The sequence below is a fragment of the Roseburia hominis A2-183 genome, assembly GCF_000225345.1.
GTDB classification, from domain to species: Bacteria; Bacillota; Clostridia; order Lachnospirales; family Lachnospiraceae; genus Roseburia; species Roseburia hominis.
Window position 1 is genome coordinate 1960243 of the sequence record NC_015977.1, and the last position, 115343, is coordinate 2075585.

General features: G+C 49.4%; 110 protein-coding genes, 1 tRNA gene, 4 pseudogenes and 1 riboswitch (2 of these 116 only partly in view). Of the genes and pseudogenes, 12 read left to right on the top strand and 103 right to left on the bottom strand.

Annotation, left to right across the window (positions count from 1 at the left end):
• The 26 genes from RHOM_RS08790 to argS form a co-directional block, all read right to left on the bottom strand.
• Positions 1–404, bottom strand: partial view of a FecCD family ABC transporter permease gene (locus RHOM_RS08790; RefSeq protein ID WP_014079946.1) — the 5' end (the start) only. It extends 607 nt beyond the left edge of the window; only the first 404 of its 1011 coding nucleotides appear in the window; it begins with the start codon at positions 402–404; its stop codon lies off the left edge, out of view.
• A 2-nt stretch (positions 405–406) separates the two neighbouring features.
• Positions 407–1849: an ABC transporter substrate-binding protein gene (locus RHOM_RS08795; RefSeq protein ID WP_014079947.1), complete on the bottom strand. Its 1443-nt coding sequence runs from the start codon at positions 1847–1849 to the stop codon at positions 407–409.
• A gap of 3 nt (positions 1850–1852) precedes the next feature.
• Positions 1853–3484: a sirohydrochlorin cobaltochelatase gene (locus tag RHOM_RS08800; protein WP_014079948.1), complete on the bottom strand. Its 1632-nt coding sequence runs from the start codon at positions 3482–3484 to the stop codon at positions 1853–1855.
• Positions 3485–3615: 131 nt separating this feature from the next.
• Positions 3616–3844: riboswitch (cobalamin riboswitch) on the bottom strand.
• Positions 3845–3869: 25 nt separating this feature from the next.
• Positions 3870–5231, bottom strand: coding sequence for a cobyrinate a,c-diamide synthase (locus tag RHOM_RS08805; protein ID WP_014079949.1), 1362 nt, complete (start codon positions 5229–5231; stop codon positions 3870–3872).
• Between the two features lies 1 nt (position 5232).
• Positions 5233–7317 (bottom strand): bifunctional cobalt-precorrin-7 (C(5))-methyltransferase/cobalt-precorrin-6B (C(15))-methyltransferase, encoded by a 2085-nt coding sequence (locus RHOM_RS08810; RefSeq protein ID WP_014079950.1) that lies wholly within the window; start codon positions 7315–7317, stop codon positions 5233–5235.
• A 22-nt stretch (positions 7318–7339) separates the two neighbouring features.
• On the bottom strand, positions 7340–8110 hold the full coding sequence (gene cobJ, locus RHOM_RS08815) for a precorrin-3B C(17)-methyltransferase (RefSeq protein ID WP_014079951.1): 771 nt from the start codon (positions 8108–8110) through the stop codon (positions 7340–7342).
• Positions 8110–9165, bottom strand: a complete 1056-nt coding sequence (locus RHOM_RS08820; RefSeq protein ID WP_014079952.1) for a cobalt-precorrin 5A hydrolase — start codon at positions 9163–9165, stop codon at positions 8110–8112. The genes cobJ and RHOM_RS08820 overlap by 1 nt, the downstream gene beginning before the upstream one ends.
• Positions 9162–9938, bottom strand: coding sequence for a precorrin-4 C(11)-methyltransferase (cobM, locus tag RHOM_RS08825; RefSeq protein WP_014079953.1), 777 nt, complete (start codon positions 9936–9938; stop codon positions 9162–9164). The genes RHOM_RS08820 and cobM overlap by 4 nt, the downstream gene beginning before the upstream one ends.
• A gap of 22 nt (positions 9939–9960) precedes the next feature.
• Positions 9961–11097, bottom strand: a complete 1137-nt coding sequence (cbiD, locus tag RHOM_RS08830; protein ID WP_014079954.1) for a cobalt-precorrin-5B (C(1))-methyltransferase CbiD — start codon at positions 11095–11097, stop codon at positions 9961–9963.
• A gap of 4 nt (positions 11098–11101) precedes the next feature.
• Positions 11102–12823 carry a precorrin-8X methylmutase gene (locus tag RHOM_RS18195; RefSeq protein WP_014079955.1) on the bottom strand — a complete coding sequence of 574 codons (1722 nt, stop codon included), beginning with the start codon at positions 12821–12823 and terminating at the stop codon, positions 11102–11104.
• 30 nt (positions 12824–12853) lie between these two features.
• Positions 12854–13846: an adenosylcobinamide-phosphate synthase CbiB gene (cbiB, locus tag RHOM_RS08840; RefSeq protein ID WP_014079956.1), complete on the bottom strand. Its 993-nt coding sequence runs from the start codon at positions 13844–13846 to the stop codon at positions 12854–12856.
• Position 13847: 1 nt separating this feature from the next.
• Positions 13848–14480, bottom strand: a complete 633-nt coding sequence (locus tag RHOM_RS08845; protein WP_014079957.1) for a histidine phosphatase family protein — start codon at positions 14478–14480, stop codon at positions 13848–13850.
• Positions 14477–14863: a bifunctional adenosylcobinamide kinase/adenosylcobinamide-phosphate guanylyltransferase gene (locus RHOM_RS08850; protein ID WP_014079958.1), complete on the bottom strand. Its 387-nt coding sequence runs from the start codon at positions 14861–14863 to the stop codon at positions 14477–14479. The genes RHOM_RS08845 and RHOM_RS08850 overlap by 4 nt, the downstream gene beginning before the upstream one ends.
• 41 nt (positions 14864–14904) lie before the next feature.
• Complete coding sequence (locus tag RHOM_RS08855) at positions 14905–15669, bottom strand: adenosylcobinamide-GDP ribazoletransferase (RefSeq protein ID WP_014079959.1); 765 nt, start codon at positions 15667–15669, stop codon at positions 14905–14907.
• Positions 15660–16256, bottom strand: coding sequence for a bifunctional adenosylcobinamide kinase/adenosylcobinamide-phosphate guanylyltransferase (locus RHOM_RS08860; protein WP_014079960.1), 597 nt, complete (start codon positions 16254–16256; stop codon positions 15660–15662). The genes RHOM_RS08855 and RHOM_RS08860 overlap by 10 nt, the downstream gene beginning before the upstream one ends.
• 19 nt (positions 16257–16275) lie before the next feature.
• Positions 16276–17340: a nicotinate-nucleotide--dimethylbenzimidazole phosphoribosyltransferase gene (gene cobT, locus RHOM_RS08865; protein ID WP_014079961.1), complete on the bottom strand. Its 1065-nt coding sequence runs from the start codon at positions 17338–17340 to the stop codon at positions 16276–16278.
• A gap of 21 nt (positions 17341–17361) precedes the next feature.
• Positions 17362–18846, bottom strand: a complete 1485-nt coding sequence (locus RHOM_RS08870; protein ID WP_014079962.1) for a cobyric acid synthase — start codon at positions 18844–18846, stop codon at positions 17362–17364.
• 87 nt (positions 18847–18933) lie between these two features.
• Complete coding sequence (locus RHOM_RS08875; protein ID WP_014079963.1) at positions 18934–19656, bottom strand: SpoIIIAH-like family protein; 723 nt, start codon at positions 19654–19656, stop codon at positions 18934–18936.
• Entirely contained in the window at positions 19653–20321 is a 669-nt protein-coding gene (locus tag RHOM_RS08880; protein ID WP_014079964.1) for a hypothetical protein, read from the bottom strand. The genes RHOM_RS08875 and RHOM_RS08880 overlap by 4 nt, the downstream gene beginning before the upstream one ends.
• The gene (locus RHOM_RS08885) at positions 20322–20891 is read right to left on the bottom strand and encodes a stage III sporulation protein AF (protein ID WP_014079965.1); all 570 of its coding nucleotides are present in this window, start codon (positions 20889–20891) and stop codon (positions 20322–20324) included.
• Between the two features lie 11 nt (positions 20892–20902).
• On the bottom strand, positions 20903–22099 hold the full coding sequence (locus tag RHOM_RS08890) for a stage III sporulation protein AE (RefSeq protein ID WP_014079966.1): 1197 nt from the start codon (positions 22097–22099) through the stop codon (positions 20903–20905).
• Positions 22096–22479, bottom strand: a complete 384-nt coding sequence (locus RHOM_RS08895) for a SpoIIIAC/SpoIIIAD family protein (protein WP_014079967.1) — start codon at positions 22477–22479, stop codon at positions 22096–22098. Before RHOM_RS08895 ends, RHOM_RS08890 begins: the two co-directional genes overlap by 4 nt.
• A gap of 14 nt (positions 22480–22493) precedes the next feature.
• Entirely contained in the window at positions 22494–22688 is a 195-nt protein-coding gene (spoIIIAC, locus tag RHOM_RS08900; protein ID WP_014079968.1) for a stage III sporulation protein AC, read from the bottom strand.
• A 36-nt stretch (positions 22689–22724) separates the two neighbouring features.
• Positions 22725–23243 carry a stage III sporulation protein AB gene (locus RHOM_RS08905; protein ID WP_014079969.1) on the bottom strand — a complete coding sequence of 173 codons (519 nt, stop codon included), beginning with the start codon at positions 23241–23243 and terminating at the stop codon, positions 22725–22727.
• Positions 23237–24187, bottom strand: coding sequence for a stage III sporulation protein AA (gene spoIIIAA, locus RHOM_RS08910; protein ID WP_014079970.1), 951 nt, complete (start codon positions 24185–24187; stop codon positions 23237–23239). The genes RHOM_RS08905 and spoIIIAA overlap by 7 nt, the downstream gene beginning before the upstream one ends.
• A 144-nt stretch (positions 24188–24331) precedes the next feature.
• Positions 24332–26119, bottom strand: a complete 1788-nt coding sequence (gene argS, locus RHOM_RS08915; RefSeq protein WP_014079971.1) for an arginine--tRNA ligase — start codon at positions 26117–26119, stop codon at positions 24332–24334.
• Positions 26120–26308: 189 nt separating this feature from the next.
• On the opposite strand from argS, the gene RHOM_RS08920 reads away from it, so the two are divergent.
• A complete protein-coding gene (locus RHOM_RS08920) occupies positions 26309–27679 on the top strand; it encodes a sodium-dependent transporter (protein ID WP_014079972.1) in 1371 nt (456 codons plus the stop codon).
• A 619-nt stretch (positions 27680–28298) separates the two neighbouring features.
• Positions 28299–29519 carry an IS110 family RNA-guided transposase gene (locus tag RHOM_RS08925; protein ID WP_014078619.1) on the top strand — a complete coding sequence of 407 codons (1221 nt, stop codon included), beginning with the start codon at positions 28299–28301 and terminating at the stop codon, positions 29517–29519.
• Positions 29520–29833: 314 nt separating this feature from the next.
• On the opposite strand, the gene RHOM_RS08930 is transcribed toward RHOM_RS08925, so the two are convergent.
• The 5 genes from RHOM_RS08930 to RHOM_RS08950 form a co-directional block, all read right to left on the bottom strand.
• Entirely contained in the window at positions 29834–30622 is a 789-nt protein-coding gene (locus RHOM_RS08930) for a histidine phosphatase family protein (protein WP_014079973.1), read from the bottom strand.
• Entirely contained in the window at positions 30619–31920 is a 1302-nt protein-coding gene (locus tag RHOM_RS08935; protein WP_014079974.1) for an O-acetylhomoserine aminocarboxypropyltransferase/cysteine synthase family protein, read from the bottom strand. The genes RHOM_RS08930 and RHOM_RS08935 overlap by 4 nt, the downstream gene beginning before the upstream one ends.
• 137 nt (positions 31921–32057) lie before the next feature.
• Positions 32058–32573, bottom strand: a complete 516-nt coding sequence (locus RHOM_RS08940; protein ID WP_014079975.1) for a QueT transporter family protein — start codon at positions 32571–32573, stop codon at positions 32058–32060.
• 177 nt (positions 32574–32750) lie between these two features.
• A complete protein-coding gene (dapF, locus tag RHOM_RS08945) occupies positions 32751–33596 on the bottom strand; it encodes a diaminopimelate epimerase (RefSeq protein WP_014079976.1) in 846 nt (281 codons plus the stop codon).
• Positions 33597–33617: 21 nt separating this feature from the next.
• Positions 33618–33977: a hypothetical protein gene (locus tag RHOM_RS08950; protein ID WP_014079977.1), complete on the bottom strand. Its 360-nt coding sequence runs from the start codon at positions 33975–33977 to the stop codon at positions 33618–33620.
• A gap of 159 nt (positions 33978–34136) precedes the next feature.
• Between RHOM_RS08950 and sigG the strand changes: the two genes are divergently transcribed.
• Positions 34137–34916, top strand: a complete 780-nt coding sequence (sigG, locus tag RHOM_RS08955) for an RNA polymerase sporulation sigma factor SigG (protein WP_014079979.1) — start codon at positions 34137–34139, stop codon at positions 34914–34916.
• A 3-nt stretch (positions 34917–34919) separates the two neighbouring features.
• On the opposite strand, the gene RHOM_RS08960 is transcribed toward sigG, so the two are convergent.
• The 21 genes and pseudogenes from RHOM_RS08960 to RHOM_RS09055 all read right to left on the bottom strand — a co-directional run bounded on the left by RHOM_RS08960 (position 34920) and on the right by RHOM_RS09055 (position 56857).
• Positions 34920–36527 (bottom strand): MBL fold metallo-hydrolase RNA specificity domain-containing protein, encoded by a 1608-nt coding sequence (locus RHOM_RS08960; RefSeq protein WP_014079980.1) that lies wholly within the window; start codon positions 36525–36527, stop codon positions 34920–34922.
• A 102-nt stretch (positions 36528–36629) separates the two neighbouring features.
• Positions 36630–37370, bottom strand: coding sequence for an RNA polymerase sporulation sigma factor SigE (gene sigE / locus RHOM_RS08965; RefSeq protein WP_014079981.1), 741 nt, complete (start codon positions 37368–37370; stop codon positions 36630–36632).
• Between the two features lie 20 nt (positions 37371–37390).
• Positions 37391–38167: a sigma-E processing peptidase SpoIIGA gene (locus RHOM_RS08970; RefSeq protein ID WP_278244840.1), complete on the bottom strand. Its 777-nt coding sequence runs from the start codon at positions 38165–38167 to the stop codon at positions 37391–37393.
• Between the two features lie 197 nt (positions 38168–38364).
• Complete coding sequence (gene ftsZ, locus RHOM_RS08975) at positions 38365–39543, bottom strand: cell division protein FtsZ (protein ID WP_014079983.1); 1179 nt, start codon at positions 39541–39543, stop codon at positions 38365–38367.
• Between the two features lie 250 nt (positions 39544–39793).
• Positions 39794–40540 (bottom strand): cell division protein FtsQ/DivIB, encoded by a 747-nt coding sequence (locus RHOM_RS08980; RefSeq protein ID WP_014079984.1) that lies wholly within the window; start codon positions 40538–40540, stop codon positions 39794–39796.
• 3 nt (positions 40541–40543) lie between these two features.
• Positions 40544–41662 carry a putative lipid II flippase FtsW gene (ftsW, locus tag RHOM_RS08985; protein ID WP_014079985.1) on the bottom strand — a complete coding sequence of 373 codons (1119 nt, stop codon included), beginning with the start codon at positions 41660–41662 and terminating at the stop codon, positions 40544–40546.
• Between the two features lie 9 nt (positions 41663–41671).
• A complete protein-coding gene (gene murD / locus RHOM_RS08990) occupies positions 41672–43036 on the bottom strand; it encodes a UDP-N-acetylmuramoyl-L-alanine--D-glutamate ligase (RefSeq protein ID WP_014079986.1) in 1365 nt (454 codons plus the stop codon).
• Between the two features lie 10 nt (positions 43037–43046).
• Positions 43047–44000, bottom strand: coding sequence for a phospho-N-acetylmuramoyl-pentapeptide-transferase (mraY, locus tag RHOM_RS08995; protein ID WP_014079987.1), 954 nt, complete (start codon positions 43998–44000; stop codon positions 43047–43049).
• Positions 44001–44074: 74 nt separating this feature from the next.
• Complete coding sequence (locus RHOM_RS09000) at positions 44075–45817, bottom strand: peptidoglycan D,D-transpeptidase FtsI family protein (RefSeq protein ID WP_014079988.1); 1743 nt, start codon at positions 45815–45817, stop codon at positions 44075–44077.
• 64 nt (positions 45818–45881) lie between these two features.
• Entirely contained in the window at positions 45882–48026 is a 2145-nt protein-coding gene (locus RHOM_RS09005) for a peptidoglycan D,D-transpeptidase FtsI family protein (protein ID WP_014079989.1), read from the bottom strand.
• A 17-nt stretch (positions 48027–48043) separates the two neighbouring features.
• Complete coding sequence (locus RHOM_RS09010; RefSeq protein ID WP_014079990.1) at positions 48044–48586, bottom strand: hypothetical protein; 543 nt, start codon at positions 48584–48586, stop codon at positions 48044–48046.
• Positions 48587–48610: 24 nt separating this feature from the next.
• The gene (rsmH, locus tag RHOM_RS09015) at positions 48611–49549 is read right to left on the bottom strand and encodes a 16S rRNA (cytosine(1402)-N(4))-methyltransferase RsmH (RefSeq protein WP_014079991.1); all 939 of its coding nucleotides are present in this window, start codon (positions 49547–49549) and stop codon (positions 48611–48613) included.
• A 14-nt stretch (positions 49550–49563) separates the two neighbouring features.
• Positions 49564–49998, bottom strand: a complete 435-nt coding sequence (mraZ, locus tag RHOM_RS09020) for a division/cell wall cluster transcriptional repressor MraZ (RefSeq protein ID WP_014079992.1) — start codon at positions 49996–49998, stop codon at positions 49564–49566.
• A 223-nt stretch (positions 49999–50221) separates the two neighbouring features.
• On the bottom strand, positions 50222–50386 hold the full coding sequence (locus tag RHOM_RS16960; RefSeq protein ID WP_014079993.1) for a Spo0E family sporulation regulatory protein-aspartic acid phosphatase: 165 nt from the start codon (positions 50384–50386) through the stop codon (positions 50222–50224).
• 162 nt (positions 50387–50548) lie between these two features.
• On the bottom strand, positions 50549–51184 hold the full coding sequence (locus tag RHOM_RS09025) for a zinc dependent phospholipase C family protein (protein ID WP_014079994.1): 636 nt from the start codon (positions 51182–51184) through the stop codon (positions 50549–50551).
• A 251-nt stretch (positions 51185–51435) separates the two neighbouring features.
• Positions 51436–51891 carry an IS200/IS605 family transposase gene (gene tnpA, locus RHOM_RS09030; RefSeq protein ID WP_014079995.1) on the bottom strand — a complete coding sequence of 152 codons (456 nt, stop codon included), beginning with the start codon at positions 51889–51891 and terminating at the stop codon, positions 51436–51438.
• 232 nt (positions 51892–52123) lie between these two features.
• On the bottom strand, positions 52124–52441 hold the full coding sequence (locus tag RHOM_RS09035; RefSeq protein WP_014079996.1) for a DUF1540 domain-containing protein: 318 nt from the start codon (positions 52439–52441) through the stop codon (positions 52124–52126).
• A 177-nt stretch (positions 52442–52618) separates the two neighbouring features.
• On the bottom strand, positions 52619–53119 hold the full coding sequence (locus RHOM_RS09040; protein WP_014079997.1) for an SEC-C metal-binding domain-containing protein: 501 nt from the start codon (positions 53117–53119) through the stop codon (positions 52619–52621).
• A 323-nt stretch (positions 53120–53442) separates the two neighbouring features.
• Entirely contained in the window at positions 53443–54870 is a 1428-nt protein-coding gene (locus tag RHOM_RS09045; protein WP_014079998.1) for an ABC transporter substrate-binding protein, read from the bottom strand.
• 45 nt (positions 54871–54915) lie between these two features.
• A pseudogene (locus tag RHOM_RS09050) lies at positions 54916–55665 on the bottom strand (carbohydrate ABC transporter permease); the annotation flags it as partial.
• 91 nt (positions 55666–55756) lie between these two features.
• A complete protein-coding gene (locus RHOM_RS09055) occupies positions 55757–56857 on the bottom strand; it encodes an ABC transporter ATP-binding protein (RefSeq protein WP_014080000.1) in 1101 nt (366 codons plus the stop codon).
• A 237-nt stretch (positions 56858–57094) separates the two neighbouring features.
• Between RHOM_RS09055 and RHOM_RS09060 the strand changes: the two genes are divergently transcribed.
• A complete protein-coding gene (locus RHOM_RS09060) occupies positions 57095–57340 on the top strand; it encodes a hypothetical protein (protein ID WP_014080001.1) in 246 nt (81 codons plus the stop codon).
• Positions 57341–57894: 554 nt separating this feature from the next.
• Here the strand turns inward: RHOM_RS09060 and RHOM_RS09065 are convergent.
• The 6 genes from RHOM_RS09065 to RHOM_RS09090 form a co-directional block, all read right to left on the bottom strand.
• A complete protein-coding gene (locus RHOM_RS09065) occupies positions 57895–58539 on the bottom strand; it encodes a DUF4340 domain-containing protein (RefSeq protein WP_014080002.1) in 645 nt (214 codons plus the stop codon).
• On the bottom strand, positions 58539–60656 hold the full coding sequence (locus RHOM_RS09070; RefSeq protein ID WP_014080003.1) for a Gldg family protein: 2118 nt from the start codon (positions 60654–60656) through the stop codon (positions 58539–58541). Before RHOM_RS09070 ends, RHOM_RS09065 begins: the two co-directional genes overlap by 1 nt.
• The gene (locus RHOM_RS09075; protein ID WP_014080004.1) at positions 60653–61606 is read right to left on the bottom strand and encodes an ABC transporter ATP-binding protein; all 954 of its coding nucleotides are present in this window, start codon (positions 61604–61606) and stop codon (positions 60653–60655) included. Before RHOM_RS09075 ends, RHOM_RS09070 begins: the two co-directional genes overlap by 4 nt.
• 695 nt (positions 61607–62301) lie before the next feature.
• Positions 62302–62910 carry an HAD family hydrolase gene (locus RHOM_RS09080; RefSeq protein ID WP_014080005.1) on the bottom strand — a complete coding sequence of 203 codons (609 nt, stop codon included), beginning with the start codon at positions 62908–62910 and terminating at the stop codon, positions 62302–62304.
• Between the two features lie 10 nt (positions 62911–62920).
• Entirely contained in the window at positions 62921–64201 is a 1281-nt protein-coding gene (locus RHOM_RS09085; RefSeq protein ID WP_044024949.1) for an adenylosuccinate synthase, read from the bottom strand.
• A gap of 270 nt (positions 64202–64471) precedes the next feature.
• Positions 64472–65368, bottom strand: coding sequence for a LysR family transcriptional regulator (locus RHOM_RS09090; protein ID WP_014080007.1), 897 nt, complete (start codon positions 65366–65368; stop codon positions 64472–64474).
• A gap of 135 nt (positions 65369–65503) precedes the next feature.
• On the opposite strand from RHOM_RS09090, the gene RHOM_RS09095 reads away from it, so the two are divergent.
• The gene (locus tag RHOM_RS09095) at positions 65504–66847 is read left to right on the top strand and encodes an MATE family efflux transporter (RefSeq protein ID WP_014080008.1); all 1344 of its coding nucleotides are present in this window, start codon (positions 65504–65506) and stop codon (positions 66845–66847) included.
• Positions 66848–66946: 99 nt separating this feature from the next.
• Here RHOM_RS09095 and RHOM_RS09100 read toward each other — a convergent pair whose 3' ends face one another.
• From RHOM_RS09100 to RHOM_RS09245, 32 genes and pseudogenes are all read right to left on the bottom strand, one after another.
• The gene (locus RHOM_RS09100) at positions 66947–67822 is read right to left on the bottom strand and encodes a DegV family protein (RefSeq protein WP_014080009.1); all 876 of its coding nucleotides are present in this window, start codon (positions 67820–67822) and stop codon (positions 66947–66949) included.
• Between the two features lie 15 nt (positions 67823–67837).
• Positions 67838–68308 carry a methylglyoxal synthase gene (locus RHOM_RS09105; RefSeq protein ID WP_014080010.1) on the bottom strand — a complete coding sequence of 157 codons (471 nt, stop codon included), beginning with the start codon at positions 68306–68308 and terminating at the stop codon, positions 67838–67840.
• 164 nt (positions 68309–68472) lie between these two features.
• Positions 68473–69954, bottom strand: coding sequence for a methyl-accepting chemotaxis protein (locus tag RHOM_RS09110; RefSeq protein WP_014080011.1), 1482 nt, complete (start codon positions 69952–69954; stop codon positions 68473–68475).
• Positions 69955–69978: 24 nt separating this feature from the next.
• Positions 69979–70161, bottom strand: coding sequence for a hypothetical protein (locus RHOM_RS17940; RefSeq protein WP_014080012.1), 183 nt, complete (start codon positions 70159–70161; stop codon positions 69979–69981).
• Positions 70124–70489: an NUDIX domain-containing protein gene (locus RHOM_RS09115; protein ID WP_014080013.1), complete on the bottom strand. Its 366-nt coding sequence runs from the start codon at positions 70487–70489 to the stop codon at positions 70124–70126. The genes RHOM_RS17940 and RHOM_RS09115 overlap by 38 nt, the downstream gene beginning before the upstream one ends.
• A 181-nt stretch (positions 70490–70670) precedes the next feature.
• On the bottom strand, positions 70671–72296 hold the full coding sequence (gene groL, locus RHOM_RS09120) for a chaperonin GroEL (protein WP_014080014.1): 1626 nt from the start codon (positions 72294–72296) through the stop codon (positions 70671–70673).
• 60 nt (positions 72297–72356) lie between these two features.
• The gene (gene groES, locus RHOM_RS09125) at positions 72357–72641 is read right to left on the bottom strand and encodes a co-chaperone GroES (RefSeq protein WP_014080015.1); all 285 of its coding nucleotides are present in this window, start codon (positions 72639–72641) and stop codon (positions 72357–72359) included.
• A gap of 233 nt (positions 72642–72874) precedes the next feature.
• Positions 72875–74002: a DUF2974 domain-containing protein gene (locus RHOM_RS09130; protein ID WP_014080016.1), complete on the bottom strand. Its 1128-nt coding sequence runs from the start codon at positions 74000–74002 to the stop codon at positions 72875–72877.
• A 40-nt stretch (positions 74003–74042) separates the two neighbouring features.
• Positions 74043–74825 carry a Cof-type HAD-IIB family hydrolase gene (locus tag RHOM_RS09135; RefSeq protein ID WP_014080017.1) on the bottom strand — a complete coding sequence of 261 codons (783 nt, stop codon included), beginning with the start codon at positions 74823–74825 and terminating at the stop codon, positions 74043–74045.
• 184 nt (positions 74826–75009) lie between these two features.
• Positions 75010–76458 (bottom strand): 4Fe-4S dicluster domain-containing protein, encoded by a 1449-nt coding sequence (locus RHOM_RS09140; protein ID WP_014080018.1) that lies wholly within the window; start codon positions 76456–76458, stop codon positions 75010–75012.
• Positions 76459–76640: 182 nt separating this feature from the next.
• Entirely contained in the window at positions 76641–77963 is a 1323-nt protein-coding gene (locus RHOM_RS09145; protein ID WP_014080019.1) for an iron-containing alcohol dehydrogenase, read from the bottom strand.
• Positions 77964–77979: 16 nt separating this feature from the next.
• A complete protein-coding gene (locus RHOM_RS16530) occupies positions 77980–78981 on the bottom strand; it encodes a class II aldolase/adducin family protein (protein WP_014080020.1) in 1002 nt (333 codons plus the stop codon).
• A 49-nt stretch (positions 78982–79030) separates the two neighbouring features.
• Complete coding sequence (locus RHOM_RS09155; protein WP_014080021.1) at positions 79031–80539, bottom strand: DUF4153 domain-containing protein; 1509 nt, start codon at positions 80537–80539, stop codon at positions 79031–79033.
• On the bottom strand, positions 80517–80762 hold the full coding sequence (locus RHOM_RS09160; protein ID WP_014080022.1) for a helix-turn-helix domain-containing protein: 246 nt from the start codon (positions 80760–80762) through the stop codon (positions 80517–80519). The genes RHOM_RS09155 and RHOM_RS09160 overlap by 23 nt, the downstream gene beginning before the upstream one ends.
• Positions 80763–80796: 34 nt before the next feature.
• Positions 80797–81276 (bottom strand): DUF2975 domain-containing protein, encoded by a 480-nt coding sequence (locus RHOM_RS09165; protein ID WP_014080023.1) that lies wholly within the window; start codon positions 81274–81276, stop codon positions 80797–80799.
• 194 nt (positions 81277–81470) lie between these two features.
• Positions 81471–81544, bottom strand: a tRNA-Val gene (locus RHOM_RS09170).
• Positions 81545–81583: 39 nt separating this feature from the next.
• Positions 81584–82918, bottom strand: coding sequence for a vWA domain-containing protein (locus tag RHOM_RS09175; protein ID WP_014080024.1), 1335 nt, complete (start codon positions 82916–82918; stop codon positions 81584–81586).
• A 73-nt stretch (positions 82919–82991) separates the two neighbouring features.
• The gene (locus RHOM_RS09180; protein WP_014080025.1) at positions 82992–84095 is read right to left on the bottom strand and encodes a leucine-rich repeat protein; all 1104 of its coding nucleotides are present in this window, start codon (positions 84093–84095) and stop codon (positions 82992–82994) included.
• Between the two features lie 55 nt (positions 84096–84150).
• Positions 84151–85320 (bottom strand): M14 family zinc carboxypeptidase, encoded by a 1170-nt coding sequence (locus tag RHOM_RS09185; RefSeq protein WP_014080026.1) that lies wholly within the window; start codon positions 85318–85320, stop codon positions 84151–84153.
• 184 nt (positions 85321–85504) lie between these two features.
• Positions 85505–85849, bottom strand: a complete 345-nt coding sequence (locus tag RHOM_RS09190; protein ID WP_014080027.1) for a hydrogenase maturation nickel metallochaperone HypA — start codon at positions 85847–85849, stop codon at positions 85505–85507.
• Between the two features lie 10 nt (positions 85850–85859).
• Positions 85860–88571 carry an FAD-dependent oxidoreductase gene (locus tag RHOM_RS09195; protein ID WP_014080028.1) on the bottom strand — a complete coding sequence of 904 codons (2712 nt, stop codon included), beginning with the start codon at positions 88569–88571 and terminating at the stop codon, positions 85860–85862.
• Positions 88572–88732: 161 nt separating this feature from the next.
• On the bottom strand, positions 88733–89401 hold the full coding sequence (gene hypB / locus RHOM_RS09200; RefSeq protein WP_014080029.1) for a hydrogenase nickel incorporation protein HypB: 669 nt from the start codon (positions 89399–89401) through the stop codon (positions 88733–88735).
• A gap of 270 nt (positions 89402–89671) precedes the next feature.
• Positions 89672–89884, bottom strand: a complete 213-nt coding sequence (locus RHOM_RS09205; protein ID WP_014080030.1) for a FeoA family protein — start codon at positions 89882–89884, stop codon at positions 89672–89674.
• Between the two features lie 152 nt (positions 89885–90036).
• Entirely contained in the window at positions 90037–90177 is a 141-nt protein-coding gene (locus tag RHOM_RS18370) for a hypothetical protein (RefSeq protein WP_143761696.1), read from the bottom strand.
• A 128-nt stretch (positions 90178–90305) separates the two neighbouring features.
• A pseudogene (locus RHOM_RS09215) lies at positions 90306–90704 on the bottom strand (ATP-binding protein); the annotation flags it as partial.
• A pseudogene (locus RHOM_RS18415) lies at positions 90679–91016 on the bottom strand (IS4 family transposase); the annotation flags it as partial. The pseudogenes RHOM_RS18415 and RHOM_RS09215, both read right to left, overlap by 26 nt.
• A 199-nt stretch (positions 91017–91215) precedes the next feature.
• On the bottom strand, positions 91216–91713 hold the full coding sequence (locus tag RHOM_RS16535) for a MarR family winged helix-turn-helix transcriptional regulator (RefSeq protein WP_014080034.1): 498 nt from the start codon (positions 91711–91713) through the stop codon (positions 91216–91218).
• A 124-nt stretch (positions 91714–91837) separates the two neighbouring features.
• Positions 91838–92920: an amidohydrolase gene (locus RHOM_RS09230; protein ID WP_081467980.1), complete on the bottom strand. Its 1083-nt coding sequence runs from the start codon at positions 92918–92920 to the stop codon at positions 91838–91840.
• On the bottom strand, positions 92874–93035 hold the full coding sequence (locus tag RHOM_RS17580; protein WP_014080036.1) for a hypothetical protein: 162 nt from the start codon (positions 93033–93035) through the stop codon (positions 92874–92876). Before RHOM_RS17580 ends, RHOM_RS09230 begins: the two co-directional genes overlap by 47 nt.
• Before the next feature lie 53 nt (positions 93036–93088).
• Positions 93089–94264: a MalY/PatB family protein gene (locus tag RHOM_RS09235; protein WP_014080037.1), complete on the bottom strand. Its 1176-nt coding sequence runs from the start codon at positions 94262–94264 to the stop codon at positions 93089–93091.
• A gap of 13 nt (positions 94265–94277) precedes the next feature.
• Positions 94278–94661, bottom strand: coding sequence for a RidA family protein (locus RHOM_RS09240; RefSeq protein WP_014080038.1), 384 nt, complete (start codon positions 94659–94661; stop codon positions 94278–94280).
• A gap of 145 nt (positions 94662–94806) precedes the next feature.
• The gene (locus tag RHOM_RS09245; RefSeq protein ID WP_330364746.1) at positions 94807–95256 is read right to left on the bottom strand and encodes a cytidylate kinase-like family protein; all 450 of its coding nucleotides are present in this window, start codon (positions 95254–95256) and stop codon (positions 94807–94809) included.
• 130 nt (positions 95257–95386) lie between these two features.
• Here RHOM_RS09245 and RHOM_RS09250 point away from each other — a divergent pair.
• The 3 genes and pseudogenes from RHOM_RS09250 to RHOM_RS09260 all read left to right on the top strand — a co-directional run.
• Positions 95387–95737 (top strand): annotated as a pseudogene (locus RHOM_RS09250) (AzlC family ABC transporter permease); the annotation flags it as partial.
• A gap of 160 nt (positions 95738–95897) precedes the next feature.
• Positions 95898–96206, top strand: coding sequence for an AzlD domain-containing protein (locus tag RHOM_RS09255; RefSeq protein ID WP_014080041.1), 309 nt, complete (start codon positions 95898–95900; stop codon positions 96204–96206).
• Between the two features lie 127 nt (positions 96207–96333).
• Complete coding sequence (locus tag RHOM_RS09260; protein ID WP_014080042.1) at positions 96334–96828, top strand: MarR family winged helix-turn-helix transcriptional regulator; 495 nt, start codon at positions 96334–96336, stop codon at positions 96826–96828.
• A gap of 263 nt (positions 96829–97091) precedes the next feature.
• On the opposite strand, the gene RHOM_RS09265 is transcribed toward RHOM_RS09260, so the two are convergent.
• From RHOM_RS09265 to RHOM_RS09310, 11 genes are all read right to left on the bottom strand, one after another.
• Complete coding sequence (locus tag RHOM_RS09265; protein WP_014080043.1) at positions 97092–98360, bottom strand: MFS transporter; 1269 nt, start codon at positions 98358–98360, stop codon at positions 97092–97094.
• A gap of 34 nt (positions 98361–98394) precedes the next feature.
• Positions 98395–100008 carry a sodium:solute symporter family protein gene (locus tag RHOM_RS09270; RefSeq protein WP_014080044.1) on the bottom strand — a complete coding sequence of 538 codons (1614 nt, stop codon included), beginning with the start codon at positions 100006–100008 and terminating at the stop codon, positions 98395–98397.
• Positions 100005–100127 (bottom strand): hypothetical protein, encoded by a 123-nt coding sequence (locus RHOM_RS18120; protein ID WP_270853800.1) that lies wholly within the window; start codon positions 100125–100127, stop codon positions 100005–100007. Before RHOM_RS18120 ends, RHOM_RS09270 begins: the two co-directional genes overlap by 4 nt.
• Before the next feature lie 30 nt (positions 100128–100157).
• On the bottom strand, positions 100158–101297 hold the full coding sequence (locus RHOM_RS09275) for an acyl-CoA dehydrogenase (protein ID WP_014080046.1): 1140 nt from the start codon (positions 101295–101297) through the stop codon (positions 100158–100160).
• Between the two features lie 54 nt (positions 101298–101351).
• A complete protein-coding gene (locus RHOM_RS09280) occupies positions 101352–102365 on the bottom strand; it encodes an electron transfer flavoprotein subunit alpha/FixB family protein (RefSeq protein ID WP_014080047.1) in 1014 nt (337 codons plus the stop codon).
• 14 nt (positions 102366–102379) lie between these two features.
• Entirely contained in the window at positions 102380–103189 is an 810-nt protein-coding gene (locus RHOM_RS09285) for an electron transfer flavoprotein subunit beta/FixA family protein (protein ID WP_014080048.1), read from the bottom strand.
• Between the two features lie 26 nt (positions 103190–103215).
• On the bottom strand, positions 103216–104370 hold the full coding sequence (locus RHOM_RS09290) for an acyl-CoA dehydrogenase family protein (RefSeq protein ID WP_014080049.1): 1155 nt from the start codon (positions 104368–104370) through the stop codon (positions 103216–103218).
• A 74-nt stretch (positions 104371–104444) separates the two neighbouring features.
• On the bottom strand, positions 104445–105221 hold the full coding sequence (locus RHOM_RS09295; protein WP_014080050.1) for an enoyl-CoA hydratase/isomerase family protein: 777 nt from the start codon (positions 105219–105221) through the stop codon (positions 104445–104447).
• A gap of 32 nt (positions 105222–105253) precedes the next feature.
• On the bottom strand, positions 105254–105880 hold the full coding sequence (locus tag RHOM_RS09300; protein WP_014080051.1) for an MBL fold metallo-hydrolase: 627 nt from the start codon (positions 105878–105880) through the stop codon (positions 105254–105256).
• A 43-nt stretch (positions 105881–105923) separates the two neighbouring features.
• Positions 105924–107138 (bottom strand): CaiB/BaiF CoA transferase family protein, encoded by a 1215-nt coding sequence (locus RHOM_RS09305; RefSeq protein ID WP_014080052.1) that lies wholly within the window; start codon positions 107136–107138, stop codon positions 105924–105926.
• A 15-nt stretch (positions 107139–107153) separates the two neighbouring features.
• Positions 107154–108281, bottom strand: a complete 1128-nt coding sequence (locus tag RHOM_RS09310; RefSeq protein WP_014080053.1) for a CaiB/BaiF CoA transferase family protein — start codon at positions 108279–108281, stop codon at positions 107154–107156.
• Between the two features lie 377 nt (positions 108282–108658).
• Between RHOM_RS09310 and fixA the strand changes: the two genes are divergently transcribed.
• From fixA to RHOM_RS09330, 4 genes are read left to right on the top strand one after another with little or no spacing between them, the layout of a single operon-like run.
• Entirely contained in the window at positions 108659–109423 is a 765-nt protein-coding gene (gene fixA / locus RHOM_RS09315) for a putative electron transfer flavoprotein FixA (protein WP_014080054.1), read from the top strand.
• A gap of 21 nt (positions 109424–109444) precedes the next feature.
• Complete coding sequence (locus RHOM_RS09320) at positions 109445–110353, top strand: electron transfer flavoprotein subunit alpha/FixB family protein (RefSeq protein ID WP_014080055.1); 909 nt, start codon at positions 109445–109447, stop codon at positions 110351–110353.
• 15 nt (positions 110354–110368) lie between these two features.
• Positions 110369–111916 (top strand): crotonobetaine/carnitine-CoA ligase, encoded by a 1548-nt coding sequence (locus tag RHOM_RS09325; RefSeq protein WP_014080056.1) that lies wholly within the window; start codon positions 110369–110371, stop codon positions 111914–111916.
• A gap of 38 nt (positions 111917–111954) precedes the next feature.
• The gene (locus tag RHOM_RS09330; RefSeq protein ID WP_014080057.1) at positions 111955–113163 is read left to right on the top strand and encodes a MalY/PatB family protein; all 1209 of its coding nucleotides are present in this window, start codon (positions 111955–111957) and stop codon (positions 113161–113163) included.
• A gap of 286 nt (positions 113164–113449) precedes the next feature.
• Here RHOM_RS09330 and RHOM_RS09335 read toward each other — a convergent pair whose 3' ends face one another.
• Together RHOM_RS09335 and RHOM_RS09345 are read right to left on the bottom strand one after the other, a co-directional pair.
• Positions 113450–114457, bottom strand: coding sequence for an alpha/beta hydrolase fold domain-containing protein (locus RHOM_RS09335; RefSeq protein WP_014080058.1), 1008 nt, complete (start codon positions 114455–114457; stop codon positions 113450–113452).
• A gap of 568 nt (positions 114458–115025) precedes the next feature.
• Positions 115026–115343, bottom strand: partial view of an alpha/beta hydrolase fold domain-containing protein gene (locus tag RHOM_RS09345; protein WP_014080060.1) — the 3' portion only. The gene runs 183 nt beyond the window's last position; 318 of the gene's 501 nt are visible here — the last part of the coding sequence; its start codon lies beyond the right edge, outside the window; the stop codon is at positions 115026–115028.

A 115343-nucleotide genomic window follows, 5' to 3' on the forward strand; every position in this document is an offset into this window, starting at 1 on the left:
ATCGCAAGCATCGATCCGGCAAACGCCGCCACAATCATGCCGAGCGAACTGATCGCCCTGCCCATTTCCAAAAGGGCAATCATCGTCAGCGCAACCACAAGCTTCGCCCCGGATGAGATGCCAAGCACATAAGGTCCCGCAATCGGATTCTGAAAAAATGACTGCAGCAGAAATCCCGCAACAGAGAGCGCTCCCCCCAGAATAACTGCCGCACAGATCCGGGGCAGGCGGATCTCCCAGACAATCTGCCGCGCCGTCTCATCCGCCGTGCCTCCAAAGCGGTGCAGCAGAATGTCCGCAATCTCACTTCCCGTCATCTTGACACTTCCGGAACCGATATTAAAGAAAAACAACCCGCCAAGCAGCAGGATCATCGCGCCAAAGGCTATCACATATCGTTTCATTCTTACCTCACGTGTTTTAAAAACCGATAATTATCATCTGTCTCATCCACAAGCACCTTGTGCAGATCCTCAATGAAATCACAGGTTCCCGTGGATTCCTGAAAGAAATTGCTTCCGGTACAATATACATTTCCCTCTTTTACCGCCTTAAAATCAGAAAACAGCGTGCTTTTTGCCAGAAGTTCATCGACACTGTAAAGCTCCCCCTCGATCGTACTGTTGTAGATGAGGATGTCGGCGTCCTTCGCTGCCGCATAAAAATCCTCCATCTGCATGTTCATCGTGGACAGGGCATTCTCCTCCGCCGAAAGACGGTCGTTTAGGACGTAGGTGCCGCCGGCGAGTCCGATCATCTGCGCAATATAGTCATTCGGCTTGCGGACATTGACCGCTCCGTTCGCCGTGATATAAAAAAAGGCCACCGTGCGGCCTGTATCTTCCTTTTCCATGATTGGTTCTATTTTTTTTAGCTGTTCTTCATAAAATGCATCGGCTTCCTGTTCTTTTCCATACAAAAGACCATATAACCGGATCCACTCCAGTCTTCCGAGCGGATGTTCTTCATAGCTGGAACGTTCCACCATGACCGGTATGCCAAGGCTCTCCAGCTTTTCTTTTACCTCCGGATTATGTCCGATCATTGTGTTCTCCAGTGCAAAGTTGCACCCTTCCTTTAAAATCAGTTCATAGTCCGGTTCATTGTATTTTCCAGCATACAGCATACGGCCGTCTTCCATCGCAGCCGCAGCTTTCTCTATATACCAGTCCGACTCCTTTACTCCTGTAAGCCGGATGTCAGAAAGCGCTCCGATCTCACGGATCATATCCATCACCGATGAGGATACCAGATACGTGTGATCCAGCGGCTGTTTTAACACAACCACATCCTCCGGCACATGTTCCGGTACCGGAACATTCTCCGGCACCAGCAAAAAACGGCTGTCATCAGCCATTGTAATCAGATCATACTCCCCGTATTGTTCCACACGATACTGCGTGGCATAAGAGAGATCCCACTGCCCCGTCTTCGTCAGTTCCGAAAAGTCCGTCTCTTTTAACGCAAATGACAGTGTGTACTCAATCTCATGCGGCACGCTCATCGCCGTCGTATCCGCAATCACCGAGATCTCACATGGCAGCTTTTCAATCGGAATCGTAAACGTCGAGTTCTCTCCTGCCTCTGCCTCGTTGTAGCAGGTCTCATCCTCTACCATCATGTAATCATAATACGGGCTGCTCCACACGATGGTGGCATATATTTTGCCGTCCTTCACCGTAATCGCCGCCGGTGAGTCCACCGTCGCCCTGCCGCTGCCGCCGGTGAGCGTAACGTCCGCCTGATAGGTTCCGTCCGCCAGTTTTTCGCTCTGCGGCGTGTGGCACGCTGTGAGGAAACAGATCACAGACAGCAGGCATACGATCAGTTCTGTTACTTTCTTCTTCATCTCTTACTCCGCAACCGGGTCGGATACACTCACCTTGTGATCGTACCACACACCCTTGGTTCCAATAATTGCCAGATCAAATTCCTGATCCAGTGCTTCCACCGGAATATCGAATCCGTACACTTCCTCGGATGTTCCGTCACTGTAGGTTACGGTATCCTTCGTCGGCTCAAGCAGCTTGGCTCCGCTCTTCTGCGCGTCCTCGGCGGTTCCCGGATACAGATTTACGATACTCTGTGACACAAGACTTACGTGAATGGTCATCTTGCCATCCTTGACGGTAAGTGTGCCGCGTCCGGCACATGCCTCATTGACATGGAACATACTGCTGTCAGTGTCGAAGACGGCACTGTACGTGCCGTCCTCCAGATCTCCTGCTGTGGTTGCTGCTGCTACAGTATCTACGCTGCCGAGCGAATCGATCGCATCCTGTGTATGGGATACATACAGCTGCTCGATCGTATCGATTCTTCCCAGACCTGCAATCTGGCATGTGACGCTCTCAAACGCTCCGTCTGCCTCAAACATGCTCTTCCAGGAATCATCATCATCCCCGGCCATATCATTGTTGGCATGATCTCCTGCCACTACCATGAGCGGTCTTAATACCACTTTCGTGTAGCCGGCTTCTTTGACTGCCTCGATCACTGCCTCGCATGCAGTCTCTTCCGGTTCTCCTTCCACAGTGCCGATGAAGACATTCGCGTAGTTTAAGTCCTTCATCACACTTGCCATCTGGCTGTAGCTTACCTTCGCAGTATGAGCGGTTCCATGTCCCATGAATACGAATGCGGTACCATCCTCTGCTGCCGCATCCAGGGAGTCATAACCTGCCTCTGCAACTGCCTCTGCCGTGATCGCCTTTGCAACGGCTTCCTTATCGTCATTGATCACGGTTGCATCTGTGCCAACCTCACCGAGGAGCGGTTCTGCAACTGCAACGGATGTAAACTGATCGCGGTACTTCTCCACCGCTTCCATCAGCTCGTCATACTCTGCGCCATGCATCAGATGTGTCGGCTGAATCACAAGATTCTTCACCCCATTTGCCACCGCGCGGTCTAACGCCTGGTCTACATTGTCGATCTTCTCATCGTCTCTCGCCTGTACATGATTGATGATAATCTGTGCGGTAAACGCTCTTCTTACCGACCAGTCCGGATAAGCCTCCGCGATTGCTTTTTCCACGCCTCCGATATCCTCAGTACGGCTGTCATTGAAAGATGTTCCGAAACTTACGACAAGGATCTCATTCTCACCGATCTCATCCTCATTTAACGGATCGTCCTTGGAAGCGTCTCCGGTATCTCTTCCGAAATAATCCGGATCTGCGTTCTCACCTTCGACAAGTTCCTTCTGTGCGTCAGTCAATGCATCCCATGCCGCCCTTGCCTCTGCACACTGCGCATCGGTCTCATCCGTGCGCTCCTGCACGTAGATTGCATCGATCAGCGCAGCAACATGATCTGCCGCATCCTGATCGGATACTGTCTCTGTCCCGGTCTCCGCAACAGCCTCTGTCTGTGCTGTCTGCACGTTCTCCTCTGTGGTTGTCTCTGTCTTACTGCCGCATCCACCGATCATGCCAGCTGCAAGTGTCAGGCTTAGTAAGAGTGCCAGTGTCTTTTTTTTCATAATTCCTCCTGCTGATGATTGTATATTTTCCATAAAACAACAGAAAGAAACTCCGCTCTATGAAACATAGAAACGGAGCAGCTGATCAACACACAAAAGTACGACCAATTACTCGTGATCCGGAATCTCTTCCTGTACTATCATAACTGGCAGGTTTCCTGGCTGATAGATCCTCATGCAGCTACTTACCTTCCCGGCGCATGCGCGCCAGTGGCGTAAAGCTTTCGTATCTGCACTCCCTAATCACAGTGACGAGATCGTACAGGATTCCCACCTGTTTCCCTTTTAACCGGTACAAAGGCTCATCTGTACATCTTCTGCACATACCTTTGCACCGGCACCAGTTACTTTTTTATGAAATTAAAAACATATTACCATTGCATGTTTATTTTTTCAAGTAGATTCTGTCCGCCGCCTTTTTCAGGAAACGGTACGCGTATTCCGGATTGGAGTAATAATATAGATGCGGGAATCCCATCCATTGCGACGGACTCTCATGAACGCACTCCCACGATCTTCCGTTTACCGGCTTTTTGGCCACCGCACCCACGCCGTTGTCCGTGCTGTCATAATAGTGAAACTCATGCCCCGCAATCTGTGCGCCCGCCGGGAGGAAGTTCTCCTCCTTTTCCGTAAGCATCACATAGCCGAAGCGCACCAGTTTCCCGGTATTTATAGCCGACGCCGGAATCACTCCCGCCATCGGATAGCACACTCCCTCATCGTCACAGAGCGTCTCATGCAGATAGAGGAATCCGCCACACTCCGCGATCGTCGGCAGACCGTCCGCCACCGCGTCGTGCACCGCTTTTCGCATTGGGATGTTTTTCGACAGCGCTTTTGCATGCAGTTCCGGGTAGCCGCCGCCTAAGATCAGTCCTGCAATCCCCTCCGGCAGGCTCTCATCCTGTAACGGAGAGAACGGCACCAGCTCGGCTCCCGCCTCCCGCAGTAGCTGCAGATTGTCCTCATAGTAAAAACCAAACGCCGCGTCTCTTGCAATTCCGATTCTTACATCCGCAATCTTTTTTTTCGGCACCGGATCTGTCTCCAGCGCTTCTGCGGATGCGGCAATCGCAAGAAGCTTCCCGCAGTCAAGCGTTTTTCCGAGCGTATCCGCCACCGTCTGAATCTGCTTTTTCACATCCGCAATCTCTTCGGGCATCACAAGTCCTAAATGTCTGCTGTCCCAGTGCAGTTCCTTTAACTTCGGCAGACACCCCAGCACTGGCAGCGACAGCTCGCGCTCTATTTCGGGACGGATTGTCTCACAGAATGTCACCGATGTCTGATTTAAGATCACGCCCCGGATCAGATGATGCCGGTCATAGTCCAGAAAGCCCCTTATGACCGGCAGAATGGAACGCCCCATTCCATGTGCGTTCACCACCAGAATCACAGGTGTCTTCGTCACCTCTGCCAGATGGTAGGACGATCCCTCCTTGCGGATTCCACCGAGGCCGTCGTAAAGTCCCATCACGCCCTCCATCACCGCAAGGTCTGCGCCCTCTGCCGCGCGCGCAAAAAGGCTTTTCGTCAGTCTCTCCCCAGTGAAAAAAGTGTCCAGATTCCGGGAAGGGACGCCGAGCACCGTCCGATGGAACATCGGATCGATATAGTCCGGCCCGCACTTGATGGCACTGACGCTTTTTCCTTCCTGTGAAAAAAGCATCATCAGCGCACAGGAAAGAAGCGTCTTGCCGCTCCCGCTTCCCGCCGCCGCAATCATGATTCTGGGAATGTTCATCTTACCTCTCCTCCCGTCTGTCCGGTTTTTGTTCTTCCCCCTCGCCGTTCTCCGACAGGGAAAACGAGATCACATAGATCGGATTCTCCGCCTGCATCAGATGATGGGAACCTGCTTTTTTTGCGCGGCTGACCGCAATCTGTGTGATCTCTTCCTCACAGATCAAAAGCTCCTTCCACAGTGCCACAACCTCGGCGACCGTCTCAAGCGAGACGGCATTTAAGACAACGCGCACGTTCGGATTTTTCTCCCGGAGTGCCAGAAGAATCTCCCGCAGCCTGCCGCCGCTTCCGCCGATGAACGCGTGCGTCGGCACCGGGAGTTCCCCAAGACATTCCGGTGCCTCCCCCTTTACGACAACAAGGTTCTTCACGCCTGCACGCGATGCATTTTCCGCAATCAGTCCACAGGCTTCCTCTCCATGTTCCACGGCATACACCCGCAGCTGTTTTGACCGCAGCGCCGCCTCCACCGCAATCGAGCCGGTTCCGCTTCCAATATCATAAAATACGCTCTGACTCTTTAACCCGAGCCTGCACAGAGACAGCCAGCGGATCTCCTCCTTCGTCATGGGGACTCGTCCACGCACGAACCAGCGGTCAGGGACTCCCGGAGCGAGCGTCTCCCCCTGTGCCCCCGGATTTTCAATCAGGCAGGCATAGAGTCCATCGTCCTTTAACGTCCGGCACACTTCCGGCGTTCCGTGCCAGATCCGCTCTTCCCTGTAGGAGAGCTGGTATCCGATGGTAAGCTCCACCCCGGACAGTCCCGCCGCCTCAAGTTCTTCCCCGATGCGGATTAGATCGCTTCTGCCTGAAACAATCAGAAATACATTTTCCTCACTGCGCACATACGCTGTAACATCCGCCTCTCTCCCGTGTGTGCTGACTATCTTCGCGTCCTGCCAGCTTTTACCTGCGCGCGCCGCCAGATAGGAGAGCGAGGAGATTCCAGGACAGATGGTGATCCCGGCCTGTAATTTTCCAAGGCGCACTTCTTCCTGCAATGCCTTATACACCGCCTCTGCGCCGCTGTAAAATCCGGTATCACCGGAAAATAAGATGGCAATCCGCCCGATTTTTCTTTCCCTGCAGGAATAAATATACGGAAGAAGATCTGCGGGAAGGTACGCCTCCCGTTTCTCTGCATCCGGCGCGATCAGGGTATCCGCCGCGGCAAGCAGCCGCTTCGCTCCGCAGACCGCCTTCGCCTGCCCAATCGCCTCCCTTGCCTCTCCGGTGAACAACTTTGTGTTCCCCATCCCGATTCCCACAAGAGAAATCTGCAGCGGCTGACGCTTCGTCCCGCTCTTTTTCCCGCAGAGCGTTTCAATTTCGGACAGGACTTTTTCCATGCTCATCCCGCCCGCCTGCTCCGGATTCTGAATCATGACCACCGGGATTTTCGTGTGCTCTGCCGCGCGGATCTTCTCCGGAAATCCGCCCGCCTGTCCGCTCTCCTTGGTCACCAGCACGCCGATGTCATACTGCCGGATCAGCGCCTCGTTGAGCTCCGTTCCAAAAGGTCCCTGCATGGCAATGATCTGCTTCCCCGGAATCTGTTCCCTGTGGCAGATTTCGATGCTCTCCACCCCCGGAAGCACACGCACAAAAAGTCTCTCACGGATCTCCTCCCGGGCGGCATATGCGTGCAGTTCCTTGCTGCCCGTCGTAAGAAGAATGTTCCCCGGCAGCTTAGACAGCAGTTCTACACATTCCTGCGTGTCCGCCACCGTATGTATCATCCACTCGTGCTCTGCGATCTCACGCTCCGCTGCCGTGCTCCGGCTGAGCCTTAAATAGGGAAGATTGGTCTTTTTTGCGCTCTCTTTGATGTGCTCCGTCACCTCCACCGCGTAGGGATGCGTGGCGTCCACCACTGCAAGAAATGTACCGGTTCGCATGAGTTCTTCCATCTCCGGTTCGCCCATCCGCCCTTCCCGGATCACAAGATGCTCCTGCTGACGCATCACTTCCCTGCCGTACTCGGTCGCCACACTCGCCATACAGTCAATCTGTCTGGCACAGAGTGCCTCCGCCAATTCTCTTCCCTCCGTTGTCCCGGAAAAAATCAATATTTCTGCCATATTCTCTCCATTTCCAGACCTCTTATCCGCGCTCCTTCGCACGCGCCCTGGCGCCTGCCCCGATCTGATAGCCGCGCTTTGTGACAAGCTTATCTCCCATAATGACCGACTGTGAGTTGCCGATAAATACCGTGGTAAACATATTCACCTGAATCTCACGAAGTTCCTGCAGGGTGCAGGTGTGTGCCGTCTCCCCGTCTCTTCCGATGTTTTCCACATAGCCGCAGGCACGCGTTCCCTTCGCCCCGGCATCCAGCAGAATATCACAGGCGCGCTGCAGATAATCTGCGCGCTTCCTGCTCGACGGATTGTAGAGCGCTATCGCGAAATCCCCCAGAACAGCTGCCCGAAGCCGCGCTTTAATCTGCTCCCACGGAGTCAGAAGATCGCTTAAGCTGATCACGCAGAAGTCATGGTTTAACGGCGCGCCGAGCACTGCCGCACCACTGCTTGCCGCGGTAATCCCCGGTACCACCGTAAGTTCACAGGACGGATATTCTGCGCTCATCTCATACATGAGTGACGCCATCCCGTAGATTCCTGCGTCCCCGCTACAGATCAGCGCTACGCGCTTTCCCTTCTTGGCCTCCTCATAGCACATCCTGCATCGCTCCACTTCCTGGCGCATCGGAGTCGACAAAAACGTTTTCCCCAAAAATCGTTCCCCGAGAAGATTCAGATACACCGTATATCCCACAATTACGTCACAGGAATCCAGCACGGTGAGCGCTTCCTGTGTCATATCTTCCTCTCTGCCCGGTCCCATTCCGACAATATAGATTTCATGTTTCATCAAAACTTCACACTCCATTTTTTCTCTGCTATGGCAAGCGTCTTGCCCTCACATGCCGTCTTTTGCACCAGAAGTCTGCCGCCCTCCCCCGCCGCGCAGACCGCCGCGCGCTCACACACATTATCCACGCCGACCTGTTGCGCCACAAAGCCGGATGACGTGAATGTACCGTCCACACACTGCAGGCGCCCGGCCGGATAAGTGAGAAAAGGAACCGCTAACTGCTCTGCCAGTGCCAGAATTCCTACCTCATCCGCTTTTACATCGACCGACGCGATTCCCGCCACCGCCATGCTGGAAAGCTTCTCTTTTTCCAGGGTCTCCCGCACAAACGCTTCCAGTTCCTCTTCGCTTTTGCCCCTTCTGCACCCGACGCCAAGCAGCAGGCAGGACGGAATCAGCCATAAGCTGCATCGTTCCCCGGCTTCGCACTGCGGCGCGACCAGCACATCCACCGGCTCCTTTGGCGGATACGGTACCAGTCTTACCTCCGGCGGAATCTCTCCTTCACATTCTCCGGCGACGGACATGGTAAGATACCCGGCGCGCAGAAGCCCGGCGGACACCCGGGCGATTCCGTCATGACCGGCAACGGCAAGACGGTTTGACGCTGCAAACACATCCACCGCAAAAAGCCCGTTCACATCCGTCGCCGTGGTGAGCACGGCAGTCGCACCGAGGGCTCTTGAAAGTTCCCCGGCAAGCCGGTTGGCTCCCCCATAATGACCTGCAAGAAGCGGGATCACAAACTGCCCCGCCTCATCCGCCACGAGCACCGGAACATCGGAAAGCTTATCTTTTACATGCGGTGCGATACTCCTGACCGCAATCCCGCATGCCCCGATAAACAGGAGCGCATTTCCCGCCGCAAACTGTTTTCCTGTCCATTCGGCAAGTGGCTGATCCACGGAAATCCCTATCCCCTCTGCCCGGGCGTCGCTGCATTTTGTATATAATTTACAGGACCATACGGCATCCATCGCTTCCTGAATGTGTTCTGCCAGTTCTGCCCCCCTGTAAGTAAAGCTGATGACAGCTATGTCCGTCTTCTTCACTTTGTCTCTCCCTGTTCCTTTTTTGCCTTCCGGTATCCCGTGGTAAACCCGGGATCATACAGCTTCGAGCGCTCATACCCCGGCGCTGCCAGCACATCTCCCACCAGAATCAGCGCCGTCTTCGTAATCTGATGCTCCACCGCCACAGCAGCAAGCGTCTCCACCGTGCACACGTACGCCTCCTCGTCCGGCCAGGTCGCCTTATAGACGATCGCTGCCGGCGTATCCGGCGCATACCCTCCGTCCATCAGTCTTTTCGACAGTTCTTTTACCATTCCCGCACTTAAGTAGACTGCCATGGACGCCTGATGTGCGGCAAAACTCTCGATGCTCTCCCGCTCCGGCACTGCCGTGCGTCCTGCCATCCGCGTGATAATCAGGCTCTGCGAGATCCCCGGCAGCGTATACTCCAGATTCAGATCCGCCGCCGCGCCAAAGCATGCGCTGACGCCGGGACAGCTCTCATAGGAAATCCCCTCCGCTGCAAGTACATCCATCTGTTCACGCACCGCCCCGTAGAGACTCGGCTCCCCGGTGTGAAGCCGCACGGTGGTAAGCCCTTTTTCCTCCGCCTCCCGGATGACCGCAAGCACTTCCTCCAACGTCATTTTTGCGCTGTCATAGATCTTTGCCCCGCTTCCGGCATAAGAAAGAAGCTCCGGATTCACGAGCGATCCCGCATAGATAATGACATCCGCCTGCTCCAGCAGTCTCATTCCGCGGACCGTGATTAAATCCTTTGCTCCCGGACCCGCCCCGACAAAATATACCATATCGTTTCCTCCTTAAACTGCGTTACTGCAAATGTTCTTCTTCCCCGCGGATTCGTTCCAGAAGTTCTACCGCACCGTCGCTTCTCGCCAGCTCGCCGTACCCGTTCGCATAGAGAATGCATTCCACACGCAGTTCCTCTTTCACCCGCTTCTTTAAATAAAAAAGAATCTTTTTCATTAAAAGTTCCATCGTCGCGGAAAGACATCCGTCCTTGACAATGTAGGCGAGCGCCTCCTCCGTCACAAGACAGTCTAAGATCTTCCCCAGCGTATCGGGCGCACACCCGGCGCGGTATGCCGCAGCCATCAGAAGCTCCATGCGCGCGTCCGCCTCCCTGGAATGTGTGTCCATAATTCCGCCGGAGAGCTTTACCAGCTTTCCGATGTGTCCGGTCAGAAGCACCGCCTCAAATCCGAGCTCCACCGCCATATCCATCGTCTTCCCGATAAAATTGCTGCACTTGACGCTTCGGTCCAGATCGAACCCGTAAGCGCGCTTCATATATTCCAGACCGTAATTTCCCGGTGAGATTGCCGCAAACCGGTTTCCCTCTTCGCGCTTCTGCTTAAGCTCCACATAGATCGTGTCAAGGAGCGCCTGACTGCTCATGGGCTCCACAATCCCGGTCGTTCCAAGGATTGAGATACCGCCCACAATACCGAGTCTCGGGTTGAACGTCTTTTGGGCAAGTTCCTCTCCCCCCTGCACCGAAATCTCCACCAAAAGGCTCCCCGCATAATCGGTAAGCGCACACACTTCTTCCACCTCGCGGGTAATCATCTCCCGCGGCACATGATTGATCGCCGCGCTCCCGACGGGCTGGTCTAACCCCGGTCTTGTGACCGTTCCGACACCCGCGCCTCCCGTAATAAGAATCTGCGGTTTTCCGCAGTCTTTTTCCTGTTTCTGCTCCTGCCAGGATACTTCCGCAAAAATCAGTGTTCCCGTCGTGATGTCCGGATCATCTCCGCCATCTTTTCTGACAGCACAGCGCACGGAATGCTCCGTGCGGCTGATCTCTTCCATCCTGGCATGGTAGAGGATGCCTTTTGGCGTGGTGATGGTAATCTCGTGCTTTTCTCTGCCGGTAAGAAGCATATAAGCCGCCGCCTTTGCCGCCGCTGCGGCGCAGCTTCCCGTCGTAAATCCATAGCGCATGGGCTCACCTCCCAAGCTCGTAGAGAATCGCATTGCAAATGGCAGCCGCGACATTGCTGCCGCCCTTTCTTCCACGGTTTACAATATGCGGTATCTTCGTCTGTAAAATCAGTTCCTTCGCCGCCTCCACATTGACAAACCCGACCGGAACGCCGATGATGAACGCTGGGCGGTAGCCCTCCTCTATCATCCCGTATAGCTGGATTAAAGCTGTCGGCGCATTTCCGATCGCAAAGATGACCGGTTTTTCGATCTTTGCCGCCCGTTCCATGCTCACGGTGGCGCGGGTAACGCCCCGCTCCTTCGCCTCTCTTGCCACATCCTCGTCCGCCATAAAGCAGTGTACCGATCCGCCGTAGCGTGCGAGCACGCGCTTGTTGATGCCGGAGAGCGCCATGTTGGTGTCCGTCACAATGTCCGCGCCCTCTGTGATGAGCCACTTTGCCGTCTCCACCGCTCCCGCGGAGTAGGTCATCGTCTGCGCATAGGAAAAATCGGCGCTCGTGTGGATCACACGCTTCGTGACCATTGCTTCCTCCACAGGCAGCGTAATCCCCCGAAGCTGCAATTCTTCCTCGATGATGGAAAAGCTGCGCTTCTCTATCTCCTGTGGCATCACATACTCGATTCCGTCGGGCACTGCTGCCGGCTTTTTATCATCTTTGCCGTTTTCCACCACGCTGCTTCCCGTCACCTGCGCCAGCGCCGCAAGCAGGCGTTCATTCTCCTCGCGCCGTCTGACCGCAATCCGGTAATATCCCCCGGAAAGTCCCCGGTAGTTGCTGCAGTCGCGGATCAGAATCCCCTTCTTTAAGAGCTCTTTTGCCAGCGGACGCCCGTCTTTTATCATCAGGAAATTGGCGTTTGACGCAAACACAGTAATGCCAATTTCCGACAGCTGCTCCGTAAGCCAGGCACGCTCCCTGCAGACAAATGCCACCGAGTGCTCCACATACGCGCGCTGCCCGCAGGCCACACATCCCGCCTGCTGCGCAAACACCGACAGATTCCACTCCGGCAGATCGGCTCTTATCGCTTCCGTAAGAGCAGCATCGCTGCAGACGAGATAGCCGAGCCGCACTCCCGGCATGGCATAGAGCTTCGTAAATGCCCGCACGATCACAACTCTCGGATAATTCCGATACTTTTTTAAGAAGGAATAGCGTTCTTCCGCTCCGGTAAACATCACAAAACATTCGTCCAGAATCAGGGTCACACCGTACTTCTGACAGCGCTCTGCAATCTTCTCCAACAGTTCCGGCTCCACCACCGTACCCACCGGATTATTCGGGACTGCCAGAAAAACGGCGTTCACACCCTCCCCGATGGCAGTAAGAAAGCGCTCCGTCACCGCGTAGCCGTCCGTCTCAAGCAGTTCGTGGCAGCAGATCTCTGCTCCCACAGACTTTGCCGCATACTCGTATCCGTAAAATGACGGTACAGGAAGCAGCACCTTTTTCGCATGAACCGCTCTTAAAATGGCAGGAAACAGTTCTGACGCACCGTTTCCGCACACAATATCCGCAGGCGCAATCCCTTTTGCCCCGGCGATGGCATCCCGCAATGCCTCCGACCGGATATCCGGATACCGCTCACACCATGCCACTGCCGCCTCAAGCGCCTCACGCACCCGCTGCGGCATCCCGAACGGATTGATGTTGACCGAAAAATCAAGCGATACCTGATTGCGGTATATGTCTCCTCCATGTATGTTCTGCTGCACCATCCCGGTTCTTCCTCCTGTTCTGTCTCTATGCTACCACACAATGGCTGTCACGCACAACCAGACAGCCATACAAATTCCCCATCCGAAAAATGCCATCCCATACAGCAGGCGGTTGGCACGTCTGATATCCTCTGTCTCCACTGCTCTGAGCGGATCACCGATGTACGGCTTTTTGACGATTCTTCCAAAATAGCTGGCATCTCCTGCCAGTCTTATGCCGAGCGCTCCCGCACATGCCGCCTCGGTCTGTGCGGAGTTCGGGCTGGCATGCTGATACCGGTCCCGCTTAAAAATCTTCATCGCATTCTTCTGGTCAAATTCGTTTCCAAGGAAACAGCAGGATAAGATCATGAGCATGGCGCTGATGCGCGCCGGAATGAAATTGACAACATCGTCCAGCATTGCCGCCGCCGTGCCAAATGCGTGATACCTGTCATTTTTATATCCCACCATCGAATCCATGGTGTTGACCGCCTTATAAAAAAAACCTCCCACCGGTCCAAACAGCGCCAGATAGAGCATCGGCGCGATCACTCCGTCGGAGGCATTCTCAGCCACGGTCTCGATCGCCGCCTTCGCCACGCCCTCCTCATCCAGACATTCCGTATCTCTTCCGACGATCATGGAGACTGCCTTTCTCGCCCCGCACAGATCATGCTCCGAAAGCTGCTTGTACACTTTCATGCTCTCCGTCTTCAAGCATTTTGTGGCAAGCATCTGGTAGGTCATGACACTCTCTGTAACAACCCCCGCCGCCGGATGGATCCGGTACGCCGCAAACAGGACTGCTGCCGCAAAAAAGAGTACCGGAAGAAGCACGAACGCCACAAGCCACCTTCCCTTTTTCTTCTCGGCGGCTTCATTTCGCACCGCGCCGTCTGTCTCTCCAAGCAGCTTTCGATCCAGCCATCCGATCAGGCGCCCGATCCACCGGATCGGATGCGGCAGCCAGTACGGATCGCCGAACAGCAGATCCATCACAAATCCGATTGTAAACGCCGTCATATGATATACCGAGAGCATGTCATTCCTCCAACTTTCTCACATCCGCAATTTTTATCGTGTCTCTTAAAGTATTTCCCGCTGCATCAAATTCCACAGACAGTCGTCCTTTATATCCTTTCGCATTTGCGCACTGGTAATCGTAATAACTGCCCTCCGCAAAAGCGTCCAGAAGCGCCATGATCGTTCCGCCGTGCACGATGAGTGCAAGCGACGCCGGAAGCTTCTCCCGCGTCCACACTTCCTTAAGCAGCTCACAAAATCCCTCCACGCACCGTCTCTGGAACTGTTCTCTGCTCTCCCCTTGCGGAAACGGCAGCGTTCCGTTGCTGTCGATCCACGCCTGATAGCGGACATCCGCTTTCAGTTCCTCATAGTTATGCCCTTCAAACGCGCCAAAATCCATCTCCCGGAACTGATCGAAAACGCATGGCGCCTGTCCGGGGTACAACAGCTCTGCCGTCTGTCTGCAGCGCTCCAGCGGACTTGCCGCAACGCATGCTGCCGCCGGATAAACGCCTTTTTTCTGCAATGTGAGAAGCTGCTCTCTGCCTTTTTGTGAAAGCGGCTCATCCGTTCTTCCGATATAGCGGTGCTCTTCATTCCCGGGCGTCATACCGTGACGGATCAGTGCCATGTCTGCCTCATACCTCATTTGATCCGCTCTCCGATCCCGCACACAATGCGCTCCACGCGGTCTGCCTTTTCTGCCAGCCCGCACAGCAGCCTGCCGGTCGTCTCCCGGTACTCGCGCTCCTCATGGTCCAGCGGCACAATTCCGTTGCCGATCTCATCACTGATAATGATGCAGTCCGGGTGTTCCAGAAGCAGCCTGCCGGTCAGCTCTCTTACATCCGCTCCATCCTTAAGCAGCCTCTTCACCCACAGATGGTAGTGGTTACAGACCGGCGCCTCCTTGGATGTTCTCCCGGTAAACGTCTCTGTGGCTCCGTCCCACACCGGATGTTTTTCCCCCGGATGCCTCCCTTTGACATAAGCAAGTTTTCCCTGTGCATATCCGCCAATGTATAGTTCCATGTGTTATCCTTTCTGATGCGTCATCCCGCAATGCTTCATTCCTAGCCGATCAGCCCTGCCGCCGCCACAAGCACCGCCATCACACCCTCGCACAGCGTCACAAAATACCCCGCGAGGTCTCCGGTAATACCGCCAAATTCCTGGTAACTCTTCTGTCTGTAGTACGCGTAGGTAAGCCCTGCTGCCGCACACGCAAGAGCACCGGTTTTCACCGATACGGCAAGCATCAGCCCGACGCAGAGTACAAGCTGCAGATACAGCGCCGTTAGCACCACCCGCCGGTGCGCCTCGCTCGCGAACTGATAGAGCATCCCGTTCGTCTTGGCACAGCGCAGGGATACGACACCGATCCCGCTTAAGGTGCGCGACAAAAAAAAGCCTGCGGCAAGTACTAAAATCTGTTCTTTTTCCGTGATCATGGACACTGCTCCCAGATAGATCAGCTCATACATCACAAAACAGATCACGGCAAACGCGCCGATGTGGGAATCTTTTAAAATCTCCAGTTTGCGCTCCCTGTCGCGGTAAGAATGCAGCGCGTCCATGGTGTCCATAAACCCGTCCGCATGAAATCCGCCGGATATTGCAAGCGGCAGAACCGCTCCTACCGCCGCCCGGGCAGTGGACGGGATCCCATACACGCCCGCGAACCGGTTCCACAACAGGAAACACAATCCGATCACCGCTCCGACCCACGGGAAGAAGCACAGCGTATAGCGCATGTCCTCCTCCTTCCACGCGAACTGCGGCACCGGAATTTTAGAATAAATCGAAAATGCTATAAAAAAAGACTTTATCACGGACATGCCGGTGCTCCTTTCTGTCTGTGTCCCTGTTTCTCTGCCACCGCTACCGGAAGCTTTCCCTTTCTTGCAACGGGAATTCCCGCAATCACTTCCACCACAACGTCCGAACGCTCTGCCAGTCTCACATTGATGCTGCCGAGCGCCCGAAGATATTCCATGGTGGAAGTATCATAGACGATGCCATCCTCAAACACATTGTTGGTGACAATGACAAGTTCTTCCGTCTCCTGCGCCAGCACGCCAATCTGCGTGACAATCTTTTCCGCGACCTGCTCACTGCCCGCCGGTTCTTCCGTGTCAAACATTTCATTGGCAGCCAGATTCGACATGCACTCCAGGAGCACCACGCCGCCACCGGCCTCCCGAAGTGCGGGAAGGCACTGCATGATGTCCGTCGGCTGCTCGATCGTCACAAAGCCTTTGCCTGCGCGCATCCTTTTATGGCGCTGCACCTTTTTTTGCCCTTCCTCGCCGAACACATGCATGGTTGCCAGGTAGAAGTGCCTTTTCTCTTTTTGACACTCCAATGCCACTTTTTCCGCATAAGCTGACTTTCCGCTGCCGCTTCCGCCGATCACCAGAATCATGTCCTACTCCTCTCTGAGGCTACCCGAATCTGTGATACGGTGCCACATCAATATCCGCAAACGTGGTGCGCTCGCCGTAGATCGTCCGCGCAATGTCCAGCAGTCCGCACATCATCACAGCTCCGGTTCCCTCTCCCAGCGCCAGTCCCGCATCTAACACCGGGCGGATTCCCAGTTTTTCCAATATGCGCTCCGCCGCCGGTTCCCTGCTCTTGTGTGACGGTATCACGTAATCGCGCACGCCGGGAATCATCCGCTCCGCCGCAAGCGCAGCCACCGCACTGATGACTCCGTCAACGACCACCGGTACATGTGCCAGGGCACCGCCGATAAACACGCCGGAAAGTCCGGCGATATCCAGTCCGCCCACTGCGCACAGCACATCGAATGCGTCCGCCTGATAGAGTTCATGCATCTGGATTCCCTCTTCGACCACCGCAATCTTGCGTAAAAGCGCCGTGTCACTGAGTCCGGCTCCCTTTCCGGTGATCTCCTTCGGATCGCAGGATAACAGTGCCGCCGCCACCGCACTGCTGGTCGTTGTGTTGCCGATTCCCATCTCACCGGTCGCAAGCAGCTTATAGCCCTCGTGTGCAAGCCGCTTCGCAAGCTCCATGCCAATCTCAATCGCCGCCAGTGTCTCCTGCTCCGTCATCGCCCGTTCCTTGATAAAATTTCTGGTTCCGCGACGCACTTTGCACGGCAGCACGCCCTCCGGCGATCCCTCTTCGTTGATTCCGATGTCCACCGGTATTACCTCGACGCCGGCTGCTTTTGCCATCCGGCAGACAGAGCTCGTCCCTCTCCCCATGGCTGCCGCCACCTTCGCCGTCACATCCTGTCCGGACTGGCTGATCTTCTCCTCCACAATTCCGTTGTCCGCACACATCACAACCACTGCTTTTCTGGAAATATCAAGGGCGGGATCACGCCGGATTGCTCCGATGCGGGCAAACAATTCCTCAAATTCTCCCATCCCGTCCAGCGGCTTTGCAAGCGCATCCCAGTTGCCGAGGACTTCCTTATAGACCGCCTGATCCGGCGGCTCTATCTTCAACTGTCTCATCTGCTGTCTGTCTAACATCCCACACACCTCTCTCTTTTGTCACTCATATTCCCGCATCATCTTATAGATCGCATCGAGATCCAGATACTTGCGCAGCGTTGCCGCCAGCTTGTCGTACTGCTGCTCCTTGAACAATCCGTAGTCCACGCCGTCCTCCCCGAGCACGAGTCCCTTCCTCTCTGCGAGGTGCCGCACGATCTTCCCGGCGATTGAGCCATGGTCAAAAATGCCGTGCACGTAGGTGCCGCACACATTTCCCGCAAAGACGCCGTCCGTGCGTTCCTTCCCGGTAATCTCGTCGCGGATCCTGCAGAAAGGTTCGCAGTCCCCCTCCGGTCTGCTGATTCCCATGTGAATCTCATAGCCGCTCAGTTCACATCCGTCCAGCATCCCGCCAAGAATCTCTCCGCCAACCCGGGTTCGCACTTTCTGTTCCCCCAGCTCTGTCGTGACCGGAAGTAATCCCATTCCCCGGATCACACCGCCCGTCTCCACGCCGTGCGGGTCCGCAATCTGTTTTCCGAGCATCTGGTAGCCGCCGCAGATTCCAAAAATGAACGTCTCCGCGCTTCTGTGAAGAATCGCTGCCTCCAGACCGTTCTGGCGCATCCATTTTAAATCCTCCATCGTATTCTTGCTTCCCGGCAGAAGAATCATATCGGGATGATGCAGCTTTTCCACCGAATCGACATAGCGCAGCGACACATCCTCAAACTGCTCAAATACCGAGAAATCCGTAAAATTGGAGATGCGCGGAAAACGTATCACTGCAATGTCGACCGCCGCCTCCTGCCTCGCATCAAACCGGGTCGTCAGACTGTCCTCATCCTCGAGGGAAATCTGCATGTACGGCACCACCCCGACGACCGGAACGCCGCCGCGCTCTTCCAGCATCCGGATTCCCGGCGCAAGAATGGACACATCGCCCCGGAATTTATTGATGATAAATCCTTTTACCCGCCTGCGCTCCGACTCCTCCAGAAGAAGCTGTGTCCCGAGCAGCTGCGCGAACACTCCGCCCCGGTCAATATCTCCGGCGATCAGCACCGGCGCATTCAAAAGTTCCGCCAGCCCCATGTTCACGATATCATTCTCTTTTAAGTTGATCTCCGCCGGGCTTCCCGCGCCTTCGATCACAATGATGTCCGCCTGCTCCTCAAGCCTGTGGTACGCCGCAAGAATGTCCGGCACCAGTTTTTTCTTATAAGCAAAATAATCCCTGGCACTCATATTCCCGATCACTTCGCCGTTCACAATCACCTGGGAACCGATGTCGTTGGTTGGCTTTAACAGGATCGGATTCATCGCTACCGTCGGTTCCATCCCCGCCGCTTCCGCCTGCATCACCTGCGCCCGCCCCATCTCAAGCCCTTCTTTTGTGATAAAGGAATTTAACGCCATATTCTGTGATTTAAAGGGTGCCACCCGGTAGCCGTCCTGCCGGAAAATGCGGCAGAGTCCCGCCGCAATCAGGCTCTTTCCCGCATTCGACATGGTCCCCTGTATCATGATGCGCATTGCCATAGCTTACTCCAATCTAAAAAAATCTCCATGCCTCAAATAGCATGGAGATTATACTACATATCCGCCTCTTTTACCAGTATTTTAAGCTTATTCCCCGCTCTCATCCACCACAATCGGGGTAATGACAATCTTATCCGCCGCAATGTTGGTCTTGCGTTTTACAATATCTTCCACCTGTGCCCGCTTTGCATCCGTCACCTCTCCCATATTTAAGACAACGTCGCAGTTATCTTCCGTGATGCTCACCACCACATCGGAAAATCCCTTTGCCTCCAGCAGCATTTCCGCAGCTGCCTCCCGCTCGGCAATATCCGTCATGGCGATCATCTTGTTGACAGCATCCTGCTTTAAGCTCTCATCGATCGTCGTATTGTTTACAATCTCAAGCAGGGATTCCTTATTCTTGGAGCGGATCTGCTCGCGGTTTAATTTCATCTCCGCCGCATAATCGAGGTTCGCAATCGTCGTGCTTGTAAGCACCGCCTCCCCAGGATTCTCGACGTCCGCGGCACCGTCCGTCATCTGTGCCACATCCCCGGACTGCGCGGCATCCACTGCTGCCGTCTCCGTTCCTTCCACAAGCGCCAGTTCCTCCCCGGTTCCCTCATCGGTAAAGATCTCCTGCTCCGCAAGCATATCCTCCTCCGATATGTCGTATGTATCCTGCACCGTTCCCGCATCCGCGCTCGCTTCCGCCGTCACCTGGCCATCTTCCATATTGTTGTTCATGTAGCTGAAATATCCTGCCACCGCAATCATAAGTGCCAATGCTGTTATCACCAGCTGGTTTTTCCGAAATATTTTCTTCACTCCGATTCCTCCCTGGAACACATCTTAACTACTCTAATCCTATGCGGTTCCACCTTTAATAATGCCTGCACGGACTCTGAAATCTCAGAAACCGCCGCCGGGTTCCCGCCTCCCTCTGCGACCACCACAACGCCTGCCACCGTCGGCAGCGTCTCTTTCTGTACATACGGATATTTTTCATCTGCAGTCTCCACGTATACCGTCGAATCTTCCCCCGCCTGTTCTGTCACACTGCGCTCCCCGCCTCCGGAATCACGCTCGCCCGTCGAAGAGGAAGTTGTCTTTTTGTCCTTCTCCACAATCTGTTCGCCCCCGTCTGAAACGGTAATCATGACGTCCACTCTGCCCACCCCGTCCATCTGCATCAGAATATTCTCGAGCTTCTTCTCCAGATATTGGACATATTCCTGCTCTCCCTCCTCCGATGTCTGGCTGCCTGACGCCGTCCCTCCACTATCTCCTGACGCCGTTCTTCCGCTGCCGCCTGACGTCTCCTTTTCCCCCTGTGCCGTGTTATATGCCTTTTCTGCTGTGCCATCCCCACTCTCCACCGGCAGTGCAATCACAAGCAATAATATCCCCGCCAGCGCGAGCAGCAGCCAGTCGCTTTTCTTCCAGCTGCGCCAGTTTTTGTTCTGTAAGATCCGTTTCAGTTTTTCAGGCATTTACGTTCCTCCCACATAATTCACCCGTATTCCGGAATCCTCCATCCCGTAGTACGCCGCCAGTTCTTCCTTTACTTTCCCGCAGACCTCCTGGTTCTCCCCTGACTCTGCCGCATCTGACACGCTGATTCTTCCGACCGAAATCTCATCCGCGTTCTCATCTGTGATGTAAATACAAATCTCCTGCATCGTATGATCCTCCCCCAGTTCCACCGTAACGCTCTGGGTGCCAAGCCCGTACTCCTGCAGCATATCATCCACCTTCTCCCTGATATTTTCCGCGATGACATTCTCATACTCTGTGCGGTATCTGTCCTGATTCAGATAAGCGATTTTCTGCGTATCGCGGGAAAATTCCGACAGTTTTTCCATGCACTGGGCATATGCCATTTTTTCATAAAACGTATCTTTTCCGCCAAACAGTACAAACAGCGGTCTCAATGCTGCAAGCACCATCAGAAGCTGCGCGTAAAAACGGATATATTTCCGGTATTGTTTCCCCGGCGGCAGATAACTTAGCAGCACCAGAAGCACAAACAGAATGACAAATCCTCTCATATATGCGTTCATGGCACGTCCCCCTATGCATGTGATGTGACTGCCGCCGTCTGCAGCGCAATCGTAGCAAAAAACAGTACAATGCCATAGCAGACCAGCTTCAGATAAAGCACGCCTCCCTGCGCCATGCTCTTAATGCATCCGACAATCCTCTTATCCGCCACCGGCTCCGCCACCGCCGCCGCAAGTTTATAGAGAACTGACATACAGGCAAGCTTTAGAACCGGGATGCAGCCCACCGCAAGCAGCACGATCAGTGCCGTCACCCCCACACAGTTTTTGATCAGTATTCCGGCGCCGAACATAAGCTCCCCGATTCCTCCAAGCACATTCCCCACCCCCGGAATCATCATCGCCGCACGGCTGACCGCTCCGTTTAAAAGGCGGTCCTTTGCCGGTGCAAGCAGTCCCTGCATGACGTTTAATCCGAGCACCGCCATCATCGCGCTCTTCATCCCCCAGGAGATCACTCCAGCCAATAATTCCGTAAAATTCTGGAATTTTTCATCCTCGAAAAAGTGATTGAACAGCTCCGTCACCACATACACACGGATGAAGGGAAGCAGCACCGAAAGAAAGAGCCACTCCACCAGATAAATGACCAGAAACGCCAGCTGATAAAAGGCGGCGGAGCTCTCCGCCCCCGAGGAAAATACCATGCTGATGCCAAACGCCGGAATGAGTGCCTTCATAAAATCGATGCTGCCGTTTAGCGCTTCTTCCGCTACCGTTCCATAGATTTCAAAAGACTTTAGCAGCAGCACACAGAGCACGCCGTAGACCAGCAGGAAACAGATGTCGGAAACATAATTTTTCTCAAAGGTTCCCGAGAAATTCTTAAGCATGGAAAAACCCGCTGCAAGCAGCACCACCTCCACCAGAATTGTTTTGCCGGTCTTTATCTCATACAGCAGGGCATCACACAGCCACTGTCCGATTTTTTCCATGGAGGTCACTCCGATTCCATCCGCAAGCAGTTCCTGCACCATCACGGAGAAGCTGAATTTTTCCCTCTGCTCCGGAAACAGCTCCTCTTTGGTCCACGTATCCAGTTCCGCAAAGTCCAGATCTTCCAGAAACGTTTTTAAATATGTCTCCTGCGTCTTCTCCGCGCTCCCCGTCCCGCCGTCATAATCTGCCGCCTGCACAGTCACAGGCATTCCGGTCAAAACCAAAAACATGCACACCAGACAGAAGCTTCTCTTTCCACACTCTCTCATAAAAAACTCCCCACCGCGTCCAAAAATGCTCCAAACACAGGCACACTCACCACCAGAATGGACAGCTTTGCAAACATTTCAATCTGTCCTGCGATCGCAGAATAACCGGAATCCCTGCACAGGTTCGCCGCAAATTCCGCCACATACGTGATTCCCACCATCTTTACCACCAGCCCGATGTATCTGCCATCGACCGGAAGCTGCGACTTGATGGAATCCACAAAGAGCAGTACAGTCTCCACCTTTGTGAGCAGATAGATAAAAATGCAGATTCCCACAACCATTGCAACAAACGTACTGTACTCTCCCTTTTCTCTCTTGAGCGGAATTGCAAGAAATACTCCCGCGATGCCAAGAACCGCTATTTTTACAATATCCATCGTTTTCTCCCGGCTTACAGCGCAAACAGCGACTGCATCGTCTCAAATAATTCATAGATATACGGAACGATCCAGAACAGCACAATGATAAGCCCGGCAAGGCTGGTCAAAAACGCATGCTCCTCCCTGCCGCTGTGCTTTAAGACCTGTCCGATCACTGTCACAAGAATCCCGACTGCCGCTATCTTAAAAATCAAATTCACGCTCATCGTATTTCTTTCCTTTCTGTTTTGCTTTCCTGCCGTCTAAATCAGAAGAATGACGAGCATTCCCCCCATCACCATACTGACAGTCGCATAAATCTTCTGCTTTTCTCCAAGCTCTCCCCGCACGGTTTTGATCCTGTCATCCAGCTGTTCTAAAATGAGCGTGAGTCTTCTGTGATTTTCTTCTTCGCTTCTCCCGAAAAGCGCGCCGCCCGCCTCCCCGATGAGCGCGCTCTCCTCTCCGGTTAAACACAGTTTTTTCCGATATTCCTCAAAAACCCTCTTCCACACCTGTTCCCCGTTTTTCTCGTTTTTCTCTATCAGGCAGTCTGCAATCTTCCGACAGATCTCATTTAATCGTTCATCCGGCGTTCTCACAAAGCATCCCAGCAGAACTTCCACCGGCTGTCTGGTTCCATTTCCGTAACAGGAAAGATCCACCAGAAGTTTCCGCAGCGCGTACAAAAGTGCCAGATGGTCTGCCAGTTCTCTTTTGTATGTGCCTGCCATCCCCGCCGCCGCGGCAAAGACCAGGATACTTCCCATGATTTTTAACATATCCGCTCCATCCGTTCATCATAGATTGTGGTGCTGCGCTCCCCGCGGGAATTCCGTTCAATCAATATGTAGCGCCCGAACAGCTTCTGTGTGACGCATGCCTGCAGATACGGTTTGTCCAGAAGCTCCTGCACACAGCCCGCATGCACGGTCCCGAGTACCCTGCACCCGCAGCACAGTGCCTGTTTTACCGCCGCAAAATCCTCCTTTCCACCAAGCTCATCCACCGCCAGAATCTGCGGCGACATGGAGCGCAGGAGCATCCGGATTCCCTCCGTTTTCTTACAGCCGTCCAGCACATCCGTGCGGGGGCCCAGATCGTTCTGCGGAATTCCCAGGTGGCATGCGGCAATCTCGGAACGCTCGTCCACAACCCCCACTTTCATTCCGGGTGCACCCGCATCCCCCGCGGACAACTGCCGGATCAGATCCCGCAAAAACGTCGTCTTCCCGATTCCGGGCGGCGAGAGCATCAGTGTATTATAGATACCGTCCGATCTCCTGATATGCGGAAGAATGTCATCCGCGCAGCCCCGTTTCTCGTGTGCAATCCGGACATTTAAAAAGGTGATATGGCTAAGACCCGTCACTTTTCCATCCTTTTTTACCACCTGTCCCGCCATTCCGATTCTGTGTCCTCCCTCGATGGTAAGATAGCCCTCCTTTACCTCCTCACTGTAGGCGTAGAGTGAATAATCGCTGATATAGTTGAGCATCTCACGAAGGTCCTCCGGCGTCATCCGATAGCCGTTCTCATATCCGCAGGCAGAAGGCAGTGCATACGCGCCCTCCCGCCCCGGCAGGTAGCGGCTCTCCCCGCCGTAAATAAATTCAAGCGGACTGCCCACCCGGACACGGATCTCCTCCAGTCCCGCCTTCCATGTATCGTTCGCCAGCGCCTCTCTTATATGCACCGGGAATATTTTGACGATCTCCAAAGCCATGCCCCCTTTCCGGCTATGTCTAATTCTATGACCTGTCCGAAAAAATATGACTGGTTTTTGCGTCGGTCATAAAAAAGCGCAAAAAAGAAGGGGCAGCCCGTTTCATGCGGCAGCCCCTTCTTTTTTATCAGCTCACTAAATAGGTTACATGCGCTCCGGTGCCTGAAAGCCCAGCAGATCAATACAGGTCTCAAGTACCGACTTTGTCAGCTCTAACAGGCGGATATAAGACTTCTGGATCTGCTCGTTCTCCTCGGACATGATCTTTGTCTCATGGTAAAAGCTGTTGAATGCATTCGCCAGCTCATAGATGTAAGAACAGATCTTATGCGGCGCTGTCTCCTCATACGCGTTCTCCATCATGGCGCCGAATCCGGAAAGTGCCAGCATAAGGTTCTTCTCACTCGCGGAATGAGCTGCCTCAATCACTGCACCGCTCTCATCCTTCCCCATGCTGTGATACTTGTTCAGAATCGACTTGATACGAACGATGGTGTAAAGGATGTATGGTCCCGTATTTCCCTCAAACGAGGTGAACCGGTCAATATCGAAGATGTAATCCTTGCTTGCCTGGTTGGAGAGGTCGCCGTACTTGATGGCTGCAAGCGCGATCATCTTCGCGGTCTCCTTTGCCTCTTCCTCACTGATCTCAAGGTTCTCCTTTGCCTTCTGGTTCTCCGTGATCTTCTTGAGCATTTCCTCGTTCACACTCTCAAGCAGATACTGCAGGCGCATAACGCCGCCCTCACGGGTCTTAAACGGCTTGCCGTCCTTGCCGTTCATCGTACCGAAGCCGAGGAACTTTAAGCCGGTCCGAGGCTTTACCAGTCCGGTCTTGCGCGCACAGCGGAACACCTGCGTAAAATAGAGTTCCTGGCGCTTATCCACCACATAGATCAGCTCATCCGGATGGTAGTCCTTCATACGCCATACAATCGTTGCAAGATCCGTCGTATTATAAAGGGATGCACCGTCTGATTTTAAGATCATGCACGGCGGGATCTCCTTGGTATCGGTATCCTCCTTGACATCTACGACAAGCGCACCGTCGCTGATGTAGGCAAATCCGTCATCCTTCATCTTCTGCACCATATCCGGAATGTACGGCTGGGCATCGGATTCCCCCTTCCACAGATCAAACGATACGTTCAGATTCTTATAGTTGCGCTTTAAGTCCGTAACGGAAACGTTTAAGATGTGGGAAAGCAGTGCCTGATACCCTCTTCTGCCATGCTGCAGTTCGTAGGTTGCCTGCATCGCCGCCTCCTTGTAGGCGGCGTCCTCCTTGGACTTGCCGCTGGCTGTCGGGTAGATCTCCTCCAGCTCTGAGATGGTAAACGGCGCTTCCTCTGGATATTCTCCGGTATAGTTCTCATCAAAATATACCAGATCCGGCTTTCTCTCCCGAAGTTCCGTGATGATAAGTCCCATCTGTAAGCCCCAGTCGCCCAGATGCACATCGCCGATCACCGTATGTCCCATAAAACGTCCGATGCGCTTGATGCTCTCGCCGATGATCGCCGAGCGCAGATGTCCGACGTGAAGCGGCTTCGCCACGTTCGGTCCGCCGTAATCGATCATGATCGTCTTCGGCTCTTTGGTCTTCTCACAGCCGTATCTTCCCTCGTCCGCCTGCATCTTTGCCACATAATCCGCCAGATATGCCTCATCCAGCTTGAGATTCAAAAATCCCGGCTTTACAGATTCCACCATGGAAAACATGGCATTCCCGGAAAGCTTCTCCGCCACTTCGTCCGCGATCATAAACGGCGCCTTCTTGTACTCCTTTGCCGCCGCCATCGCTCCGTTGCACTGATATTCACAGAGATCCGGTCTATTGGATAATGTCACCTTGCCATACTTTGCATCGTAACCGCAGTCCACAAATGCCTGTGTGACTTCCCCGGTGATAAGGTCTAAGATCTTTTTCATATTCTTCTCTCCTGCATTTCGTTCAAACTGTTTCTTTACAACCTGTATCACATTATACCATAAACAGACCATTTCTCAAGTGAAACAACACGAAAAAGATACCGGGCTATCGTGACATTCTCTGCCATCTATGCTAAAATAGGCTTTGTGTGCTCTCATTACACACAATACATCAAAGAGGATAAAATTATGAATTCTAAAGACAACAGAAGTTCCTTCTCAGGAAAAATAGGCTTTGTACTCTCCGCCGCAGGCGCCTCCGTAGGTCTCGGAAATATCTGGAGATTCCCGTATCTGGCTGCTAAATACGGCGGCGGAATCTTTCTTCTCATCTACATTCTGTTAGCGCTCACATTCGGCTACACCATGATCGTCGCAGAAAGTGCCCTGGGGCGGATGACGCGCAAAAGTCCAGTCAGTGCTTTCCAGTCCTTCGGGACAAAAAAATGGCTTTCCTTCGGCGGATGGATCAACGCTATTATTCCGATCCTGATTGTCCCCTACTACTCTGTAATCGGAGGATGGGTCATCAAATACCTGCTTGAATACATCCGCGGAGACGGGGCTAAGCTTGCAGAAGACGGTTATTTTTCCGCCTTTATCTCAGACGGCGCATCGACGGAGCTCTGTTTCGTTCTCTTCTGTATGTTTACGCTGGTTATTATTTTTGCAGGAGTCCGTAACGGAGTGGAACGTGTTTCCAAGCTTATGATGCCGGTTCTTGTCGTACTGTCCGTGATCATTGCCGTTTATTCTGTGACAAGACCTGGAGCGCTTGCCGGCGTGAAATATTTTCTTGTACCGAATCCGGCGAATTTTTCGTGGATGACTGTTGTTACAGCCATGGGGCAGATGTTTTATTCACTCTCCATCGCCATGGGAATCTTAATTACCTTCGGTTCTTATATGAAAAAGGAAACTTCCATCGAGGGATCGACCAAGAACGTCGAAATTTTTGATACTGCCATCGCGATTATGGCAGGACTTATGATTATCCCCGCGGTATTTGCATTTTCAGGCGGCGATCCGGACACGCTGCAGGCGGGTCCGGCGCTGATGTTCATCACGATTCCAAAAGTATTTGCCAATATGGGACTCGGCACTTTCGTTGGTATCCTGTTCTTTCTGCTGGTGCTTTTTGCCGCTGTGACAAGTTCGATTGCACTGACAGAAAGCGCGGTCTCTACCTTTGAGGACGAACTTGGATGGAACCGCAGGAAATCCACCGTCCTGGTCGGCGTGATCATGATTGCGCTCGGAAGCCTCTCCTCCTTAGGTTATGGTCCGTTAGCAAACATCCGGATCATCGGCATGCAGTTTCTGGATTTCTTTGATTTTCTGACCAACTCCGTGATGATGCCGGTCGCTGCCTTGATGACAAGCCTTCTTGTATCCAGGGTAATCGGAATCGATCGCATGGAGGAAGAAATCCTGCACGGGGAAGGCACCTTCCGCCGGAAAAAGATTTTTGTTTTGATGATCAAATACTTATGCCCGGTTTTCACCATGATCATTCTTGCAAGCTCAGTTGCCAATGCATTCGGGTGGATTTCCATGTAACTGCAGGTTACATATTTCCTATCACACAAAGGAACTGTCACAATAAGCATATCATGCTTTAATAAGCAATAATATTATAAGAAACGCACTTGTGGATTTCATGTGGAAATACAGATGGAAATTCGGTTCAAAAAATGTGGCATTTCTAGCCAGCCTGATGTCTGCATCTTCGATGATCCGTGTTTTTCCAAGTTTGGAGCACTCCGCGGGTCATGTCCGCATCCCGGGAGACAATTTGTAGGACTTTTGTGCCGCACTTGCCTGTACTCCCGCAATAAAACATAACCGCGCGAAGCCGATGTCTGAATTGCCATCTGCCATATTTTTAATAGCAGATGACAACGAGTTTCGGTTCGCGCGGTTTTATATTGTCTATGAGGGAGTACAACTAGTGCGGCTTGTACTATAAGCATGTAGATACATTATGTATGTATCCGCATGCTTATTTTTATTATAATAAAAGGCGGATAAGGCTAGTGCGGTGGGACATAGCTCCCGTTTTTTAGAGTTTATTCCGCCTCTTATTATAAGCATTCGTTTAAACAGGTTGGATTAAATACATCCGTGTAACGAACAAGTCTGAATGGTAATAAGTCTGGCGGAGAAAAGGAGGATTTGCATGAAACAAATAGTAAGTGTAGGAATCGATGTATCAAAAGGGAAAAGCACTGTCTGTGCCATGATACATCCTAATACGATTATTAAGGAATCGTTTGAAGTTTTGCATACCGTAGAAGAAATGTCAATGTTAGCTGATTACATCGGATCACTTGATGGAGAAATTCGTATTGTAATGGAATCAACAGGGCATTATCATCTTCCGGTTGCACAATTTCTGTATCAAAAAGGCTTTTTTGTATGTGTTGAAAATGCATATATTATACGACAATTTTCACGCATTATGCTGCATGGCGCAAAAACAGATCCGCTTGATGCAAAAAAATTAGCAAAGTACGGTTTGGCATACTGGAGTGAACTGAAACCATATAAATTTCATCCAAGCTGCTACACAGAATTAAGTCTATTATCCAAGCAGTATCAGACATACATAAAGCTTTTGATTGTTGCTAAACAGAATGTAATACATTTGATGGATGAGATGCTTCCTGGTTTCAAAGAAGCGCTGGATACAGCAAGCAGTGTTCAATTCTCAAAAGTGAAATATGTGGATTTTGCCAAAGAATTCTATCATGTTGATATGATAAAAAGCATGGGAAAAGAAATTTTTCGAGAGAATTATAAGCAATGGTGTAAAGAAAAAGGATACCGTTTCCAATCAGAAAAGGCAGACGAGCTTTTTCACTTGGCGGAAGACGGTATCCCTACACTACCAACAGAGTTCCCTTCAACCAGACTCTGTATGGAAGTAGCAACAGAGCAAGTAAGCCAATTAGGTTATGCTCTAGAACAAATATTATCACAAATGCAAAATCTTGCAAAGACTTTACCAGAATATCAAACGATACGCCAAATGGGAGGCATGGGTGAAAAGTTATGTGTAAGGTTTATAGCTGACATTGGAGACGTTCGACGTTTCCATAATGGCAAAGCATTAGTTGCTTATGCGGGAATTGATGCTCCGCCTTATCAATCAGGACAATATACCGGCACCAAACGTAGAATAAGCAAACGCGGAAACAGTGCATTAAGGAAAACCGGTTATGAGGTTATGAAAAGTCTGAAATCCCATCCGCCCAAAACAGATACTCGTGTCTATGATTTTATAATTAAAAAAGAGAATGAAGGAAAAAGTAAGAAACAAGCCAAAATAGCCGGTTTAAATAAGTTTTTGCAAATCTATTATGCAAGAGTAATGGAAATATATAAGAATATAGTATAGTTGCATAAGAAAAAAGCCTGAATAATCAGGCCTATTTCTTATGCAAAAAAATCAAAAATTGTGTTGACATCTCTTAACAGGTCTAAAAAGTCCGCCCATTGTCTCCGGTGTGTCGGACATGCACCCGTCGGATTGTCCAAACGTAGAAGAGACACGAAATCCGATGCAGACATTCAGCCGGAAGAAATGCTCACATTTTTCTCCAACGAATTTCCCTCTGCATTTTCATCTGAAATCCCACGGTGTGATCTTCTAATAATATTACTAATTACCCAAAAGAATTCTATGCTTATTATGACAATTCCTTCTGTTTTCTAATCGTGCCGTTCCTCATCACACGCATAGGTCTCACAAAATCTTCCCGAAAATGCAGGAGACTCGCCACCCGCATACAAATGTGAGGTATCTCCGAACCCGCAGACACGGAAAGATGCCACGCCGGGACGGCGCTCCTCGGTATACACCGTAGTGACGGACGTCGGCGCCGCGCAGGTGTGATGCCACAGAATCATCGGTGACACATTCATCAGGTGCGACAGCAGCACACACTCCAGTCCGAAGTGGCAGAAGAACACAAGCGTATCGCGGTTCGCCTGTGCGACACGGTAGATGTCGCCCTCGCGCACATAGCCGTGCTCCGCCAGCAGGGCATCAAAGTTTGATACCACCCAGGCATACTCTGCACCTACGCCACCGTCCGGTTTCTTTTGCACACGGACGCCGTTTCCCTCATGCGCGCCGGGAGCCAGTCCCCCACGCATAGCCTGCTGTGTCGCCCACAGGTCACGCCGGAAGAACTCCTCTTCTCTCGTCCAGTCCTCCGGCAGCCAGTCCCAGGCAATCGACTTTCGATCCGGGCAATCCGGTCGGTCGATCTTCGTGTCGAACTCCCTGAGCCACAGACATTCGTTTGCCTCGCGGTTCATCTTCTGTAACGTCAGGGACGCCGTATCCTTCGCCCGCCCGAGCGGCGACACATAAAACTCCTTGACATTAAGCTTTGACAGGCGTTCTGCCAAAAGCTCTGCCTCGCGCCACCCCTTTTCCGTCAGGGTGTCATGCTCATAATCCGGATCCCCGTGCCGTACAATCAATAATCTCATACTGCCGCAAATGCCTCCGCAAGATCTTCAATAATATCGTCCACATTCTCCGTTCCGATCGACAGACGGATCGTGTTCGGCTTGATGCCCTGCTCTAACAGTTCCTCCGTCGTAAGCTGGGAATGTGTCGTGGATGCCGGATGAATCACGAGCGACTTCACATCCGCCACATTGGCAAGCAGAGAGAACAGCTCCAGATGATCGATGAAATCCTTTGCAGTCTGCTCATCTCCCTTGATCTCGAACGTAAAGATCGAACCGCCGCCGTTCGGAAAATATTTTTTGTAGAGTGCCTGCTGCACCGGATCCTCCGATACCGACGGATGATGCACCTTCTCCACCTTCGGGTTGTTGTTCAGATATTCTACGACCTTTAATGCATTCTCCACATGGCGCTCCACACGCAGCGACAATGTCTCAAGTCCCTGTAAAAACAGGAAAGAGTGGAATGGAGAGATGGTTGCACCGGTGTCGCGCAGTAAAATGGCGCGGATCTTTGTGACGAACGCTGCCGGTCCTGCCGCCTTTGTAAAACTGATGCCGTGGTAGCTCGGATTCGGCTCCGTCAAGGACGGGAACTTGCCGCTTGCCTCCCAGTCAAACTTTCCGCCGTCCACGATCACGCCGCCGATGGCTGTTCCGTGTCCGCCGATAAACTTGGTTGCCGAGTGAACGACAATATCTGCTCCGTACTCAAGCGGGCGGACCAGATACGGCGTTGCAAAAGTGTTGTCCACAACCAGCGGAATCTGATGCGCATGCGCGATCGCTGCGATCTTCTCAATATCCACAACGTCCGAGTTCGGGTTGCCGAGCGTCTCAATGTGGATCGCTCTGGTGTTCTCCTGGATTGCCTGCTCCACCTCGTCGTAATTGAATGGATCGACGAAAGTTGTCGTGATACCATACTCCGGGAATGTATGTGCCAATAGATTGTAGGTGCCGCCGTAGATGTTGTTTGCAGCCACGATGTGCTCGCCAGCATGCGCCAGATTCTGGAGTGTATAGGCGATCGCCGCCGCACCGGAAGCCACGGCAAGCGCTGCCACACCGCCCTCCAAAGCTGCGATTCTCTGCTCGAAGACATCCTCGGTCGGGTTTGTTAATCTGCCATAGATATTTCCCGCATCGGTCAGTCCGAAACGCGCCGCCGCATGCTCACTGTTGTTAAATACATAAGAAGATGTCTGGTAGATCGGCACTGCTCTCGCTCCGGTCACCGGATCTGCCTCCTCCTGTCCTACGTGAAGCTGTAATGTCTCAAATTTTAACTTTCTGTCCTTTAATGCTTTTCCCATGTTATGTTTCTCCTTTTATTTTCATTTTGGAAGTTCTGTCTGTTGATAATCTGATGATAACATGAGAAAACCAACCTGTCTAATATGAAAAAAAAAGCACCAGTTATAGGTTATTCCTATAGCTGGTGTTTTCTAATCTAATCCTCTTTTTTAAAGATTGCATTGCGCACTTTTGCGAGTGCATTCAAAAGAATCGTTCCAAGCACACAGCAGCAGATGATCTCTCCCGCTCCGACGGTCAGCATGTAAAACGGAATCGACCAGTCTCTTCCGCCATATTCCATGGTAAGTCCATATCCGTAGCGGAGTACCAGCGGAATGATGATGATATTTGATACCACCGGCGCGAGCGTGCATAAAAACTTGTGCTTGCGGAGCAGATATGTTCCGACTGCGCCGAGCAGCGTCGCCAGACTGCCGAAGATCACATCATAGATGGCTGCTCCCGTCAGAAGGTTGGCAAGCAGACATCCCACAAACAGTCCCGGAATTGCTGCCGGTGTAAAGTACGGCAGAATGGTCAGCGCCTCGGAAATCCGGACCTGAATGGCTCCCGATGCCAGGTTGAACGCACTGATAAAATAGGTCAGCACGACATAGATTGCTGCAATCATCGCAGCGTGCACAATGAATTGTACCTTAGAGTTTCTCATATTCTGTTCTCCTTTAGTTTTGTTTTACGAGTGGAAGGTCTCGAACACTCGATTCATTTAACGCCGGAAATCGGCGGCAAGCCCGCTTAGACCTTGTTTTTATGGGCTACGCAACGTCTGACATTTTATCACAGTCTGCCAAAAAAGGCAACGGCAAAATTTCTCCCGTAAAATTTTTCACGCAAAAAACTGCTCCGCGAGCGTAATGCTCCCAATATAAACCACCGGTCCTGTCATGTCAATTCTGCCGTCCCGGGCAAATTCCACCAGAAGCTCCCCGCCGTGCATATGCACCGTCACACGGTCGCCGACAAATCCCATCTTGTGCGATGCGGCAGCCGCTGCACAGGCTCCTGTTCCCGACGCGTATGTATAACCCGCGCCGCGCTCATAGATCTCGATCTGAATATTTTCCCGGTCGAGCACCTGACAGAGCTGCATGTTGATACGGTTCGGAAAATATCTGGAATTTTCCACATACGGGCCAAGCTGCATCGCTTTTTTCTGGCTGACCTCCTCGAGCATCAGCACACAATTTGGATTTCCCAGGGAGACGCAGGTCGCGTTATAGAAATTATCGCCAAAAAAGATCGCCTCGTTGACAATCTCCCCCTCAAACCCGACCACCGGGATTTCCTTTGCCACAAACTCCGGGTATCCCATGTCCACGCGCATGAGATCGCCCTGCTCGTTTAAAAACGTCACCCTGGTCTCACCCGCTTTTGTGTGCAGCACATAGCTCTCCTCTGTCACATACCCCATATCTTTTAAATATTTGGAAAAAATGCGGATACCGTTTCCGCTCTTCTCCGCCTCACTCCCGTCCGGGTTGAAAATGCGCACCCGCATTTTGTCCCCATCAAAAAAAGGGCCATAGAGAATGCCGTCTGCTCCGACTCCCAAATTGCGCCGGCAAAGTGCTTCCACCTGCCTTTCCTGCAATTCACATGCATTGCGATTCGGATCGTAGATCAAATAATCATTTCCCAGCCCATGGTATTTACGCAGTGTTATCTCTGCCATAAATGTCTCCGGTATCTGTTCTTATTCTATTATATGCTGTATTGGCGCGGATGCCATCTCTTCAGGGATATCCTGCTCCTCTTCCGTCTGCTTGTTCTGCTCGATCAGGCTGCGGATCGCCTCCGTCTTCTCATGAAGAATCTTGTCGATCTGCCCTTTTGTCACCTCATCGGTCACTTCCTCATTGCCGTAATTCGCCGAGCTGACTGTCAGCTCCGGCTCCACAGGAAGCTGCTGCCCGGTAACCGCATCCTCTTTCTCCCCGGTCTGTTCTTCCTTTGGCTCCGCATACGGTGTCGGTATATAATTCACATTCCAGTATTTTACAATACTGCGGTGCATCCGTTCCTGCTTGTCTCTCTCATCGATTCTATCCAACATATACTGTCGACCTGCCCCACTTATTTTCTAATTTATTTATACTACAAATTCTGCCGTACTTCCATAACATTTTGCATTTCCTGCTGAAAATTTTCTGTATAAAAACGCCCCGAATGAAGCATGCTTTTTAACAGAAAATCAAACCGGAGGAAACGCATCATGTCTTCATACAAAGTTGAAATCTGCGGTGTCAACACCGCGAAGCTGCCTGTTTTAAAAGAAGAGGAAAAGGACGCTCTCTTCACACGCATCAAACAGGGAGATGCCACTGCCCGCGAAACCTACATCAAGGGAAACCTCCGCCTCGTCTTAAGTGTGATCAAGCGTTTTTCCGGAAACCACGAGAATGTGGATGATCTCTTTCAGATCGGATGCATCGGTCTGATCAAATCCATCGACAACTTCAATCCTGCACTGGGCGTAAAGTTCTCCACCTATGCGGTTCCGATGATCATCGGTGAGATCCGCCGGTATCTGCGTGACAACAACTCGATCCGCGTCAGCCGTTCCCTGCGCGACACCGCCTACAAAGCCATCCACACCCGCGAGATTCTTGCCAAAACCTCCTGCAAGGAACCGACATTAGAAGAGATTGCAAAAGTCTCCGGTCTCACCCAGGAGGAGATCGTCTTCGCCCTGGATGCCATCCAGAGCCCTGTCAGCCTCTACGATCCGGTCTATACCGACGGAGGAGACACCCTCTACGTCATGGACCAGATCAGTGACAAAAAAAACCGCGAGGACAACTGGATCGAAGAACTCTCTCTAAACGACGCCATGAATCATCTGAACGAGCGCGAGAACTTCATCCTGCGCCTCCGCTTTTACGAGGGAAAGACACAGATGGAAGTCGCCGAGGAGATTCACATCTCCCAGGCACAGGTCAGCCGTCTTGAAAAATCCGCCTTAAAATCCATCCGCACCTATCTCTCCCTGTAATGCCTACCGCTCCCACTTGTTGCAGAGTTCATTGATCTGGTCCGCAAATTTGCCAAGTTCGCGGTTCGGCATACCCTCGCACTTGCGGATCACCGTCATCAGGCGCTCGCCGGCTGCCACAAGTCTTGCAAAGATATTGTTGACTGCGCGGGTACTCTTCTTCTCCACCGCCTCTCTGGAGCCCTGTGCCACACAGGCGCCTGTCAGCAGATCAAACGCATCACCGCTGAAGGGCGCGTAAGCCTCCAGCCCCAGCTCCTCGTGAATATGCGCCGCAAACTGCTCCGTCACCTTGTCTTCGCCATGTACGATAAAAACGCGCTTCGGCTTCGGGTCAAACATGCTCACCCATTTAGTCAGCTGGTTCACGTCCGCGTGGCCGCTGATTCCCGGAAGGTTCTCGATCTTCGCCTGCACCTCGATCGTCTCGCCAAAGAGCTTCACTTCCTTTGCCCCGTTTAACAGCATATTCCCGAGCGTGCCCGGAACCTGATATCCGACAAACAGGATCGTGGAATCCTTTCTCCATAGATTGTGCTTCAGATGATGCCGGATCCGCCCCGCCTCGCACATGCCGGACGCAGAGAGAATGACTTTCGGCTTGTCGTTAAAATTGATCATCTTCGACTCGTCGCTGGTGATCGCCATCCGAAGCCCCGGAAAACCGATCGGGTTGATGCCCTGCTGCACAAGCGCGAGCGCGGTGTCATCAAAGCAGTCCTGCACATTCTTGCCAAAAATCGTGGTGGCTTCCACCGCGAGCGGACTGTCCACATACACCTCAAAATTCTGGAATTCCGGAAGCAGATTCTCCGTCTTGATCCGCCGGATAAAATACAGCATCTCCTGCGTACGTCCCACCGAGAACGCCGGTATGACCAGATTGCCGCCTCTCGTAAACGTATCGCGGATCACGCGGGCAAGCTCCACGGCATAATCCGGCGGCGTCTCATGCGTGCGGTCGCCGTAGGTCGACTCCATGACCACGTAATCCGCCGACGTAAGATACTCCGGATCCTTGATGAGCGGGCGGTTCCCCGGTCCGATGTCTCCGGAAAATACGATCTTGCGCTCCTCCACGCCCTCACCGGTGTTCTCGGAGATCCACATCTCAATACTGGAAGATCCAAGCAGATGTCCCGCATCCACAAACCGGACTTTTAAGCCCTCACAGACGTTGATCACGCTGTGGTAATCGCAGGATACAAAATGTCCCAGAACCCCCACCGCATCATTCATATCGTAGAGCGGTACGACCTCCGGCTTCCCGGCGCGCTTCGCCTTGCGATTCTTCCACTCCGCCTCAAACATCTGGATATGTGCGCTGTCCTTGAGCATAATCTCACACAGCTGATGTGTCGCTGTCGTTGTAAAAATCTGCCCGCGGAAGCCATGATTATATAACATCGGAAGCAGACCGGAATGATCGATGTGCGCATGCGTCACAAACACATAGTCGATCGTCGACGCGTTCACCGGTATCTCCTGATTGACATACAGATCCGGTCCCTGTTCCATACCGCAGTCCACCAGTACATGCTTATCCGCAAACTCCAGATAATGACAGCTTCCTGTCACCTCGTGTGCAGCCCCCAAAAATTCAAGCTTCATATGCATTCCCCCCAGCATTTTCTTGATAAGACCATTATACACGCAATGCCCTGCGGTTACAATTCTTTTCCTATGTCTCTTTTTTCACAATCCCGGGCGGCACTACTCAAAGCGCACAATTTCTTTCTTCAGGCGTCCCATGATTTTTTTCTCAAGACGCGATATGTAAGACTGGGAAATCCCCAGCATATCCGCCACCTCCTTCTGCGTTTTCTCCTCCCCTCCCGCCGTGTTCAACCCGAAGCGCAATTCTATGATCATGCGCTCTCTGCCGGTCAGTCCGGCAATCGCTGTCATGAGCAGCGAGCGCTCCACATCCGTCTCAATATCCCGGTAGATCACATCCTCATCCGTTCCTAAAATATCCGACAACAGCAATTCGTTTCCATCCCAGTCCACGTTTAACGGCTCGTCGATGGACACCTCCAGCCTGGTCTTGCTGTTCCTGCGCAGATACATCAGAATCTCATTTTCGATACAGCGCGACGCATAGGTTGCCAGCTTGATGTTTTTATCCGGATTGAACGTATTGATTGCTTTGATGAGACCTATGGTACCGATCGAGATCAGATCCTCCACGCCGACTCCCGTATTGTCGAACTTTTTTGCAATATATACCACCAACCGCAGGTTGTGTTCAATCAGTTTTCTCCGCGCCTCCTCCGCCGCATCTGTGGCAAGCATCCGGATGCACACGCTCTCCTCCCCTGCATCCAGCGGCGGCGGCAGCACCTCCGCGCCGCCGATATAGTGCACCTCATCATTCTCCCCGAACAAAAAGCGTCCGATTCCGTTCAAAATTCCCCGCATCCCGTAATCCGGGACCATCCATTTTATGTACATGTAAGCTCCTTTCTTCACTGTCATCCCAGGGATGCATGCAGAATCAGGTCATATTCTTTGTCCTCAAGCAACCCCTTCTGTGCGATTCCAACCGCCATATGTTCATACCGCCGCATCTGCCTGCCATCCTGCAGTATCATCTCATCCACATCCATCACCGCAAGAAGTCCGTCCTCTGCTCCAAGAGCACGGTACGGCACAAACCGGATTCTGTCTTTTGTCTGATCCACAAATTTTTCCGCCAGACTATAGCTCAAAATACAGATCGGCTGCCCGGTATAGGGATCTCTTAACTGGTTCCCGCTGTCCCAGTAAGCGCTTAACGCCATCCGGCGCGCATCTTTTCCAAGCCATGCCCGGCGCACATGGCTGCCAAAGGCTCTTCTTCTCCCAAGATACCGCAGAAGACCGCACGTTACCGTCACTGCAGCCGCGATCGCTACTCCTCTGCTTTTTGATAAAATACCGCTCTCCTGCAGCCATTCTAACGCCCCACCGAGCAGAAGAACCACCAGATACACCGCCACCCAGTTCTCAAAGAACTGCCTCCTGTCACACCTCCCGAAACAGATGACCGTCATCAGTGTGTTGATGAGAAAATGCGTGAGCAGGCAGTACAGCAGATAATTGCGGCAAAGCAGGATGCAGCACAGCCCAAGCACTGCGGAAACAGCCGCCCCAAGCAGCAGCCACCGCATTTTCCTGCATCTCTTCAAAAAAAGATTTGCCCCTGCAACAGCAAGGAAATCCATGAGAAAATTCTGGATCAAAAATACGTCTGCATAAAATACATATATTTCCTTTCACCTCGGTTTTTCTCTGACATGCCACCTATTATACGATGCCGCCGTCTCCTTTTTTGTCAAAAGTCCGCTCTATAATGCGGCGAGTCATCTGCCTGGTTCGACATAATCTTCCTGCAACACAAAAACTGCCATGTGCAAGTCCTGTAATCGGACTGACACATGGCAGTTCATATTATGTCACTATAATTCTATTTGCGTGAATTCTTCAGGAAATCCGGAATCTTGATGTCCATCTGCTGCACCGTGCTCTCCGGCTGACGCGGTCTCTGGATACCCGGCAGAGGCGGTGTTACTGTACCATGTCCTCCCTGCGGCTGATAGGTCGGAGCAGCGGTTCCTGTGGTTCTTCCGAGTGTAGAACCGGATACCGGTCTGGTCGGTGTCTGCGTTGCATAATTCAACTTCGGCATGATCTTGCTCGTTGCGCCCGGATTCTCAAGTCCTGTCGCAATGACGGTGATCGTAGCCTCATCGGTCATGGACTCATCGTACTTCGCACCGAAGATGATGTTGGCATTGTCGCCTGCGAGATCCTGTACATAGCTTGCCGCATCATTCGCATCCATAAGAGAAATATCACCGGAAATATTGATGATGACGTGGGTAGCACCGTTGATGGTTGTCTCAAGCAGCGGGCTGGCAACTGCAAGCTTGACTGCCTCGATCGCCTTATCGTCTCCCTTGGCATTACCGATACCGATGTGAGCCATACCCTTGTCCTTCATGACGGTAGACACATCTGCGAAATCGAGGTTGATGAGTGCCGGCAGGTTGATTAAGTCTGTAATACCCTGTACTGCCTGCTGCAATACCTCGTCCGCCTTCTTCAATGCATCCGGCATCGTGGTACGTCTGTCCACGATCTCAAGAAGCTTGTCATTCGGTATCACAATTAAAGTATCAACGCTCTCTTTCAAGCGGTCGATACCGGAAAGCGCATTGACCATACGCTGTTTTGCCTCGAACTTAAACGGCTTTGTCACAACTCCGACCGTCAGAATCCCCTGCTCTTTTGCGATCTTCGCTACAACCGGCGCTGCGCCTGTACCGGTACCGCCGCCCATACCACAGGTAACGAATACCATGTCGGCGCCCTTCACTGCCGAGGAGAGCTCTTCCATACTCTCTTCCGCTGCCTTCTCGCCGATCTCCGGCTGTGCCCCGGCTCCAAGTCCCTTCGTCAGCTTCTCGCCAATCTGGATTAAGGTCGGTGCCTTGCAAAGTGTAAGTGCCTGCTTATCCGTGTTGATCCCGATAAACTCCACTCCACCGATATTTTCATCAATCATTCTATTTACAGCATTGTTACCAGCTCCTCCAACTCCGATGACTATAATCTTCGCACTGGTATCTGCTTCTGTCGTCATAATCTCTAGCAAGGTAGTTCCTCCTTCATTCTCTCCCATAATTCATGTCCTGTGGTAAACGGATGTAAACACACCATCTATCAGAGAATCATCCGGTGCTCCTCTTCCTACACCGTCTGTTCTGTATATCGTCTTTCAATGCAGTGCAGAATCCATACTGCCCGCTTATAAACTCATATACAATATAATATATTCTTTCTTTCAATTTATCAACTAATTTTTTCACTTTTTTGAACAAATTAAGGATTTTCTAATCTCTGTCAAACACAATATCTGTGGTGTCCGGTGTCCATGTGTCCAGATGAAGTGTTCCGTACATTCCCGCAAGCTGCGGAAGGATCGCCGACAGACGCACAATCTTCTGCGACAGATAGTCGTCCGAACCGATCGAAACCTGTATGCCATAGTAGGTCAGCGTCGGTTTTAAGCTGCTGTCGTAGTGAATCTCCTGCGGCAGAAGGTCGTATTTTTTCAAAATCTGCGTCAGGCTCAGAAGGTTGTTTAGCACATCCGGCTGATCCAGCGGCAGTTTCTCGTAGAGCACGACCTCATCGCATGTCACTCCGGTGATCTTTGGCACATCCTCAATCTCGTCCGAAGAAGTCTCCACGACGAATCCATCCTTGTCAAAATAGGCGTACTGCCCGATGGCGTCAATGTAAAAGCAGCCCAGAATTCCTTTTTCGTATACCAGGACATGCACCGTGTGCGGATCATCCAGCGTCACTTCCATCGTGTCGACAAAAGGCACCTTGCCGGTATCCCTGATGCGGTATTTCAGAAGAACATACAGAGAATTCCACGAATACTCATCATTTAACACCAGCTGCTCGATCTGTTCGGAAGAATAGAGTTCATTTCCCTCCACCACGACATTCTCCACCGTAAATACTTTCCAGACAATCAGAAATGCAATCGCTAGAAGCATCAGAAGGATCAGTGCAGCCGTCAGTCCGATTTTCCGTCTTCTTTTCTTTTTTCTCTGTTCTCTAATCATACTTTAGGTAACCTCAAACTTTATTCCCCTTGACACAGACAGCGCAAGCCCCATTTCCGAGAGCAGAAACAGAATGGAAGTTCCACCGTAACTGACAAACGGAAGGGAAATTCCGGTGTTCGGAATGGTGTTGGTCACAACGGCAATATTTAAAACCACCTGGATGGAAATATGCGCCATAATGCCGACCACAAGCAGCGCCCCGTAGAGATCCGCCGCATTGTTCGCAATCACCATAAATCTCCAGATAATCAGCAGGTATAAAAGGATCAGGCAGATCGCGCCGAAAAGTCCCAGCTCCTCACAGATGACGGAGAAGATCATATCGTTCTGCGCCTCCGGGATAAAACCGAGCTTCTGCATGCTCTCCCCGAGTCCCTTGCCGAACAGCCCGCCGGAACCGATCGCATAGAGTCCCTGCAGCGTCTGATAACCTTTTTCATACTCTTCCGGGTGCAGCCAGATCTGGATACGCTCGGCGCGGTAGGATGCAAGCGCGATAAAAATGACGCCGACTGCGAGTACCACGCCTCCCACAATCAGGAAATGCGAATATTTCGGGCTCGCCACAAACAGCATGCACACCGCGATGCCAAGGATAATAATCGCTGTACTTAAGTTATTGTATGCGACCACCCCGACGACGGGAAGCACGATCGCCATGACCTTGACCAGCGTCTTAAAATCCCCCACCTGCTTCGACGTCTTATAGATGATCGTCGCCAGGAAAATGATGACCGCAAGCTTCGCAAACTCGGATGGCTGGAACGAAAGCGGTCCGATGTAGATCCAACGCGCCTGTCCTTTGGCTTCCGTACCGATAAAGATAACCGCCGTACACAGTCCGAACGCCATCAGATACGCCAGACCGCTCACTCTCATCCAGAACCGGTACGGGATTCTCGAGACGATGATCATCGCTATGATTCCAAGACTTGTCGCAAACAGCTGCTTTTTCAGATAATACGCCGTATCCCCGAAACGCGTGGAACCATAGTAAGAGCTCGTGCTGTAGAGCATCACCAGACCGAAACAAAGCAGAAAGATAATCAAAAACAGCAGGCTGTAATCAAAATATCGAATTGGTTTTTGTTTTTTTTCTTTTTCCTGCCTTCGCGCCATTCTCCACTCCTAGTCTTCTTTTAAGGCACGCACATATTCCTTGAAAATGCGTCCGCGCTCCTCATAGTTTTTAAACATTCCCCAGCTTGCACATGCAGGGGATAAGAGTACCGCATCACCGGATACCGCGTTCCGGTAGCAGGTGTCGATCGCCTCCTCAAACGTATCACAGAGCACAATATTCTCAAATCCATGTGCCCGCGCACAGGCTGCAATCTTCTCCCGCGTCTGTCCAATCAGCACGAGCAGCTTGACTTTTCCGCCAAAGCTTTCAATCCACTCGTCATACTCCGACTGCTTATCATAGCCGCCGCCAATCAGAAGGGTCGGACGGTTCATGGCACAAATGCCCTTGATCGCGGCATCCGGGTTGGTGCCCTTAGAGTCGTTATAAAACTTCACGCCGCGCTTCTCCGTCACATACTCGATGCGGTGCTCGACTGCCTGAAAACGCTTCAGCACTTCGACAATCTTATCCATCGGAACACCGAGGCTTAACGCTATGCCGGTCGCAGCCATCACATTCTCGTAATTGTGCGTTCCCAAAATATTGAGTTCATTCACGTTGATGACCTTCGTGGTGTTCTCTCCGTCTGCATAGTAAATATCCTCGCCGTCCAGATACAGTCCGCGGTCTAACTTCTGTCTGCTGGAAAAATACAGCACGTTCGTGTGAAGCGTCTCACCGAATGCGCGCAGGACTTCATCCTCGTAATTGAGCACGCAGACCTCGTCTTCCGTCTGATTCTCCGCGATCCGCTCCTTCGTCTTAATATAGCACTCCATCGTGTGATGACGGTTCAGATGATCCGGCGTGATATTTAAAATAGCGGAAACTGCCGGGTGAAATGTGTGAATGGTCTCCAGCTGAAAGCTGCTGATCTCCGCCACCGTCACTGTCTCGTCCGTGGTGTCCGCAGCCACGGAGGTATATGGAATTCCGATATTGCCGACCACTTTCACATCCCGGTAATAGTTTGCCATGATCTCGCCGCAGAGCGCCGTGGTCGTCGTCTTGCCGTTGGTCCCGGTGATCGCCACGATCCGTCCCTTCGCAAAATGGCAGGCAAGCTCGATCTCGCCCCAGATCGGAATCCCGTCTTTTTTCAGATCCTCAACCATCGGAAGATCCGTCGGCACTCCCGGGCTTAACACGACAAGATCCAGTCCGCTTCTATCTTCCGCTGTCAGTTCTCCGAGGATGATCTTCACATCCGCAAAGACCGGGTGCTTCTCACGAAGCGCCGTAAGATCCAGCTCCTTATTTCCGTCAAACAATACCACATTCACATTCTTCTTTTTCAGAAGTTCCGTCGCGGCAACACCGCTGATTCCGGAACCAACCACAAGCACTGTCTTACCTGTCAGATCCATGTTCTTCCTCCTATAATCCTAACAGGGCGATCATGCATAAGATCGCCGTTGTAATCGAAAATACTGCAACCACTCTCGTCTCGGACCATCCGCCCAGCTCAAAATGATGATGGATCGGCGCCATACGGAAAATCCGCTTTCCGCCGGTCTTTTTAAAGTAGGTCACCTGGATGATAACGGAGAGTACCTCGACCAGATAGATCAGTCCGACAATCACGATAAACAAAGGCATCTGCATCATATAGGCTGCCGAGACCACAAATCCGCCGAGCGCCAGTGATCCGGTATCTCCCATGAAAACACTTGCCGGATAGACATTAAACAGCAAAAATCCAAGCAGCGCACCCACAACCGCACAGGTGATCGGCGCAATGCCTGCATTCGTTCCGATCGCCACCACGGAGAAGAACGTTGCCACCATGATGGTGACGCTCGACGCGAGGCCGTCCAGACCATCGGTAAAGTTCGTACCGTTGACGGTTCCGATGACCGCCAGATACAGTACCGGGAACGCTCCCCAGCCGAGGTCTAAATATTTTCCTCCGGAGAACGGAATCAGCATGGTGAGCGGGACATCCGAGTAGCATCCCATATAAACTGCGAACACGGTCGTCACCACAATCTGACAGAGCATTTTCTGCCATGCAAGCAGTCCGTCCGATCTGCGCAGCACAACCTTCAGATAATCATCCAGAAAGCCGATCACACCAAATCCGACGGTCATAAACAGAATCGGAACAATCTTTGGATAATCTTTTACATAAAACACCGATGTGATGATAATACTTGCCAATATCATAAGTCCGCCCATCGTAGGCGTTCCGTTTTTCTTCAGATGGGATTCCAGTTCCTTCCGCTCCGTCTGTCCGACTTTGAGTCTTCGCAGGAAAGGAATTACAATCGGTCCCAACAATGCACTGATTGCAAAAGATACGATTACCGGGATTACAATTTCATACGTCATAATAAACACCTCATGTATTTTATCTTTGCCGAAAGCAACATGTGCTTTTTAACCCAACTAGTATACGTTATTTTTCATGATTTATCAAGGTAAGGCAATATGTTTTCCATAATTTCTTTTACGACCGGCGCCGCAATCAGACCTCCGTAATACGTGCCCTTCGGGTTATTGATAATCGCAATCACAAGCACTTTGGGATCGTCCGCAGGAGCAAATCCGAGGAACGAGGAAATATAGCGGTGCTCGCTTCTCGGCAGCGTCTGGGAAGTCGCGGTCTTGCCGCCGATCGCATACCCCTCGATCTTCGCATTCTTTCCGCCTCCCTCCGACACCACTTTTTCCAGCAGATACTGCATGGTCTCCGAGGTCTCCCCGCTGCAGATCTCCTCTCTCTTATCATAAGAAAATGTCTCGACCAACGTTCCGTCCGTCTCACGGACCTCCACTCCGAAGTGCGGTGTGATGCGCGTTCCCCCATTTATAATAGAAGAAACGGTCGTCACGAGCTGGATCGGTGTGATCTGGAACGACTGTCCGAACGAGATCGTCGCAAGTTCCACCGGGCCGACGTTTTCCTGCTTATGCATGATCGTCGCCGCCTCTCCCGGCAGATCGATTCCCGTCTTCTGTGTCAGACCGAACTGTTTGAAATATTTGTAATAGTTTTCCACGCCCAGCCGCTCGCCCAGTTCAATGAAGACGGGATTGCAGCTGTTCATAATGCCTGTCTCGAACGTCTCTGCCCCGTGTCCGCTTGTCTTCGCGCACCGGATTCTGCGATCCTCCACCAGCTTATAGCCGGGACAGTAGAACTGATCTGTCAGCGACACCACGCCCTCCTCGAGCGCTGCCGCCGCCGTGATAATCTTAAATGTGGAACCCGGCTCATAGGTGTCGCTGATACACGGGTTTCTCCACATGCGGTTCAGCAGTTCCTGCTTTTTGTCCGCAGACTCCGTCCCATCCGCTCCCATCTCCTCAATTAAGGTAAACGGTTCGTTCAGATTGAATTCCGGATAATTTACCATCGCCATGATCTCCCCGTTCTGCGGGTTCATGACAATCACGGACACCTCATCCGCCTGCTTTTTTATGTATGCCTTTTCCGCCGCCTGCTCACAGTATTGCTGGATATTGCTGTCCATGGAAATATATAAATCATAGCCGTTCACCGGCTCAAGCCGCGTCTCTCCCGCATTTTCAATCTCAATCCCGCGCGCATCCGTGAGGGTGAGGATCTTGCCGCTCGTTCCCTGCAAATAGGAATCGTATTTGACTTCAAGCCCCAGAATTCCCTGGTTATCCGCACCCGTAAAGCCGAGCACCGTGGACGCCATGGTATCCAAAGGGTAATACCGCTTGTAATCCTCGTCGACCTTGATTCCGGAAAGGCCGTAGGCACGGATGCGGTCTCCGGTCTCCTTGTCAACATTCGTCTTGACCCGCTCAATGGAGCTGACCTTCTCCACCCGCTTTCTCACTTCCTCCTCCGTGAGCCCCAGTTCTTTTTGCAGTGCCGCAATCACCTTCTCCGGCTCATCGATCTGACTGTGAATCACGGAAATGGTACAGACCGATTTGTTCGTCGCAAGGATTTTTCCCGTGGCATCGATGATTCTTCCCCGCGCTGCCTTGATATCACGCTCTCTCTCATGAAGATCCTCCGCCTTCTGCCCGTAGTATTCCGAGCAGAAGACCATCAGATAGACGAGCCGTCCGCCCAGAAACATCAGCACGAAAAACACGGCGAGGAACATCAGCCATATTTTTCTGCGGTTGAATGTCTTGCTCCGGTAAAATGCATGTTCCTGTGACATATAGAAAAAACCTCACGAAAGTTCTCCATGAAATTTTATTCATCCTTTCGTGAGGTTATGTCTGTTATTGCTGTCCGTTATCCTGTGGGGTGTCTCCACTATCCTGTGGGATATCTCCGTTATCCTGCGGCGTGTCTCCGCTATCCTGCGGTTCATCCCCGTTATCCTGCGGCGTGTCTCCGCTATCCTGCGGCGTGTCTGTGCCTTCCGCCTCCTCTTCATTTCCCGGCAGGGTATCCGTTGTGTCCGGCACATCCAGTCCTTCTTCCACCGGAGTCTCCTCGTTTACAACGTCCGTCATCGCTGTCGCTCCGGTATCCGTTCCCGTAATGTCCCACCCTGCATGAATTCCGGTGGTCTGCTCATCGCGGTAGATGTTCATGTAAGGAAGCACTTCCTCTAAGATCTCACGCACAATATTCTGTGCAAAAGAGCTGTGGTACTGCTCCACCGCATTCGGCTCGTCGACCACGCAGTAAATCACAAGCTGCGGATCGTCGACCGGTGCAAATCCAATAAACGATACCAGATAGTTGACGCCGTCACGTCCCGCTTTCTGTGCCGTTCCCGTCTTGCCGCCCATTGAGTAGCCGTCCACTTTCGCTGTCGCTCCGGTACCTGAGGTAACGGTGGAATACATATACTGCCGCAGCGTCTCGGACGTACTCTCCGAGATGGTTTCCCGAAGAAGTGTCGGCTGGATCTCCTGCACAACGTTGCCGTTCTCATCCGTAATCCGTTTTACCACATGCGGCTGATAGAACTTTCCGCCGTTTACAATCGAGCAGAAGCCTGTGGCAAGCTGGATCATCGTCGTGTTGAAGTTCTGACCGAATGCGTTTGTCGCAAGATCCACCACCGTCATGTTGTCGCCGGTATAGATCAGAGAATCGGTTCTCGTCTCTCCCGGCAGATCAATGTTGGTCTTCTGACCAAATCCGAAAATCTGCTGGTAGTTTTCAAAGTTATCTCTTCCTATTTTATAGGACATCTGCATCAGCGCATCGTTGCAGGAATTCATCAGCGTCTGCTCCAATGTCTCCATTCCGTGTCCGTCTCTCTTGACACAGTGAATGTCATGACCGGAGATCGTCTCATACCCGTCGCAGTAATAGGTGTCTGCCGTGGTCACCGTCCCGGTCTCAAGTCCTGCCGACACGGTAAAAGGCTTCGCCGTCGATCCCGGTTCATAGGTATACGACACGCAGAAGTTCTGCCACAGCTGGTTTAGTGCATCCATCTTTGCGTCATCATCCATGGCAGCGAGTTCTTCCTCGGTGTAATACGCGGAGAGATCTCTCGGGTTGCTCAGATCAAAATTCGGATAATTCGCCATGGCGAGCACATCCCCGTTATTCGGATCCATAATCAGGACTCCGATATGGGAAGCTCCCGCATCCCCTTCGCGGTAGGCGCCTGTGTACGCCTCGTTGAATTCCCGGATCTTGTCCTCCACCACGGACTGGATATTCGCATCAATCGTTGTCACGATGTTGTTGCCGTTTGTCGCCTGCTTGATCGTTTTCTCAAAATTATTATCCGTATTCAGATAGCCGAACTCACGCCCGTTGATGCCGTTTAACGTGCTGTTGTAATAATTCTCCAGACCGTTCACTCCGACATTTCCGGATGCCGTAAATCCGATCACCGCGCTGGCGAGCGATCCGTACGGATACTCTCTCTGATATTCCTTCTCAAACCATACGCCCTTGATGTCGGGGTTCACCTTTCTGCCCTTTTCATCCGTCGCATCCTGCAGTTCCACGAACGGCTGCATCTCGTCGTACGATATTTTCTTCTTCAGCACAATATAACGGTTCTGCGGATCATTCCGGACATATCCGTAAAGCTCATCGCTGCTCAAGTCCGGAAAACACTGCACAAGCGCCTGAATCGTCGGCGCAACGTAATCCTCATCGCTCGTTAAAACAGAACAATCCAGTATCACATTGTACACTGCAATACTGGTTGCCATCACTGTCCCCTTTGCATCGACAATATCGCCTCTCTGGTAAGGAATCACTTTGCTGTCGTATTCCTGCTGGGACAACACAATTTTCTCATATTTTTCACCGCTGGTATATTCAATATACATCAGGCGCCCGATCAGACCGATCAGCATGCCTGCCACAATGGTAAACATGACAATCAGCTTTTTTTGCATGCGCCTGGGAAATTTCAACAGCGGTCTTCTTTTTTTCTTTGCCATGCGCCTCTCCTGTCATCCTACTCACGCGGAATCTCACTGTACTGGTTCATGTAATCGTCATCGTTCACTGTATAGTACACAATCTGCGATTCCTTCGCATAGGACATTCCATATTCTGTCATCGCCGTATTCCGGATGCTGTCAAGATCCACGCTCGTATTGATCCGCTTGTATGCCTCGTCGTTGTCGGCTTTCAGATCTGCGATCTGGCTCTCAAGGCTTGATATCTGATTCATGCGCGCCGTCATCTCCGACTGGATGTGGATGTATGCACCGGTAAAGATGCCGAACACCATCACAGCCATCGTGAGAAATGCCACATAGCTCTTGCTCATGCGCAGAGCACGCTCCTGATTTCTTCTGGCTGCACGCTTTCTGTTTCTTAATTCAATCTCGCGTTCCCGCTCCCGTCTCTCGCGCTCCCGTCTCTCTCTTGTGACATGCTCCGGGCGGCTCTCTCTGATCCTGCGATCCGGTCTCGTCACTGCAGGCGCTGCTTCCATCCTGCGGACAGTATTCCCGTCAATATAATATTTTCTCTCTGCCGCTTCATTTCTCATAACTGCCACTTCCCTCACTACACTCTAAGCTCTTTCAAATACGCGGAGCTTTGCACTCTTCGATCTCGAGTTCTCTGCAAGCTCTCTCTCCCCCGGCAATACTGGCTTCCTTGTAATCACTCTTCCCTTGGACTTTTTCCCACATACACATACCGGGAAATCACTCGGGCAGGTACATGGATTCTCGTTGCGCTTAAAATTCGTCTTGACGATCCGGTCCTCTAATGAGTGAAAGGTAATAATACAGATCCTTCCTCCCGGATTAAGCAGATCGATCATCGTATCCAGATTGTCCTGCAACACTTCCAGTTCGTGATTCAATTCAATTCTGATTGCCTGAAACGTACGCTTTGCCGGATTTCCTCCGGTCTTCTGCACTTTCATCGGGATGGACTCCCGAATAATTTCCGACAGTTCCCCCGCCGTTGTAATCGGCTTCTTCTGTCTCTCGTTCACTATATGTTTTGCAATATTTTTTGCAAATTTATCTTCACCGTAATCGCGGATGATCCTATAGAGATCCATCTCGCTGTAGTCATTGACAATATCCCTTGCCGTAAGACTCTGTCTGTCATCCATGCGCATATCAAGCGGCGCATCGGCGTCCCGGTAGGTAAATCCCCGCTCCGGTGTGTCAAGCTGGAACGATGACACGCCCAGATCCAGCACGATGCCGTCCACATGCTCTATACCGATCGCATGAAGTTCCTCTTTCATGTTGGCGTAATTGCTCCGGATGATCGTAACCTTATCGCCGAACGGCTTCAAACGCTCTCCCGCAGCCCGGATTGCATCCGCATCCTGATCGATGCCGATGAGACGTCCCTTTTCCGATAACCGTTTTGCCACTTCACTGGCATGTCCGGCACCGCCAAGCGTTCCGTCCACATAGATTCCGTCCGGTCTGATGTTCAGATGTTCAATTGTCTCTTCCAGTAGAACGGAATAATGTTTAAACTCCAACCTGCGCCTCCTGCTTAGATACTGAATCCAAGATCCGCCATGTGCTCTGCGATCTCGTCCATCTCATCCTCATCGTAGGTATTCTCCTGCCATCTGTCCTTATCCCAGATCTCCACGCGGCTTAAGACTCCCACGAGCACCACATCTTTTTGTAAATTGGCATATTCGCGCAAAACCGGCGGAAGCAGAATTCTGCCCTGCTTGTCCAGCTCCACTGCGGCCGCCCCAGCAAAGAAAAAACGGGAAAACTTTCTGGCATCCTTCGATGTCATGGAAATATTGCGGAACTTCTCCTCAATATTGTGCCACTCTTCGGCAGGGTACACAAATAAGCATCCATCCAGTCCCTTGGTAACCACAAATTCACTGCCTAACTGCTCTCTGAATTTGGATGGAACGATCAGTCTGCCCTTTGGGTCCACTGTGTGATTGTATTCTCCCATGAACATAACACAAACACCTGCCTTCAGTGGTTTTCCACAAAGTTATGAACTTATCCACCACTTTGTACCATTCTCCACCACTTTCCTCCACTTGTATGATAATATTACCCCACCTTGTACCAAATTGCAATAGAAAAAAGCCCAAAACTTGCGTTTGGGCATAAAAAAAGGACCTCGCATACATGCCTCGCATATATGTTCCGTCCTGTTTACTGTGTTTATTCAATTGTCAGACCCTGACACCCTCCTGACTCTCAAGATATTCTTCTATCAGCTTGTCCAGTCTGGTGCTTTTCTCGTAATAGTACTCAAACCTGTTCTCCTGCAACAGTGCTTCATCCAACTCGTGTCTCGCCGTCTCGATCTTCTTTTGTAACTCATAGATTCTATTCATATGAATCCTCCTTAAAACGCTAAGATTCCTATGTCTGACGTTAACATAGCACTAAAGGTGGGCATTCCCACATAAATCTGCTCTTCACTGCCTGCCTTACATTCATTATATTACTATGTCCGAACACGAAAATCAACGAAAACAACCCGTCATTTTTCGACATTATGAGTGCCGGATTCTCCACTCGGCGCGTTTATTCGCCAATAACTTCATCATTGCATCCAGCGCTTTGTGATTCACCTCGACAATATGTTCTATATCATCCTCCACGCCATGCTTGTGCGCCAGATACTCGTCATGCGACTTCTGGATAAAAGCACAGATCGTCTCCGCGTCGATGAGCGGCTCTGCCTTTTTCTTATTCTGCAGCTTCTCATGTTCTTCCTTAAGCTGCAGCAGCCGGTGATGTCTGGTAGCCTCACCGCTCTTTAGGTACGATCTTAAGTCCCGCTTTAACTTCTCCTCGTAAGAACAATGATCCTTCAGGCTGCCCGGGTAAATGGTGTTGTGCGGAAATGTAAAATAATCCGCCAGATAATGGCTGATCTGTCCCAGATCCCGGTAATACTTGCACCCCTTTTTCTTCCGGATCAGCGCATCTCCCTCCGACAGACGCCTGATATGTCTGCTGACATAAGGAAACGTTCCGTCCATCTCGTGTCTCTTATAGAGAAACGAAGGCTTGATGTCCGGCAGAATACTTCCCAGATAAAAAGAAAATTTGTGACGTTTTAATTCTTCATCCTTTAAATTCTCCACCATATAGCGCGCCAGCGAAATATGTGACTTTTTTCTCATTCATCGGTTCCCCCTTCTGCACTGCATGACTTTTTTCCTAATTTTGCTTTCATTGTACTTCCATCAGACGCACTTTACAAGAGGAAAATTCCAGTCGCCGCCACCCTTAAAAAGGGTGGCTCGGGACGCTGGGTGTAACCCCTTGGTACCCGACAGCGTCTCAAGGCGCCCTAGACTTTCTCTTCGTTCAAGTCACTATTGCACTTGACGCGTTGCTTATGCCCATGAATGGGCGTTTGTACTACTTCGACTTAACCCTTAAAAGGGTCTTCGTACTCCTTCACACTTAATTTATCTTGCATAATATCGTACTTTTCTTGATCTTGAATATACTTTTTTATTGTCGTTTCATTTAATCCTACGGTGCTGACATAATATCCCTCTGACCAGAAATGTCTGTTTCCAAATTTATATTTGAGATTTGCATGTCTGTCAAAAATCATAAGCGCTGACTTTCCCTTTAAATATCCCATAAAACTCGACACGCTCATCTTTGGCGGAATACTTACTAGCATATGAATATGGTCAGGCATGAGATGCCCTTCAATAATCTCCACGCCCTTATATGCACATAACTGTTTCAGAATATCACGTATATCCTCTTTTAATTGATTATAAATAATTTTTCGTCTATACTTAGGAGTAAATACAATATGGTATTTACACATCCATTTTGTATGGGCGAGATCATTAGACTTATTCGCCATAAAACACCTTTCCTTTCTTGCAATAGTGACTGAACAACTCTATTGTAACGGAAAGGTGTTTTTCTGTATAACGATTTGACTCCACCCGCATAGCAGGTGGGTTTTTGCTTCATGCGTACTTCGTTTCTCTGTTGAGAAACTCGTAAACACGCATTCAGCAGGCTAAAGCCTAATGACCGGAATGCAAAACGGGGAACCGTTTTGCATTGCCTCCGGCTCCCCGTCTTTTCTCCTATTTGCAGCAGAAACTTGCGCACTCTGTCTCGCCGCAGGAACAGGCGTTGCCCCCTGCGATGCCGATATGGTTCGCGCTGCATTTCTTATTCTCGTTAAACGTGCAGTTGCAGGCCTCGCATGCCACAGCGATCTTCTTTGACTCATGCTCTTTTACATTGCATCCGCAGCTTTTCTCCCCGCGCTCCACAAAGCTTCCGCAGCAGGTCTCATTCTGATGCACCGCCTCGCTTCCCTCAACCTTGATGTTGCCCTTGCAGCAGCAGCGATCCTCGTTGTAAGCACATCCGGTTACCGCACAATCCAGTAATGTCATATCTCTTTTCTCCTTTCGATCCTTGTTCTCTGGAATGATACATTCCCATTCTTAAGTATCTCCGGAGCAATTTCTTTTATAACCGGTTTTCTTTTTCCACAGCAGGAAGAATTTGCCTATTACACAAAAAAGGAAGTACCACATACCGGTACTTCCCTTGCACTCTGCTTCCTGTGCTTACTTTCCACAGCAAAATTTGTATTTCTTGCCGGAACCGCACGGACACGGATCGTTGCGTCCGACTTTCTTTCCGACGATAACCGTTCCGGACTTCTTCTGCTCCAGATACAGTCTCTTCTTCGTCTCCGGGTCAAAAATGTCATTCCACATCGGAAGCTCATAGAGCCAGTCTGCCTTCGCGTCGACCATGTTCTTGTACAGCTTCTCCTTGTCGAATACGAGGCTGACCTTCGTATCTTCCTCCATGGTGTCGATCGGGTTCGGCTCTACCAGGCTCTCGTTGATACCGTCCAAGAAACCTGTCATATCCATGATGCTCAGTCCGTATTTATCTGCAAGCTCTTTGACCGTTCCCTCTACCTTCTCATCCGGGTTCGTCAGAAGCTTCTCATAGACACCCTTTTCCAGAAGAAAATATCTCTGCCAGAATCTCTGCAGTTCTCCTCTGTCTGCCTTCTCATTATAAGCAACTTTCTGCCACTGCTCTAATAATGCCATATCTGATTCCTCGATTTCATGATTATTTGCATCTGTCTGCCGGATTGCTTGTCCGACATCTGCTATGTCAAAGATGCACTATAGTATTATAACAAATTTTCCGGCATATTTCAAAGACTTTTTTACAGAACCCGCCAAAAGCAACAGGACGTCGACGGAAGCAGATCGTTCATTTTGACGTGGCAGGCAATAGGGTGAGAAGATCATGCCCTTCGATTTCAGAGGGAATGTATCTGGAAATTCGGATCAAAAAATGTTTCATCTGCATTTCCATCTGAAATCGGTGGGATGTGTCGCTTACCCTATTGCCTGCCACTAAAAAACTATTCGTTCAGCAGATTGTAGTCCTCGATGGACGCGTTGATCGTGTCCGCCATCTTCTGCACTGCCTCCTCCGGTGTCTCCTTGTCATTTAACGTGTTCTCGATCTCGGTCTGTACCGTCTGGCGTGCTTCCGGAAATACAGAGAGAAGCGCTCCCGCGTACTCGCCCTTGGTGTCGTTCAACTGGTCGATCGCGGTCTGGAACTGTGGGTACTGCTCGATGTTCTGCTTGAATACATCCTCATTGTACGCATCGTTGGTAACCGGGAAATATCCTGTCTGGGTTGCCCAGTATGCCTGAGACTCTGCCGATACCAGATATTCCACGAACTTCCAGGTTGCCTGTGCCTTTACGTCATCCTGATTCTGGATTGCCCAGAGGGATGCTCCGCCGATGGACACACCGCCCTGATCTGTATCCTTGATGCCCGGAAAATATGCGGTTCCCACCTCAAAGGAGCCGTTGACATCGTTTAAGATCTGCTTTAAGGAAGCGGTGGAGCCAAGCGTAATCGCCGCTTTTCCTGCGGAGAAGTCTGTCAGACCTGCATCGCCGCCAACTCCCACATTCGGTGCATATCCCTTGTCGTAGAGATCCTTCCAGGCGGATACGATCGAGAGAGCCGCACCGTTGCCGTCAAAATCCACGGCTGTCGCCGCCGCGCTTCTTCCGTTGTCATTGTTTGCGTAGGCCAGTCCCTGCTTGCAGATAAACTGCTCAAAGAACCATCCGTAGATTCCCATGGAAAGTGCCTCTCCTGCACCGCCCTTGTTCACAAGATCGTCGGCAATCGCATCGATCCCCTCCAGGCTCGTCGGCACCTCGGTGATTCCCGCCGCATCAAACATATCCTTATTGTAATAGAGAATCGGCGTGGATGTATTAAACGGCATGGAGTAGAGCTGGTCGTCGATCGTGTAGTAAGCGGCAATATTCGGCACGATATTGGAGTTGTCATAGCCGTTCGCATCCATCAGCTCCTGCATCGGAATCACCCAGCCGGAGTCGATCATGAAACGGGTGCCGATCTCATAGACCTGAATCAGATCCGGACCGCTTCCTCCCACCATGCTGCTCTTTAATTTGTTGATCGCATCATCGTACTCGCCCTCAAACTCCGCATCCACCGTAATGCCATAGGTGTTCTCCTCATTGAACCGATCCACAAGCGCGGTAAGTGCCTCGCCATTTACACCGCTCATAGAATGCCAGAATGTGATCGTCGTCCCGGAAAGATCCGCATCTGCCGTGGCGGACACATTCGTCTCTTTTTCCGTCACCGTTGCCGGATCACCCTGCGCACTCTCCGCTTCCCCTGCAGCGTCTGCGGACGTATCCGCCGTCTGCGCCGTGCTTCCCCCGCAGCCTGCAAGTGCTGCTGCAAGCATGGATGCTGTTAACAATGATGCAATGATTCTCTTCTTCATTCCTCTTTTTTCTCCTTTTGAATTAGTGAGTTCCTTTTTTCTATGTCAGCCCTTGACGGCACCGGAAAACATACCGCGGATCAGTTGCTTTTGTCCTAGAATAAACACAAACAGCGACGGCAGAATCACCATCACAACTCCCGCGATTACCATCGTAATCGACTGGGAATCCACACTGTTTAACATGCTGATACCAATCTGCACGGTTCGCATCTCCTCGGTTCCGGTTACTAACAACGGCCACATATACATGTTGTAAGCGTTGATGAAGGTATAGACCGCCATCGCTCCGATCGCCGACTTCGTCAGAGGGATCAGAATCCGGACAATGAACACCAGATTCGGACAGCCGTCGATCTTTGCCGCCTCATACAGGGATTTTGGAAAGGTCAGATAGAACTGACGGAACAAAAAGATCCCCATGGCGGAAGTGATATATGGAATGATGAGCACTTTGTAGGAATTCAGCCAGCCCCATCCGCTTACCGTTAAATAATTGGAAATAATCGTCGCTTCTCCCGGCACCATCATCGTCGCCATGATCAGCATAAAAATCACATTTTTTCCCTTAAAGTCCAGAAATGACAGTGCAAACGCCGCAAGGGAGCAGGAAATAATCTGTCCGAGCGTAATGCATCCCGCCACCAGAAACGAATTTAAAATAAAACGAAACAGCGGAATCTTTGTAAACGCCTGTGCAAAATTGTCAAGCGTCGGCTGCTTCGGAATCAGATTCATCTCCATCGAGAACAATTCCCCGGATGGCATAAACGCAATGGAAAGCGCATACATAAGAACAGTCCGAATACGATAAGACACGGCACCAAAAACAGGTACGGGCTGATCTTTTGTCTTAGCTTTACAAATGCATTCATGTTGTCTCCTTTCAGATGCGCATTTCACTGTCGCAGTCAAACAGATGGATCGCTGTCACATCGAAGTACAGCCGGCGCACCTCACCTGCCCGGGCGTCATATTCCGCCGGAATCTTTGCCACATACTTTTTCCCGTATAAAAGGAAAAACAAAAGCTTCTCGGCTCCGAGCAGCTCCACCTCAAGAATCATCGTCTCCACGTAATCCGCCCCGGCGCTTACACATTCCGGTGCCTCCCACAGGATGTTTTCCGGGCGTATGCCAAGGATCACGCTGTCGCTTCCGTGTCTGCTTATCCGCGCTGCATCCTCCCTGCACGGCATCATGCGGTACTCCCCGACCAGAAGCGCCGGAGCCTCCTCCCAGGAAACCACCTGTGCCTCGAAAAAGTTCATGGACGGCGTTCCGATGAATCCTGCGACAAACCGGTTGACCGGCTTTGCATAGAGGTTCGCCGGTGTATCCACCTGCTGCATTTTTCCATCCCGCATCACCACAATCCGTGTGCCAAGCGTCATGGCCTCCGTCTGATCGTGCGTAACATAGATCGTCGTTGTTCCCACCGCATGCTGCAATGCCGCCAGTTCCACCCGCATCTGCGTCCGCAGTTTCGCATCCAGATTGGACAGCGGCTCGTCCATCAAAAGCGCCCTTGGATTGCGGATAATCGCATTTCCGATCGCCACGCGCTGTTTCTGCCCGCCGGAGAGTTCTCCCGGTCTTCTGTCCAGCAGATGCTCAATGCCAAGCATCTTTGCCGTATCGTATACTTTCTTTTTTATCTCCTTCTTATCGACCTTCCTCACGCTCAGGGAAAATGCGATATTGTCGTACACGCTCATATTGGGATACAGCGCATAATTCTGAAATACCATGGCGAGATTCCGCTCCCGCGGCTCCTTGTAATTCTCGATCTCTCCGTCCACCCACAGCTCGCCCGACGAGATGTCCTCCAAACCTGCGATCATGCGCAGCAGCGTCGATTTCCCGCAGCCGGACGGTCCAACCAGAATCAAAAATTCTCCTTCTTTTATCTCAAGCGAAAAGTCATGAATTGCTTCATAACCGTTCCGGTATACTTTTCCCACATGTTCTAACGCCAATTCAGCCAAAATAAAACCTCCCAGTGCTCTCTTACATTGCAAACTCAACAGTCCTTATTGTAAGAGTTCCACCGGGAGGCAGCTATCAAATTCCTGTAATATTTTTTGTGTTTTCAGTAAACTTTATATGGTTTTTATAAAGTTTGTACAATTCGTGTAAATTTTTTCTGCTTGACGGAACCGCCTTTTCCATCTACCATAAAGGTACAGCCGTAAACCAGAAGGCTGTTTAGAAATGAGGTTACCATGAAAAAAGTGAAACGTATTCTTGCCGCAGCCGGCGCCATTCTTCTGCTTTTGCTGTATGCATCCACGCTCGTCTGCGCTTTAAGTTCCAGCGAGAATTTTATGAATCTGCTGATGGTCTCCATCTACGCGACCGTCATCATTCCGGTTCTGCTGTGGGCGTACACGCTCATCTATAAGCTCGTGCACAAGTCGTCCGAAGAGGACGCCGAGCAAAAGGAGCCGCCGCAGGGGCAGGGAAAATAGATACAAATTTCAGGATAAGAGAAAAACCGACAGAATGTTCCAGAATACAAACGGATGCGGGGATTCTTTGAAACAAAATGAGAGAATTTCTTCCCTGCCCGCCGGGACATCGAATTCCGTGTCTTTGTCACGCTTGGACAATCCACAGGGTGTGTCCGGCAACCGCAGACAATGAGCGGACTTTCTAGTGTCCCTAATGGGCACCGCTTCACAGTCAATATAAAACCGTGCGAACCGAACTCGCCGGCATCTGCTATTGAACACAGGGCAGATGCCGACTCAGACAGCGGCTTCGCGCGGTTATGTTTTGTTCAGCGGTGTCCAAAGGGACACACGAAAGTCCTAAAATTGTCTGCCGGCTTGCGGACACACCCTGTAGAGTGCTCCAAGCTTGAAAAGACATGGATCATCAGGGATGTTTCGGCGGGCAGGGTTAGAAATTCCGCATTTTGTGTTTAGAATGTCCGCATCCTTTGTATCTGGAACATCTATCGTTTTTCTCTTATTACGGAGTCCATCTCCCTGCCCGTGCAGTGGCTCTTTTGATCCGTCCTCTACTCTTCCGTACTGTCCTCGGACGCGGCGCTCTCGGTCACGTCTACGCCCACAGCCGCCTCTACGCCCTCAGTCACGTCCACACTCTCAGGCTCATCCGTCTCTTCCTCCTTTAACAATTCCTGCGGTGTCTTGGAGAAAGTGCCGGAGAGATCCCGCGACACGAGATAGATCTTATCGCTCTCTGCCACCTTCAGGTAATACTGCCCGGTCACTGCATTTTTATCTCCGAGCTGTAGCGTCGTCGTGCCGTCTGCCGTGGTGAGGGTAATGATCCCCGACGGATTTTCCAGACCATACTGCGCCAGATCCTCGCCGTCTGTAATCTCACTCTCCGCCGTAAGGCCCGTGACCGCATCCAGCATGGCGTCGATCTGTGACGTGTCGAGGGTGAGTGAAATATCCCCGTCCCAGGTCCACTCTCCGTCCGTTTTCGTGTAGGCATACACCTGACCGCCCAGCACGTACGAGAATGCCGTCACATCATCGGTTTCAAAATCGACAACTGTAAGTTTCTCTGTTTTCTCCTCGCCCGCCTCTTTTTCCTCCTGTTTCTGATTGTATACATGAATTCCTCCATAGGCTGCTGCAAGCACTGCGAGGACAAGCAGCATGCCAAAGAACTGTTTTTTCTGTTTCTTCATTATTTCTTTCTCCTTACCGCCCAGATCACAACACCGGTCACAATCAGCAGAATCGGCAGGATAACCGTTGCCGCAAGTCCGCCGATCAGCGTTCCGAGTGACGTAACCGTAATCGTTCCAAGCGTATACTCCTTGACCGGAATGACGCCCGTCGACTCTCCGTCGTCACCGGCAAGCTGTCCTAACGCATCTGAGAACATGGACACATTTCTTCCCGATACAATCGAGTCCGCATTGTCGGTCAGCATTTCCGTGGAGCCAAACACCACCAGTTTCATCGTGTTGCCGTCATCCACATCCTGCTCTGCCGCCAGCGCAATCGTAAACGGTCCTGCAATGTCCCCGTCTTCCAGCTCAGACGTCTCCGCATTTGCCACATCCGTCTTGGACACCGCCTGATCGCTTGTGACAAGCAGCGGTGTGTAGGTAATATCTTCCGCTTCCTCCGGATAACTCAGTCCCTCGCTGTACGGCGCGAAAATGTACTCGCCCGTCACAGATGAAGTATAGGCTGTCGACTCAATTTCCGGCAACAGATAATACGGGGTACTCCGGTAGCATGCTGATGCACTGTTTTCCATCACAATGCCAGCTACCCGTTCAATGCCGTACGCCTCCAGAACCGAAGCAAAATTCGGCAGATCCTGATACTCGAAGTTGCAGGCGATGAGCGCTCTTCCTCCGCCTTGCAGATACTCCTTTACCTTCGTGGCATCATCCTCCGAAAAGTCTGATGTCGGTCCGTTGATGACGATTGCCGCTGCATCGTCTGGAATCGCATCTTCCGTCAGCAATGTCAGCTGTGACACCGTCATATTGGCTTTCTCAACCGCCTCCGAGAAACCGCCAGAAAGGGTATTTTCTCCATGACCGGTAATCTCGTAGATGACCGGAAGTTCACTGTCTGCCTTCGTCACATACTGCAGGGCGCTGGTCAGCTGTCCCTCCGCATCATAACCGTCCACAGAGCTTGAATATGTAGAATAGTCATAAGAATATTCATAGATGTCGCTGTAATCCACCACGCGCGATCTCGCGTCCGACACCACGATCATACTGTTCTGGCTCGGCGCACTGTCCGTATACTGCTGATAAAAATTCGGACTCTTCGCCGGATCTTTGTAAACCACATTTAAATGTTTGGAGAGATCTTCATACCGCTGCAATGTCTCCGCCAACGTACTGTCCGCCGACTTCTCGGACGAAAGCACATAGATCGTGACGTCCTGCGACAGATTTTTCACATAATCCTTTGTGGTATCCGTCAGACTGTACAGCTTTGTGGAAGTTGCATCTACCGCCGTCCAGGAGGATGGCATCTCCTTTACCACCATGTTGACTGCAACCGCAACCGCAAATCCCACCACAATCATCGCCACGGAAAACATTCCTGTGGTCAGTTTTTTCGTCGTCATGCTCCAGCGTCTCTTCTGCACACACTGGCAGGTCAAAAACAGACACAATGCCGTCACACTGACAAAATACACAACGCCCGTCAGATCCAGACAGCCGCTCATAAAACTCTGAAGCGGTGTGTACAGATCATATGCGCCCAGTACCTTCGTGATCAGATGGTCGCCGATCAATCCCGTGATGCTGTTCATCATATATCCCAGAAAAAGGAATGCAAACGCCACGACCGCTGCAATTACCTGACTCTCCGTCAGCGCCGACGCCAGCATACCGACTGCGATGCAGGTACATCCGTACAGCCAGAAGCCCAAAACCGCCACATAGTTTTCTCCCATCGGCACCGTGCCAAAGGCAGCCAGGACAAGTGGCGTTACCGCAATCACCGCCACGGCAACGGTAAAAACGCCCACCATGGCTAAAAATTTTCCAAAAATCATCTTTCCAAGCGAAACCGGCGCTGTGAGTACCAGCTGGTCAGTTCTGCTGTGCCGCTCTTCCGCCATGGAACGCATGGTGAGAATCGGAACGGCAATCAACATGATAAACGAGATCGCCGAAAGTGTGTACGACACATACGGATATCCCGCCCGCAGATTATACGCTAAAAAGTACAGACCGTACAGTGCCAGAACGGCAGCGATAAACAGCCATCCTGTGATATTCTGAAAATAACTTTTCCACTCTCTTTTTAAAATTGCAATCATGCCTGTTCTCCTTTCCCGTCTGCTCCTGTAAGTTCAAGGAAAACATCCTCCAGCGATTTTGTCTCCGTGTGCATTTCCAGAACCGGAATCTCTTCTTTTGCGCAGGCATGAAACAATGCCTCACGGATATCTTCGCCCCGCTCCGCCGTCACATGAAACAGGACTTCCTCCGCTGCTTCTCCCGGCTCTCTGCTCACTTCCGCCACACCCGGAAGTTCCTTTAAAAGTTCCTCCATGCGCTGCTCTTTGTCTTTTACCAGAAGCGCGATTTCCTGTGCTCCCGACATCCGCTCCAGCAGATGTTCCGTCGAATCGCTCGCCACAAGTTTTCCCTTCGACAGGATAAACACATGATCGCAGACCGCCGAAATCTCTGTCAGAATATGGGAACTCAAAATCACGGTGTGCTTTTTCCCGAGCTCCTTAATCAGTTCACGCACTTCGATGATCTGCTTCGGGTCCAGTCCCACCGTGGGTTCATCCAGTATAATGACATCCGGATACCCCATGATTGCCTGTGCAAAGCCGACGCGCTGCCGATATCCTTTGGAGAGATTGCGGATCAGCCTCTCACTCACTTCCTTCGTGTGTGTCAGCTCCATAATCTCTTCTGTCTGTGTTTTTCTTACCTTTTTATCCAGACCTTTCAGCTCTGCCACGAAATCCAGATACTCCCGCACCGTCATCTCCGTATAGAGCGGCGGTATCTCCGGCAAATACCCCACGCATTTTTTTGCCTCCTGCGGATCGACAAAAATATCGTGACCGTTGATCTTCACCTCGCCGCTCGTCGCGCCAAGGTATCCTGTAATCATATTCATTGTCGTGGATTTTCCGGCACCATTCGGTCCGAGAAAACCATAGATTTTCCCGGGTTCCACCGTAAGCGTCAGATCATCCACCGCCACATGTTCCCCATATTTTTTGACCAGATGATTGATTTCAATCAAAACCATTTCCTCCTTTTTCCTGTTTCCGTATCTAGCCTACGAAAGAAATGTGTTCAAAAGGGAATCATTCTGTGATAATTCTGTGAAAACAAACCCAAAGGAATTGTTGCAATAAGCATAGACCTCTTTGGGGTGATAAGTAATATTATAAGAAACACACTTGGGGATTTCATGTGGAAATGCAGATGGAATATTCGTTTGAGAAAAATGTGAGCATTTCTTCCTGCTGAATGTTTGCATCGGATTCCGTGTCTCTTCCACGTTTGGACAATCCGACGGGTGCATGTCCGACACACCGGAGACAATGGGCGGACTTTCTGGTGTCCCTAATGGCACCTCTTCACAGACAATATAAAACCGCGCGAACCGAACTCGCCGGCATCTGCTATTAAAAATAGGGCAGATGCCGACTCAGACAGCGGCTTCGCGCGGTTATGTTTTGTTCAGAGGTGCCATAAGGGACACACACAAAAGTCCTACAAATTGTCTTCCGGGATGCGGACATGACCCGCGGAGTGCTCCAAACTTGGAAAAACACGGATCATCGAAGATGCAAACATTCGGCTGGTTAGAAATGCCACATTTTTTGAACCGAATGTCCATCTGCATTTTCATCTGAAATCCCACGATGTGATCTTCTAATGATATTACTTATCAGCCCAAAGCACGATATGCTTCTTGCGACAGTTCCCTTTCTAGCACTCTACACCGTATTCTTTTAATTTCTGTCTGGCGTCCTCGTAGCCGGTAAAACGAATGGCAGAGATGCCGCAGGCGATGGCACCGTCCACATTGTTCTGTCTGTCGTCGAGGAACACGCACTCCTCCGCGCGCAGATGAAAGCGCTCAAGCAGGGAGTGATAAATCTCCGGCTCCGGCTTAATCTGCTTCACCTCGAAGGAAAACAATGCTCCATCCACGTCCTTAAGGAAGCCAAGCGACTGATCCTTCGTCTTCGCGTATGTCCAGGCACCGTAATTGGAAAGGATATACAGGCGATACCCCTTGTCTTTTAACGTCCGCATCCATTCCCCGACATACGGAAACGGATAAATCGCCCGGTCCACATGCTCCCAGAAATTGCGGATCTGTGCTTCGTATGCCGGAGCTTTTCTGATAAAGCCTGTGAGAAGTTCCTCATCGGACAGGGCTCCCCGGTCCGCCTCGTCCCAGTCACTGGTGTGCACCGTGGCATCTGCGACTGCGCGCACCGTCTCTTCATCCATTCCAAGCGCGCGCATCGCCTCCACCGGTTCCCATGCCACCAGAACCTGTCCCACATCAAAAATGACATTCTTAATCATATGCGTCATCCTACTTGCTGCGGTAGATAATATCCTCTCTGCCCGGTCCGTTTGATACCATCGTGATTGGATATCCGATCTGCTCCTCCACAAACTCTACATACTTTCTGCAGTTCTCCGGCAGATCTTCGTATTTCTTGATGCCGCGGATATCGCACTTCCAGCCCGGAAGCTTCTTAAGTACCGGCTTTGCCTTTTCAAGCTTTGCTGTTACCGGGAAATCTGTTGTCACTTCACCGTCGATCTCATAGCCTACGCATACCGGAATCTCATCCAAGTATCCCAATACATCGAGCACGGTAAATGCAACGTCGGTTGTTCCCTGCATACGGCAGCCGTACTTACTTGCCACACAGTCGAACCATCCCATACGTCTCGGACGACCTGTCGTTGCGCCGAATTCTCCGCCGTCGCCGCCGCGTCTTCTGAGCTCGTCTGCCTCATCCCCGAAAATCTCGCTGACAAATGCGCCTGCTCCGACTGCGGAAGAATAAGCCTTGCACACCGTTACGATCTTCTTGATCTCATACGGCGGGATGCCTGCTCCGATCGCACCGTAAGCTGCCAGCGTGGAGGAGGATGTTACCATCGGATAGATTCCGTGATCCGGATCCTTTAAAGTTCCAAGCTGTCCCTCCAGCAGAATACGCTTGCCGTCTTTGATTGCCTGATCGAGGAATAAGGAGACATCCCCGACATACGGAGCAACCATATCCCTGTACTCATGCAAGGTTGCAAGAAGTTCCTCTTCCTTTAATAACGGCTTATGATACATATGCTCCAGCATGATGTTCTTCGTCTCGCAGGTGCGCTTTACCTTTTCTTTTAAGAGCTCCTCATCGAACAGCTCGCTGACCTGGAAACCGATCTTTGCATACTTGTCCGAATAGAACGGTGCGATTCCTGACTTTGTGGAACCGAAAGAATTCTTGCCGAGACGCTCCTCCTCGTACTGGTCGAACAGGACATGATACGGCATAACCATCTGTGCTCTGTCCGAGATCATCAGCTTCGGTGCCGGTACGTTGCGGTCTGTGATCGACTTGAGCTCGCCGATTACCTTCGGGATGTCGAGTGCGACACCGTTTCCGATAATATTTGTGATATGGCTGTGGAATACGCCGGACGGCAATGTGTGCAGTGCAAACTTGCCATAATTGTTCACAATGGTGTGTCCTGCATTTGCTCCGCCCTGAAAACGGATGACGATGTCAGCCTCATCCGCGAGCATATCTGTGATCTTGCCTTTTCCCTCATCGCCCCAGTTAGCGCCTACTACTGCTGTAACCATATGTTTTTCCTCCTGATATGATACACTTTTTTGCCGGAAGTCCGCATTTTCCTGATTCCAGGCTGCATCCATGCGGCCGGTCTGTCCGAAAGCAGCATCCACTCTGTAAATCTGCCTCATGACATAAAAAGTGACGGTTGTAAAAAACCGTCACTCACTTCCGCCTTTTTACTTATTGATTATACACGAACCTTTTGTATAAGTAAAATCAATATTCATTATATGTGGCATAAGTATTTATTATGCCTGTTTCTAAAAGAAAATCCCTGCTTACTGTGATGTCCCCTGTACCAGAACATTCATCAGCGTAGCCGCTGCGGCGGACAGCGGAATCCGTTCATTTGCAACAATGCAGAACGTACGCGCCGGTATCTCCTCCAAGAACCGCAGTTCAAACAGATCTCCCTCCGTCAGGTGCTCCTCGGCAAAATTTCTGACCACACTTGCAATTCCAAGGTTGCGCACCGCAAACTGGATCAGCATATCGCTGGTGGCAAGTTCAAACTCCGGCCGGATCGTCACCTGCTTCGACGCAAGGAATTGCTCTACATACGTCCTGGTCGAGGTATTTCCCTCCAGACACATGACCGGCAGCTTCATCAGTTCCTCGTACCCCAGCATGCGCTCCTTTAAATATTCAAACTTCCTGCCTGCCACAAACACATCCCGGATCTCCTTCACCGGAATACATTTGAGCGAAGCTCTCTTCTCGACCGGTGTGCTCACGATGCCAAAATCAATGCGGCCGTCGCAGAGATGGCGGATCGTCTCCGGAGTCGGCGCATTCGTCACCGTCACACGGATTCCCGGGTAGCGCTCATGAAATTCTTCCAGATACGGAAGCAGGAAATACTTTAACGTCATGTCGCTGGCACCGATACAGATTTCGCCCTGTTCCAGATTCAGCATCTCAGAGAGCTTCCTCTCGCCCGAGAGGATCGTTTCATAGCCGCGCTGCACATAGGAATAGAGCATCTCTCCCTCCTTGGTCAGCCGCACGCCCTTGGTCGTCCGCACAAACAGTGGGCACGAAAGCGCCTGCTCTAAATGCTTCACCGCCTGGCTGACTGCAGGCTGCGAGATGGTAAGCTGCTCCGCCGCTAATGTGATGCTCTGGGAGCCTGCCACATAATAAAAAATTTTATAATATTCCAGATTGATGTCCATGGATCTCTCCTGGGAAAAAAGTCTCATTTTTTTTACAAAAACGGATTGTATTTTCCACTGTCATGAAGTATACTATGCCTTACGCAAAGTACCAGTATCTCTACTATAACAGACTATGAAGGGAGACGCAATCCAATGACCAAAGATATGACCACCGGCAGCCCGCTTCGGATTATCCTGCTATTTTCTATTCCGGTTCTGCTCGGCAATCTGTTCCAGCAGTTCTATAATATGGTAGATACGATTATTGTCGGACGCTATCTCGGCGAGGAGGCTCTCGCCGCCGTCGGCTCAACCGGCTGCCTGATGTTTCTTGTGCTCGGTTTTGCCAACGGCATCGCCCAGGGCTTCGGCGTCATGGTTTCACACGCTTTCGGAGCCAAAGATTTTAAGCTGCTCCGTCACTACGTGGCGCTCTCCCTGATTCTTACACTGATTATATCGCTTCTGCTGACCATCCCAACGGTGACAGCTTCCCGCCTCCTTCTGGCATGGATGCACACACCGGAAAATATTATTGCCATGGCAGACGCTTATATTAAGGTAATTTTTGCGGGCATTCTGCTGACAATGGCGTACAACGTGTTATCCGGCATCCTGCGCGGCATCGGCGACAGCCGCACTCCTCTCTACTTCCTGATTCTCTCGTCCGTGCTCAACATCATCTTAGATGTCGTACTGATCGTGTACACAGGGCTTGGAACCGCAGGAGCCGCCTACGCGACAATCATCGCACAGGGAGTCTCCGCCGTGCTCTGCTTCTTTTATATGTACCGGAAATACGATATCCTGCGCACCAGACATGAGGATTATTATCTGGATTCCGCCGGCGTAAAAAACATGCTCGCCATCGGTGTGCCGATGGCGCTCAACTACTCAATTACCGCCATTGGCACCATGATTATGCAGAGTGCGGTCAACGTGTTTGGCTCGAGTGTGGTCGCCGCCTTCACCGCGGCCTCCAAGGTCAGCAATATCGCGACCCAGTCCATGCCGACACTCGGCACCGCAATGGCAACCTACTGCGGACAGAACCTCGGTGCCGGCAAATACGACCGCATCTACGCCGGCATGCGGCAGGGACTTCTCCTCTGCTTCGGTGCGGCAGCCACAGCCGCCGCGATCTGCATCTTTGGCGGACGTTTTATTGTGAGCTGGTTCGTGAGCAATCCTTCCGAGGAGATCTTCTCTTCCGCCATGCAGTACCTGACGATCGCAAGCTGGTTCTTTCTCCCGCTCGCCATGATCTTTTTATACCGCAATGCCTTACAGGGCCTGGATCAAGGACTGATCCCCATGCTCTCCGGTGTCGTCGAGCTCGCCTGCCGCTTCGGCGTCATCGCTCTCGTTCCGGCGAGCACCGGCTTCTTCGGTGTCTGCTTCGCTGATCCGGCTGCCTGGGCCGGTGCCGGCATCCCGCTGTTTATCACCTATCTTCTCTGGGAGCACCGGATGAAGCAGTGTTCCAAGGCGGCGTAAACATTTTTCCCTCACACGGAAATGCATCCTATTGCATCAAAAAGACCGTACTCCGTCATCCCGGAATACGGTCTTTTATATTGTCCTGTTTTATTTTATCTACGCTTCCAGCTCCGGAATCTCCTTCGAGCAGGCAACAGCAAGTGCCCCCGGTCCAATATGACATGATACGCTCAGTGACAGCGGATCCATATGAATCTCCAGTCCCGGAAATGCTTCCTGCACCTCCTGCCTGAACGCTTCCGCAGCATCCAGATCGTACGTGTACGCCATCTCCAGATGCATACTCTTTCCTTCCGGATCATGGAACCGCTCCGCAAAATCGTGCTTCATCGCCTCGATCATCAGGTTCTTCGCCTGCTTGACAGTTCTCGCCTTGGCAAATGCATCCAGCTTCTCTCCCTGGATCTGCAGTACCGGCTTTAACTTTAACAACGTTCCAAGCGCTGCCGCCGCCGGCGTGATACGTCCGCCCTTCTTCAGATAATACAGGGTATCCACCATAATATAAATGGAAGACTCAAATTTATCTCTCTCCAGAATCTCCTTAATCTCCACTGCACTGCGTCCCTGCTCTGCCAACGCCATCGCATCCAGCACAGACTGCCGCTGCGTCACAGAGATTCTCTGGTTATTCACAACCTGCACCTTTCCCTCGTAATCCTGCGCCAGCATCAACGCCGTCTCACAGGAGCCGCTGAGGCCGGATGACATCGGAATATGCACAATCTCATCATACTCCTTCAGCAATGCATCCCATGTATCTGTCACATTCCCGACAAGCGGCATCGATGTGGAAATATTGGCATTCTCGGACAGCATCTGATAAAACTCTTTCTGTGACAGATCAATGTCCTCATATAATGTCTTGTCTCCCACAAAAAAAGGCATCGGCAGAATGGTGATTCCAAGTTCTTCCGCCTGCAATTGCGTAATTCCGCTGTTGCTGTCAGATACGATTGCTACTTTGCTCATAACTTCTACTCTCCCTTACAATGTCTCTGATCGTTCCTTGATGTTCTTCTTAAAATTGATGATCTCATGCTCATACTCAGTATTCATATAAGTGGAATGAATCATAAAATCTGCCGACGCCCGGTTGTTGGCGATCGGGATGTCATACACCTGCGCGATACGCAAAAGCGCTTTCACATCCGGGTCATGCGGCTGTGCTGTCAGCGGGTCAGAGAAGAAAATCACAAAATCCACTCTTCCCTCCACAATCTTTGCGCCAATCTGCTGGTCTCCGCCGAGAGGGCCACTGTTATAGCCTCTTACCGGGAGTCCTGTCTGATCCGTAATCATACGTGCTGTCGTACCTGTGCCACATAGAAAATGCTGCTTTAAAATCTCCTTGTTCTGCTCACACCAGTCAATCAGATCTGCTTTTTTATTGTCATGCGCAATCAGTGCAATATTCTTTTGTTTTCCTATTGTCATTGTAATAAAATCTTCACTCATAATCTCTGGATCCCCCCTTATCATTTTTCTAATGCATTGTACCATATTTTGTCCCGGACCGCCACCAAAAAATAATAGAAAGCGCACCGTAGCACGCTTTCTATTATTAAAAACGCTAAAATGACTCTTCTATTCATTCTACATGTATACTTTTGTATACCGCATCACGCCTGTTCCTGTGCTACAACCTCACGCATTCTCTCCGAAATCTTGTAAATTTCGCCAAGCAGATCATTCAGATTCTCCATATTCTGCATACTATCCTCACTCATAGACATGCTGTTTTCTGAGGATGCCGCAACCTCTTCACTCGTTGCAGATAAATTGGTAATACTGTCATTGATCTGCGTATTTGCTGAAAGGATACTCTCCACCTCACCAGACAAATTCTGCATAGAATTCTGGAACAAATTCATCTTATCCTCGATAACAGTAAACTTCTCTCTCGTTGTCTCGATCATCTCGTTCTGCTTATCTGCAGACTCCGCTGACTTCTGCATATTTACAGAGGCTTCCTCCACATTTACCGTCAATTTTTCGATAATCTCCGTGATCTTTCCCGTCGACTCCTTCGTCTCCTCTGAAAGCTTGCGGATCTCGTCTGCCACAACCGCAAAGCCTTTTCCAGCCTCCCCTGCTCTGGCTGCCTCAATGGACGCATTGAGTGCAAGCAGATTGGTCTGATCGGAAATGCTTAAAATCGTTCCGATAATGACCTCCACTTCCTTTATGCGGTTGTCCAGTTCTTCCGTCGTGGTTCTTGTGGCGCGGTTGATCTCCGCCGTCTGGGTTGCCTGCTCCTTCAGCTCGGCGATCAGGTCAGCGCCCTCACGGAGCGCGTCCTGTGTCGCATCTGACGCCGTCTGCATCTCTTTCGTCTCTTTTTCGGCGTTTTCAATATTCGTCTGGATGCCGTTCGTCTGCATCGTCTGCTGCTCAATCGCTTCCGCCGTCAGCTTGACGCTCGATGCAATCTCCTTGACGGAGTTGTTGCTGCTGACCATGCTCTCCGTCAGCACATCCGCTTTCTCTCTCGCACTGTCGAACTTCTCGGACAGCGCTCCCGACATCTGAATGATCTCATCCGCCACACGCGCCGCCGCATCCATCTGTGACTTAATGGCATCTGTATCCTCAACATGGTGTCTCGCCTGCAGATCTACCGCAATACACATCACAACACCGAAAGAAATGGCAAACACTATCTGTACAACTGACTCGCTCCGTGTCCCAGGATATTTCACAAAATGAAGTATGCCCGAAATTACATTCAGCGCTCCCATCGCAATAGCGCTGATGCGTGCCAGCCTTATATCACGATACAACATAACCGTAAGCATAATTAAATACATAAATGCATAAAAGACCACGTTTTTGTTTGATAAGATCATCACTGCATAGGTAAGAAACATACACGAAAGTGAAATCATAACAAATTTCCTATCCCCGCGATACCGGACATGTCCAACAAAAAATATCACGAGAAGAATGACATTGACTACCATGCGTGCCAGCACAACAGATTTATCCGCTGTTGCATCCACAAATCCAAGCAGTGTCAGTGCATTCAAAAGCCCAAGGATGATAAGTCCAAGGATGAATGTAATCTTGTTGCGTTCCAATCTTTGTTTTTGTTTTAATTTCATAACAATCCCTTCCTTTGTAAGATCTCACCCGGGCAGACAGATCTTTCCATCCATCAGCATCTTCACAAACGCCGTATCCCGGATAATCCAGGAATCTTTCTCAATCAGAATATTCCTGTGATAGACTTCCTCCGGCGTCGCCCATTTTAACTGATACCCCTTTGCAATCTCACTCGGGGTAAGTGAAAGTGGCGCCTGCTCGTCCAAAACATCGCAGTAAAAAAAAAAGAGAATGGCAGATAAACTTTTTATCCGGCTCAAAAATATCTCTGTGCAGTTCTATTATCTCGCCCAGCTCACAGATACTCTCCGGCCTGACATAAAGTCCTGTCTCCTCTTTTACTTCACGGATCAGCGTCTGCTCATAATTCTCACCCGGCTCCTGCCCGCCTCCGGGGATCTTATATTCTCCCTCCTGGCTGCACTGCATGGCAAGCCTGCCGTCACGCACAATGATCGCCCGTATCGAATACTTTTCATAGATACCCGTCGTGCCCTCATAATCACGGGCATCAAATGTCGCAAGGATCTTCATACGCATTTCCTCCGTGCCGCTTCACTTTTCTTGAATTATATTCCCTTTTTGCAATTATCGCAATATTTTTCAAATATTTTTATTTTAAACATTTTCTGTAATAAGAACACAGTTTTCTAATTGCAGAAAAAAAATCCACCCCGGTCGATTGACCGGGATGGATTCCCTCTTCGGATGGGATTTACATCATTCCCATTCCGCCTGCGCCGCCTGCCGGCATTGCCGGTGCGTCCTCTTTGATGTTTGCCACCACAGACTCTGTGGTAAGTAAGGTAGATGCTACAGAAGTTGCGTTCTGTAATGCGGTTCTTGTCACCTTAACCGGATCCAGGATACCCTGCTCTACCATGTCTACATACTGCTCCGTTGCTGCGTTAAATCCAACGCCTGCCGGAGATTCTTTTACTTTATTGATGATGACTGCGCCCTCTAATCCTGCATTTGCGGAAATGTAGTACAGCGGAGCCTCCAATGCCTTTAAGATAACCTTCGCACCGGTCTTCTCATCGCCCTCAAGCGTATCTGCGAGTGCTGCCACATCCTTGGTTGCATGAATGTATGCGGAACCGCCTCCTGCAATGATGCCTTCCTCGACTGCTGCTCTCGTTGCGTTTAACGCATCTTCCATACGAAGCTTTGCTTCCTTCATCTCCGTCTCAGTTGCTGCGCCGACACGGATCACTGCTACGCCGCCTGCAAGCTTTGCAAGACGCTCCTGTAACTTCTCCTTGTCGAACTCGGAAGTTGTCTCCTCGATCTGACCGCGGATCTGGTGGATTCTCGCCTGAATAGCGTCCTTATTGCCTGCACCGTCCACGATTACCGTGTTCTCCTTCTGAACTTTAACGGATTTTGCACGTCCGAGCTGATCCATTGTGGTATCCTTAAGCTCTAATCCGAGATCGGAGCTGATAACCTGACCGCCGGTTAAGATTGCGATATCCTCGAGCATTGCCTTTCTTCTATCGCCGTAGCCCGGAGCCTTGACTGCCACTACATTGAAAGTACCACGCAGTTTGTTGACGATCAATGTTGTAAGTGCCTCGCCCTCGATGTCCTCAGCGATGATGAGAAGTCTTGCGCCGCTCTGTACGATCTGCTCTAATAACGGCAGGATCTCCTGAATGTTGCTGATCTTCTTATCTGTGATTAAGATATACGGATCATCCAGAACCGCTTCCATTTTATCCATATCGGTGCACATATATGCGGATACATATCCACGGTCAAACTGCATACCTTCTACCAGATCAAGCTCTGTCTGCATGGTCTTGGACTCCTCGATGGTGATAACGCCATCGTTAGATACCTTCTCCATCGCATCTGCTACCATGTTGCCGACTTCCTCGTCACCTGCAGAGATAGCTGCAACTTTTGCGATCTGATCTTTTCCTTTTACTTTGGAAGACATTGCAAGGATGGACTCCACTGCCTTGTCTGTTGCCTTCTTCATACCGCGGCGAAGCACGATCGGGTTGGCGCCTGCCTCCAGATTCTTCATACCTTCCTGGATCATTGCCTGTGCAAGTACGGTTGCGGTTGTGGTACCGTCACCGGCAACATCGTTGGTCTTGGTTGCAACTTCCTTGACGAGCTGTGCTCCCATGTTCTCGAATGCATCCTCAAGCTCGATCTCCTTTGCGATCGTCACACCATCGTTGGTGATAAGTGGTGCTCCGTAGGACTTGTCGAGTACGACGTTTCTTCCTTTCGGTCCGAGTGTTACTCTGACGGTATTTGCCAGCTTATCTACGCCGGCTCCTAATGCTGTTCTTGCCTCTGTTCCGTATTTGATTTCCTTTGCCATGACTGATCTACCTCTCTATCTCTTATTCTGATTCAAATTACAGGGATGCTTCCCAGCTGCTTATTCTACGACAGCCAGAATATCGCTCTGTCTTACAATGATGTATTCCTCTCCATCCAGCTTTACTTCTGTTCCTGCATATTTGGAATAGATGACCTTCTGTCCGGTCTTTACCTGCATGGTAACTTCCTTGCCGTCTACCATTCCGCCAGGACCTACGGCGATTACCTCTGCCTCCTGCGGCTTCTCCTGTGCGCTGCTGGTAAGAATAATACCAGACTTTGTGGTCTCCTCTGCCTCACACTGTTTTAATACAACTCTGTCACTCAATGGTACTAATTTCATTTTGTAGACCTCCTGTTTTATGATCTGAAATAATATCTTTCGTTTTGTTATTAGCACTCATTTCGTTTGAGTGCTAACCGATAGTGTTATAATAGTTTTTTAGCATGTGATCTGCAACCGGATATATTCCGGTATATTTGCATTTATATTGCTCTTTTCTCGTTTTTTCTTTTGTTTTCTTGTATTTTTATATTTTCATCCATTTTTTGTGATTTTATACTTTTTTTAGAAACTTACCGTCGCTTCTCTCCAACGACCTGTTTCACCGTTTTGCGGACAGTTTTATTTCCCTCCGACCACAGGAGTTTTAAGGCTTTTGCAAAGACCTTCTGGCTCTTCTCCGGCAGGTGGCTTTTCGCCTTCATCAGCTCCTGCACCGCCTTCCATTTGCTGTGGTAAAAATCATCCACCGTCTTAATGTCCGCCGCTTCAAGCATGCCGAATACCGTATCCACAATCTGTTCGCGTTCCTCCCCGTTCAGCTGGTAAATCCATGCCTTCATCGTCTCATCCAACATCAGGCTCTGGGCCGCCACCTCCCTGACATAGACAAAGGATGTGCCGAGCACCTCCCACGACATGGCATCGTGCTGCTGGATTCCACTGTTGGAACTGCGCACCACCTCATACGCCTCCTGGTGCTCCAAGAGCATTCCGACAATCGAAGATTCCGGCAGAATCGTGTGGATTTTCGGCAGTACGCGCTGGTATGCCGCGCCCTCTACAATATCCCTGCGGAACCCAGGTCCGTCGTTGCTGTAGACCGCAAGAATCCGGTCCTGCAGCCCGCTGCTGCAGTGGACTGCAGCATAGACAGCAAGATTTCCGCCCTTGGAGTGACCCCCGATGCGCACGGGGCAGCTGCCATCTCCAAGCATCTGTTCCACGTACGCAGCGGCTTTCAGCTGACCGGGCGTCTCCGAGAGGTATCCCATATTAAAATCCTCTCTCCACCCTGTGATCGTATTGTCCGTGCCGCGGAACGACACATAGATACTGCCATCCGGCAGCCCGGCGCACATGACCGCAAACTGTGACTGCTCCTCCTCACTGATGTCATTGACGTAACCCCAGAGCTTCACGTCACGAAAACGCTCTGTTTTCGCCATCTTCTCCAAAACAAACGGCGCCGCCTTTGTCATTGACACCCGCGCAAGGATCTCCTCCCTGCTGTTCTGCTCCCAGAACGCGGCGGATGCCTCCGCAAGCGTGACTGCCTCCGCCTCGCTCTGCCCGGTCACAATCCCGTCAAACGAAGTATATACCAGCTCCGCAAAAAGCAGATTATCCACCTCGTTAAATCCGGACGCGGTGAAAGTCAGATCCCCCCGCCAGTCCAGATAATCCATCATGTTTGCCATCCCGCTCCTCCTTCTCTTCCCGCTGCAATCCCGTTGCTTCCTATCCGATCAGCCCATAGTGCTTCAGTCCGTTTTTAATTCCATGATTCATAATATCGGTCGTCACATACTCCGCGGCAGCCTTCGCCGCAGATGCCCCGTTTCCCATGGCGATGCCATGTCCCACATAGGTGAGCATCTCCAGATCATTCGTGCTGTCGCCGAACGCATACGTATTCTCCCTGGCAACCCCAAGTATGTCACATACCTGCGCTATTCCGGTCGCCTTGGTGTAGCCCTTCGGCACCACTTCAATCAGCTGCGGATTGTGTTCAATCACATCAAAATGCGGCACCAGCTCCGCTTCCACCGCACGCACGCTCGCCCCGTTCATATAAGCGCTCAATTTGTTGATCTCATACTCCGTCTGCCCGCGGATCTCCCGCACATCCTCTCCCAGTTCCCTGCGAAGGTACTGGATAAACGGATCTTCCTTAAAATCTTCCCCGTTTGCGTAGATATAATGCGGTCCCTCCAGCACCGCTTCCATGTGGTATGCCTCAATGACACGTAGAAGTTCCTCCGCTTCTTCAGGCGTAAGCAGCCTCTCGCACACCTTCTTTCCTTCATATTCAATATGTGTGCCGCACGCCGCCACAATCCCGTCAAACCCTATTCCAAGGATCTTCTCACTGCGGATGTTCGACCGGCTTCTGCCGCTGCACAAAAACGCGTAATTCCCGTCAGCCCTAAGTTCGCGTATCGCTTCCGTTGTACTTTCCGGCACCTGCATGTGCTCATTCCACAAGGTTCCGTCTATATCAAAAAACACTGCTTTTTTCATCTTTTCTCTCCAATTCCCATTCTCTTGCGTAAAAGTCAGTTCTGCTATATGCAAAACATTCTCTTCCCCGCCGCATGGTGCACATCCTATCCTATAAAGGAAAAAAAACAACCGCGCGGGCTGAACTCATTATATCAGCCCGCGCGGTGTCTGGCAACTTGCGGTTTCTATTTCAAATATCCTGTTACTCTCTGTGCATGGAGATGGTGTTCATCTCGTAATGCTCAATGTTCTCATGAATTCCACGGTCATCTGCCTGGGAAATCAGAGTGTCACGGTTCTTCTTGGAAGAGATCTGGTCGTTGAACGCACTCGGTCCGCCGACACAGCCGCCCTCGCATGCCATACCCTCGATGAAATCCTCCGGCAGTCTGGCTGCTTTCAGAAGAAGCAGTGCTTTCTTACACTCGGCAGCTCCGTTTGCAACGCATACCTTTGCATCGATCTCATCCTCAGACTCTTTCAGACTCTGAAGAACAGCTGCGGTTACACCGCCGGAATTTGCAAAACGCTTACCGAAGGTGGATGCGATCTGATCATCGTTTGCAGCCGGCTGCAGTACGACGCTCTTCGCTTTCATGATCGCACGGATCTCACTGTAGGTCAGTACATAGTCTGCATTGCCCGGAATCTGCTGATCCACAACCTCAGACTTCTTTGCGATACACGGTCCGATAAATACCGTGATGGCTTCCGGATCTCTTGCCTTGATAAGGCGGGAAACCGCACACATCGGAGATACCGTCGTCGATACACAGTCTGCCAGATCCGGATAGTGCAGGCGTACCATATTTACGAATGCCGGACAGCAGGAGGTAACTTTCTTCTCGCCCGCCTTGTAAGCTTCCGCCCACTCCTCGGACTCGTAAGCTGCCGTCATATCACCGCCGAGACCTACGTCGAAGAAATCGGTAAATCCGAGTTCTTTCATCGCATTCTTCCAGCTTGCCATCGTGATGTCATCCCCGAACTGTCCCTCGGTCGCCGGTGCAGCCATCGCATAGACATGCTTACCCTCGCGCAGTGCGTTGATTACATCTACAATAAAGCTCTTGGAGCCGATCGCTCCGAACGGACAGCTGTGGATACATTTACCGCAGCGGATACATTTCTTCTTATCGATGACGGAGATACCGTGCTCATCGTATGTAATCGCGTTGACCGGACAGCTGAACTTACACGGTCTCTTCAGATGTGCGATTGCATTGTACGGACAGGCCTGCGCACATCTTCCACATTCTTTACATTTTGTAGGATCGATGTGGGAGCGGGTTCTTCCCGGCTCAATCGCACCGAATTTGCAGGCATTGATACAAGCCTTTCCAAGACAGTTCTGGCAGTTCTCCGTTACAATATAACTGGAAATCGGACAGTCCTCACATGCAGAACTGATGACCTGGATCACATTGCCGTCATCAGTCAGACCTGGCGCTTTGCCCTCCGCCAGACGGACTCTCTGTCTGATAATCTCTCTTTCTTTATAAATACAGCAGCGAAACTGCGGTGTCGGACCTGGGATCAGGCTCATTGCGATATTGTCTCTCTTCTCGTCAAGCTCACCGGCAAATGCCAGCTTTGCCACTTCATAGAGTACGTCGTGTTTGATTTTGATCACGTTTTCATCAGCATACATCGTGTTTTACCTCGCCCTTTTCTATTCGTTAATTTTTTAACCATCTTAGACATTATATATTATCTGTATGGAATTGCAAGAGAAACGCATGTATTTCTTTGCGTACATGATGTATACCGTCAAATTGTAAAAAATCCGACTGCTGTTTTGTGCAATATTTTTCTGGGAAGTCCACTGTACTGTTACTTTGGTACCTGTTCCATCAGGAACGCCCGCATCTGCTCCTCTTCCCAGATCACGGGAACGGGGTAGTTCGGATTGCCCTCTTTGAGCGCGCGCGCCGCAAGTTCCGGCACGTCCTCCTTGCGCAGCATGGCAAGCTGCTCCGGGATGCCCATGCTCCGGTTCATCCGGCGGATTCTCTCAATAAACGCCTCCGCCAGCACGGCGTCCGTCTCCTTGCTGTTTCCATCCTCCGCCCCGGATGCGCACACTTTCCTCTCCATTCCTGCTCCGGACATTCGCACTTCCCTCTCCGGCTCTGCTCCGGACATGCGCACTTCCCTCTCCGGCTTCCCCCAGGCTGCGCGCACTTTCCTCTCCAGCCTGGCCAGCGGCTCATACACGGCACTCCCGTATGCCGCAAGCACCTTCGGCAGCAGAATCGCATTCGCCTCCCCGTGCGGGACATGGTAGAGTCCGCCGATCCCATGTGCAATCGCATGCACGTACCCGACATAGGCATTGGTAAACGCGATCCCCGCCTCGTAGGAACCGGTCAGCATATTCATCCGTGCCGCCTTGTTCGCAGGTTCGCGGTAAGCCGTCAGCAGATTGGCACCAATCAGGCTCACCGCCTTCATGGCATGCGCTTTCATTTTCGGGGAACAGAACCGGTTGCAGTACGCCTCCACCGCGTGCGTCATCGCATCCATCCCACTATAGGCGGTCATATCCGGCGGCAGGGAACAGCTAAGCCCCGGATCGAGAAATGCGTAGCGCGGTATGAGACAGTAATCCATGACGGCATGCTTATAGTGGCATGTCTCGTCCGTGATGACAGCCGCCAGCGTCACCTCCGAACCGGTTCCCGCCGTCGTCGGCACCGCAAGAAGGAGCGGCAGCTTTTTGTGGATCTTAAGCATCCCGCTCATTTTTCCGACCGGGAGATCTCTCTTTACAGCGCGCGCTCCCGCGACCTTGGCGCAGTCTATGACAGAGCCGCCTCCGATGGCAAGGATCGCCTCACAGCCGGATACCAAAAAACATTCCGCTGCCGCCTCCACCTCCGCCACGGTCGGATCGGGCGATACACCTGTGTATAACACCGTCCGGATGCCGGCATCCTCACACTGCGCCAGAAGCGGCGCGACCGTCCCGCGCCGGATCGTTCCCGGCGTGGTAATGACCTGCACCCCTTTTATCCCGTGTGTCTTCAATAATTCCGGTATCCTGGTGATACACCCGTCCCCCTGCACCAGCGTCTGTCTTCCCGCAGGAAACAGGGAAAGCATCCCCGCGCAGAGCGCCTGATAGACGCGGTATATGGCATGTTTTCCATTCATCTTATTCCTCCTGCCCTTATGCTTCCCCATCTTTCTGCAGGGCATACTTTTTCACATAATGATAATGCTGGATCGCCACATTGACCGGAGAGAGCGTTGCCGACGCGCCCGTCGCGCGCACATGCAGACAGCAGACCGCCGCCTTTGCCACAAGCGCCTTTAACGCCTCCACATCATCCGCCGTTCCCGCGGATACCACAACGCCGACACGCGGCACAAGCACCGCGCCGTATTTTCTTAAGAGTCCAAGCATATCTCTGCGCACATGAAGACAGCACGGAATCTTCCTGCCGATCATCTGCGCCATATCATCCACCTGCGCCGGGATTCCCCGTCCGCTCGCCGCGCAGAGAAGGACTGCCGGCGTATCGCAGATTCCCACATAATGAAAATGCTTCTGTAAGACGTGAAACAGCTTTTCCTGGCGCTTCTGGTCTTTTCTCGGCTTCTTTTTCGGCTGTCCCAAAATGCTCCTCTTACAGATCTCCTCTAAGAGCATGGCGCGGGAAAACGCCTCCTCCCTGTCCTTTCCGCAGATCAGCACGCCGTGGTGCACCATAAAGACCACCTTTGCTCCTGACTGCATGGCATCGTAGACCGCCCCTGCAAGCTTCTCCGTACTGGAAAGCCCGTATGCCGCTCTCGCGATCCCGCCGAGCTTCTCTGCCTCTTCCTCCGTCATGGCAAGCTGCTCAAAGCCGCAGAGCCCGATCGCCGTGGCATAGGTCTGATGGGTGTGAATGACATACCCCACCTCCGGGAATATCTGATACGCCGCCAGATGCACACCCTTTTCACTCGAAGGCTTATGCGCGCCGCAGCACACACCGTTTCTTATGTCCATCAGCACCAGATCCCGCGCCGTCATCGTCTCATAATCCAGCCCGCTCGGCGTGATGACAAAATGATTCTCGTCGATACGGCAGCTGATATTGCCCCAGGTTCTCGCCACCAGTCCCGCCTGCTGCAGCTTTTTTCCCTCCGCTGCGACAAGGCGTCTCGCCATCTGTTCTTCCATTCCAGTCTCCTCCGCTTCTGCCGGTGCCCGCTGTCACCCGGCTTTTTCTCTATTCTCTATTATCTTCCATCAGAAGCTGTTTTGCAACCGCATGTGAAACATTATATGTCCGAAGTCCCGTCGCATTTAATGCCTCTTCATTCGCCTCGCAGTACAGCTGATACCAGCCCTGCTTTCTGTAGTCCGCCGCGCCGCTTTTTCCCGCATATTTTTCAATTGCCGGCGCCGCATCCGTCGAGAGCGTGTAAAGATAGCTGTAGTCCACCGTCTCCTCCCCGGACGCTTCCCACGAGGTGTGCGTCAGATTGTAAGCGGCGATAAAATAATCCACATGCGAAAAGGAAAATACGAGATACACCGCTCCCACCAGAACAAATCCATACCGGAACAGCGGAAACTGCGGTTTTACGATCTTTGCGATCACGCCAGCCATCAAAAGTGCAATCACCGCCAGTGCCACCAGCACTGACACACGCAGAAACGTCAGTTGGTACGCCCGGATATAGAGAAGCATCCGGCAGGCGCTCGACGCTGTCATAATAAGCGTGCAGCCTGAAATGGCAAGGAGCAGCGCCTTCAATACTCTGTTCTCCTTAAAATAGCTCTGGATGAAAAGCACCGCCGCCAGATTCAGCACACATACGAACAGAAGCTGAAAAAAACCGCGTCTGGCGTACTCCGCATAAGTAACCCCCGCCGGAAGCTGCATGTTTCCGATAAAAAGATACACGATCTGGATTGCCGAAAACAGAAGATACAGCACGGCAATCGGCGCGGTAAACGCAATCGCTATCAGCGGTTCCGCTGTTTTTCCGGCGGAAGGCTTAATGTCTGCCGCGTGCTTTTGTACATACCGCACACCGCAGTAGGAGGATAAGAATCCAAACACCAGCATGAGCAGAATCCGAAGCAGCTTCACCGGGAACCGGAACACTCCCGCAAACCGTACGAGCAAATCTGCAAATACCATGTCCGCAGACATTAACAGGAGCACCAGAACCATCAGACAGGGCACCGCCGCGCAGATCCCGATGAGAACATACCAGCCCGCATGGCTCTCCCTTGTCTTTTTGCTGCGGTAAAATGCTCCGCCATCCGCAAACGGCTTCCCGATAAAGCAGACCGCCCCGCACACCGCCGCCACAATCTCCGCCAGATATTTTCCGAAATTCCACCCGGTATCCTGCGCGAAGTTGTGCAGAAGAATCCCCACAAGCAGCACGAAAATAATAAGATCATTCATCCAGCCGATCCATTCGTTTCCCGTCAGAACGGTAGAGATTCCAAGCAGTACAATCATCCCCAGCACAATGCCATTGTCCCGTCTCTCCTTTTCCCCGAACATTCGGAACACAAAACGTACATACCACACACTCGACGCCACCCAAAGCACCGACGCCAGTCCCATCACATTTTCAAACAGGCATCCCGTGTATACAAGCGCATAGAGCAGGCTGGCGCCCGCCAGCTTCCCGAAAATCTTTGCCCCTTCCTGATTTTCTTCCTCCGGAATCATTTCCTTCGAATTCATTTCCCTACCGATCATGATCTCTTCCATCGCCGTTCTCCTCCCCTTCTTCCTCTACATACTCCAGAATATCTCCCGGCTGACAGCCCAATGACCGGCAGATCTTATCAAGCGTATCCATCCGGATCGCCTTTGCCTTTCCGTTCTTTAAAATCGAAATATTCGCCATTGTAATGCCGACTTTTTCCGATAACTCAGTCACGCTCATTTTCCGCTTCGCCAGCATGACATCTATATTGATCCTGATTGCCATTCTCTTCCTCATTTCCGGACGATCCGCTGCCGTCCTATATTGTCAACTCCGCATCCTGCTTCATCTCATACGACTTATAGATCAGATGGGACAGCGCCGCCGCAAGCACCGCGATCACCACATTGATAAAAATGAGCAGAATCATAAAAATCAGAAATGCCGGTCCAAGCGCCCGCTTTGCCGCGAGGAACAGAATTCCTGCAAACCAGACCACCGCCAGCACAAACGCCAGCCTGCTGATTACCACAAACGACCTTGCATTCTCACCAGAAAAAGAATTGTCGCGTCCGATCTGCACGCAGACCTTCCAGAACTGATAGAGAATGGCATAGCAGAACACCGCAATGCCCCACCCGTAGAGAATCCCCGGAATGCGGAGCGCCGCGTAGTCCGGATATGTCACCGCCATGTCCCATGCCAGATACGGCACCACCAGCCCGAAGAACAACAGTCCCATCCCTGCAATCGAAAGTGTGATCCCCTTTAACCAACCTGCCACCTGTTTCTGACTCATAATTACCTCTTTTCCGCAATCTTACTGCTGTATTTTTCTCACAGCTTTATTATATCCATGTTTTTCCATTTTGCAATATATTTTTATCGTTTTTCGATAAATTCATATCGTTTTAAAGGAATCTTAAGAAAAAATACCAGGAACGGTGTTTCCCATTACGCAAAAAAGAGCACCGATCTCTCGGTACTCTCCAGTGGAAGCAACGGGGCTCGAACCCGTGACCTCTCGCGTGTGAGGCGAACGCTCATCCCGGCTGAGCTATGCTTCCATATCTGCTATTATAGTCCTTTCGCAGAAAAATACAACCTCAATTTAAAAATTCCTCTTTCTCGAGCAAAAGCCGCATGGCCCACGGCGGCACCGCCGCTTCGTCATAGTCCTCCAGAAACAGAAACGCAGTCCGGTAGTCCGGGCGTTTTGCCGGATACCGCCCCTTTCCGTCCGTAAAATAGAGCAGTCCCGCCAGCTCTTTTAATTCTCCCTGTTCCAGAAGATCATTGACATAGGAAAATGCCGGGCGAAAATCCGTGCCGCCCCCGCCAAGGAGTGTAAAGTTCTTAAGAAACACCTCCATCTCCTGCTCACCCGTGATCTTTGCATCGCTTCGCACCGCATTGTCGCACTGTAAAACCCGGATCACGGAACGCGCAAAGAAACTGTCGCTCTGGTGCAGGATGTTTGCCGTCTCGCGCAAAAACTGTTCGACCAGTTCACCGCTGGTGGAATAGCTGGTGTCAATCACGATCACAAACTCGCGGATCTTCTCTACCTCCCTGCTCTCAAGCGGCTCGATAAGCGGCAGATTCCCGTATACCGAAAGTCCGTATGTGTAATAACTCAGATCAAATTCCTCCGGGTCGGCATGCAGTTCCTCGTGCAGCACGGCAAATTTCTGCAGGAAATCCCGGTAGCTTCGTCTGCTTTTCCCCGCCGCAAGCTGCGCCGCCAAAAGGTCTTCACCGTCCTTGGGCTTCTCTCCCCGCCGCTCCTGCTCCATGCGGGTCTGCCTGGCGATCTGATTCCACTTTTTCTGATTGTCCGCCGCAGCCGCACACTTTGCCGCATCGTTCTCCCTCTTCGGCCAATATTTGTGACTGTCCGTGTAAAATTCGCGCGCTAACGCCTGCCATTCCTCACAGACCGGCATTCCCTCCGCCGGCAGCGGGAAATAGCGCTCCCACAAAAGATCGTAGACGACGGCAGCCGACACGCCTTTTTTTTGTTCCCGCAGTTCTTCGTACAGCTTCTGGCGCGTCCAGCTTAAGATCCGTTTCGTACATTTTTTTCCCAGACCGTCAATCGTATATTCCACAGCAACATCACAGGCGAGATTCCACAGCCGCCTGTCGCGGTTCCCCGCAATCCACGGATGGGAGAAAATACAGTGCAGCACTGTGTGAAGATAGGCACGGTTTAGGTACGGTGCATTTTTCTCAAACACACGCAGTATCTGCTCTGTGGAGTAGAACAGATGTCCCCCGTCCGTGGCAAAGCTCTGCAACGACGCATCCGCCTGCGGCACAAGCGCCGAGAATGCGACGTCCAGATACCGCAATTCCAGGTACAGTTCGTTGCGCACATAAGAAAGTATCTTTTCCGCCATCTGCACTTCCCATTCTTCCTGTGTCTGTATATGTCCCATGCCATCTCTCCTCTTCCGGTTTCTTTTTCAAAATACCCTGCATCCGCACGTACTTTTCCGTGTAAAAACAATCTTAAAAATCGTCAAACGAATAGCACTCGTCCGGCGTTTTCTCCGCGAAATACTGCTGCATCAGATGAAGCAGCGCCGCCGCTCCCTCCGCCCAGTCCGCTTCCCCCGCGCGCATGGCACACGCCGCCACGTCCTCCCGCGTCAGAAACTTCCGGCTGCAGCAATCCTCCGCCAGTTCCAGATCCCGGTCATCCGTGATGCGGCGGATGAGATAACCGCTGTGCGCCTTCAGATACTCCTCGTAAAGTCCGCGCGGCGCCTCCGAAAGTTCCGCCGCATAGCGCACGCGGTCGAGTGCCAGCCGTCCCAGCGTTGCCTCCGATTCATCCACACACGCCTGCGGGAAAATCTTATCGTACTGTGCGAAATCGAGCACGTCCTCGCGGAAGCTCTGTCTCGCCCGGAATCCCTCCCCCACAATATTTCTGCCGAAAATATGTGCCGGCGCGATCTCGTCATAGCTCTCATAATATTCCGGAAACAGCAGCTTCGCCCACACGCCGTTTTCGCCGCTTAAGGTCACTTCCAGATCCGACGAAAGCTGTGCCAGCAAAAGCCTGAGCCCCGTCTTTTGCCCGGGGTCCGCATGCAGTAACAGCCGCGACAGGCTCCGGCAGTTCATAAATGCATCGCTCCCCAGCGTGTCTATCCCGCTTCCAAGCTCCAGTTCCGCCAGCTCCGTGGCATTATAAAAAGCAAAGTTTCCGATCTTTTTTATGCCCTCCGGCAGCGTCACGCGCGTTATGTATGCCCCCGCCAGTTCCGCAAGCGCATCGTCTGTCTCCGGTGCGCCGTCTGTCTCCGGCTCCGCCTGCATCTCCCCGTCCGGCGCTGTCTCCGGTGCGCCGTCTGCTCCCGGCTCCGCCTGCATCTCCCCGTCCGGCGCTGTCTCCGGTGCGCCGTCTGCTCCCGGCTCCGCCTGCACATAACTGCACCGGCATTCTGCCGGGAGATGCGCCTGCGCCGCAAAGCAGTAGTCCCCGATCTCCGTAATCGCTCTTCCCTCTATCTCTGCCGGGAAACGCGGCTCCGGCGTCTCGCCAAACGCCCGAAGCAGCCGCGCGTCTCCCTCATTTGTCAGCTCCCAGTATAACTTATAGTTCATCTTCTGCTCCTAATGTAAACTCTACGCTCCATTATACGAAAGGCGTTTTTCTCTGTCAAATCTGCGTCATTCCGCCCAGCAGAATTCCGGTGTTGTCCCGGTAGATACCCGCGAAATCCGACATGGGAAGCGGATTTTCTCCCATCCCGGTCTCGATCGTGTAGCCCGGTCTGTCGTATTCCTGGATAAACCAGTCCTTATACCCGGCATATCCCGACTGCGTGGGCGTCTGCTCCACGGTATAGCCGCTGACACGCCCAAAATACTGCGCAATCTCGTAGGAGCGCGCCGGTTCATAGTCCAGATACTTCCAGTAGATGACCTCCCCCTGCGTGTGATACGCAAGGATCAGCCTGAAATCATGTGATCTGGTAAACGCGTACACCGCCTCGCTCTCGGGCGCCGTCAGGGGTACCTCTCCCACATAATCTCTGGGCGCCGGCTTCGTGTACCCCTGCGCATATTTAATTCTCTTTGCGTTTTCCCAGCCTGCCGGAAACTGTAGATTTAAATCTATGCCCTCGATATTCGCCTTCCATCCGGCCGGAAACGGAATTGCCGGATAATCCGATGCAATCTGCTGCGCCCGCCGGTAATACCCGCCGTCCGTAAGCAGCCCGTTCACCAGATCCACCCCGTCGGGATTGACGAGCGGCACAAGGAAAAGCCGGTACTCCTCAAACAGTTCCGCCGCCGGCACGCCGTAGAGCGCCGTTCCTTTTTCGTACGCCTGCGCATATTCCTCCGCAAATTTGAGCAGAACCGGCGTTGTGATGCTCTCATTTGCATGAAAAGATGCGTTGTAGAATACCTCTTTCTCCCCGTTTCCGATCTCCAGATACGAAATCGACTTTCCCATCACACTTTTGCCGATCTCCCCGCTCTTTAAAAACGGGTAGCGCGCCAAAAGCCCGTCAATCACTGCCGCTGTGAGCAGCGACGTATAAGGCACCTCCACCGACGTTACCGGGTCTTCAAAAAGGATCCGGTTCTCTCCCTCCTCCGTGGCGTATCCTCTCAGATACGGCAGCAGCTTTTCCCAGACAGATCGATCCACCACGCATATGCGGTCCGGCGTGCGGTCGGTCTGCAAAAAATCAGCGAGCGCCCGGCAGGTGTTCGTTCCAAAGATGCCGTCCACCAAAAGCGGATACCCCGCGCGCTTTAACGCCAGCTGCATGTAAGATACCAGGATTCCCCGGTCTCCCTGATACAGATTTTTCAAATTCTCCTTCTTTCCGGCACGAGAAACTCCTCCCCTGCCATACTCCTTCTTCTTATTTTATGCAGACACGCAGCCATTTAGCTGTCACTTTTCCACAGACGCAAAACGGACATGGGTGGAAAAACAGTCCGTGTCTTTCCCTCCATGTCCATTTTAAGATTGTTATAGGGCTCTCCGCCTCCGGTTAGCAGGCTTCGATCTCCTTGATACTGCATTCGTTGCCGGTCACAAGATACGTTTCATAGCTTCCACAATGCGGGCACTGTCTTCCGTAAGTAACCGTCTCATAGGTCTTCTGACAGTCCTCACAGATTGTGACCGCCGGAAGGGACTCAATTTTCATCTCGCACTCTGCGATCAGCGGATTCTTTTTGCGGTAAAATTCCCAGCACTCCGTCAGATATTCCGGCACAATACCGCTGACCTCACCGATGTCCAACGTGACAGATCCTATTTTTTTTAATTCGTTCTCCGCTGCAACCTGATCCAGCGTCTTTGCGATATGAACAATAATTCCCAGTTCGTGCATATGACTCCTCTTAATTCTTGTTGCGCTTGATCGCAAACTGACGCTTTAACGCATACGGTGCAATTGCTTTCAGTTTGTCCTCAGACTTCCACATACGGCTTGCATCCGGCAGATCACGTGTCAGATGGATCGCATCAAACTCACACTTCGTCGTACAGATTCCACAGCCGATACACTTATTCTCATCCACAACCGAAGCTCCGCAGCCGAGGCAGCGCTTTGCCTCTGTCTTGATCTGCTCCTCGGTGAGTGTGCAGCGCAAGTCGCGGAATGTCTCCTTTGCCACGCCGGCTTTTGTGCCCGGAATCTGGCGTTTTGCGTTGTCAAATGTCTCCACGTCGATGTTGTTCTTATCCAGCTCGATGAACTCTCTGCGGTTACGTCCGAGTGTTAAGCTCTGTCCCGGATTGACAAAACGATGCATGGATACAAATCCTTCTTTTCCTGCTGCAATGGCATCGATGGCAAAACGCGGTCCTGTGTATACATCACCGCCGACAAAGATATCCGGCTCTGCGGTCTGATAGGTTACCGGGTCAGCGATAGCTCCGCCGTTCGGTCTGATCTCCACTTTTGTTCCCTTTAACAGATCTCCCCAGACGATGGACTGTCCGATGGAAAGCAGCACGTTCTCGCACTCAACGGTCATCAGATCATTCTCATCATACTGCGGGTTGAAACGTCCGTCCGCATCCTTGACGGAGAGACACTTCTTGAAGACGATTGCCTTCACTTTTCCGTTCTCTGTCAGAATCTCCTTCGGACCCCAGGAATTGTTTACGGAAATGCCCTCTTCCTCAGCCTCTGCCACTTCATCCTTTGCCGCCGGCATGATGTCGCGGGACTCCAGACAGAACATGGAAACCTCACCGGAACCTGCGCGCAGCGCTGCTCTTGCCACATCGACTGCCACGTTACCGCCGCCGACAACGACGGTTCTTCCGGAAAGCTTTGTGCTCTCATCCAGGTTCACGCTTCTTAAGAATTCCACACCGGTCTTCACGCCATCAGCGTCCTCGCCCGGAACTCCGGCCTTGCGTCCGCCCTGTGCACCGATTGCCACGTAGAATGCCTTAAAGCCCTCCTCGCGGAGCTGCTGGATCGTCACGTCTTTTCCTACCTCTACGCCGCACTTGAAGGTAACGCCCATCTGGCGGAGAACCTCGATCTCTGCGTCAATGATATTTTTCTCCAGACGGAACGACGGAATACCGTTTAACAGCATACCGCCCGGACGAGACTCTTTCTCGAATACCGTTACCGGATAACCCATCTTTCTGCAGTAGAACGCTGCGGAAAGACCAGCCGGGCCGCCGCCGACAATCGCAATCTTCTGCGGCAGATCCACGCCGGTTCCAAGATGGTTGACAATCTCCGGGATATAGCGCTTATCCGCATGCATCTCCTGCTCTGCGATGAATTTCTTGATCTCATCGATGGCTACCGCCTGATCGATCGTTCCTCTGGTACATGCATCCTCACAGCGGCGGTTACAGATAGAACCACAGACTGCCGGGAACGGATTCTCGTTCTTGATCAGCTTTAAGGCATCCATGTATCTGCCTTCCGCTGCCATCTTCACATAACCCTGTACTGGAACGTGTGCCGGACAGGCAGTCTTACACGGAGCTGTACCGGTCTCATAGCAGTTGATCTGGTTCTTGTCACGGTAATCTGTGCTCCACTTCTCCGGTCCCCACTTTGTCGCATCCGGAAGCTCCTGCTTCGGATAAGTGATCTCACCGTTCTTTGTGCACAGCTTCTGTCCGAGCTTTGCAGCACCGGTCGGACAATACTCCACGCAGCGGCCGCATGCCACACAGTTTTCCTTGGTCACATGTGCGCGGTATGCAGAGCGGGACATGTTCGGTGTATTGAACAGCTGGGAGGTGCGCAGCGCGTTGCAGACGCCGACTGCACAGTTGCAGATTGCAAAAATCTTATCCTCGCCGTCGATATTGGTAATCTGATGTACATAACCCATCTTCTCGGCGCGCTCTAAAAGCTCTAACACTTCGTCAAGCTCCACATAGTGTCCTCTTCCGGTCTGTACCAGGAAGTCTGCCATATCGCCGACACCGATGCACCACTCGCCCTCGATATCGCCGGTTCCCTCTCCGCGGACTCTCTGCTGCAGACGGCAGGAACACTGCCCGATCGCATACTTGTCCTTGTATTTTTTCAGCCAGTGGGAAATGTGTTCCACATCTGCAGATTCCTGCGCTGCCGGAATTGCCTTCTCTACCGGGATAACATGCATACCGATACCGGCTCCGCCGAGCGGCACCATCGGTGTCACCTTCTCTAACGGAAGTCTTGACATATTCTCAAAGAAATCAGCGACCTCTGTGTGCTTTTCCACCTGCTCTTTGTTCATTACCATGAACTCGGCGCTTCCCGGTACATACATCGGCAGAATGTACTGCTTCTCATGCTGCGGATTCTCCCAGTTGTACTCGATGATTCCGACAACCGCCATCTCCTGCAGCAGCTTCTCAAGCTCTGCCTCCGGCTTCTTGGTCTTCTTTGCCAGCTTCGGAAGGGTAATCGGCTTGCGCACGTCCATGCACAGTGCCACTTCCGCCATCTCATCGGTAACCACACCTGCAAGACCCCAGTATTCCGGATCGTTTACCGTGAGCTTCTCCATACCAAGCTTGTACGGAATACGGTCGGTAATCTTTTTCCCGAGCTTTAAAATCAGTTCTCTTTCTTCTGCCATAACAGTCTCCTTTTTCCTTCGTTTTTCGTTGTTTTTCCTGTTTTTTTATTCTGTCTCGTCTGTTTTCGTCTTATATTTGCATAAATAGTGCGCACTCTAAGAGTGCGCATACTCATAGCCTGTGTATACCCATAAAATATGTATGCCGCTTCCGGCAGTTTTTAATTATTCCACTGTTTTACTTCCGTGCGAAGCCAGTCGTACCACGCATCCATCCCCTCGCCGGTGCGGGAAGAGATCGGAATGATCTGAATGTTCGGGTTCAGCTTCTTCACGCGCTCTTTGCATGCCTCGATGTCAAAATCAAAGTATGGAAGTACATCGATCTTGTTGATCAAAAGCACGTCGCAGATGGAAAACATTAACGGATATTTTAACGGCTTGTCATCCCCTTCCGGAACGCTTAAGATCATGGCGTTCTTTACGGCTCCCGTATCGAACTCTGCAGGGCAGACCAGATTGCCGACGTTCTCGAGAATGGCGAGATCCACGTCCTTTGTCTCGAGGCTCTCAATGCCCTGTCTCGTCATGTCCGCATCCAGATGGCACATGCCACCCGTATGGATCTGGATTGCCTTCGCGCCAGTCTGTGCGATCGTGTCGGCATCCACATCCGAATCGATATCCGCCTCCATGACTCCAATGCGCATCTCGTCTTTTAACGCGCCTATCGTCCGCACCAGCGTGGTCGTCTTTCCAGACCCCGGTGAAGACATCAGATTCAGAAGAAATGTTCTGTCTGCCTTTAACTCAGAACGAAGCACATCTGCTTCTCTGTCATTGTCTTCCAGAATGTTCTTCTTGATTTCAATCACCTTAAACTCACTCATTCGTATGCCCCTTTCCCTGTGCCGAGGTATTCCTTTGTTCGGTTGCGTTCTGGTCATACCTCATGTTTGTCTAAATTTTAACACACTTTTTCTGTGAAATCAACGCTATTTTGCACTATATTTACGGTTCTGTTTTTGTGCAATCTGCCATCTGGAATCTGGTATGACCAGTTTTCTTGCCAGAAGACAGACTTTTTTATGTAATAGGAAACTTCGTTCCTATTACACAAAAAGGAGAGCAGCGCAACAAGTGCTCTGCCCTCCTTCTTTTTAAACCTGTATGCGGTCTGCGATTTCTTTTCCAAGCGCCACCCGCTCATTCTGCACCCCTATGATCAGACTGTCCCGCAGCTTACGGATGACCTGTATGGTCTCTCCCTCCTCCACGTGATGCTGGCGCAGAAAATCGACTGCCTCCGGCAGCCCGAACATCCACTTGATCGTACATATATCTCCTGCCTGTGCTTTTGACAATGCATACATAAAAACCCCCTCCTTTTGTTCCCATTGTAAGTACCTCAATATCTGTTAGTCAATGAAAACATTTTTTATTATTATTCGCATTTTTTATCATTTAAGCATGAATTTTCTGGCATTTTCATTTTTTCGTGATATGTACGACTAATCGTTTTTTCTCATTTTCGCTCAATCGCGTGCGAGGGACAGTTCTCACAGCAGTTCCCGCAACGGAAGCAATGATTCCGATGAATCCGGTACGGCGCGCCCTCCTCAATGCACCGCTGCGGACATACTGCCGCGCAGGCGTCGCATCCCATGCAGGCTTCCGTGATGTATATCCCTTCTCCTTTACACCGACATCCCCAAGCGTGTAAGTCTCCCGGAAAATCGGATTTAACTTTATATCCATATCTTCTATAATCGGAATATATTATCTCCTTCCAAACTAAAACCCCAAGCTATCTGCATTAAGCAGAAAATATTTCATGCCCATGATTACAAATCCTTCCTCATTTCTCCAAGGCTTTTTTGTTCCATTTACTATAATAATCTTCTTAAATGAATCCGGAATATTACGGAGTGAATTAAGTTCCTGTGTCTGCTTCTCCTCAGAAGTCATATCATAAGCTACCTGAATATAATATCTCTGACTCCCCTGGTTCACTACAAAATCAACCTCTAACTGCTTATGAACCCTCTTTCCCTCACTATTCTTTGCAAATACATCCACAATACCGACATCCACATTGTAACCACGCACAAGCAGCTCATTATAAACAATGTTCTCCATAATATGAGTCGGCTCCTGCTGTCTGAAGTTCAGTCTGGCAATCATCAATGATAAGAACATTTGCACGATCCTCAGAATTCAAAGGAAGAATGGCATCCTTGATGATTCGGGTTGAAAGTATTGTTGTGAAACGGATCCAGTTAATCTGAATCATTTTCATAAAACGATATACAGTATCCTTCGCAAAATCAGGAGTGTTCCGTCGTGTGATCAGGTTCATGTACATGCTTCTGTTAGAAAAAATCAGCAGAAACAGATACTGGAAAATTTCCATTACTGGAACGCCTTTCTTTTTGTAGGCATTGGACGCTTTCAAAGCTGAAGAAACATGAAATCTCGTAAAAATCTTTTGATAGATTTTGAAATCTGCTTATCATTTTGAGTTGCTTAGCGGAATGTTTTGCACAATGAAACTTGGAATATTTTTTGTGCAATCTGCCAGTATAAACTTAAATGCAAATCTTTTGACACCCGAATCCTTTCATAAAAAAAGAGCCTTCCATATCCTATGAGATTAAATCTCAAAATTCAGATATCCGGCTCTTTTTCGTTTTCTTCAAAATTTTTAATTTTTACTTTTCTCTGTCAAATGCCGCGTAAGCGCTTCTTCTTTCAGCAACATTTCCATGATCTGTTCATATTCAAAGATGCACTGTAGTTCTTCCTCATTGAACCTGTTCAGGGCGATCTCATCCATCTGCCTGTGCATACTTTCGTCGTATCGCTGGTGCTCTGTGTAAAACTGCTCTCCCTTTTCAGTCAGAAACGCAATGATCTGCCGTTTGTTTTCTTCATTCTTCCTGCGACAGACGTATCCTTTCTTCTCCAGACGTGATGCGATCTGCGAAACTGCCCCCTGTGTAACATTCATCTCTCTGGCAATCTCAGACATAGTACGTCCTTCACCGGGACCGATCGCGATCACAAAGTGTGCCTCTCTCATGTAGAGTTTATCACCTGCCGTATACTCACGGTCTGAATCCATATACTGTACAAAAGCTCTTGCTGTATTTCCCTGCTGATGTAATAACTTTCCGATTAATTTGATACGCTGTTCCTTCATCTCTATCCCCTCCGCATATAGAATTATTGCAGACAATTCCAAAAATTGCAAGGAAACATTTTACGGCAGTAAGTTAATGTTCATTCAGCAGTAAAGCACTTGCTATTTTGCTGCGTATGATTTTTTATTTTTGCAGCATTGCAACAAACTTCAGTGTAGAGATCACACCGGTAGATAATACTCCTTCATCCACATCAAAGAAACCATTATGATGTGCTGCACCCGAACCGTAGGACGGATTATTAATTCCAAGGTGTGCCAGTACACTCGGACAAATTCTTCGATAGCAGGAGAATGACTCCGATGCATACCATGGCTCACAAGAGGAAACCGTTACGTTCTCCGGAAGTACCTCCGGCAATGCAGTGGAAATAAGATTTGAATAATACTCATCGTTGATCACTGGCGCACATAAAACACAGAAACGATCATCAAATTGTACCTGACAATTATTCATTGCGGCCGTATGCTCTGCTACATTCTTAAAGATTCGGACAGCTTTTTCTCCTTCTTCATCATTGAAGAAACGCAGGGAACCAAGTATATCCGCTGTGTCCGGGATGACATTTGGTGCTTCACCACCCTGGATACTGGTCACACCTAACGTAACCGTTCTTCCGGCAGTAATCTGATTGACCCAGGCCGTCGCTGTATTGGTCAGAATAGAGGCTGCACAAAATACAGGATTTACCGACATATCCGGTCTGGAGCCATGTCCCCCTCTGCCGATAACCTTAATGCCGACTCCCGCAGCACCAGCCATTCGTGGACCGGCACTAACACAAATCTTTCCGGATTCAAGTCCTGCATAAACATGGATTCCCCAGCAAACGTCCACACCATGGGCGCTGAGTTGATTTAACATAGCCAATATTCCTCTGCCATCCTCTTCTCCTTCTTCAAAGCAGAAATAGATCACGCCTGTCAGATTATCACGTTGCTCTGCAAGAACACGCATAGCTCCTAATAACATTGCTGTATGGGCATCATGACCACATGCATGACTCGTATGTGGGTCATCGGACACTACAACACGAGGACCTGCAAGGTTATTTGGCTCCTCCGGTACCAGAAGCGCATCAATATCTGCCCGGAGCGCAATACGTGATCCTGGCTTCCCTGTGTCAAGAATTGCGATCCAACCGGTATCACCGGCTTTTTCATAAGGCAGACCGGCTTTTTTTAATCTCTTCTTCAATAAAAGCACTTGTCTTGAATTCCTTACCGCTTACTTCAGCAAAACGATGAATGGTACGTCGGCTTTCAATCACATAATCCTGCTGTGCTTCTGCCTGCAGGCGGATTATTTCATTCGTCAGCATAAAAACCCTCCTCCTTTTGTTCTACAAAGCTGCATTTATGTGCTTTTCTGAAATTAGTTATTTAATACAGAAGCGATCCGATCCAGAGCCTCTACCAGCGTTTTTCTTGTACAGCCAATATTCAGCCTTAAATGACCTTCGCCGCCTTTGCCAAACCATGGTCCCGGTACACAGATCACTTCTTTTCCCATAATAATCTTCTTAATAATCTCTTCGTCTGTCAGTCCGGCACTGCCAAGATCCAGCCAGCATAAAAATGTACCCTGCGGTGCTGTAAATCCTACATTATGCTTTTGACACCACTCTGAAACAACCTCCACATTTCCCTGAAGGTAAACTAATAATTCTTCCAGCCATGCCTCTCCTTCCGGTGAATATGCCGCCTGTACCATCTCCAAACCAAACGTATTGGATGCGCTGTATGAATAAGCATCAATCTCCTGATCATACTGTTTTTTCAGTTCTGCTGAAGAGCTGAAAATATTCGCAAGGCGAAGTCCTGCTACATTAAAGGTTTTTCCAAGAGATGTGCACAACAGATGCGGTGCATCACTTGCCAGCGCAAACGGTGTGTGAACATATCCTGCATATACAAGATCACTGTGGATTTCATCCGCGATCACAAGGACATTGTTCTTTTTACAGATCTCACCGACACGGGCAAGTTCCTCTTTTGTCCAGACTCTTCCCACCGGATTATGTGGGCTACATAAAATCATAATCTTCGCATCCGGATCTGCTGCCTGTTCTTCAAGCAGTGGGAAATCCATCTCATATAGTCCATCATTACAGATCAGGCCATTGTTCACCATTACTCTTCCTGTTTTCTTGATCAGTTCTGCAAATGGATCGTATACAGGTTGCTGAATAATAACTTTATCTCCCGGATTACTGAATGCACGGATTGCAACATTGATCGCACTGACAACGGTCGGCATCATGGAAACAAGGTCCGTATGGATCTTCATTCCAAATCGCTTATCAAACCACCAGGTTAATGCATCATAATACTCTTGCTTATAAGAGCAATAACCAAAAATCTCTTTATCGGCTCTTTCTTTGATGGCTCTTACGATGCACTCCGGGCATGCAAAATCCATGTCTGCGATCCACATCGGGATCTCATTTTCCGAAACTTCTATCGGAAGATACCCCTTTAATCCTTCCGGGCGCCATTTCACATCACTTGTACTTCTACGATCGACCTCACGGTTAAAATCTACGCTCATCTTCATTTTCCTCTTATCTTTTTACTGCAATTGCCTCAATCTCAACTTTCGCATTTTTTGGTAAAGCTGCTACTTCAAATGCTGCACGTGCTGGAAATGGTTCTGCAAAAAATTCTGCATAAACCTGATTCATTTCCGCAAATTCTGCGATATCAGCAAGAAGTACTGTTGTCTTTGTCACATCTGCCATCGTCATACCATTCTCTGCTAAAATTGCCTGCACATTTTTCAGGGACTGACGTGTCTGGCTTGCAATGTCGTTACCTGCAAACTCTCCTGTTGCAGGATCGATTGGGAGCTGTCCTGATACAAATGCGATGTTTTCAGCTGAAATCCCCTGTGAATATGGACCAATTGCTGCCGGTGCCTGCTCTGTTTTGATTTCTTTGTTTGCCATACTTTTTTCTCCTTAAATGAAATATTTTTTATCTTAATAAAAGCATACTCGTTTTAGAAACTAAAGTCAATATATTTTAGAGTCTAAAGTGTAGAAAAAAAACACTACTTTTTGTGCAATGTGTTTACATATATGAAATTATTTTTTAACTATTCGGATACTTATTGATCATACGCTCGATCAGCTCAACCGATTCCTTGATTCCGTAACTTGCACTGTCAATACACAGATCATAGTTGACCGCATCACCCCATTTTTTACCGGTGTATGCATGATAATAACGTTCATGGCGTTTATCTAACTTCTTTAACAGGTGTTCCGCTTGCTTGTAGTTTAAGCTGTTTATTTCCATCATACGGCGTACACTCTGATCAAACGATGCTGTGATGAAAATACTGATATGTGGGATATGATGATTCGTGAGTACAACGTCCGCACATCTTCCCATAACAATAAAGTCCTCGTGCTTTGCCATATCACAGATCAGATCACTCTGGTTAAAGAAAATGGCATCCTGAACCGGAAGCCCATGATATTTCTTAAAATCTTTGAAAAATCTGCCTGTTCCGGTATCTTTTTCAAATTTCCCCATCATCTCTTCCACATAGTTAATTTGATATTAACAACCTGATGAAAAGAGAATTTTTATGAATCACAATATACAGACATTCAAAACAAGCCAACATCCGGTCTATACTTTCAGCCGGAAAGTTTTCACCGAAGGAATGCGGGACGGATTTCCGATCGCACTCGGTTATTTTGCGGTATCCTTTTCTCTTGGAATCGCCACAAGGAATGCCGGTCTGAATCCTTTACAGGGATTTCTTGCCAGCCTCCTCAATAACGCCTCAGCAGGTGAATATGCTGCTTTTACACTGATCGCAGCAAATGCCACTTATCTTGAAGTTGCGATCATCACGCTAATCTCCAATGCCCGTTATCTTTTGATGAGCTGTGCACTTGCACAACGCTTCTCGGAAGACACCCCTTTTATCCATCGGCTTTTTATCGCCTATGATGTGACCGACAAGCTGTTTGGGATCACAATTGCACGCCCCGGCTATCTGAACCCGTTCTCTTTCAAGTGGAACAAGGACCATTCTTTTGACGGTGATCCTGTCTTCTGCTGCTGCGATCCTATTCCCGGTCACCCCGGAAAAAGATAAAAATGCAACTACCTAAATTGAAACATTACATATATTTCACTCTGTCTTCACTATCGAAAGGAGTTTTTTTATGACACACAACCCTTATTTTTATATTGCTGTCATGGCACTTGTATCTTACACGACCCGTGTGCTTCCTCTGACTCTTATCCGAAAACCGATCAAAAATCAATTTATCCAGTCTTTCTTATATTATGTTCCATATATTACGTTATCCGTCATGACTTTTCCTGCGATCATCGAAGCAACACAAAGTCCTGTTGCAGGTGCTATCGCACTCGTTTTTGGGATGATCGGTGCATGGTTTGGCGCAAGTCTGTTTCAAGTATCTGTCGGCTGCTGTACGGTTGTATTGATCCTGGAATTAATTCTTGTATAGAAATGTTTTTCTGTCCTTTTCCCTGTTTTTCCCCGTTTTTCCTTGTCATTCCTATTTTCTCATGATATATTACATATATATATCATTATTATTCTGATATGCAATCATTCAAGGAGGTACCGCATACATGGTACAATATTACAATACAGGGGATAAGGATAGTACGAATCTCATCGCCTATGCCAGTGATCTTTCCATGTTCGCTATGCTGTTCACAGATATGCAAAATGGAACTCGTGACTACGGTAATGATCGTCCGATCAAATCTGTCGAAGTCGCTATCTTATCTACGATTGAACAAAATCCAGGGATTACCGTAAGTGATTTATCCCAAAAACAACATCGGACAAAAGGAACTATTTCATCCATTGTTTCCAACCTAGAAAAAGGTGGCTACATTTACCGCGAAAAGCGTCCCGGTAATGCAAAAGTAGTGCATCTATACACTACTCCGGACGGTGAACGTCTGAATACCCTTTATATCGCTTTTGTCACAAAAAAAACAACAGAGATACAGTCAGAACTATTAAAGGTCTGCTCTATCAGTGAAATGAATTCTTTTTGTAAAGTCTTACATGAATATGTTAAATTATTGTCAAAAGCTTTTGATGAAGAATCCTAGCAGAGAGATATTTAAAAACACAAGGTTTTTATATCTCTCTTTTTTCTCCCCAAAAACAGGAAGTTTTTTCTGACATTTATTTACCGAATCAGAGTAGGGTGTCAAAACGTTTGCATTTAAGTTTATAAAACAAACGTTTTGACCCTCCATATCCGAATCATGAAAAAAGACAGAGTATCCAATTTTAGGACACTCTGTCTTTTTTTATTCAACGTATCAACGCTTGAATTATTCTTTCAACACACTAATCTTTTTCTTATTAATTAAGCTTCTTTGTTGTTTGCTGCGCGGAATTTTACGATTCTTCTATCGGAAATAAATGCACAAACAAGACCAATTACCATAGCCAAAATACAGCTTAAGAAGATCTTTTTGTATCCACCTACAGGATCAGCTTCCAGCCATTTACCACATAATGATGTGTAGAATGTATCCGGAATGAATCCGATTAAGGATGAGATACCGATAACACTACCAACGATGTTCTTAGGTGTTCCTTCCTCATCTACTGTTGCGTAATACAGAGCACGGAATACATAGATCATCATAAGAGCAACTGTCATTACAACAAGCATTGGCCACATAACTGCTGTAGATGCTGGTAAGATTTCCATAACAATATATAAACCTGCTCCAACAACACCGGCTACGATCATAGGTTTTGTGGAACGTTTTAATTTAGTTGCTAAAATACCAGCTGCAGATGCAGCGATTAACTGTGTAACGATCTTGCTGTAGTTTGAATATAAAACACCGATTTTTACCGGTAATCCACAAATGTTCTGTAAGTATGGTGCAAAATAAGTTGTAGATGCAAGACACATAGATCCACAGAAGATCATACCTGCTAACAGATAAGTAACTGGACACTTGAATGCAACACCCATCGCTTTGATACTGTCAAGTAATGTAGCATTTGTTGCATTTTCTGTATTCTTTGGCTTCGGCATTAAAACTGCTAAAAGAATACCGATCACGATCATAACAACTGAGATAATTGACACATTTAATCTCATTGCCTTTGTGCTGTCAGCTGCATTTACTGCATAAATAGATGTAAAGATAATAGTAAGAACCAGACCTGAAACACCACGTCCTGCTTCCAGGCTTCCGAACATACCACCCTGTTCTCCCTCATCAGCGAGCATGTTGACACATTTTACAGAAGAAGACCAGAATGTAAGTACGGTTGTTACTGCAAATAATATATGGATCAGTAACAGGATTGTGTAGCTTGGGAATGTTGCTTCCCAGAGACCAAGAACACCTGTTGAAACCATGGAAAATACAAGTAACTTCTTGCAGTCAAATTTATCTGCTACCCATCCACCTGGCAGGTATAAAATAACGTTTGCAATACCATATACGTTTAATAATCTACCATAGTCAGCATCTCTTCCAATAAGACCCATAGCCTCCTGTAATGGTGTATAGTATGTATACATCAGGTATGGCAACATATAAATGGTATTCATTGCCAGGATCATAAGAATCAGAGTAACTACTTTACTGCTTTTTGATTTTTGTGTCATAACGTTTCCCCTCCACGTTTTCTCTATCATTATTTTATATGATTCCGTTATATGGCAGCGCCCAGCCGAATAAAAGGAAGAGTGTCACTGCAATTCCTGCTGCGATCAGAAGATATCCAAATACTTTGTCGATCTTGTAATCTTTTATTACCTTTTCAGACTCCGGTAATATCAGAAGTTTTTCCCGATATGCTTTTTCCTCCTCTGTCACCGGATGTAATTTTGATCCGAGTATCGCAAAAAAGAGGCTCAGGTAAATTCCAATAAAGAATGGGTCTAAAAAGTTAATAAATACAGTTGCAAATAATCCTACATGAAATCCAACCAGACATTTTGTAACAATGAATCCAACAAATCCGGCGATCATAGACCATCTCGCTCCGGTAGCGGAAAGCTTTTTACTTACCACACTTCCGATGGCGGAAACGCCCCAGCTTGCTGCGATGATCGTAGATGCAAAATAAGTAACGATGCGGACACTTCCGATTCCTGTATATGCTAACAGTAAGGAAATCGCACCGAGGATCAGCATTATCACTCTGCTGACAAATAACTGCTGCTTTTCACTTTTAAATTCCACAAAAACAATATCCGATGTAATAGAAAATCCAATGACCGACAGGAATGTGGATGCAGAAGATAATCCTGCTGCCATAATGCCGGCAAGCATCAATGTTCCGACGAACTTCGGCATTACATGAAATGCTGCCCAGATCAGAACTCTCTGCGGATCTTCCATTCCAGGGTTAAGATTCAGTACGGTCACAGACTGCAGATTCAAATACATCAGGAAAATCACCGTACATGCCGCTGCGATCGCACCTGCGCGGAATGTAACATGCTCGCTCTTTGCCATCATGTTACGTCCTGCCTGCCAAGGCGATACCGACACTGTAATAAACCAGATAATTCCCATCGTCACTGCATACATCACTGCACCAAAAACATCTGTTGCCCCGGCTCCTGGAATATTGCCATGATAATCCAAAAGGTTCTCCGGAATGTTTGGATTATTCATGAGATTCTCCAGCAGATGACCAATTCCACCCTGTGCCTTGAAAACATAAGGACCGGCAATGATCGTCGCTATTAAAAATACCATGAACATCATCGTATCCGTAAGAATAACTCCTTTCGAACCGGAATAAAAAGTAAAAGCGGTAAAACAAAACCATGCCAGGAAGAGACAGAGCTCATAAGAAAGCCCTGTCAGTTCCTGCATTAAAATTCCAACTCCGGTGATACATGAGAGCAAATACGCTGTGAGGGAAACTGCTGTAATAATTCCGGCAACTCTCCGGTTTTTCAGATCGCAGTAACGCGCTCCGAAATATTCCGGCATTGTTGTACATTCTGACCGCCTTAAATATCGTCCGAACATAAGTGGTCCGGCAATATAACCCATTGCACACATGGAATTTAGCAATACCAGTGTTGTAATGTTGCCGGAATAGCACCATCCCTGGTCTCCCATGAACCCGTTTACCGAAAGCATCGATGCAAACAGGGTTCCGGCGATCAAAATCGTCGGGGCATTTCTTCCACTGACATAATAGTCATTTACGTCCTTTACAGAACGACCTGCCCAGATTCCAACCACTATGTAAACCAGTATGCTGACAACCACTCCTATAAAGAATATATTCATGCAACATCCTCCTTATCTTTTCTAACCTTTTTTTCCTCTTTCCCAAGGACGAAAATCATAAGGATTCCTGAAGCGATCAGACAGCCTCCAACTACGACTGAAAATAGTATTTCTCCCATCGTATCATCCTCCATTTCTGTCTCCAGAAACTATTTCAGCAAATTTCCTGCAATTACCATCTTCTGGATCTCAGAAGTGCCTTCATAGATTTCTGTGATCTTAGCGTCACGCATCATTCTTTCTACTGGATAATCTCTTGTATATCCATATCCACCGAATAACTGTACTGCTCTCCAGGTAACTTCTCTTGCTGTTTCAGAAGCGAATAATTTAGCCATAGCAGCTTTGTCAGAGTATGGTTCGCCGTTATCTTTTGCACAAGCAGCGCTATATACAAGGTATCTAGCAGCTTCTACTCTTGTCTTCATATCAGCAAGTGTGAATTTTGTATTCTGGAATGCTGCGATAGGACGTCCAAACTGTTCTCTTGTCTTAACATATTCTACAGCTGCGTCTAATGCGCCTTCAGCAATACCAAGTGCCTGTGCAGCGATACCGATACGTCCGCCATCAAGAGTTGCCATAGCAATCTTGAATCCTTTGTTAACTTCTCCCAAAAGGTTTTCCTTCGGAACTTTTACGTTTTCGAAAATCAGCTCGCATGTAGAAGATCCACGGATACCCATTTTCTTCTCATGACTTCCAAAGCTGAATCCTTCCCATCCTTTTTCTACGATGAAAGCACTGATTCCTTTGTTTCCAAGTTCTTTGTTTGTCATTGCAAATACAACGTAAACATCAGCAACTTCACCGTTTGTGATGAAGATCTTGCTTCCGTTTAATAAGTAGTGATCGCCTTTGTCTTCTGCAACTGTTCTCTGTCCAGCAGCGTCAGATCCAGCGCCCGGCTCAGTAAGACCGAAAGCACCAAGTTTTTCACCAGATGCAAGATCTGGAAGGTATTTCTGTTTCTGTTCTTCTGTTCCGAATGCTTCGATTGGCCAGCAGCATAAAGATGTATGAGCTGAAATTGTAACACCTGTGCTTGCGCATGCTTTAGAAACTTCTTCTACTGCAAGAACGTAAGACATATTGTCTGCACCTGCTCCGCCGTACTCTTCAGCGACCGGGATTCCGAGAAGTCCTGTTTCTCCAAGCTGTGGAATCAGTTCTTCCGGGAAGCGCTCCTGCTCATCTAACTCTGCAGCGATTGGTTTGACAAACTGCTCTGTAAATTCAACGAACATGTCTTTCATTAACTGCTGGTCTTCATTTAATTTAAATTCCATAGTGTTTTACCTCTCTTCTCTTACTTTTTTAATCAAAAAACCTCTGGCTACTTCTTATAACCCTTTGTATTTTCTGATCTTTTCTGTCAGAATTGGCAGAACTACTTTCAGGTCTCCAACAAGACCGTAATCAGCCACATTGAAAATTGGTGCATCTGGATCTTTGTTGATTGCAATGATCACGTCAGAGCTGCTCATACCGGCAAGATGCTGAATTGCTCCGGAAATTCCGCAGGCAATGTAGATCTTTGGTCCAACTGTTTTACCAGTCTGGCCTACCTGGTGTGCATGTGGGATCCATCCTGCATCAACAGCTGCTCTGGATGCTCCTACTGTAGCACCTAATACTTCTGCAAGCTCTCTTACAGGTGCAAAACCTTCTGGTCCGCCTACTCCACGTCCACCGGAAACGATGATTTCTGCGTTTTCCAGATCAACGAGTTCCCCTGCCATCTCATTGATCACTTCGAGTAACTCTACACGTTTTTCTGCATCTGTGATCTCAACTTTTTCTTTGATCACCGGAATGTCTTTTACTTCACCTGGTTCACTCTTCTTGAATACGCCAGGTCTGACTGTTCCAAGCTGTGGTCTGTGGTCAGGACACATAATTGTTGCCATCAGGTTTCCACCGAATGCAGGTCTTGTCCATGCCATGTTGCCTGTCTCATCATCAATATCTAATGCTGTACAGTCTGCTGTTAAACCAGTTCCAAGTCTGCAGGAAATACGAGGTCCGATGTCTCTTCCGTTATTTGTAGCACCGATCAGCATTACGGATGGTCCGTATTTTTCGATCAGTTCGCAAAGAACTTTTGCATAAGCATCTGTGTTATAGTGCTTTAATTCAGGCTGATCCACAACGATTGCTTCGTCAGCGCCGTGTGCTTTTACAGCTTCGAGTGCTGGTGCAACATTGCTTCCTAAAATTACTGCAACAAGTTTTCCGTTCTGTTTATCTGCAAGTCTTCTACCTGGAACGAGTAACTCAAGTCCTACGCTTTTCGCAGTACCTTCATCCTCTGTTTCGATAAAGACCCAAAGATCCTTTGTCTTTTCTACCGCCATCTCTTTTCACCTCCTTAAAATACTTTATCTTCGCAGAGAATGGCAAATAATTTTTCTGCGCCTTCTTCTGATGTCGGTTCATTGATCTTCACACCTGAAGTTTTTACTTCTGGGGTAAATGTTTTCTTAACCTTTGTTGGAGAACCTTTTAATCCGATTCTCTCATTATCCATACCAGCTTCTAAGTCTGCATAGGCGAGAACATTGATCTCTGCTTTCTTTGCAGCCATCTTGGATTTGATGGTAGGGAATCTAGGATCGAAGGATGGTTTTGTTACGGTGATCAGACATGGGTAAGAAACTGCAACCTTTTCAAATCCGGCTTCTACTTCTTTCTTGATCACAAGTCTGTCTTCCTCAGCTTCTGCTTCGATCGCATATGTTACCTGTGGAAGTCCGATATGCTCAGCGATTTCAGGTCCAACCTGTGCTGTATCACCATCAATTGCCTGTTTTCCACAGAAGATGATGTCGAATTTTCCTTCTAATTCTTCTAATTTCTTAATTGCGCAGGAAAGAATGTAACTTGTTGCAAGTGTATCACTTCCTCCAAATTCTCTTCCGCTGACAAGGTATGCTTTGTCTCCGCCTACAGCAAGACACTCTCTTAAAGCATTCTCTGCCTGTGGTGGTCCCATAGATACTAATGTAATTTTCGTACCTGGTTCTTTATCTTTGATTCTTGCTGCGAGTTCCAATGCGTATGCATCAAATGGATTGACAATACTTGGTACTCCTTCGCGAATCAGTGTTTTCTTTACCGGATCGATACGGATTTCTGTCGTATCCGGTACCTGCTTAATGCAGACAAGAATATTCTTCATTGCAAATATCCTCCATTCCTCTCTCTTTATTTATATTTCTTTAATACCTGACGGCTTGCAATAACTGTCTGAATCTCACCTGTTCCACCGGAAATACGTGTGATTCTTAAGTCTCTATAAATACGGCTTACGCGGCTTCCGCAGTATCCGATTCCGCCCATTACCTGGAGTGCATGGTCAGCGATATCATTTGCAGATTCAGAACAGAACTGTTTTGCAATAGATGCCTCTGCTCTTGTCAGGCAGTTGTTATCTTTGTTCCATGCGTAGTGAAGAAGCATATTTCTCATAGCTTCGATCTTCATGGTCATTTCCATGATATGGTTCTGGATCAGCTGTAAACGTCCGATCTCCTGACCTTTTACGATTCTCTGGTTTGCGTATCTGCATGCATCTTCGTATGCACATAATGCCTGTCCATATGCGTTGAATGCATCGATCAGACGCTCGTAATCAAAACCTTTGGATGTTGCCATTAATCCGTTTCCTTCGAAGCTGAACATATCGCTTTCTTCGATCTCAACATCATCAAACCAGATGTCGTTTACGTTTTCCATGTTTAATCCCATTTTTTCCATTGGCTCTTTCTTGCAGCCTGGAACGTTTGTAGGAACAAACCATAATGTAAGCTGTTCTGGATTCTCGCTGTTTTTAGCAAGTGTCAGACAGTAATCATTGTCCTGTGCTCCGGAAATGAAATGTTTGTGTCCATTGATGTATACTTTTCCGTTACGACGTGTATAAGTTGTAAGGATTGTATTGCTGGATAATTCAGTACCTGCAGTTGGTTCTGAGAATCCCTGTGCGAATGCTCCGTTTCCTTTGAAGAATAAAGGCATGAATTTATCGATCTGCTCTTTTGTTCCATTCTCTAAAAGTGCATCAGCTTTTACATGATCCCAGAAAAGGTAGATTGGTGCGCCACAGCGTCCTAAAGCTTCCATTACGAGGAACATTGTAACTGCGCCTTCGCCGCCACCTGGTTCTCCGTCTTCTCCTTCAGCTTCTTCTGGTAAGAACATACTAAAGCATCCGAGCTCTTTTAAGATTTCCCACCATTTCTCTGGATGTGTGTGGTTTTTGTCACAGTCCTGGAAGTAAGGCTCAAGATTTTCTCTTGTCATAGCCTCTTCGATTGCCTGTACCATTAATTCCTGTTCTTCTGTAATTCTGAAATCCATATTATTTCCTCCATTATTTTTCTTAATTATATTTTACATGGTTTCTTTTTTCATTCCATGCCAAACACTTGTTATTATCTGCCTTTCCAGTCCGGTTTGCGTTTCTCTAAGAACGCTTTTGGTCCTTCTACTGCATCTTCTGTTTTCTCGATGTAATCCCAGCAGCGATTGCAATATCTCTGTGCATCTTCGAAAGAGCACTGTGTTGCTACATGGAAAATCTCTTTGCTGAGTTTTAATGAGATCGGTGCGTTTGCAGCGATGATCTCTGCTAATTCCATTGCTTTGTCCATAACCTGTTCTCTTGGAACAACATAGTTAACAAGACCTACCTCGTAAGCACGCTGTGCATCGATCAGTTTTCCTGTCAGAACCATCTCAGATGCGATCTTCTTAGGAATGATGTTTGGTAAACGGATCAGTCCTCCGCTTGTTGCCAGGAATCCGACTTTTACTTCAGAAAGTCCGAATCTTGCATTCTCAGATGCAACGATAATGTCACATGCAAGTGCGATCTCAAGACCTCCTGCTACTGCAGTTCCGTTTGCTGCACAGATGATCGGTTTTGCGGAAAGACGTTCTGTGATTCCTGCAAATCCATGTGCCATAATTGTCTGACAGGTTCCGTTTTCATCATAAGCTGCTAAATCTTCTCCGGAACAGAAGCTTCTGTCGCCTGTTCCTGTGATAATGATCGCGCCAACTTCCGGATTCTGTTCAGCATCGTTTAAGATCTGTTCCATCATTGCGGATGTTTCCGGGTCGATTGCATTGCGGCGCTCTTCACGGTTGATTGTTACGATCAATACGCCATTTTTCAGTTCAGTAAGTACTTTCTTTGTTTCCCCCATAATTGTCACCTCATTTTTTCTATCATTTACAGCTATCTGCACATCTTCAGATAGCTGTTATGTGCTCTTTCCCACTTCAATGTGGTTGTGTCGCCATGTCCGGGACATAGGGTAATGTCCTCTATGGCAAGATGATTAATTTTTCTCAGGCTCTGCATCATCTGGCGCTCATTTCCACCTTCAAAGTCCGTTCTTCCGATACTTCCCTGGAAAATCGTATCTCCGGTAAAGATTGCATCCTTTGTCAGAAACAGAACGGATCCCGGCGTATGTCCCGGTGTTTCCATCACAGTGATCTCTGTTCCTGCGATCACCAGCTCCTGTCCATCTTCGATCGTCTTCACATTCTTAAATGCCCTGACTGTCGGGAACTGCTGTCCCATATCATACTCCGTAAGACTCTCCGGAATATCCTTTGCATTGCAATACACCGGAATCTCTTTCCATCGTTCCTGCAGCTTCGGTACCGCAAGAATATGATCGTAATGACCATGTGTCAGAAGAATTGCTTCCGGACAGATCTGCTTTTCCTCCAGGATGGAGATCAGCTTTTTCGGATTATCTGCAGGATCAACGAGAAATCCTCTTCCCGGTTCCTGTCCTTCTGCAATATAACAGTTTGTGATAAATGCCCCTACCGGGACTCTGATTATCTGCATCTTTCCTCCTACGCAAAACCTGTATTCTATCTGTGATCCAAGATTAAATCATGCTGCTTCCGACAACACCGTCTGCAAAGAGCTGGTCAATCTTTTCTTCGCTGTATCCAAGTCCTGCAAGAATCTCTCTGCTGTCTTCGCCAAGAAGTGGTGCTCCTCTCCAGATCGGGCATAACTCGTCGTTGAACCGGATCGGATTGTTATAGAATCTCATCTGTCCAATCTTTTCCTGATCAACAAGTGTTGTCGTCTCTGTTGAATTTGCATGTTCTGAAGTATATGCTTCAATAAAAGGAAGTACTTCAGATGCCGGTACCCCGGCTTCTGTCAGGCGTTTTTCTATCTCGCTCCGTTTATAAGTAACGGTTACTTTTTCAAGTTCTTCTACCAGGCTGTCCCTGTTTGCGATTCTTGCCGCGTTATCTGCAAATCTTGGATCGTCTTTTAAGTGTCCGGCATCTAATGCATCACACATCTTTGCCCAGCGTTCCTCGCTGTCTGCAATGATAACTGCCCAGCCGTCTCTTGCTTCGAAAATTCCGTATGGTGCGGTGAAGCGGTCATGATTACCGAATCTTGACTGTGTATAAGTTCCTTTTCCGTAATCGACAACAGTCTCACCACAGGAGATCATTACCGTATCCATCATACCGATATCAACTCTGCATCCCTCTCCTGTCTTACGTGCCTGGATCAGGCCGATCAGCGCTGCGTTTAATGCGTGTGTTCCGGTTAAGGTATCACAATTTGCATTTCCTGCTTTCATTGGTGCACCGTCCGGTTCTCCGTTGCTTCCTGCAAATCCGCCGCGGGCTGCTGCGATTGCATCATAACATGGATATTTTTTCAGAGGTCCTGTCGCTCCGAATCCGCTCAGTGATACGAACACGATCTTTGGATTGATCTTTTTCAGTTCTTCGTATCCAAGTCCCAGTCTGTCAATGGAACCGCTCTTGAAGTTTTCAAGTACGACATCTGCTTCCTTTACCATATCGTAGATGACCTGTTTGCCTTCCTGAGAAGACAGATCCAGCTCAATGCTCTGCTTATTCTTATTATATGCTGTATAAAGAGTACTTAATCCGTTTACGAATGGATCCCATGTTCTTGCCTGGTCGCCGCTGCCGTAGCGCTCTACTTTCCAGACTTCAGCTCCCATATCTGCAAACTGCCATGCCACATATACACCTGCAAGTGCAATCGTAAAATCAAGCACTTTTACATCTTTCAATGGTCCCTTTCTGTTCTCTGTTCCCATAGCCTTTGACTCTCCTTATTCTACACCGTATTCTGTCAGAACTGCCTGCGTATCTGCACCAAGCACATGACCAGGTTCTATGTTATCAAGATCATCCGCACCGGAGAACTTCGCCGGAATTCCGATCTGTGTCTCTCCGCCTACCGTGATCATCATTCCACGGTCTGCAACCTGTTCATCCTTCATCAGCTCTTCTACTGTATTGCAAGGTCCGCCAGGTACCATTGCCCTGCGGCAGATCTGATCTGCTTCATCAATTGAGATCGTTGCAAAATAGTCTTTTAACTGCTGGTCAAGTTCTCCGAAGTAATGCTTCATGGAACGATCCGGGTCGTGTGCATATACGCTTCCCTCTCCCCAGTCATCCCTGCCGGCCTCTCTTGCAAAGTCAAGCCACTGTTTATCGCTTCCGATACTTAAAGCGAACCAGCCGTCCTTACAGTGGAATGTGTCAGTCGGGTTCGTTGTCGGGAATCCGTTGCCGAGACGTCTAGGTAACACATTCAGTCCCTGCATACATTCTGCAAAAGTATCATCAAGCTCCATCATCGTATGCCATGAGCTTACGGAAACTTTACTGCCCTCGCCGCTCTCTTCTGCTTTCAGATATGCAGCCATCATTCCGGCTGTGAGATGCCAGCTTGCATAAATGTAAGCCAGTGGGAAACCAAACTTTGTCGGTCTCTCCGGAAAACCGGTCTTCTCAAGCAGTCCGCATTTTGCCATAACGATCAGGTCATAGTCAGGACAATCTTTCCATGGTCCTTCTTTACCAAATGGTGTTAACACTCCGTAAATAAGCTTCGGATTCACTGCTTTTAAGTTCTCGTACCCCAATCCGAGTCTTTCCATATAATCTTCCTGTTTATTTACCGCTACCATATCACATTTTGCTGCAAGCTTTCTTACGATCTCCTGACCGTCTGCTGTTGTGTAATCAATTGCAATACTCTTCTTGCCGCGCAGATAGTACTGTGCATATGGTCCTTCTTCCTCCGGTGTTCCTCCCCGGCGCCGGATATCATCGCCGCCCTGTGGCTTTTCCACCTTAAGTACTGTTGCCCCGTAATCTGCAAACACGCTTCCGATATACGGGTTTCCCTCAGTGAGATCCAATACCGATACTGCTTCCAAAGGTTTCATGATAACCTCCTCCTGTTTTGTTTGACGTCCGAACAATTCATTTTCGTTTCAAACATTTCGTTTTATTTTTATCATACTTCTATTATTTCGTTATTTTGAATAAATTGCAAGCTTTTTTTTTATTTTTTTTCGATATTTTTTTCAATTATTTACAGTTTTATTGTTGACACCGCGCTTTATTCATAATAAGATAAGCTTACAAATTTAACATTTTGTCCCGTTTTAAATTTGTTTCATTTTTCAAAATTGTTTTTTTACCATACAATTTTTAAACAATTCAAGACAATTTGAGACGACGCATGGTATTGTATCTTCTATTTCTATGATTGAAACAGTTTAAAACACCACAAAAAATAATTTTAGGAGCAGGTGAGCAAATGAAAATTATTACATGTTGTAAAGTAGTACCGGATGAAGAACAGATCAAAGTTCTTCCTAACAGAGAGCTGGCTCTTGATGATGTACCAGCAAAAATCAGTCAGTATGACTTAAACGCCCTTGAAGCAGCAAAGAAGCTTTCTGCAGAGACAAAGGGTTCCGTTACCGCATTAAGCGTTGGTTCTTCCAAAGCTCTTGATGCAACAAAGATCCGTAAAGATATCCTTTCCCGTGGTGCAAATGATTTAAAACTTGTGATCAGCGACGATCACAGCTTCTCTGATTCTTTTGAAACAGCAAAAGCTCTTGCAGCAGCAATCCGTGAGCAGGAAGAAGTTGACCTCGTTCTTTGCGGAACCGGTTCTTCCGATCTCTACAATCAGGTAACAGGTATCCAGCTTGGTACATTACTTGACTGGCCAACCTTAAACAACGTAACTTCCATCCAGCCAAACGGTGATACCGTTCTTGTTGAGCGTACTCTTGAGAACAGCACTGAAGTTTTTGAAGTAGCACTTCCAGCAGTTCTTTCCGTTTCATCTGAGATCAACGTTCCGACTGTTCCAGCTATGCGTGATATCATGCAGGCAGGTAAAAAACCGGTTGCAGTTCTTACTACAGATCTTGCAGATTTAAACGCTTCTGCATCTACTCTTGAGCAGCTTGCTCCAGAACAGCAGGAGAGACGTCAGGAAATTATCGAAGGAGACAACGAAGAAGCAGTAGACGCTTTAGTTGCTTTCCTTAAGAAAGAAGCTTTATAGGCTTAAAGGAGGATTTTAGATATGCAATCTTATGTAATTAGTGAAAATAATGCTTTATTATCCGAACTCTGTGCCGGAGCAAGAAACGTTGCTTCCGATGTTACAGCTGTTGTTTTCGGTGATGGTGCAGCTGCAGCTGAGTGTGGAGCAGACCACATTCTTACATGTCCATTAGAAGAATCCGGTTCTCCGGAAGATTTTGCAAAAGCTATCGCAGAAGAGATTTTAAAATCTGATGCTGCCTGCGTTCTTGTTGGAAATACAATCCTTGGACGTGCTCTTGCAGGAAAACTCAGTGTTTACTTAAACACAGCAGTGTTCGCAACCATCTCTTCTCTTACTTCTGAAGACGGTAAACCATGCTTCGAGCGTACTGTATTCGGTGGAACAGCTGTTAACAAACAGGTGATTGAAACAGCTTACAGTGTATTCACTGTAAACAGCGGAATCTTCGCAGCAGCAGAAGGAACAGGTGCCTGCACAGACATCGCTCCAATCGCCGGTGCTGCATCCGCAAGCTTAAAACGTGTTTCTAAAGATGAGAAACGTGAAACAGCTGTAAACCTTGTTGCTGCAAAACGTATCGTCGATGTCGGCCGTGGACTTGCTGCACAGGAAGATCTTGCTATGTGTGAGAAGCTGGCTTCTGCTATCGATGGTGAAGTTGGATGTTCCCGTCCAATCGCTGAGAACAACAAATGGTTACCAAAATCTTCCTACATGGGAATCACAGGTGTTCAGGTTAAGCCAGATCTTATCATCTGTACTGGTGTATCCGGACAGGTTCAGCATATCGGTGGTATCAACAAATCCAAAGTGATCGTTGCTATCAATAAAGATAAGTCCGCACCTATTTTCAAAAACTGTGACTTTGGACTTGTTGGAGATATGTATAAGATCATCCCACTTTTAACGGAAAAATTATCCTAATGAAAGGCAGAAATCATGACTGATATTGCAGGTAACCGCACTCTTTCCTCTCAATGGAATGAGACTGTACAATTTTATGGTAATCAGAATTTTCTGGAATATATTTCAGTTGATGACCAGCTTACCAGCTACACTTATTCTGAATTTCACTACCGTGTTATTCAGACAGCAAACTGGTTTCATTCGCTAGGAATCCGTAAAGGCGAACTGGTGGCACTTCATCTGCACAATTCACCAGAATATCTGATGTGCTGGCTTGCACTTGCGCAGATCGGCGCTGTATCCGTTCCGCTGAATGAGCACTATCGCCTGCAGGAAAGCAAATTCGTCCTTCAGAAATGTGATATCCATCGCATTATCGTTGAGCCGTCTTCCCTTCCTATTTATCAGTCCAATAAAGAAGATTTACTACTCTCTACCATTATTTTAGCCTGGGGAGAATGTCCGGATCCGGACATTCTCTCTCTTTCAGCAAGTAGTTTTTTTGACGGCAGCCGACTGGACGAATCCTGCGAGATTCTTCCGGAGGATACTGCCGTCATCCTATTTACCTCTGGAACAACGCAGTACCCGAAAGGCGTGATCTATACGCACTGCAATGTCGTATATGGTGGTATTATCCATATGCAGCAGATTGGCATGTGCCCCGGAGACCGTTTTCTTTCGTGTATGCCATGTTACCATATGGATTTTCAGGAAATGGCTGCTATGTCCGTCATTGTTGCCGGCGGTACACTGATCATGGTAGAGCATTACAGCGCACATAAATTCTGGAAACAGATCTGTGATACAAAAGCAAACTTTACAGATACCATGTCCATTATGAACCGGACACTGATGCTGCAGCCTGTACAACCATGGGAGCAGGATCATTGTCTGAAACAGGTCTATTTTTCTATGGGATTAAGCACAGAAGAAAAAGATGAATTCGAACGTCGATTCCACGTTCAGCTTCTGAACTCCTATGGAATGACAGAAACGATTTCTGCCGTTACCTGTTCTCCGATCTCCGGTGATAAAAACTGGCCTTCTGTAGGGCGCGCTGCTTTATCTTATGATATCAAGATCATCGACTGTGACGGAAAGGAAGTTGCCCCGGGTAAAACCGGTGAGATCTGTGTCCACGGTATTCCGGGTCGTTCTCTTACACCAGGATATTACAATGACCCAGGTGCGACAGAATGTCTTCTGGACAAAGATGGATGGCTTCATTCCGGTGACAGAGGATATATAGACGAAGCCGGCTGGCTCTTCTTTATCGATCGTTGGGGAAATATGATCAAACGATCCGGCGAAAATATCAGCAGCCTGGAAGTAGAATGTGTTCTCACTTCCCACCCAAAAATTGCTGATGCTGCCGTAATCGGCATTCCGGATCCAATCCGCAACCAGGCAGTAAAAGCATTTATTCAGTTTGCCGATGGAGAAAGCCTGACGATTGCAGAATTAGAACAGTATTGCAGTGACCGGCTTTCCAAATTTAAGGTTCCTACTTTCTGGCAGTTTGTAGATGACTTTCCGCGAACAGCTACCGGAAAGATTAAGAAAAAAGAGCTAAAATAATGTATTCACAAACGTAAAAACGTAAGGAGGCCTATTAGATGAAGTATGATTTTACAAGTATTTTAAACCGCGACGGCATGGATGCAATTGCAGTAAATCCGCCTATGAATGCCAGCTGGATCTCATTTGCACCGATCAAAGAAGGCTTTGATCTGATCCCGATGTGGGTAGCAGACATGAACTTCCCAACAGTACCAACGATACAGGACGCTATTATCGAGCGCACGAAGCACCCTGCTTTCGGATATTTCCGCCCACGTCCTGAATATTTTGAATCCATTATCAACTGGCATAAGTTAAGAAACGGTGTAACCGGGTTATCTGAGGAACATATCGGATATGAAAACGGTGTTCTCGGCGGCGTGATCAGCGCATTAAGTGTTTTATGCTCGAAGGGTGATTCTGTTTTATTTCATTCTCCTACATACATTGGTTTTACAGCCAGTCTGACAAATAATGGCTACAATATGGTCCTGAGTCCACTTGTACGCGATGAAAATGGGGTTTGGCGTATGGACTATGAAGACATGGAGCGTAAGATCAAAGAAAATCATATCCATGCTGCTGTTTTCTGTACCCCGCATAACCCAACCGGTCGTGTATGGGAGCGTTGGGAAATAGAAAGAGCAATGGAACTCTTCCAAAAATATGATGTATTTGTTATTTCTGATGAAATCTGGTCTGACCTTATCTTAAATGGCCACAAGCATATTCCAACACAGTCTGTGTCTGAAGATGCAAAAAACCGTACCATTGCATTATATGCACCATCTAAGACATTCAACCTTGCCGGTCTGATCGGTTCTTATCATATTATTTATAATTCATGGCTGAAGGATCGCATCGACAAAGAATCTTCCCTCTGCCATTACAACGACATGAATGTCTTATCCATGCACGCATTGATCGGTGCTTATAAGCCGGAAGGTCATGAATGGGTAGACGAATTATGCGAAGTATTAACAGAAAATGTCAATATCGCATATGACTTCTTCAGCAACATTGATGGTATTGATACTGCAAAACCAGAAGGTACTTATATGCTTTTCCTTGACTGTAAAGGCTGGTGTACTGCACACAACCAGACATTAGAAGACCTTTACAAAAAAGGACAGTCTGTCGGTGTCTACTGGCAGGATGGACGACCATTCCATAATGAGTATGGAATCCGTGTAAACCTTGCTCTTCCAAAGAGCCGTGTTGAAGAAGCATTAAATCGACTCAGAAACTATGTTTTCTGTGACTAAAGCTTTTTCCTATATAATATATATTTACCATATTCTTTCGCTGCAGCCGGGTTCCTCCCCGGCTGTAAATTTTATCCAAAAAAGCAGAATGTTTGCAAATCAAACATTCTGCTTTTTATTTCTTATCAAAAATCCCTACGCCAAATTTCCCCAGTCCTCTATTCATAGTTCTTTAAAACATTCCGTATAACTATTTCATCTCTACATCAGCATTTTCAAAAAGAAAGAGCCGCTGTATAAATACAGTGACCCCCTCTTGGAATGAATATCGATTTATGTATGTAGATTAATTTCTTGGATCTAAACCGCAGTTGTGAGCGAAGAAATGAGCTCCTCTGCGTAATGCATCTTCTGCGTCATCCATAACTTTGCTGTAGTGGATAAATGCGTGAAGAGCACCTTTGTACTCATGGTATTCAGCCTGGATTCCGTTGTTTGTAAGAATCTCATAAAGTAACTTACTGTCATCTCTCAGTGGATCAAGTTCTGCCGAAACGATGAAGCAAGGTGGAACATCATGTGTAAGGTCATTGATAAATGTATCAAAGTATGGACAATCTATAGGATCTACGCCTTCGCCAAGGTAAATTTCCAAGTAGAATGCAAGGTCTTCCTCGCTCATTCCATCCCAGCTTCCACCGTGAAGGTTGCTGCTGACACTGGCTTTCATACCATAAGATCCGTAGAATAAAATGTTACCTTTGATTCTAGAGATATCAAATCCATCATCACGTAAGTGCATTGTAACGCCCATAGAAAGGTTTGCTCCGCCGGAATCTCCTGCGAATCCAAATTTTTCTGGATCAATGCCGTACTCTTCTGCATGCTCTAATACATATTTACAAGCTGTAGTACATTCCTCAATCGCACGAGGATAAACTACTTCTGGTGATAAAGTATATTCAATACCTACAACAACACATCCGGAATAAGCTGCAAGCTTTCTCTGTACCAGATTGTGTGTATCGTTATCACCTAATACAAATCCGCCACCATGCATAAAGAAGATAACTGGAAGCTTCTCAGCTTTTACTGGGCGAAGTAAACGTGCTGGAACTTTATCCTCACCAAAAGGAATCTCAAAGTCGATTGTCTCTGCCATTTCTGGCCCGCCGCTGTTCCACATCTTTCTCTCTTCGCGGTATGCTGCACGCATCTCCTCGTAAGTTCCTGCCTGAGTATCGAATGCTGCTGCATATTCTGCCTGCATCTCAAGTACTCTTGCCTGCTGCCAGTTCACCTCTGGTGTAGCTGGTTTGTTTTTTGGATTAATTGTTACTCTAAATTCCCCCATCGTGTAACTTCCTTTCTCTTTACATAAAAATTTTTACACACTTTTCAACATACAACCTTTTGACAAATACAGCACAAATCCCCCCCGATTTTCCATCTGCATTTGTATCTTTTGTACATTTCTTATATCCTTATTATAAGCTCATTATGTTCAGTTGTCAAACAAATATCGCTATTTTTTGTATGTTTTTCTAAATTCTCATCTATCTTTTGTTTTACCGTCAAACAACCCGTCTTTTTTCATGAAATGCATCACTTTTTGTACCTCGGACTATTTTTTCCACATTTTTCAATCTTTTTTCATCCAAATCCGTTGCCTTCATTCGTCTTTTTTATCAAAAAAATAAAAACAATATCCTTCCTATTTTGATACCCGAATCCTATAAAATAATGAAAACTATATTTTATGTAAAAATGATGTCTGGCTTTGATACGGATGTGTTTCACGCCATCCTCATCAGAGTAAAGATTAAAGTTTTCTATCACTGTATTCTTGACATTAAGAACATTCTTGCATAATGTATTAGCAGAAACCATTTGCGTTATCCTTTTTTCTATTTGCTTGGTCGCTAATACATTAAAGGAAACCAAATGGTTTTTTCAATATGTAAATGTAAATTTATGGTGTTTACATACTTACATACTGCAACACACTCTTCTATCGCAACCGGATACCTTACTTCCGGTACCAAAAAATAATCGATACCAATTACAACACATCCGGAATAAGCCGCAAGTTTTCTCTGTACCAGACCATGTGTATCATTGTCACCTTCTACAAATCCTCCACCATGCATAAAGAAAATAACCGGCAGTTTCTCTGCCTTTACCGGACGAAGTAAACGTACCGGAACCGTATATCCTTCATAAGGGATCTGATATTCGAT

Bases quoted from the DNA above. Each gene is read 5' to 3' on its own strand.
- RHOM_RS09130 (WP_014080016.1), bottom strand. From the start codon at position 74,002: ATGGCAAACATGATGGATTATCTGGACTGGCGGGGGGATCTGACTTTC.
- RHOM_RS09165 (WP_014080023.1), bottom strand. From the start codon at position 81,276: ATGAGTCAGAAACAGGTGGCAGGTTGGTTAAAGGGGATCACACTTTCG.
- RHOM_RS09280 (WP_014080047.1), bottom strand. From the start codon at position 102,365: ATGGCGGTAGAAAAGACAAAGGATCTTTGGGTCTTTATCGAAACAGAG.
- RHOM_RS08850 (WP_014079958.1), bottom strand. From the start codon at position 14,863: ATGGAACTATACATTGGCGGATATGCACAGGGAAAACTTGCTTATGTC.
- RHOM_RS16960 (WP_014079993.1), bottom strand. From the start codon at position 50,386: ATGAATAGAATCTATGAGTTACAAAAGAAGATCGAGACGGCGAGACAC.
- RHOM_RS09035 (WP_014079996.1), bottom strand. From the start codon at position 52,441: ATGACATTACTGGATTGTGCGGTAACCGGATGTGCTTACAACGAGGAT.
- hypB (WP_014080029.1), bottom strand. From the start codon at position 89,401: ATGAGTGAGTTTAAGGTGATTGAAATCAAGAAGAACATTCTGGAAGAC.
- mraY (WP_014079987.1), bottom strand. From the start codon at position 44,000: ATGACGTATGAAATTGTAATCCCGGTAATCGTATCTTTTGCAATCAGT.
- RHOM_RS09320 (WP_014080055.1), top strand. From the start codon at position 109,445: ATGCAATCTTATGTAATTAGTGAAAATAATGCTTTATTATCCGAACTC.
- RHOM_RS09205 (WP_014080030.1), bottom strand. From the start codon at position 89,884: ATGTATGCATTGTCAAAAGCACAGGCAGGAGATATATGTACGATCAAG.
- RHOM_RS09240 (WP_014080038.1), bottom strand. From the start codon at position 94,661: ATGGCAAACAAAGAAATCAAAACAGAGCAGGCACCGGCAGCAATTGGT.
- RHOM_RS08880 (WP_014079964.1), bottom strand. From the start codon at position 20,321: ATGCCTGAAAAACTGAAACGGATCTTACAGAACAAAAACTGGCGCAGC.
- RHOM_RS09070 (WP_014080003.1), bottom strand. From the start codon at position 60,656: ATGATTGCAATTTTAAAAAGAGAGTGGAAAAGTTATTTTCAGAATATC.
- RHOM_RS09025 (WP_014079994.1), bottom strand. From the start codon at position 51,184: ATGAGAAAAAAGTCACATATTTCGCTGGCGCGCTATATGGTGGAGAAT.
- murD (WP_014079986.1), bottom strand. From the start codon at position 43,036: ATGGATCTGACAGGTAAGACAGTGCTTGTGGTTGGTTCCGGAATCAGC.
- RHOM_RS08890 (WP_014079966.1), bottom strand. From the start codon at position 22,099: ATGAGAGAGTGTGGAAAGAGAAGCTTCTGTCTGGTGTGCATGTTTTTG.
- RHOM_RS09140 (WP_014080018.1), bottom strand. From the start codon at position 76,458: ATGTATGCTGATGAAAACGTGATCAAAATCAAACACGACGTACTCTAT.
- RHOM_RS08920 (WP_014079972.1), top strand. From the start codon at position 26,309: ATGAATTCTAAAGACAACAGAAGTTCCTTCTCAGGAAAAATAGGCTTT.
- argS (WP_014079971.1), bottom strand. From the start codon at position 26,119: ATGAAAAAGATCTTAGACCTTATCACCGGGGAAGTCACACAGGCATTT.
- cobM (WP_014079953.1), bottom strand. From the start codon at position 9,938: ATGGTATATTTTGTCGGGGCGGGTCCGGGAGCAAAGGATTTAATCACG.
- RHOM_RS08905 (WP_014079969.1), bottom strand. From the start codon at position 23,243: ATGTTAAAAATCATGGGAAGTATCCTGGTCTTTGCCGCGGCGGCGGGG.
- spoIIIAA (WP_014079970.1), bottom strand. From the start codon at position 24,187: ATGGCTTTGGAGATCGTCAAAATATTCCCGGTGCATATAAGAGAGGCG.
- RHOM_RS08800 (WP_014079948.1), bottom strand. From the start codon at position 3,484: ATGAAAAAAAAGACACTGGCACTCTTACTAAGCCTGACACTTGCAGCT.
- RHOM_RS09160 (WP_014080022.1), bottom strand. From the start codon at position 80,762: ATGGCAATCAGGATCAATATAGATGTCATGCTGGCGAAGCGGAAAATG.
- RHOM_RS08950 (WP_014079977.1), bottom strand. From the start codon at position 33,977: ATGTTGGATAGAATCGATGAGAGAGACAAGCAGGAACGGATGCACCGC.
- RHOM_RS08940 (WP_014079975.1), bottom strand. From the start codon at position 32,573: ATGAGAAACTCTAAGGTACAATTCATTGTGCACGCTGCGATGATTGCA.
- RHOM_RS09135 (WP_014080017.1), bottom strand. From the start codon at position 74,825: ATGAAAAAAGCAGTGTTTTTTGATATAGACGGAACCTTGTGGAATGAG.
- RHOM_RS16530 (WP_014080020.1), bottom strand. From the start codon at position 78,981: ATGGAAGAACAGATGGCGAGACGCCTTGTCGCAGCGGAGGGAAAAAAG.
- RHOM_RS09045 (WP_014079998.1), bottom strand. From the start codon at position 54,870: ATGAAGAAGAGAATCATTGCATCATTGTTAACAGCATCCATGCTTGCA.
- RHOM_RS09080 (WP_014080005.1), bottom strand. From the start codon at position 62,910: ATGATTAAGAATGTCATTTTTGATGTGGGACAGGTTCTGGTGGCATGG.
- cobT (WP_014079961.1), bottom strand. From the start codon at position 17,340: ATGTTAGACAGACAGCAGATGAGACAGTTGAAGATAGAGCCGCCGGAT.
- cbiD (WP_014079954.1), bottom strand. From the start codon at position 11,097: ATGCGCTATGGATTTACGACGGGAAGCTGCGCCGCAGCGGCGGCAAAG.
- RHOM_RS18120 (WP_270853800.1), bottom strand. From the start codon at position 100,127: ATGGGAGAAATACTATTTTCAGTCGTAGTTGGAGGCTGTCTGATCGCT.
- RHOM_RS09110 (WP_014080011.1), bottom strand. From the start codon at position 69,954: ATGAAATTAAAACAAAAACAAAGATTGGAACGCAACAAGATTACATTC.
- mraZ (WP_014079992.1), bottom strand. From the start codon at position 49,998: ATGTTCATGGGAGAATACAATCACACAGTGGACCCAAAGGGCAGACTG.
- RHOM_RS09060 (WP_014080001.1), top strand. From the start codon at position 57,095: ATGAAAAAAGTGAAACGTATTCTTGCCGCAGCCGGCGCCATTCTTCTG.
- RHOM_RS08855 (WP_014079959.1), bottom strand. From the start codon at position 15,669: ATGTCCGTGATAAAGTCTTTTTTTATAGCATTTTCGATTTATTCTAAA.
- sigG (WP_014079979.1), top strand. From the start codon at position 34,137: ATGTCTTCATACAAAGTTGAAATCTGCGGTGTCAACACCGCGAAGCTG.
- RHOM_RS08795 (WP_014079947.1), bottom strand. From the start codon at position 1,849: ATGAAGAAGAAAGTAACAGAACTGATCGTATGCCTGCTGTCTGTGATC.
- ftsZ (WP_014079983.1), bottom strand. From the start codon at position 39,543: ATGACGACAGAAGCAGATACCAGTGCGAAGATTATAGTCATCGGAGTT.
- RHOM_RS09115 (WP_014080013.1), bottom strand. From the start codon at position 70,489: ATGAAGATCCTTGCGACATTTGATGCCCGTGATTATGAGGGCACGACG.
- RHOM_RS08805 (WP_014079949.1), bottom strand. From the start codon at position 5,231: ATGAACATTCCCAGAATCATGATTGCGGCGGCGGGAAGCGGGAGCGGC.
- fixA (WP_014080054.1), top strand. From the start codon at position 108,659: ATGAAAATTATTACATGTTGTAAAGTAGTACCGGATGAAGAACAGATC.
- RHOM_RS17580 (WP_014080036.1), bottom strand. From the start codon at position 93,035: ATGCTGACGAATGAAATAATCCGCCTGCAGGCAGAAGCACAGCAGGAT.
- RHOM_RS09330 (WP_014080057.1), top strand. From the start codon at position 111,955: ATGAAGTATGATTTTACAAGTATTTTAAACCGCGACGGCATGGATGCA.
- RHOM_RS08845 (WP_014079957.1), bottom strand. From the start codon at position 14,480: ATGAGGTATGAGGCAGACATGGCACTGATCCGTCACGGTATGACGCCC.
- tnpA (WP_014079995.1), bottom strand. From the start codon at position 51,891: ATGGCGAATAAGTCTAATGATCTCGCCCATACAAAATGGATGTGTAAA.
- groES (WP_014080015.1), bottom strand. From the start codon at position 72,641: ATGAAATTAGTACCATTGAGTGACAGAGTTGTATTAAAACAGTGTGAG.
- RHOM_RS09065 (WP_014080002.1), bottom strand. From the start codon at position 58,539: ATGAAGAAACAGAAAAAACAGTTCTTTGGCATGCTGCTTGTCCTCGCA.
- RHOM_RS09085 (WP_044024949.1), bottom strand. From the start codon at position 64,201: ATGGTTACAGCAGTAGTAGGCGCTAACTGGGGCGATGAGGGAAAAGGC.
- RHOM_RS09105 (WP_014080010.1), bottom strand. From the start codon at position 68,308: ATGAGTGAAGATTTTATTACAATGACAATAGGAAAACAAAAGAATATT.
- RHOM_RS09310 (WP_014080053.1), bottom strand. From the start codon at position 108,281: ATGAAACCTTTGGAAGCAGTATCGGTATTGGATCTCACTGAGGGAAAC.
- RHOM_RS08930 (WP_014079973.1), bottom strand. From the start codon at position 30,622: ATGAGATTATTGATTGTACGGCACGGGGATCCGGATTATGAGCATGAC.
- RHOM_RS09260 (WP_014080042.1), top strand. From the start codon at position 96,334: ATGGTACAATATTACAATACAGGGGATAAGGATAGTACGAATCTCATC.
- RHOM_RS08935 (WP_014079974.1), bottom strand. From the start codon at position 31,920: ATGGGAAAAGCATTAAAGGACAGAAAGTTAAAATTTGAGACATTACAG.
- RHOM_RS09325 (WP_014080056.1), top strand. From the start codon at position 110,369: ATGACTGATATTGCAGGTAACCGCACTCTTTCCTCTCAATGGAATGAG.
- cbiB (WP_014079956.1), bottom strand. From the start codon at position 13,846: ATGCTCTCGGTATATCATATGACGGCGTTTACAATCGGATTTGTGATG.
- RHOM_RS09335 (WP_014080058.1), bottom strand. From the start codon at position 114,457: ATGGGGGAATTTAGAGTAACAATTAATCCAAAAAACAAACCAGCTACA.
- RHOM_RS18370 (WP_143761696.1), bottom strand. From the start codon at position 90,177: ATGGGATGCGACGCCTGCGCGGCAGTATGTCCGCAGCGGTGCATTGAG.
- RHOM_RS16535 (WP_014080034.1), bottom strand. From the start codon at position 91,713: ATGAAGGAACAGCGTATCAAATTAATCGGAAAGTTATTACATCAGCAG.
- RHOM_RS08810 (WP_014079950.1), bottom strand. From the start codon at position 7,317: ATGGCAGAAATATTGATTTTTTCCGGGACAACGGAGGGAAGAGAATTG.
- RHOM_RS08870 (WP_014079962.1), bottom strand. From the start codon at position 18,846: ATGGCAATGCGCATCATGATACAGGGGACCATGTCGAATGCGGGAAAG.
- RHOM_RS09290 (WP_014080049.1), bottom strand. From the start codon at position 104,370: ATGGATTTCAGAATTACAGAAGAACAGGAATTAATGGTACAGGCAATC.
- RHOM_RS09300 (WP_014080051.1), bottom strand. From the start codon at position 105,880: ATGCAGATAATCAGAGTCCCGGTAGGGGCATTTATCACAAACTGTTAT.
- RHOM_RS08925 (WP_014078619.1), top strand. From the start codon at position 28,299: ATGAAACAAATAGTAAGTGTAGGAATCGATGTATCAAAAGGGAAAAGC.
- ftsW (WP_014079985.1), bottom strand. From the start codon at position 41,662: ATGGCGCGAAGGCAGGAAAAAGAAAAAAAACAAAAACCAATTCGATAT.
- RHOM_RS09010 (WP_014079990.1), bottom strand. From the start codon at position 48,586: ATGAGAAATGAAGCGGCAGAGAGAAAATATTATATTGACGGGAATACT.
- RHOM_RS08860 (WP_014079960.1), bottom strand. From the start codon at position 16,256: ATGATTCTGGTGATCGGCGGAAGCGGCAGCGGAAAGTCAGCTTATGCG.
- RHOM_RS08885 (WP_014079965.1), bottom strand. From the start codon at position 20,891: ATGAACGCATATATGAGAGGATTTGTCATTCTGTTTGTGCTTCTGGTG.
- RHOM_RS09100 (WP_014080009.1), bottom strand. From the start codon at position 67,822: ATGAGCAAAGTAGCAATCGTATCTGACAGCAACAGCGGAATTACGCAA.
- RHOM_RS08895 (WP_014079967.1), bottom strand. From the start codon at position 22,479: ATGGATATTGTAAAAATAGCGGTTCTTGGCATCGCGGGAGTATTTCTT.
- RHOM_RS09235 (WP_014080037.1), bottom strand. From the start codon at position 94,264: ATGAGCGTAGATTTTAACCGTGAGGTCGATCGTAGAAGTACAAGTGAT.
- RHOM_RS09000 (WP_014079988.1), bottom strand. From the start codon at position 45,817: ATGTCACAGGAACATGCATTTTACCGGAGCAAGACATTCAACCGCAGA.
- RHOM_RS09305 (WP_014080052.1), bottom strand. From the start codon at position 107,138: ATGGGAACAGAGAACAGAAAGGGACCATTGAAAGATGTAAAAGTGCTT.
- RHOM_RS09285 (WP_014080048.1), bottom strand. From the start codon at position 103,189: ATGAAGAATATTCTTGTCTGCATTAAGCAGGTACCGGATACGACAGAA.
- RHOM_RS09040 (WP_014079997.1), bottom strand. From the start codon at position 53,119: ATGGCATTATTAGAGCAGTGGCAGAAAGTTGCTTATAATGAGAAGGCA.
- groL (WP_014080014.1), bottom strand. From the start codon at position 72,296: ATGGCAAAGGAAATCAAATACGGAACAGAGGCAAGAACAGCATTAGGA.
- spoIIIAC (WP_014079968.1), bottom strand. From the start codon at position 22,688: ATGAGCGTGAATTTGATTTTTAAGATAGCGGCAGTCGGGATTCTTGTG.
- RHOM_RS09005 (WP_014079989.1), bottom strand. From the start codon at position 48,026: ATGGCAAAGAAAAAAAGAAGACCGCTGTTGAAATTTCCCAGGCGCATG.
- RHOM_RS09195 (WP_014080028.1), bottom strand. From the start codon at position 88,571: ATGGCAGAAGAAAGAGAACTGATTTTAAAGCTCGGGAAAAAGATTACC.
- RHOM_RS09255 (WP_014080041.1), top strand. From the start codon at position 95,898: ATGACACACAACCCTTATTTTTATATTGCTGTCATGGCACTTGTATCT.
- RHOM_RS09090 (WP_014080007.1), bottom strand. From the start codon at position 65,368: ATGGACATCAATCTGGAATATTATAAAATTTTTTATTATGTGGCAGGC.
- RHOM_RS09155 (WP_014080021.1), bottom strand. From the start codon at position 80,539: ATGGAAGAGATCATGATCGGTAGGGAAATGAATTCGAAGGAAATGATT.
- RHOM_RS09295 (WP_014080050.1), bottom strand. From the start codon at position 105,221: ATGGGGGAAACAAAGAAAGTACTTACTGAACTGAAAAATGGCGTATTG.
- RHOM_RS09175 (WP_014080024.1), bottom strand. From the start codon at position 82,918: ATGGGACATATACAGACACAGGAAGAATGGGAAGTGCAGATGGCGGAA.
- RHOM_RS09180 (WP_014080025.1), bottom strand. From the start codon at position 84,095: ATGAACTATAAGTTATACTGGGAGCTGACAAATGAGGGAGACGCGCGG.
- RHOM_RS09270 (WP_014080044.1), bottom strand. From the start codon at position 100,008: ATGAATATATTCTTTATAGGAGTGGTTGTCAGCATACTGGTTTACATA.
- RHOM_RS09245 (WP_330364746.1), bottom strand. From the start codon at position 95,256: ATGATGGGGAAATTTGAAAAAGATACCGGAACAGGCAGATTTTTCAAA.
- RHOM_RS09265 (WP_014080043.1), bottom strand. From the start codon at position 98,360: ATGACACAAAAATCAAAAAGCAGTAAAGTAGTTACTCTGATTCTTATG.
- RHOM_RS08960 (WP_014079980.1), bottom strand. From the start codon at position 36,527: ATGAAGCTTGAATTTTTGGGGGCTGCACACGAGGTGACAGGAAGCTGT.
- cobJ (WP_014079951.1), bottom strand. From the start codon at position 8,110: ATGAAACATGAAATCTATATTGTCGGAATGGGACCGGGCAGAGAGGAA.
- dapF (WP_014079976.1), bottom strand. From the start codon at position 33,596: ATGGCAGAGATAACACTGCGTAAATACCATGGGCTGGGAAATGATTAT.
- RHOM_RS09145 (WP_014080019.1), bottom strand. From the start codon at position 77,963: ATGAATGGAAAACATGCCATATACCGCGTCTATCAGGCGCTCTGCGCG.
- RHOM_RS08980 (WP_014079984.1), bottom strand. From the start codon at position 40,540: ATGATTAGAGAACAGAGAAAAAAGAAAAGAAGACGGAAAATCGGACTG.
- RHOM_RS18195 (WP_014079955.1), bottom strand. From the start codon at position 12,823: ATGGTGCAGCAGAACATACATGGAGGAGACATATACCGCAATCAGGTA.
- RHOM_RS09190 (WP_014080027.1), bottom strand. From the start codon at position 85,849: ATGCACGAACTGGGAATTATTGTTCATATCGCAAAGACGCTGGATCAG.
- RHOM_RS09095 (WP_014080008.1), top strand. From the start codon at position 65,504: ATGACCAAAGATATGACCACCGGCAGCCCGCTTCGGATTATCCTGCTA.
- RHOM_RS09275 (WP_014080046.1), bottom strand. From the start codon at position 101,297: ATGGAATTTAAATTAAATGAAGACCAGCAGTTAATGAAAGACATGTTC.
- sigE (WP_014079981.1), bottom strand. From the start codon at position 37,370: ATGTACATAAAATGGATGGTCCCGGATTACGGGATGCGGGGAATTTTG.